At 35.7% G+C, this 115,343-nt stretch carries 99 protein-coding genes and 2 pseudogenes (2 of these 101 running past the window's edge); 63 read left to right on the top strand and 38 right to left on the bottom strand.

The window, feature by feature from the left end; translation table 11 throughout:
• On the top strand, window positions 1-1,014 hold the 3' portion of the coding sequence (locus E2R68_RS01300; protein ID WP_134275700.1) for an ABC transporter ATP-binding protein. The gene continues 36 nt to the left of window position 1, outside the view; only the last 1,014 of its 1,050 coding nucleotides appear in the window; the start codon falls outside the window, past its left edge; it ends in the stop codon at window positions 1,012-1,014.
• Between the two features lie 72 nt (window positions 1,015-1,086).
• Here E2R68_RS01300 and glnD read toward each other — a convergent pair whose 3' ends face one another.
• Window positions 1,087-3,699, bottom strand: coding sequence for a [protein-PII] uridylyltransferase (glnD, locus tag E2R68_RS01295; RefSeq protein WP_134275699.1), 2,613 nt, complete (start codon window positions 3,697-3,699; stop codon window positions 1,087-1,089).
• Between the two features lie 55 nt (window positions 3,700-3,754).
• Window positions 3,755-4,543, bottom strand: a complete 789-nt coding sequence (map, locus tag E2R68_RS01290; RefSeq protein WP_134275698.1) for a type I methionyl aminopeptidase — start codon at window positions 4,541-4,543, stop codon at window positions 3,755-3,757.
• 399 nt (window positions 4,544-4,942) lie between these two features.
• Between map and rpsB the strand changes: the two genes are divergently transcribed.
• From rpsB to E2R68_RS14230, 19 genes and pseudogenes are all read left to right on the top strand, one after another.
• Window positions 4,943-5,674 (top strand): 30S ribosomal protein S2, encoded by a 732-nt coding sequence (rpsB, locus tag E2R68_RS01285; RefSeq protein ID WP_134275697.1) that lies wholly within the window; start codon window positions 4,943-4,945, stop codon window positions 5,672-5,674.
• Window positions 5,675-5,779: 105 nt separating this feature from the next.
• Window positions 5,780-6,649 carry a translation elongation factor Ts gene (tsf, locus tag E2R68_RS01280; RefSeq protein WP_134275696.1) on the top strand — a complete coding sequence of 290 codons (870 nt, stop codon included), beginning with the start codon at window positions 5,780-5,782 and terminating at the stop codon, window positions 6,647-6,649.
• 185 nt (window positions 6,650-6,834) lie between these two features.
• A complete protein-coding gene (gene pyrH / locus E2R68_RS01275; RefSeq protein WP_134275695.1) occupies window positions 6,835-7,575 on the top strand; it encodes a UMP kinase in 741 nt (246 codons plus the stop codon).
• Window positions 7,576-7,612: 37 nt separating this feature from the next.
• Window positions 7,613-8,170, top strand: coding sequence for a ribosome recycling factor (gene frr, locus E2R68_RS01270; protein WP_134275694.1), 558 nt, complete (start codon window positions 7,613-7,615; stop codon window positions 8,168-8,170).
• A gap of 69 nt (window positions 8,171-8,239) precedes the next feature.
• Window positions 8,240-8,983 carry a polyprenyl diphosphate synthase gene (gene uppS, locus E2R68_RS01265; protein WP_134275693.1) on the top strand — a complete coding sequence of 248 codons (744 nt, stop codon included), beginning with the start codon at window positions 8,240-8,242 and terminating at the stop codon, window positions 8,981-8,983.
• Window positions 8,984-9,015: 32 nt separating this feature from the next.
• Window positions 9,016-9,867, top strand: a complete 852-nt coding sequence (locus E2R68_RS01260; RefSeq protein WP_134275692.1) for a phosphatidate cytidylyltransferase — start codon at window positions 9,016-9,018, stop codon at window positions 9,865-9,867.
• Between the two features lie 2 nt (window positions 9,868-9,869).
• Complete coding sequence (gene ispC / locus E2R68_RS01255; RefSeq protein ID WP_134275691.1) at window positions 9,870-11,066, top strand: 1-deoxy-D-xylulose-5-phosphate reductoisomerase; 1,197 nt, start codon at window positions 9,870-9,872, stop codon at window positions 11,064-11,066.
• On the top strand, window positions 11,060-12,460 hold the full coding sequence (rseP, locus tag E2R68_RS01250; RefSeq protein ID WP_134275690.1) for a sigma E protease regulator RseP: 1,401 nt from the start codon (window positions 11,060-11,062) through the stop codon (window positions 12,458-12,460). Before ispC ends, rseP begins: the two co-directional genes overlap by 7 nt.
• A 123-nt stretch (window positions 12,461-12,583) precedes the next feature.
• Window positions 12,584-15,004 carry an outer membrane protein assembly factor BamA gene (gene bamA, locus E2R68_RS01245; RefSeq protein ID WP_134275689.1) on the top strand — a complete coding sequence of 807 codons (2,421 nt, stop codon included), beginning with the start codon at window positions 12,584-12,586 and terminating at the stop codon, window positions 15,002-15,004.
• Window positions 15,005-15,106: 102 nt separating this feature from the next.
• A complete protein-coding gene (locus tag E2R68_RS01240; protein ID WP_134275688.1) occupies window positions 15,107-15,616 on the top strand; it encodes an OmpH/Skp family outer membrane protein in 510 nt (169 codons plus the stop codon).
• Window positions 15,617-15,624: 8 nt separating this feature from the next.
• Window positions 15,625-16,647 carry a UDP-3-O-(3-hydroxymyristoyl)glucosamine N-acyltransferase gene (gene lpxD, locus E2R68_RS01235; RefSeq protein WP_134275687.1) on the top strand — a complete coding sequence of 341 codons (1,023 nt, stop codon included), beginning with the start codon at window positions 15,625-15,627 and terminating at the stop codon, window positions 16,645-16,647.
• Between the two features lie 10 nt (window positions 16,648-16,657).
• Entirely contained in the window at window positions 16,658-17,110 is a 453-nt protein-coding gene (fabZ, locus tag E2R68_RS01230; protein WP_134275686.1) for a 3-hydroxyacyl-ACP dehydratase FabZ, read from the top strand.
• The gene (gene lpxA / locus E2R68_RS01225; RefSeq protein ID WP_134275685.1) at window positions 17,110-17,898 is read left to right on the top strand and encodes an acyl-ACP--UDP-N-acetylglucosamine O-acyltransferase; all 789 of its coding nucleotides are present in this window, start codon (window positions 17,110-17,112) and stop codon (window positions 17,896-17,898) included. Before fabZ ends, lpxA begins: the two co-directional genes overlap by 1 nt.
• Window positions 17,899-17,985: 87 nt before the next feature.
• Window positions 17,986-19,131, top strand: coding sequence for a lipid-A-disaccharide synthase (gene lpxB, locus E2R68_RS01220; RefSeq protein WP_134275684.1), 1,146 nt, complete (start codon window positions 17,986-17,988; stop codon window positions 19,129-19,131).
• 2 nt (window positions 19,132-19,133) lie between these two features.
• Window positions 19,134-19,754: a ribonuclease HII gene (rnhB, locus tag E2R68_RS01215; RefSeq protein WP_134275683.1), complete on the top strand. Its 621-nt coding sequence runs from the start codon at window positions 19,134-19,136 to the stop codon at window positions 19,752-19,754.
• A gap of 6 nt (window positions 19,755-19,760) precedes the next feature.
• A complete protein-coding gene (gene dnaE, locus E2R68_RS01210) occupies window positions 19,761-23,291 on the top strand; it encodes a DNA polymerase III subunit alpha (protein WP_134275682.1) in 3,531 nt (1,176 codons plus the stop codon).
• Between the two features lie 8 nt (window positions 23,292-23,299).
• Window positions 23,300-24,631: a tRNA lysidine(34) synthetase TilS gene (gene tilS, locus E2R68_RS01205; protein ID WP_134275681.1), complete on the top strand. Its 1,332-nt coding sequence runs from the start codon at window positions 23,300-23,302 to the stop codon at window positions 24,629-24,631.
• A gap of 314 nt (window positions 24,632-24,945) precedes the next feature.
• Window positions 24,946-26,000: pseudogene (locus tag E2R68_RS14235) on the top strand (cation:proton antiporter domain-containing protein); the annotation flags it as partial.
• Between the two features lie 36 nt (window positions 26,001-26,036).
• On the top strand, window positions 26,037-26,927 hold the full coding sequence (locus tag E2R68_RS14230) for an NAD-binding protein (protein WP_445177073.1): 891 nt from the start codon (window positions 26,037-26,039) through the stop codon (window positions 26,925-26,927).
• A gap of 7 nt (window positions 26,928-26,934) precedes the next feature.
• Here E2R68_RS14230 and E2R68_RS01195 read toward each other — a convergent pair whose 3' ends face one another.
• Window positions 26,935-28,128 (bottom strand): NnrS family protein, encoded by a 1,194-nt coding sequence (locus E2R68_RS01195; protein ID WP_134275680.1) that lies wholly within the window; start codon window positions 28,126-28,128, stop codon window positions 26,935-26,937.
• 66 nt (window positions 28,129-28,194) lie between these two features.
• Here E2R68_RS01195 and frsA point away from each other — a divergent pair, with 66 nt between their 5' ends.
• The 11 genes from frsA (at window position 28,195) to E2R68_RS01140 (ending at window position 39,911) form a co-directional block, all read left to right on the top strand.
• On the top strand, window positions 28,195-29,454 hold the full coding sequence (gene frsA / locus E2R68_RS01190) for an esterase FrsA (protein WP_134275679.1): 1,260 nt from the start codon (window positions 28,195-28,197) through the stop codon (window positions 29,452-29,454).
• A 56-nt stretch (window positions 29,455-29,510) separates the two neighbouring features.
• Entirely contained in the window at window positions 29,511-29,882 is a 372-nt protein-coding gene (crl, locus tag E2R68_RS01185; protein WP_134275678.1) for a sigma factor-binding protein Crl, read from the top strand.
• Between the two features lie 179 nt (window positions 29,883-30,061).
• Entirely contained in the window at window positions 30,062-31,171 is a 1,110-nt protein-coding gene (gene proB, locus E2R68_RS01180) for a glutamate 5-kinase (protein WP_134275677.1), read from the top strand.
• A 41-nt stretch (window positions 31,172-31,212) separates the two neighbouring features.
• Window positions 31,213-32,460, top strand: a complete 1,248-nt coding sequence (locus E2R68_RS01175) for a glutamate-5-semialdehyde dehydrogenase (RefSeq protein ID WP_134275676.1) — start codon at window positions 31,213-31,215, stop codon at window positions 32,458-32,460.
• A 357-nt stretch (window positions 32,461-32,817) separates the two neighbouring features.
• The gene (locus E2R68_RS14170) at window positions 32,818-33,261 is read left to right on the top strand and encodes a prepilin-type N-terminal cleavage/methylation domain-containing protein (RefSeq protein WP_134275675.1); all 444 of its coding nucleotides are present in this window, start codon (window positions 32,818-32,820) and stop codon (window positions 33,259-33,261) included.
• 81 nt (window positions 33,262-33,342) lie between these two features.
• Complete coding sequence (locus E2R68_RS14165) at window positions 33,343-33,807, top strand: prepilin-type N-terminal cleavage/methylation domain-containing protein (RefSeq protein ID WP_134275674.1); 465 nt, start codon at window positions 33,343-33,345, stop codon at window positions 33,805-33,807.
• A gap of 410 nt (window positions 33,808-34,217) precedes the next feature.
• Window positions 34,218-34,721 carry a prepilin-type N-terminal cleavage/methylation domain-containing protein gene (locus E2R68_RS01160; RefSeq protein ID WP_134275673.1) on the top strand — a complete coding sequence of 168 codons (504 nt, stop codon included), beginning with the start codon at window positions 34,218-34,220 and terminating at the stop codon, window positions 34,719-34,721.
• Entirely contained in the window at window positions 34,714-35,343 is a 630-nt protein-coding gene (locus tag E2R68_RS01155) for a type IV pilus modification PilV family protein (RefSeq protein ID WP_134275672.1), read from the top strand. Before E2R68_RS01160 ends, E2R68_RS01155 begins: the two co-directional genes overlap by 8 nt.
• Complete coding sequence (locus tag E2R68_RS01150) at window positions 35,343-36,092, top strand: prepilin-type N-terminal cleavage/methylation domain-containing protein (protein ID WP_134275671.1); 750 nt, start codon at window positions 35,343-35,345, stop codon at window positions 36,090-36,092. The genes E2R68_RS01155 and E2R68_RS01150 overlap by 1 nt, the downstream gene beginning before the upstream one ends.
• A gap of 22 nt (window positions 36,093-36,114) precedes the next feature.
• The gene (locus tag E2R68_RS01145) at window positions 36,115-36,552 is read left to right on the top strand and encodes an MSHA biogenesis protein MshP (protein ID WP_134275670.1); all 438 of its coding nucleotides are present in this window, start codon (window positions 36,115-36,117) and stop codon (window positions 36,550-36,552) included.
• Window positions 36,549-39,911, top strand: coding sequence for a DUF6701 domain-containing protein (locus E2R68_RS01140; protein WP_134275669.1), 3,363 nt, complete (start codon window positions 36,549-36,551; stop codon window positions 39,909-39,911). Before E2R68_RS01145 ends, E2R68_RS01140 begins: the two co-directional genes overlap by 4 nt.
• Before the next feature lie 73 nt (window positions 39,912-39,984).
• On the opposite strand, the gene xseA is transcribed toward E2R68_RS01140, so the two are convergent.
• On the bottom strand, window positions 39,985-41,313 hold the full coding sequence (gene xseA / locus E2R68_RS01135; RefSeq protein ID WP_134275668.1) for an exodeoxyribonuclease VII large subunit: 1,329 nt from the start codon (window positions 41,311-41,313) through the stop codon (window positions 39,985-39,987).
• Between the two features lie 175 nt (window positions 41,314-41,488).
• On the opposite strand from xseA, the gene guaB reads away from it, so the two are divergent.
• The 7 genes from guaB (at window position 41,489) to lpdA (ending at window position 52,538) form a co-directional block, all read left to right on the top strand.
• Window positions 41,489-42,955, top strand: coding sequence for an IMP dehydrogenase (guaB, locus tag E2R68_RS01130; protein ID WP_134275667.1), 1,467 nt, complete (start codon window positions 41,489-41,491; stop codon window positions 42,953-42,955).
• 166 nt (window positions 42,956-43,121) lie between these two features.
• A complete protein-coding gene (guaA, locus tag E2R68_RS01125; RefSeq protein ID WP_134275666.1) occupies window positions 43,122-44,702 on the top strand; it encodes a glutamine-hydrolyzing GMP synthase in 1,581 nt (526 codons plus the stop codon).
• A gap of 176 nt (window positions 44,703-44,878) precedes the next feature.
• Window positions 44,879-45,439, top strand: a complete 561-nt coding sequence (gene ampD, locus E2R68_RS01120; RefSeq protein ID WP_134275665.1) for a 1,6-anhydro-N-acetylmuramyl-L-alanine amidase AmpD — start codon at window positions 44,879-44,881, stop codon at window positions 45,437-45,439.
• 330 nt (window positions 45,440-45,769) lie between these two features.
• On the top strand, window positions 45,770-46,519 hold the full coding sequence (pdhR, locus tag E2R68_RS01115) for a pyruvate dehydrogenase complex transcriptional repressor PdhR (RefSeq protein WP_134275664.1): 750 nt from the start codon (window positions 45,770-45,772) through the stop codon (window positions 46,517-46,519).
• 198 nt (window positions 46,520-46,717) lie between these two features.
• On the top strand, window positions 46,718-49,378 hold the full coding sequence (gene aceE / locus E2R68_RS01110) for a pyruvate dehydrogenase (acetyl-transferring), homodimeric type (RefSeq protein WP_134275663.1): 2,661 nt from the start codon (window positions 46,718-46,720) through the stop codon (window positions 49,376-49,378).
• Between the two features lie 56 nt (window positions 49,379-49,434).
• The gene (aceF, locus tag E2R68_RS01105) at window positions 49,435-51,000 is read left to right on the top strand and encodes a dihydrolipoyllysine-residue acetyltransferase (protein WP_134275662.1); all 1,566 of its coding nucleotides are present in this window, start codon (window positions 49,435-49,437) and stop codon (window positions 50,998-51,000) included.
• Between the two features lie 107 nt (window positions 51,001-51,107).
• Window positions 51,108-52,538, top strand: coding sequence for a dihydrolipoyl dehydrogenase (lpdA, locus tag E2R68_RS01100; RefSeq protein WP_134275661.1), 1,431 nt, complete (start codon window positions 51,108-51,110; stop codon window positions 52,536-52,538).
• A gap of 528 nt (window positions 52,539-53,066) precedes the next feature.
• Here lpdA and E2R68_RS01095 read toward each other — a convergent pair.
• Window positions 53,067-55,871: a bifunctional aconitate hydratase 2/2-methylisocitrate dehydratase gene (locus E2R68_RS01095; RefSeq protein WP_134275660.1), complete on the bottom strand. Its 2,805-nt coding sequence runs from the start codon at window positions 55,869-55,871 to the stop codon at window positions 53,067-53,069.
• Between the two features lie 681 nt (window positions 55,872-56,552).
• Between E2R68_RS01095 and E2R68_RS01090 the strand changes: the two genes are divergently transcribed.
• Window positions 56,553-57,386: a winged helix-turn-helix domain-containing protein gene (locus E2R68_RS01090; RefSeq protein WP_134275659.1), complete on the top strand. Its 834-nt coding sequence runs from the start codon at window positions 56,553-56,555 to the stop codon at window positions 57,384-57,386.
• A gap of 147 nt (window positions 57,387-57,533) precedes the next feature.
• A complete protein-coding gene (locus E2R68_RS01085) occupies window positions 57,534-57,896 on the top strand; it encodes a YacL family protein (RefSeq protein ID WP_134275658.1) in 363 nt (120 codons plus the stop codon).
• A gap of 64 nt (window positions 57,897-57,960) precedes the next feature.
• Here E2R68_RS01085 and mgtE read toward each other — a convergent pair whose 3' ends face one another.
• The 9 genes from mgtE to kdsC form a co-directional block, all read right to left on the bottom strand.
• On the bottom strand, window positions 57,961-59,322 hold the full coding sequence (mgtE, locus tag E2R68_RS01080) for a magnesium transporter (protein WP_134275657.1): 1,362 nt from the start codon (window positions 59,320-59,322) through the stop codon (window positions 57,961-57,963).
• Between the two features lie 14 nt (window positions 59,323-59,336).
• A complete protein-coding gene (locus E2R68_RS01075; RefSeq protein ID WP_134275656.1) occupies window positions 59,337-59,612 on the bottom strand; it encodes an HPr family phosphocarrier protein in 276 nt (91 codons plus the stop codon).
• 6 nt (window positions 59,613-59,618) lie between these two features.
• Window positions 59,619-60,461, bottom strand: coding sequence for an RNase adapter RapZ (rapZ, locus tag E2R68_RS01070; RefSeq protein WP_134275655.1), 843 nt, complete (start codon window positions 60,459-60,461; stop codon window positions 59,619-59,621).
• Window positions 60,462-60,472: 11 nt separating this feature from the next.
• Window positions 60,473-60,916, bottom strand: coding sequence for a PTS IIA-like nitrogen regulatory protein PtsN (ptsN, locus tag E2R68_RS01065; RefSeq protein WP_134275654.1), 444 nt, complete (start codon window positions 60,914-60,916; stop codon window positions 60,473-60,475).
• A gap of 95 nt (window positions 60,917-61,011) precedes the next feature.
• Window positions 61,012-62,457, bottom strand: coding sequence for an RNA polymerase factor sigma-54 (locus E2R68_RS01060; RefSeq protein ID WP_134275653.1), 1,446 nt, complete (start codon window positions 62,455-62,457; stop codon window positions 61,012-61,014).
• A 48-nt stretch (window positions 62,458-62,505) separates the two neighbouring features.
• Window positions 62,506-63,231, bottom strand: a complete 726-nt coding sequence (gene lptB / locus E2R68_RS01055; RefSeq protein WP_134275652.1) for an LPS export ABC transporter ATP-binding protein — start codon at window positions 63,229-63,231, stop codon at window positions 62,506-62,508.
• A 5-nt stretch (window positions 63,232-63,236) separates the two neighbouring features.
• A complete protein-coding gene (gene lptA, locus E2R68_RS01050) occupies window positions 63,237-63,791 on the bottom strand; it encodes a lipopolysaccharide transport periplasmic protein LptA (RefSeq protein ID WP_134275651.1) in 555 nt (184 codons plus the stop codon).
• Window positions 63,778-64,341 carry an LPS export ABC transporter periplasmic protein LptC gene (gene lptC / locus E2R68_RS01045; protein ID WP_134275650.1) on the bottom strand — a complete coding sequence of 188 codons (564 nt, stop codon included), beginning with the start codon at window positions 64,339-64,341 and terminating at the stop codon, window positions 63,778-63,780. Before lptC ends, lptA begins: the two co-directional genes overlap by 14 nt.
• Entirely contained in the window at window positions 64,342-64,890 is a 549-nt protein-coding gene (gene kdsC, locus E2R68_RS01040) for a 3-deoxy-manno-octulosonate-8-phosphatase KdsC (protein WP_134275649.1), read from the bottom strand. It lies immediately after the preceding gene.
• 738 nt (window positions 64,891-65,628) lie between these two features.
• Between kdsC and E2R68_RS01035 the strand changes: the two genes are divergently transcribed.
• Both E2R68_RS01035 and murA read left to right on the top strand, forming a co-directional pair.
• Complete coding sequence (locus E2R68_RS01035) at window positions 65,629-65,877, top strand: BolA family protein (RefSeq protein ID WP_134275648.1); 249 nt, start codon at window positions 65,629-65,631, stop codon at window positions 65,875-65,877.
• Between the two features lie 19 nt (window positions 65,878-65,896).
• Window positions 65,897-67,156 carry a UDP-N-acetylglucosamine 1-carboxyvinyltransferase gene (murA, locus tag E2R68_RS01030; RefSeq protein WP_134275647.1) on the top strand — a complete coding sequence of 420 codons (1,260 nt, stop codon included), beginning with the start codon at window positions 65,897-65,899 and terminating at the stop codon, window positions 67,154-67,156.
• Window positions 67,157-67,254: 98 nt separating this feature from the next.
• Here the strand turns inward: murA and degS are convergent, their stop codons facing one another.
• From degS to E2R68_RS01015, 3 genes are all read right to left on the bottom strand, one after another.
• Window positions 67,255-68,319, bottom strand: coding sequence for an outer membrane-stress sensor serine endopeptidase DegS (gene degS, locus E2R68_RS01025; protein ID WP_134275646.1), 1,065 nt, complete (start codon window positions 68,317-68,319; stop codon window positions 67,255-67,257).
• Between the two features lie 173 nt (window positions 68,320-68,492).
• Entirely contained in the window at window positions 68,493-69,902 is a 1,410-nt protein-coding gene (pykF, locus tag E2R68_RS01020; RefSeq protein WP_134275645.1) for a pyruvate kinase PykF, read from the bottom strand.
• A gap of 173 nt (window positions 69,903-70,075) precedes the next feature.
• Window positions 70,076-71,407: a Do family serine endopeptidase gene (locus E2R68_RS01015; protein ID WP_134275644.1), complete on the bottom strand. Its 1,332-nt coding sequence runs from the start codon at window positions 71,405-71,407 to the stop codon at window positions 70,076-70,078.
• Between the two features lie 276 nt (window positions 71,408-71,683).
• Here E2R68_RS01015 and zapE point away from each other — a divergent pair, with 276 nt between their 5' ends.
• The 9 genes from zapE to E2R68_RS00970 all read left to right on the top strand — a co-directional run bounded on the left by zapE (window position 71,684) and on the right by E2R68_RS00970 (window position 78,558).
• Window positions 71,684-72,793 (top strand): cell division protein ZapE, encoded by a 1,110-nt coding sequence (zapE, locus tag E2R68_RS01010; protein WP_134275643.1) that lies wholly within the window; start codon window positions 71,684-71,686, stop codon window positions 72,791-72,793.
• Window positions 72,794-73,012: 219 nt separating this feature from the next.
• The gene (gene rplM, locus E2R68_RS01005) at window positions 73,013-73,441 is read left to right on the top strand and encodes a 50S ribosomal protein L13 (RefSeq protein ID WP_113820309.1); all 429 of its coding nucleotides are present in this window, start codon (window positions 73,013-73,015) and stop codon (window positions 73,439-73,441) included.
• A gap of 15 nt (window positions 73,442-73,456) precedes the next feature.
• Window positions 73,457-73,846 carry a 30S ribosomal protein S9 gene (gene rpsI / locus E2R68_RS01000; RefSeq protein ID WP_134275642.1) on the top strand — a complete coding sequence of 130 codons (390 nt, stop codon included), beginning with the start codon at window positions 73,457-73,459 and terminating at the stop codon, window positions 73,844-73,846.
• Window positions 73,847-73,957: 111 nt separating this feature from the next.
• Window positions 73,958-74,482, top strand: coding sequence for a non-heme ferritin (gene ftnA, locus E2R68_RS00995; protein ID WP_134275641.1), 525 nt, complete (start codon window positions 73,958-73,960; stop codon window positions 74,480-74,482).
• A gap of 247 nt (window positions 74,483-74,729) precedes the next feature.
• Window positions 74,730-75,320, top strand: a complete 591-nt coding sequence (gene petA, locus E2R68_RS00990) for a ubiquinol-cytochrome c reductase iron-sulfur subunit (protein WP_134275640.1) — start codon at window positions 74,730-74,732, stop codon at window positions 75,318-75,320.
• On the top strand, window positions 75,320-76,597 hold the full coding sequence (locus E2R68_RS00985; protein WP_134275639.1) for a cytochrome b: 1,278 nt from the start codon (window positions 75,320-75,322) through the stop codon (window positions 76,595-76,597). The genes petA and E2R68_RS00985 overlap by 1 nt, the downstream gene beginning before the upstream one ends.
• Window positions 76,597-77,334, top strand: coding sequence for a cytochrome c1 (locus tag E2R68_RS00980; RefSeq protein ID WP_134275638.1), 738 nt, complete (start codon window positions 76,597-76,599; stop codon window positions 77,332-77,334). The genes E2R68_RS00985 and E2R68_RS00980 overlap by 1 nt, the downstream gene beginning before the upstream one ends.
• Window positions 77,335-77,439: 105 nt before the next feature.
• Window positions 77,440-78,075, top strand: coding sequence for a stringent starvation protein SspA (gene sspA, locus E2R68_RS00975; RefSeq protein ID WP_134275637.1), 636 nt, complete (start codon window positions 77,440-77,442; stop codon window positions 78,073-78,075).
• Between the two features lie 42 nt (window positions 78,076-78,117).
• Window positions 78,118-78,558: a ClpXP protease specificity-enhancing factor gene (locus tag E2R68_RS00970; RefSeq protein ID WP_208380098.1), complete on the top strand. Its 441-nt coding sequence runs from the start codon at window positions 78,118-78,120 to the stop codon at window positions 78,556-78,558.
• A 182-nt stretch (window positions 78,559-78,740) separates the two neighbouring features.
• On the opposite strand, the gene E2R68_RS00965 is transcribed toward E2R68_RS00970, so the two are convergent.
• The 8 genes from E2R68_RS00965 to miaB form a co-directional block, all read right to left on the bottom strand.
• Window positions 78,741-79,688 (bottom strand): alpha-L-glutamate ligase-like protein, encoded by a 948-nt coding sequence (locus E2R68_RS00965; protein ID WP_134275635.1) that lies wholly within the window; start codon window positions 79,686-79,688, stop codon window positions 78,741-78,743.
• 3 nt (window positions 79,689-79,691) lie between these two features.
• Window positions 79,692-81,218 carry an inactive transglutaminase family protein gene (locus E2R68_RS00960; RefSeq protein WP_134275634.1) on the bottom strand — a complete coding sequence of 509 codons (1,527 nt, stop codon included), beginning with the start codon at window positions 81,216-81,218 and terminating at the stop codon, window positions 79,692-79,694.
• A gap of 9 nt (window positions 81,219-81,227) precedes the next feature.
• Window positions 81,228-81,995, bottom strand: a complete 768-nt coding sequence (locus tag E2R68_RS00955; RefSeq protein ID WP_134275633.1) for an ATP-dependent zinc protease family protein — start codon at window positions 81,993-81,995, stop codon at window positions 81,228-81,230.
• A 261-nt stretch (window positions 81,996-82,256) separates the two neighbouring features.
• A complete protein-coding gene (gene lnt / locus E2R68_RS00950) occupies window positions 82,257-83,822 on the bottom strand; it encodes an apolipoprotein N-acyltransferase (RefSeq protein WP_243834569.1) in 1,566 nt (521 codons plus the stop codon).
• Window positions 83,819-84,691 (bottom strand): CNNM family magnesium/cobalt transport protein CorC, encoded by an 873-nt coding sequence (gene corC, locus E2R68_RS00945; RefSeq protein WP_134275632.1) that lies wholly within the window; start codon window positions 84,689-84,691, stop codon window positions 83,819-83,821. The genes lnt and corC overlap by 4 nt, the downstream gene beginning before the upstream one ends.
• Window positions 84,692-84,700: 9 nt before the next feature.
• The gene (gene ybeY, locus E2R68_RS00940; protein ID WP_134275631.1) at window positions 84,701-85,177 is read right to left on the bottom strand and encodes an rRNA maturation RNase YbeY; all 477 of its coding nucleotides are present in this window, start codon (window positions 85,175-85,177) and stop codon (window positions 84,701-84,703) included.
• A complete protein-coding gene (locus E2R68_RS00935) occupies window positions 85,177-86,211 on the bottom strand; it encodes a PhoH family protein (protein WP_134275630.1) in 1,035 nt (344 codons plus the stop codon). The genes ybeY and E2R68_RS00935 overlap by 1 nt, the downstream gene beginning before the upstream one ends.
• A 32-nt stretch (window positions 86,212-86,243) precedes the next feature.
• Entirely contained in the window at window positions 86,244-87,665 is a 1,422-nt protein-coding gene (gene miaB, locus E2R68_RS00930; RefSeq protein ID WP_134275629.1) for a tRNA (N6-isopentenyl adenosine(37)-C2)-methylthiotransferase MiaB, read from the bottom strand.
• 238 nt (window positions 87,666-87,903) lie between these two features.
• On the opposite strand from miaB, the gene E2R68_RS00925 reads away from it, so the two are divergent.
• Together E2R68_RS00925 and E2R68_RS00920 are read left to right on the top strand one after the other, a co-directional pair.
• Window positions 87,904-89,064, top strand: a complete 1,161-nt coding sequence (locus E2R68_RS00925; RefSeq protein WP_134275628.1) for an FAD-dependent monooxygenase — start codon at window positions 87,904-87,906, stop codon at window positions 89,062-89,064.
• Between the two features lie 76 nt (window positions 89,065-89,140).
• Window positions 89,141-89,617 carry an NYN domain-containing protein gene (locus tag E2R68_RS00920; protein WP_134275627.1) on the top strand — a complete coding sequence of 159 codons (477 nt, stop codon included), beginning with the start codon at window positions 89,141-89,143 and terminating at the stop codon, window positions 89,615-89,617.
• Between the two features lie 167 nt (window positions 89,618-89,784).
• Here the strand turns inward: E2R68_RS00920 and hemB are convergent, their stop codons facing one another.
• The 8 genes from hemB to ubiE all read right to left on the bottom strand — a co-directional run bounded on the left by hemB (window position 89,785) and on the right by ubiE (window position 96,285).
• Window positions 89,785-90,798, bottom strand: a complete 1,014-nt coding sequence (gene hemB, locus E2R68_RS00915; RefSeq protein ID WP_445177071.1) for a porphobilinogen synthase — start codon at window positions 90,796-90,798, stop codon at window positions 89,785-89,787.
• Window positions 90,795-91,589 (bottom strand): TatD family hydrolase, encoded by a 795-nt coding sequence (locus E2R68_RS00910; protein ID WP_134275625.1) that lies wholly within the window; start codon window positions 91,587-91,589, stop codon window positions 90,795-90,797. Before E2R68_RS00910 ends, hemB begins: the two co-directional genes overlap by 4 nt.
• Complete coding sequence (gene tatC, locus E2R68_RS00905; protein ID WP_134275624.1) at window positions 91,582-92,406, bottom strand: twin-arginine translocase subunit TatC; 825 nt, start codon at window positions 92,404-92,406, stop codon at window positions 91,582-91,584. Before tatC ends, E2R68_RS00910 begins: the two co-directional genes overlap by 8 nt.
• A gap of 3 nt (window positions 92,407-92,409) precedes the next feature.
• Window positions 92,410-92,841, bottom strand: coding sequence for a Sec-independent protein translocase protein TatB (tatB, locus tag E2R68_RS00900; protein ID WP_134275623.1), 432 nt, complete (start codon window positions 92,839-92,841; stop codon window positions 92,410-92,412).
• A gap of 70 nt (window positions 92,842-92,911) precedes the next feature.
• Window positions 92,912-93,145 (bottom strand): Sec-independent protein translocase subunit TatA, encoded by a 234-nt coding sequence (gene tatA / locus E2R68_RS00895; RefSeq protein ID WP_134275622.1) that lies wholly within the window; start codon window positions 93,143-93,145, stop codon window positions 92,912-92,914.
• A 99-nt stretch (window positions 93,146-93,244) separates the two neighbouring features.
• A complete protein-coding gene (ubiB, locus tag E2R68_RS00890; protein WP_134275621.1) occupies window positions 93,245-94,885 on the bottom strand; it encodes a ubiquinone biosynthesis regulatory protein kinase UbiB in 1,641 nt (546 codons plus the stop codon).
• A complete protein-coding gene (locus E2R68_RS00885; RefSeq protein WP_134275620.1) occupies window positions 94,886-95,509 on the bottom strand; it encodes a ubiquinone biosynthesis accessory factor UbiJ in 624 nt (207 codons plus the stop codon). It abuts the gene before it with no gap.
• A gap of 20 nt (window positions 95,510-95,529) precedes the next feature.
• On the bottom strand, window positions 95,530-96,285 hold the full coding sequence (ubiE, locus tag E2R68_RS00880; RefSeq protein ID WP_134275619.1) for a bifunctional demethylmenaquinone methyltransferase/2-methoxy-6-polyprenyl-1,4-benzoquinol methylase UbiE: 756 nt from the start codon (window positions 96,283-96,285) through the stop codon (window positions 95,530-95,532).
• 330 nt (window positions 96,286-96,615) lie between these two features.
• Between ubiE and pgi the strand changes: the two genes are divergently transcribed.
• The 3 genes from pgi (at window position 96,616) to E2R68_RS00865 (ending at window position 102,362) form a co-directional block, all read left to right on the top strand.
• Window positions 96,616-98,274, top strand: coding sequence for a glucose-6-phosphate isomerase (gene pgi / locus E2R68_RS00875; RefSeq protein ID WP_134275618.1), 1,659 nt, complete (start codon window positions 96,616-96,618; stop codon window positions 98,272-98,274).
• A 234-nt stretch (window positions 98,275-98,508) separates the two neighbouring features.
• Window positions 98,509-100,503 carry an LTA synthase family protein gene (locus E2R68_RS00870; protein ID WP_134275617.1) on the top strand — a complete coding sequence of 665 codons (1,995 nt, stop codon included), beginning with the start codon at window positions 98,509-98,511 and terminating at the stop codon, window positions 100,501-100,503.
• A gap of 26 nt (window positions 100,504-100,529) precedes the next feature.
• Window positions 100,530-102,362, top strand: coding sequence for a DUF3413 domain-containing protein (locus tag E2R68_RS00865; protein WP_134275616.1), 1,833 nt, complete (start codon window positions 100,530-100,532; stop codon window positions 102,360-102,362).
• Here E2R68_RS00865 and E2R68_RS00860 read toward each other — a convergent pair.
• Window positions 102,352-103,398, bottom strand: a complete 1,047-nt coding sequence (locus E2R68_RS00860; RefSeq protein ID WP_134275615.1) for a glycosyltransferase family 9 protein — start codon at window positions 103,396-103,398, stop codon at window positions 102,352-102,354. The two genes, E2R68_RS00865 and E2R68_RS00860, sit on opposite strands and share 11 nt — an antisense overlap.
• A 67-nt stretch (window positions 103,399-103,465) precedes the next feature.
• Here E2R68_RS00860 and E2R68_RS00855 point away from each other — a divergent pair, with 67 nt between their 5' ends.
• Window positions 103,466-104,185, top strand: a complete 720-nt coding sequence (locus E2R68_RS00855) for a 3-deoxy-D-manno-octulosonic acid kinase (RefSeq protein ID WP_134275614.1) — start codon at window positions 103,466-103,468, stop codon at window positions 104,183-104,185.
• Here the strand turns inward: E2R68_RS00855 and waaA are convergent.
• The gene (gene waaA / locus E2R68_RS00850) at window positions 104,173-105,438 is read right to left on the bottom strand and encodes a lipid IV(A) 3-deoxy-D-manno-octulosonic acid transferase (RefSeq protein WP_134275613.1); all 1,266 of its coding nucleotides are present in this window, start codon (window positions 105,436-105,438) and stop codon (window positions 104,173-104,175) included. The genes E2R68_RS00855 and waaA overlap by 13 nt on opposite strands.
• Before the next feature lie 233 nt (window positions 105,439-105,671).
• Here waaA and E2R68_RS00845 point away from each other — a divergent pair, with 233 nt between their 5' ends.
• Window positions 105,672-106,721: a UDP-N-acetylglucosamine 2-epimerase gene (locus tag E2R68_RS00845; RefSeq protein WP_134275612.1), complete on the top strand. Its 1,050-nt coding sequence runs from the start codon at window positions 105,672-105,674 to the stop codon at window positions 106,719-106,721.
• Window positions 106,721-107,494 carry a glycosyltransferase family 2 protein gene (locus E2R68_RS00840; protein ID WP_134275611.1) on the top strand — a complete coding sequence of 258 codons (774 nt, stop codon included), beginning with the start codon at window positions 106,721-106,723 and terminating at the stop codon, window positions 107,492-107,494. The genes E2R68_RS00845 and E2R68_RS00840 overlap by 1 nt, the downstream gene beginning before the upstream one ends.
• A gap of 49 nt (window positions 107,495-107,543) precedes the next feature.
• On the opposite strand, the gene tagD is transcribed toward E2R68_RS00840, so the two are convergent.
• The 3 genes from tagD to E2R68_RS00825 are packed head-to-tail and all read right to left on the bottom strand — an operon-like array spanning window position 107,544 to window position 110,653.
• Window positions 107,544-108,014, bottom strand: a complete 471-nt coding sequence (tagD, locus tag E2R68_RS00835) for a glycerol-3-phosphate cytidylyltransferase (protein ID WP_134275610.1) — start codon at window positions 108,012-108,014, stop codon at window positions 107,544-107,546.
• Window positions 108,015-109,940 (bottom strand): O-antigen ligase family protein, encoded by a 1,926-nt coding sequence (locus E2R68_RS00830; RefSeq protein ID WP_134275609.1) that lies wholly within the window; start codon window positions 109,938-109,940, stop codon window positions 108,015-108,017.
• 2 nt (window positions 109,941-109,942) lie between these two features.
• Window positions 109,943-110,653, bottom strand: coding sequence for a glycosyltransferase family 25 protein (locus E2R68_RS00825; RefSeq protein WP_134275608.1), 711 nt, complete (start codon window positions 110,651-110,653; stop codon window positions 109,943-109,945).
• Window positions 110,654-111,644: 991 nt separating this feature from the next.
• On the opposite strand from E2R68_RS00825, the gene glpE reads away from it, so the two are divergent.
• The 4 genes and pseudogenes from glpE to bla form a co-directional block, all read left to right on the top strand.
• Window positions 111,645-111,968, top strand: a complete 324-nt coding sequence (gene glpE, locus E2R68_RS00820) for a thiosulfate sulfurtransferase GlpE (RefSeq protein ID WP_134275607.1) — start codon at window positions 111,645-111,647, stop codon at window positions 111,966-111,968.
• Between the two features lie 31 nt (window positions 111,969-111,999).
• Window positions 112,000-112,350, top strand: a complete 351-nt coding sequence (locus tag E2R68_RS00815) for a DUF6572 domain-containing protein (protein ID WP_134275606.1) — start codon at window positions 112,000-112,002, stop codon at window positions 112,348-112,350.
• A gap of 229 nt (window positions 112,351-112,579) precedes the next feature.
• Window positions 112,580-114,568 carry a transketolase gene (gene tkt, locus E2R68_RS00810; RefSeq protein WP_134275605.1) on the top strand — a complete coding sequence of 663 codons (1,989 nt, stop codon included), beginning with the start codon at window positions 112,580-112,582 and terminating at the stop codon, window positions 114,566-114,568.
• Window positions 114,569-114,636: 68 nt separating this feature from the next.
• Window positions 114,637-115,343 (top strand): annotated as a pseudogene (gene bla, locus E2R68_RS00800) (class A beta-lactamase); it runs 183 nt beyond the window's last position.

The following is a 115,343-nucleotide window of genomic DNA, read 5'->3' as shown; positions in this document are numbered from 1 at the left end:
TATCAAAAAACAACGGTGTTAGAAGCCTTGAATCTAACCTTAAACGATAATGAAATAGTCTGTTTATTAGGTGAAAGTGGCTGTGGTAAGACAACTTTATTAAGAGCAGTTGCTGGTTTGCAAACGGAGTTAAGCGGGAAAATTACTATTCAACAAAAAACCTTAAATGATCACAAAACATTTATGCCTCCAGAATTAAGAAAGATAGGTCTTATTTTTCAAGATTACGCTCTTTTTCCGCACCTTAATGTTTTTGATAATGTTGCTTTCTCATTGGCAAAAATGTCTAAAACGGAAAAGCAACAACGTGTGCAAGAAGTATTAACGCTAGTACAGCTAGCTGATATGGCTGAACGCTTTCCACATCAACTTTCTGGTGGGCAGCAACAGCGTATTGCCATTGCACGTGCATTAGCTTATCAGCCAGACTTAATGTTATTAGATGAACCCTTCTCTAATTTAGATCAGCATGTTCGGTTTCAATTGATCCATGAAATTCGTCAATTATTTAAACAACGGAAAATGAGTGCTTTATTTGTAACACACTCTAAAGAAGAAGGGTTTGCTTTTGCAGATCGTATTGCTTTGATGCAAGCGGGTAAAATTGTGCAAATCGATACTGCGCAGAAGTTATATCGCCAACCTAATACCGTATATGTTGCTAATTTTATGGGCCAAGCCAATTATATAAATGTTGAGGTTGTAGATAAATATAGCTATCAAACTTGCTTTGGTTTATTAGGTAGTAACAGTGTTATTGAGCAGCAGGCAGGGCAACAATTACGCCTATTATTACGTCCTGAACATATTGCTATTACACCTGATTTAAATGGTGAAGCTGTGGTGAAACAAGTGGATTTTCAAGGTGCATTACAGCAGATAACAGTCGATTTTTCAGGGCAAGAATTTATTGTAAGACACAGCAATCACAGCAGTGAATGCTTACAATTTAATATTGGGGATAAAGTTGTACTAAGTGTTTTGAATCATGATTTTGTGACGTTTGAACATTAATGAATAAAATTTAAATACTAGTGATGAATATTTCTATGTCACCACTAGTATTATAAATAAACCTTGGCACTGCTAAGTGCTAGGGCTCAACTCATACATTAAGCTTGCTTGTAAGCTCTCTTCCTGCTCTTTTGTTAATGAATCCCCATCCGCAGTTGAGACAATAAATAGATCTTCAGCTCGTTCACCTATGGTAGAAATTTTCGCAGTATCAAGCATTAAACCATGATCCACAAATACAGTACCAATATTGGCTAAAATACCAGGAGCGTCAAAAGCAACCACTTCAATTTGAGTACGTTTACGGCGTGTAGGTAAAAAGGTTATTTTAGGCTCAAATTTAAAAGGACGTTTAACACGTTCTAATCGGATTAAATTTGAATTAATAACATCTGGTTTTAATAACGAATCTAAAATCGCTTCACGTAAACGTTGGATTTTATTATCGTCAATATGTTCGCCATCTTCTTCTAATACTGTAAATGTGCTTAAAGAATAATTGTCTCGACTTGAGAGAATTTTTGCATCATGCACACTGAGTTTTTTATTATCAATCTCTGTTACAACGGAAGAAAATAATATGGGCATATCTTTATGGTAAACAAAGATTTCACTACCACCGCGTGCATTTTTAGTGCTGATCAAGATTAACGGTTTACTGTCATCTTTATGTGCTAATAAATGTTGGGTGTGCCAACTAATTTGCTCAAATGTGTAACGGAAAAAATAATTTAATTTAAAACGCTTCCACAAAGGTTTTACCATTTCAGGTGTAATACCTAGCTCTGCTAAATTAGCTAATGCTTTCATTTGACGATCGCGAATACGGTCACGAATATCGGGTGGATTTTCAAGACCACGGCGTAGCATGGTTAGTGTTTTATAGTATAAATCACGTAATAATGAAGCTTTCCAACTATTCCACGTGTCTTCATTGGTTGCACAAATATCAGCAACAGTAAGACAATAAAGTAAATTTAAATGTTTTTCATCACGTACTATTTTTGCAAAAGCAATAATAACATTTGGATCACTAATATCACGACGTTGCGCAGTTACTGACATGGTTAAATGGTGTTCAACTAGCCATGCGACGACTTTGCTTTCATGACGAGTTAATCCATGTAATTCACAAAATGCTAATGCATCAACAGCACCTAATGTTGAGTGATCTCCCTGTTGTCCCTTGGCAATATCATGAAAAATAGTCGCTAAAAATAATAAGTGCGGTTTCGCGAGATCTTCATAAATATCATGTGCTAAAGGATGGTCTTGTTTGCTTTTTGGATAGTTATAAATAAATTTTGCTAATTTATGTGTATGCGCATCAACGGTGTAAGCATGGAATAGATCAAATTGCATTTGTCCAACAATACGACTCCATTGAGGGATATAAGCCGCTAGAACGCCATATTCATACATTAGCGTAAAAGGAAGCCCCATACCGCGAGGATGTTGGATTATCTCCATAAAAATAATTCGGCATTCTGGAATATTTTGTAACCAGTGTGTTAAGCATCGTCTTGCTTCACGTAATTCCCGTAGTGTGCTGGAATAAATACCTTTAATACGAGGATCATTAGCAATGTGAACAAACAGTTGTAGAATTGATTCAGGATTTTCTTGAAAGTGACCCGATGAGATCAGTTCAATTTTATTGCCACGTATTTGAAAATGTTCATCGATAATATGAAATTCAGTCGCTACGTTACCTAAAATTGCCTCGTCGAAATATTGTAATAGCATTTCGTTAAGCTCTTTCACACGACGAATAGTTTGATAGAACATTTTCATCATCTGCTCTACGGCTTCATTACGTTGTCCTGTGTAACCTAATAACTTTGCAACTTCACTTTGAAAATCAAATAACAAACGGTTGTCTGGGCGGTTAGTAACCGTGTGTAACGCAAAGCGAATACTCCATAGTTGTGACTGACAGTCGCTGATCTCATGGTATTCACCTTGTGTGATATAACCATAGGAAGTTAATTCTAGAAGGCTATGCGCATCAAAATGACGTTTTGAAACCCAAGCGATGGTTTGAATATCGCGTAAACCTCCACAACCATTTTTGATATCTGGTTCTAGATTGTAACCATCACCGCGACAGTTCCTATGACGGTCAAACTGCTCTTCTTTTTTGACTGTAAAGAATTGCGCCGATGGCCAGAAATCATCTTGGCTGATGATATCTTGTAATTTTCCAAAGGTTGTTTCATTACCTCGTATTAAACGAGCTTCAATCATGCTGGTTGCGACAGTAATGTCCGCTTTACCTTGCTCTAAACAGTCTTGAAGTGTGCGTACACTATTACCTACATCAAGCTTTAAGTCCCAGAGTAGCATAATGAGTTGGCTAATTTTTTCTTCTGATTCTTTACTAAAGCCATGATCTGAGAGGATTAATAAATCAATATCTGATTTTGGGTGCAATTCTCCTCTCCCATAACCACCAACAGCAATTAGACTTAAATCAAAACTTTCATTTAAACCAACAAAATCCCATAATCGGCTTAATAATTCATCAATATAGGCAGCACGCATTGTAACCAGTTCATTGATGTGTTTTCTTGCTTGGAATTGTTCGAGTTGCCAGTCGCCAAATTCTTTTAGATGATTTTTGAGAAAAGAGATCGAAAGATCTTTGTTTTGAATATTCTGCGGGGAGTACTGTTCGAAATCCATTTAAAGCCTCGTATTGGAGCCTACTTGTTATTAACTAAAAGCAGGCTCATTATATTTATTCTGGGTTAATAATACGCTCAATTGTTTCTTCTGGACGCAGCGTTAAAATTTCAACACCTGTTTCAGTCACTAATAATGTATGTTCCCATTGAGCTGATAATTTTTTATCTTTAGTGACAACAGTCCACTCATCACGTAATACTTTACAATCACGTTTACCTGCATTTAGCATTGGTTCGATAGTAAAACATTGACCTGCTTTTAATACTTCGCCTGTGCCTTTTTTACCATAATGTAAAACCTGTGGCTCTTCGTGGAAACCTGCTCCAATACCATGTCCACAATATTCACGTACAATTGAATAATTATGGTTTTCAGCATGTTTTTGAATCGCAGCACCAATGTCGCCTAAACGAGCACCGGGTTTAACCATATTAATACCAATGTATAAACACTCTTGCGCTACGCGAGATAAACGTTCAGCAAGGATAGTTGCTTTACCTACCATAAACATTTTTGAAGTATCACCGTGGTAACCATCTTTGATCACTGTGATATCAATATTCACAATATCACCTTCTTTTAATGCTTTATCATTAGGGATACCGTGGCAAACAACATAATTCAATGAAGTACAAATTGACTTTGGAAAACCATGGTAATTAAGCGGTGCTGGAATCGCGCCTTGTTCATTAACAATGAAGTCATGACAAAGTGTATTTAATTCGTTGGTTGTTACACCCTTTTTAACATGTGGCTCAATCATAGTGAGTACATCTGCTGCAAGTTGTCCTGCGATGCGCATTTTTTCTATTTCTTGAGCGGTTTTGATGATTCCAGTCATATGAGATCTCTATACTTTGAATAATTTATTTAGTCTACAACTATAAAGAATTTTAACCTTTGGTGCTAGATAAAATAATGAACAGAAAACCCCAAAATTGATAGGGTGTATAGGAGGATAAAATAGCTTAAAAAAGTTGCTAATTAATACGCTATTTATTGAGCTAAAGTAGGAACTATGGTATAAAGCGCACCGAGATTGATAGATTAATTTTTTAGTCACATTCTCAATTAATCAATATAATTCAGTCATCGCATTTAATGCTTTGATATTTAAGGATTATTATTTAAACAACACACACGCATCGACACGTCACTCGGGGTGCCTTTTTCTGTTTAAGAAATTAATGGTCGAGTGTATGGGATGTGTGGAGGCCTAACCCCCTAAGAGGAAATTCAAATGGCAACAGTATCAATGCGCGATATGCTACAAGCAGGCGTTCACTTCGGTCACCAAACTCGTTACTGGAACCCAAAAATGAAACCATTCATTTTTGGTGCTCGTAATAAAGTTCATATCATCAACCTTGAAAAAACAGTTCCTATGTTTAACCAAGCGCTTAACTTCTTAGAAGCTAAAGCATCTAAAAAAGGCAAAGTTCTTTTTGTTGGTACTAAACGTGCAGCTTCAGAAGCTGTTAAAGAAGCTGCTATCTCATGTGAGCAATTCTATGTTGATCACCGTTGGTTAGGTGGTATGTTGACTAACTGGAAAACAGTTCGTCAATCGATCAAGCGTTTGAAAGATCTTGAAGTTCAAAGCCAAGACGGTACTTTTGACAAGTTAACTAAGAAAGAAGCGCTTATGCGTACTCGTGAATTAGAGAAACTTGAAAAAACACTTGGCGGTATTAAAAACATGGGTGGTATCCCAGATGTAATCTTCGTAATCGATGCTGATCACGAGCACATTGCAATTAAAGAAGCGAATAACTTAGGTATTCCAGTTATCGCTGTTGTAGATACTAACTCTTGCCCAGATAACATCGACTATATCGTACCTGGTAATGATGATGCTATCCGTGCTGTTAAGCTTTACTTAACTGCAGCTGCTGAAGCTGTTAAAGAAGGCCGCACTGAAGAAGTAGTAGTAGCTGAAGGTTTTGTTGAAGAAGAATCAGCTGAGAAATAAGTTCTTCTTAGAATAGAAGCTCTTATTAACCAATCTTTGGTTGGTTATCAGGGGTCTATATGGCCCCTTTTTTATTTATAGAATTAAAAAATAGGAATTCAAACAATGGCTATTACAGCTCAGCAAGTTAAAGAACTTCGTGACCGCACAGCTGCGGGTATGATGGATTGTAAAAAAGCATTAGTTGAAGCTGATGGTAACATCGAGCTTGCAATTGAAAACATGCGTAAATCAGGTGCAATCAAAGCAGCTAAAAAAGCAGGCCGTGTTGCTGCTGAAGGTGCTATTTTTGCTAAATCAAATGGTACTACAGCATTAATTATCGAAGTTAACTGTGAAACAGACTTCGTTGCTATGGACAAAAGCTTCTTAGCATTTGCTGAAAAAGCCGCTGATATCGCGCTTGCAAATAAAGTAGATACAGTTGAAGCGTTAAATGCATTAGCATACGACGATATGACGGTTGAAGAAGCTCGTGAACTATTAGTTGCTAAAATCGGTGAAAACATCTCTGTACGTCGTTTACAAATCGTTGAAGGTGAAAACCTTGGCGCTTACGTACATAGTCGCAAAATCGGTGTTATCTCTTCACTAACTGGCGGTGACGCTGAATTAGCTAAAGATATTGCAATGCATGTTGCTGCTGCTGCACCTCAGTTCGTTAAACCTACTGACGTACCTGCAGAAGTTGTTGCAAAAGAGAAAGAAATTCAATTACAAATTGCAATTGACAGTGGTAAACCTGCTGAAATCGCAGAAAAAATGGTAACTGGTCGTATGGCTAAGTTTACTGGTGAAGTAAGCTTAACTGGTCAAGCGTTCATTAAAGATCCTTCAATGACGGTTGCTAAACTTCTTAAAGGTGCAAATGCAGACGTTGTCACTTTCATCCGTTTAGAAGTTGGTGAAGGCATCGAGAAAAAAGTAGAAGATTTTGCTGCTGAAGTTGCTGCTACAATGGCTGCTTCTAAGTAATTAACTTGCAAAATAATGACTAATGTTGCGAAGCATTAATCAAGTATAAAAAAGAACCGCGGCATGGCTGCGGTTCTTTTGCATTCAAAAGTCAGTGAATTTGGTTATTAAAAGACCTATTTTTTAAACTCTTTTTTATAATAAGTTTAAAAAATCGGTATTATTTCAACTTGAGGAATAGAATTATGAGCACTAACCCTAAATCTGCATATCGTCGTATTTTATTAAAATTGAGCGGAGAAGCGCTCGTTGGTGAAGAAGGGTTCGGTATTGATCCAAAAGTGTTGGATCGTATGGCTTTAGAAATAAAATCATTAATTGAATCAGGTGTGCAAGTTGGTTTGGTTATCGGTGGTGGTAATATTTTCCGTGGTGCAGGCTTAGCACAAGCAGGTATGAACCGTGTTGTTGGTGACCATATGGGGATGTTAGCAACGGTAATGAATGGTTTAGCAATGCGTGATGCATTACATCGTGCACATGTTAATTCTCGTTTAATGTCAGCAATTCCACTAAACGGTGTTTGTGACGATTATAACTGGGCTGAAGCAATTAAATATTTAAAATTAGGCACTGTGGTTATTTTTTCTGCCGGTACAGGTAACCCATTCTTTACAACAGATTCTGCAGCTTGCTTACGTGGTATTGAAATTGAAGCCGATGCGGTACTTAAAGGTACAAAAGTAGATGGTGTTTACGATGCAGATCCAGTTAAAAACCCTGACGCGCAATTATACAGTGTATTAGATTACCAAACCGTTTTAGAAAAAGAATTACAAGTGATGGATTTAGCTGCCTTTACCTTAGCACGTGATCATAGTTTACCGATTCGTGTATTTAATATGAATAAACCTGGCGCATTAAGCCGTGTTGTATTAGGTGGTGATGAAGGAACAACAATCACTCATACAGATCAAAATATTTAATATTATTAAACAGTGAACAATAAGTTAGGAAATAAATATGATTAACGAAATCAAAGATGATGCTCAAACTCGTATGAATAAAAGCATCGATTCATTTAAAAGCCAATTAGCTAAAGTACGTACTGGCCGAGCACACCCTAGTTTACTAGACGGTATTATGGTGCCATATTACGGTTCAAACACACCTCTACGTCAAGTGGGTAACGTATCTACAGAAGATTCTCGTACATTAACAATCACTGTTTTTGATGCAACATTAATTGCTGCTGTAGAAAAAGCAATCATGGGCTCTAATTTAGGTTTAAACCCAATGTCTGCTGGCACAGTTATTCGTATTCCTTTGCCGCCATTAACAGAAGAGCGTCGTAAAGACTTAATTAAAGTGGTTCGTGGTGAAGCTGAAAATACACGTATTGCTATTCGCAATATTCGTCGTGATGCTAATGGTGACTTTAAAGATTTAGAAAAAGAAAAAGAGATCAGCGAAGATCAGCAACGTCAAGGTGAAGAATTAGTACAAAAAGTAACTAATGAAAGCATCAAAAAAGTTGATGAAGTATTAGCAGTTAAAGAAGCTGAATTAATGGAAGTGTAATATTAATAACAGCTAAATAAATGCATCTAAGAATGATTATAATTAGATGCATTTAGCTGACTACCAAGGATTACTGTGACAACAAAAGCACTTGAAAAGAAATTCCCTAAACATGTTGCGATTATTATGGATGGCAATGGTCGTTGGTCTGAGAAAAAAGGGAAACATCGTGTTTTTGGGCATAAACATGGTGTAAAAGCACTACGTAAAGCGATTGTTTTTGCCAGTGAGCATAAAATTGAGGCACTAACTATTTTTGCTTTTAGTAGTGAAAATTGGAGGCGTCCAAAAGAAGAAGTTAATATGTTGATGGAGCTGTTTTTTACAGTTCTTGGACGTGAAGTTAAAAAGTTACATAAAAATAATATTAGCTTAAAAATAATTGGTGATGTCTCTGCTTTTAGTGACCGTCTGCAAAAAAAAATAAGTAATGCTGAGGCGTTAACTGAAAATAATACTGGTTTAGCCGTTAATGTGGCTGCTAATTATGGTGGACGTTGGGATATCACAAATGCAACCCAACAAATCGCCAAACAAGTTAAAGATGGAACATTAGCGATTGATGATATTGATGAATCATTAGTAAACAATTCATTATCATTGGCTGAATTTTCAGATATTGATCTGATGATTCGAACGGGAGGTGACTATCGTATTAGTAACTTCCTATTGTGGCAACTTGCTTATGCTGAATTATATTTTACAGATGTGTTATGGCCGGATTTTAATGCCGATACCTTCCAACTTGCTGTAGATGTGTTTTCAGGTAAAGAGCGACGTTTTGGACAAACCAGCGCGCAAGTAAGTAGTTAGTTTTTATCCTACAGATATAACGGGAATTTTCTGTGAAACAACGAATTATAACTGCGCTTGTATTAGCGCCACTAGCTATCGCTGCTATTTTCTTTTTACCATTAAAATTTTTCACTTTATTTGCAGCCGCTCTTTTTTTACTTGCCAGTAAAGAATGGGCGGGATTTGTGAGTAAAGAGCCTTCTGCAGCTACGCTTTATATCTTCGGTATTATTCTTGGTGTTACCTTAATATTTATGCCTATTGGTGCCATTTGGGGGGGGACAAAGCCTAATATTTATATTATTTCAGGATTAGTTATTGCCGCTATTTGGTGGTGTCTGGCCTTTTTATTAGTGATCCGTTACCCAACATCAGCAACTCTGTGGCGTTCAAGTAAGTTTATTAAGAGTATTTTTGGATTATTAACCCTGATCCCGTTTTTCTGGGGATTAGTTGTATTACGTTCAGTCAATATGCATCATGAATTCTATTTTGGTGCTCAGTTATTAATGTACGTGTTTTTATTAGTATGGGCTGCTGATACTGGCGCATACTTTGCTGGTAGACAGTTCGGTAAACATAAACTAGCGCCTAATGTGAGTCCTGGTAAAACCATTGAAGGGCTAGTAGGTGGATTAGTTTGTGCAATGATCGTGGCTTATTTTGCGAGTGATTTCTTTGCGATTACTGATGATAAACTTGGCGTATTTTTTGTTGCATCATTAATCACTACATTAGTTTCTGCTTTAGGTGATTTAACAGAAAGTATATTCAAACGAGAAGCTGGTTTGAAAGACAGTAGTAATTTATTGCCTGGGCATGGCGGTATTTTAGATCGTGTTGACAGCTTGACTGCTGCTGTACCAGTATTTGCGCTTATTTACATCTACTGGCTTATTTAACAATGAAAAATCTGGCCGTTCTTGGTGCAACGGGATCTATTGGTGATAGCACTTTAAGTGTTTGTCGTCATAATCCTGATTTATATAATGTGCAGTTTTTATATGCAGCAAAAAATGTCGATAAAATGTTGTCGCTCTGTATGGAGTTTCAACCCGCTTATGTTGCTTTATCTGATGAAGGATCATCACAGCAATTACAAACTTTGCTACAACAAAATAATTTACACAGCCAAGTATTACCAGAAAATGAAGTTTTAACTTTATTAGCTAGTGTGGAAATTGATTCCGTTATGGCTGCCATTGTTGGTGCGGCTGGTTTAAAAACAACATTAGCTGCCGTTTACGCAGGAAAAGAAATATTTTTAGCAAATAAAGAATCGTTGGTAATGTCTGGCGCATTGTTTATCGATGCAGTTAAAAAATATGGTGCAACCTTATGGCCTGTAGATAGTGAGCATAATGCGATTTTTCAATCAATGTCTGCCTCTTTACAAAAAGATATTGGGGCCTGTGACCTGAATGGTGAGGGTGTATCTAAGATCTTATTGACGGGATCGGGTGGTCCATTTTTAAATACACCATTATCTGAATTTGAGTTCATTACTCCTGAAGCTGCTATCAAACATCCTAACTGGTCTATGGGGCCTAAAATTTCAATTGACTCTGCAACCATGATGAATAAAGGTTTGGAGTATATTGAAGCAAGATGGTTATTTAATACCAATAAAGAGCAGTTACAGGTCATTATTCATCCACAATCAGTTATTCACTCCATGGTGCAATATCAAGATGGTAGTGTCATTTCTCAAATGGGCAATGCAGATATGCGTATTCCTATTGCACATGTGATGGGGGGAGAGCGGCGGATCAAAAGTGGTGCTAAACCTTTTAACTTTTTTGCTAGTGATAATTTTACTTTCTTTGAACCTGATTATGATCGTTATCCCTGCTTAAATTTAGCTATTCAAGCTTGTTATCAAGGTCAGCATGCAACAACAACATTAAATGCTGCCAACGAAGTGGCGGTGCAAGCCTTTTTAGATAAAAGAATAAAATTCACTGAGATTGCCGTTGTTGTTGAACAAGTACTAAATCAATTAAATACACAAACGGCTTCAACAATTGCTGAATTATTGCACATAGATAAGGAAGCAAGAGAGCACACTATCCAAGTTATTAATCGAGGTTTAATTTGTTAGATTTCATTTGGAATACGGCTGCATTTATTATTGCATTAAGTATTTTAGTTGCCATTCATGAGTATGGACATTTCTGGGTTGCGCGTCGTTGTAATGTAAAGGTACATCGTTTTTCCATTGGTTTTGGTAAAGTGCTATTTAAAAAAACAGATAAACACGGCACCGAGTTTGCTATTGCAGCTATCCCTTTGGGTGGTTACGTTAAAATGTTAGATGGCCGTGTTGAAGAAGTGCCTGAAGAATTACAGCAATTTGCATTTGATAAAAAAACTGTGTGGCAACGTATTGCTATTGTTGCGGCAGGGCCCATTGCAAACTTCTTATTAGCCATTATTGCATTTTGGTTGATGTATATGATTGGAGTAAACAGCGCAAAGCCTATTATTAGTCAGGTAGCAGAATATTCTCCCGTGAGTGTTGTGCATCAACAAAAAGCATTTCAGGTGAGTGCGGTTAATGGTCAATCGGTTAATGACTGGGAAGCATTAAATTTAGCGTTAGTTGCACAAATAGGTGAAGCGGATTTTGAGTTAACTATTGATCCTTTAACAAATATTGATTCTATCTCAAAAAATAAGTCCAACTTACCTCTAGTGACGGAACCAAGCCAAACTTATACAGTCTCACTTGCTGATTGGAAATTTGATCCTAAAAAAGAATCCGTTATTACTAGTTTAGGTTTTATTCCTTATTCTCCAAAAGTACATTTAATTGCAAACACTATTGCTGATAATAGTGCTTCTCAACGTAGTGGTTTAACTGTTGGAGACAAATTACTTGCAGTTAATGGAGTCGCATTACAAGATTGGCAACAATTTGTTCAGGTCATTCAGGAGAGTGCCAATAAAGCGCTGAAACTGGTAATTGAACGACAAGGTTCACAAAAAATATTAATGTTAACACCTGATGCACGTGAGGTCGGTAATGGGGTTATACAAGGGTATATTGGACTTGCTCCTAAAGTTAATACTTACCCCGAACAGTTTCGTGTTAGTTTACAATATGGTGTCTTCGAATCTGTCAGTAAAGGGGTGGATAAAACTTGGCAATTAACAAAACTTACTTTTTCTACTTTAGTAAAGTTAGTTTCTGGTGAAATGTCGGTTAAAAATTTAAGTGGTCCTGTTGGTATTGCTAAAGGGGCTGGTATGAGCGCAGATTATGGTATTGCTTCTTTCTTAGGTTTTATCGCATTGATCAGTGTTAATTTAGGTATTATGAATTTAATCCCTCTACCTGTATTAGATGGAGGACATTTAATGTATTACTTTATTGAAGCAATTACAGGGAAGCCTGTTTCAGAAAGAATACAAGAATTTGGTTTTAAAATTGGTATTGCTGTTTTGATGACATTTATGTCAATCGCAATATTAAATGATTTTAATTTATTATAAAAATTGCAAACAAGTTGTTAGGCGACACATTCTGTTAGTGTATTGAAGTGGTACACTACGCGCCGTTATTAATTTACCTGTTTGAATTGTTTGCACTAAAGTGCGTAAAGGATTTTCTAGATAATGTTTAAGAAGTATTTATTAGCATTGGCACTGAGTGTTTCAACACTTTTCTCTTCTCTTTCTTTTGCTGAAAGTTTTACCGTTTCAGATTTGCAATTTGAAGGATTGCAACGAGTTACTCTTGGGGCTGCATTATTAAGTTTGCCTATTCGAGAAGGTGACGTAGTTGACGATTACGAATTGTCTCAGGCCGTCAAAAAACTTTATAGTAGTGCCCATTTTGAATCCATTGAGTTATTTAGAAATGGCTCCGTTGTTATCTTTAAAGTAAAAGAACGACCAACTATCAGTGCGATTGAGTTAACGGGTAATAAGAAGTTAACTGAAGATCAAATCTTAGATTCTCTAAAAGCATCTTCTATTCAAGTGGGCGAATCACTCGATAGAACTGTTTTATCAAATATAGAAAAAAGCTTAGAAGATTTTTACCATAGTGTTGGTAAATATAGTGCCCAAGTTGAAACAATTGTTACACCGTTGCCACGCAATCGTGTTTCATTGCAGTTTGTTTTCCGTGAAGGTTTAACGGCTAAAATAGAACAAATTAATATTGTCGGTAATACCATTTATAGCGATGGCACCTTATTAAAGCGTCTAACATTAAGCCATTCTGGTGGTTGGTGGGACTTCTTTGCTGATGATAATTATCAAAAGCAAAAGTTAGCTGGTGATTTAGAAGTTATTAAAAGTTATTACTTAGACCGAGGTTATATTCGTTTTAAAATTGATGAAACTCAAGTCGCATTAAGACCCAATAAAAAAGGTGTTTACGTTACTGTAAATGTGACTGAAGGTGATATGTATAAAGTCGGTGATGTCACTTTTATCGGTGATTTGTTAGGTCATGATGAAGATATTAAAACGTTAGTGACCTTTGAAAAGGGTGATACTTATTCTGCATCTGATGTCTCTGCAACTGAGCAGAGTATTCGTAAATATTTCGGTCGTTTAGGTTATGCTTTCCCAGAAGTAAATACTTATCCTGAAATTGATGATGAAACGCATACAGTTGTGGTGAATTTTTCTATTGATCCTGGGCAACGTGGTTATGTAAGACATATTAATATTTCAGGTAATAATACAACTAAAGATGTTGTATTACGCCGAGAAATGCGTCAAATGGAAGGTGGCTGGCTTTCAAGTGAAGCATTAGAAACGTCACGTGCTCGCTTAAATCGTTTAGGCTTCTTCTCTACCGTTAATATTAATACTGAACGAGTGAGTGAAGATCTCGTTGATGTTAGCGTTAACGTTGCAGAGCAACCTTCTGGTAACTTTAATGCTGGTATTGGTTACGGTACTGAATCTGGGTTAAGTTTAAGTGCTGGTGTACAACAAAATAACTTCTTAGGAAGTGGTGATAAAGTTGGCTTTGAAGTAAAAGTTAATGATTACAGTCTTAATGCAAGTGTGAATTATGATACACCTTATCTAACAAAAGATGCTGTTAGTGGTGGTGGTCGTATTTATTACGACAAATTTGAAGCGGGTGATGCAAACATTGTTGATTATACCAACACAACTTACGGGATCCGTTTAAGTACAGGTTTCCCTGTAAATGAAATCAACCGCTTAGGTTTTAGCGTCGGTTGGGAAAACAATGGTATTTCAGAGTTACAAAGTTATGAGCAATTAAGAAATTTCTGGAATATTTATGGTTCATTACAAAATCCTGATGGTAGTGCTGATTTCCAAAATTACGATATAACAGCCACTTGGACTCGAAATAACCTAGATAAAGGGCAACTTGCAACGCAAGGTATGATGCATACTTTACGTGGTAAAATCACTGTGCCAGGTTCGGATATACAATTCTTCAAAATTAACTTTGATATCCGTAACTACCAAAGGATCACCGATGATGGTGAATGGACAACATTATTACGTGGTAGTTTAGGTTATGGTAATGGTTATGGTCAGTTTGAAGGTAATGACCAAGTGCTACCTTTCTTTGAAAACTATTTTGTAGGTGGTTACCGAACATTACGTGGTTTCTCTAATAATACTGTTGGTCCTCGTGCAATGTATATTGGACAAAGTAATGGTAATGCAACCTCTTCTTATACTGATAGTGCGGTAGGGGGGAATGCAAAATACACATTAAGTGCGGAACTTATTTTCCCTGCTCCATTCTTAGATGAAGCTTACTCTCGTCAAGTACGTAGCAGTCTCTTTGTTGATGCCGGTGAAGCGTGGGATACTGAATATAATTATGATGCTTACAGCCGTTTCAGTTGTTCATATAATTGTGATTATGCAGGTGATTATTCTAAACCGGGTCGAATGCGTGCATCTTTTGGTACTCAATTAACTTGGGTTTCACCAATGGGACCATTAATCTTTACTTTAGCACTACCAATAAAAGAATATGAAGGTGATAGAACTGAGATATTCTCATTCAATATTGGTGACGTGTTCTAATTAAAGCAGTAAGTATTTCATTAGCTCTACAAAGTATGTTTTACTTGTAAGCTTATTTTTAACATTTTTTATGACAAATATTATTTAATACGGAGTTACAACATGAAGACCTTTTTAAAAGTGATTACATTAGCCGCTACACTGGTAACAGTATCTGCTGTGCATGCTGCGGAAACACAAAAAATTGGTGTGGTATTTCCAACAAAAGTAATGCAAGAGTCTCCACAACGAGACAAGATTATTAAAACATTAGAAGCTGAATTTAAAGACCGCGTTGCAGCACTACAAAAATTAGAAAAAGAGATCCGTACTTTAGAAACAAAAATTAAAAAAGATGGTGAGTTATTAAGTAATAATGAACTAACAGCATTAAAACGCCAAATTGAAGTTAAAGTATCAGAATATAAATTCATGGGTAAAGCTTTTGAAGAAGATCAACGTCGTCGTCAAGGTGAAGAGCAGCAAAAAGCACTAGCAGTGATTCGAGATGTTATTAATAACATTGCTAAAGAAGGGCACTACGATCTTATTTTAAATGGTGAGCAAGTTGTATTCTCAACACCAGCACTAGATATTTCAGATAAAGTAATTCAAAAAATTAGTACTAAGTAGGTTTAATTATGACTTATTCATTAACTAGCTTAGCTGCACAATTATCTGCTCAATTAGGTGGTGATGGTGATTTACAATTACATCGTTTAGCTACCTTTCATGGTGCCAAAGAAGGGGACATTACATTCGTCTCAGATAAAAAATTACTGCTTCGTTTAAGTGAATGTAATGCAAGTGCAATTGTATTACCTACTGCGTTAAAAGAGACTTACCAAGGTAATGCTTTATTTATGGATAACCCGTATGTGGGTTATGCATTGTTAGCACGTTTATTTGATACAACACCTAATTTATCGACTGTTATTGCAGACTCTGCGCAAATTCATGAATCTGTTGTACTGGGTAAAAACGTGGCTATTGGTGAAAACGTAGTCATTGCTAAAGGTGCAAAGATTGCTGATAACTGTCAATTGTTTCCTAATGTAGTCATTGGCGAAGAAAGTACATTAGGAGAAGGATGTAAAATCTATTCTAATGTTTCTATTTATCATCGTTGTCATTTAGGAAGTAAGGTTATTATCCATGCTAATACTGTGATTGGTTCTGATGGTTTTGGCAATGCTCCATACCAAGGAACTTGGGTTAAAATTCCACAGATTGGTGATGTGATCATCGGTGATAATGTAGAAATAGGATCAAATACTTCAATTGATAGAGGTGCGTTGTCAGATACTATTATTGGTAATGGTGTTAAGATTGATAACCTATGTCAGATTGCACACAACGTACAAATTGGCGATCATACCGCCATTGCTGGTGGCACAAATGTCGCAGGAAGTACTCAGATTGGAAAAAGTTGTATTGTTGGTGGTAGCGTTGCTATTAATGGTCATATTACTGTGACTGATAACGTAGTGATCACTGGTGACTCTATGGTGATGAGAAGTATTAACAAACCCGGTATATATTCATCAGGTGTACCTGCTCAAGAGAATAGAGCATGGCGTAAAACAACTGCTTATACTTTAAAAATAGAAGAATTGTTCAAGCGAGTTAAACAGCTTGAAAAACAAATTGAAGATAAAAACTAAGGAAATTATCGTGCCTAACGAATTAAATAGTCTGGATATTAAAGAGATCATGGATCTTCTGCCACATCGTTACCCATTTTTATTACTGGATCGTGTCGTAGACCATGTGCCTGGTGAAACACTTATCGGCTATAAAAATGTATCATTTAATGAGCCTCAGTTTACTGGTCACTTCCCTGGAACTCCAGTATTCCCAGGCGTGTTGATTTTAGAGGCATTAGCGCAAGCAACAGGTGTACTTGCTTTTACTAAACACGGTAAACCTGCTGAAAATGAATTGTATTTCTTTGCTTCAATTGACAAAGTTAAATTCCGCAAGCCAGTAGTACCTGGTGATAGATTAGATCTTGACGTGAAATGCTTAAGTGAAAAACGTGGAATGGGTAAATTCCAATGTTATGCTAAAGTTGATGGGCAAGTAGTTTGTCAGGCCGAAATAATGTGTGCAAGAAGAGAGATTTAATGATTGATTCTACAGCAAAAATTCATCCAACAGCGATAGTGCATGAAAATGCAGTTATTGGCAAAAACGTAGAGGTCGGTCCATATACCATCATCGGCGATAATGTTGAAATTGGTGATGATTGCTGGATTGGTCCACATGTTGTAATTAAAGGTACAACTAAAATGGGCAAAGGTAATAAAATTTACCAATTTGCTTCAGTGGGCGAAGATTGCCAAGATTTAAAATACAATGGTGAAATAACTTATCTTGAGATCGGAGATTATAATGTTTTCCGTGAAAGTTGTACTGTTCATCGTGGTACTGCGCAGGATAACAGTATAACCAAAATAGGTAATAAATGCTTATTAATGGCTTATGTTCATATTGCACATGACTGTATCTTAGGTAATAACATTATCCTATCAAATAATGCGACACTTGCTGGTCACAGTAAAATTGCAAACAACGTTATTATTGGTGGATTAACTGCATTACATCAATTTTCTCGTGTTGGTGAATATGCAATGATTGGTGGCTGTTCTGCTGTCAATAAAGATATTCCTCCTTACTTTATGGCCTCGGGTAATTATGCTCAGGCACAGGGTATAAACTCTGTTGGTTTAAAACGCCAAGGTTTTAGTAGTGCAACAATAATGCAAATAAAACGAGCTTATAAAGCAATTTGTCGAAATGGTAATACCTTGGAACAAGCAAAAGCTGAAATAGCCGAAAGCGTTGCAGATTGTCCAGAATTAAAGATTTTATTAGATTTTATTTCTGCAGAAAATCGCGGTATTGTTCGATAAGCTGTTTGTTTTACGTATTTTAAAACAAGGCTCTTTTTGAGCCTTTTTTTTTAATTTTAATCACTACGATTTTAGAAGAAGAAGTTCATGACAAAACCATTGCGCATTGGATTAATAGCGGGTGAAACCTCGGGTGATATTTTAGGTGAAGGGTTAATTAAAGCACTTAAAAAACAATACCCAGATGCTATCTTTGAAGGCATTGCAGGGCCAAGAATGATTGCCCAAGGCTGTACAGCATTACATCCATTAGAAGCATTGTCGGTAATGGGGTTTGTAGAAGTATTAGGCAAGTTAGGTAGTATTTTAAGCATTCGTAAATCAATTATTCAGCACTTTATTAACAATCCTCCTGATATCTTTATCGGAATTGATGCTCCTGATTTTAATTTAACTGTTGAGTTAAAATTAAAACAACAAGGAATTAAAACGATCCATTATGTAAGTCCTTCTGTGTGGGCATGGAAACAATGGAGGATCCATAAAATTGCTAAAGCAACAGATCTTGTATTAGCATTTTTACCTTTTGAAAAAGCTTTCTATGATAGGTTTGATGTACCTTGCCAATTTGTCGGCCATACACTTGCTGATCAACTACCTTTAGAACGCGATAAATCAGGTGCTCGAGCACAACTCAACATTCAGCTGGATGAAAAAATTATTGCGATATTACCAGGTAGTCGTAAAGCGGAAGTAGAGATGTTAGGGCCAATATTTTTACAAGCAGCGGAAATTATCTATCAAAAATATCCCGATTATCGATTTATCGTGCCTATGGTAAATGACAGTCGTAAAGCACAGTTTCAGTCTCAAATTGATGCATTAGCATCAAGTTTACCCATTACTTTATTTGATGGTCAGTCTAGTGCTGTTTTACAATCAGCTGACACGGTATTATTAGCGTCAGGTACAGCTGCTTTAGAAGCTATGTTAGCAAAAGCCCCTATGGTTGTTGCTTATAAAGTGAAACCTATTACTTATATTATTGCTAAAGCCCTATCGAGCGTAAAATTCACTTCTCTACCTAATTTAATTGCTGATAAAGAAGTGGTTAAAGAGTTAAGTCAGAAAGATTGTACCGTTGAGAAAATTGTTGCTGAATTAGAACGTCTTATTGAACATGATGCACAGAAAATGATTGATACTTTCACCGAGTTACATCAATTAATTAAATGTGATGCAGATACGCAAGCAGCAAATGCGGTTATTAAATTATTAAATAGAGACAAATAAACATGGCTAAACTAATCACTGATTTTCCTGAAGTAATTTATCCTGACTGCCAATATATTGCAGGTGTTGATGAAGTTGGACGAGGTCCATTGGTTGGGGATGTTGTTACTGCTGCCGTTATTTTAGATCCAAATAAACCTATTCAAGGTTTAACAGATTCTAAAAAATTAAGTGAAAAGAAATTAGCCCTACTATTTGACCAAATTAATGAGAATGCGTTAACGGTAAGTATTGGCCGAGCGTCACCATCGGAAATAGATGAATTAAATATTTTACATGCAACTATGCTAGCGATGCAGCGCGCAGTGCAAGGACTCTCTATTACACCTAATTTTGTGTTTATTGATGGTAACCGTTGCCCTAATTTAAATATGCCAAGTGAAGCCATCGTTAAAGGTGATTTACGTGTTGCTGAAATTAGTGCGGCATCAATTATTGCTAAAGTGACACGAGATCGTGAGATGGTTAAATTAGATCAACGATATCCAGAATATGGCTTTGCTAAGCATAAAGGTTATCCAACAAAAGCTCATTTTGAAGCATTAGAAGCTAATGGGGTGATCGCTGAATACCGTCAAAGTTTTAAACCCGTTAAAGCGATCTTAGCATTAGCAGCGAAGTAGAGATTTATGCCTGAATTAAGTAATCAAACTTCCCCATTAGTTGCCCCTAAATTTGTTCATTTACGTGTACATAGTGATTTTTCTATGGTGGATGGTTTAACAAAAGTAAAACCATTAGTCGCTAAAACTGCTGCACTTAATATGCCTGCATTGGCGATCACTGATCAAACTAATTTTTGTGGTTTAGTGAAGTTTTATGGTGCAGCTCATGGTGCCGGAGTGAAGCCGATAGTGGGAGCTGATTTCTGGGTAAAAAGTGATTTACTTGGTGATCAACAGTTTCGTTTAACGGCATTAGCAATGGATGCAGTGGGTTACAAAAATGTAACAGAGCTTATTTCCAAAGCTTATCTTAGGGGCCATGTTAAAGGCCGTGCCGTTTTAGAACAATCTTGGTTAATTGAACATCAACAAGGGGTTATTTTATTATCAGGTGCTAAAGATGGTGACCTAGGTAAAATGTTATTAAAGGGTAATCAACTTGCTGTTTCTGAAATTACTCAATTTTACAAAACACATTTCCCGGATCGTTATTATGTTGAACTGATCCGTACTAATCGAGTTGATGAAGAAAACTATCTTCATTTAGCCGTTGATTGGGCTGCTGCGCAACAATTACCAGTGGTAGCCACTAATGAAGTTGTATTTGCTGATAAAGAATTATTTGATGCACATGATATTCGCGTATGTATCAATCAAGGTTATGCGTTAGGTGATGAAAAACGCCCTAAAGATTACAGTCCCGAACAGTATTTACGTAGTGAAGAGGAAATGTGTGAACTTTTCTCTGACATTCCGGAAGCACTGCAAAATAGTGTCGAAATAGCCAAACGCTGTAACGTCACTTTACGCTTAGGGGAATACTTTTTACCGGATTTCCCAACAGATGGATTACCTATTGATGAGTTCTTCTGTAAAGCTTCTCGTGAAGGCTTGGAGGCTCGTTTAGAGTTCTTATTTGATAAGAGTAGCCCTGATTTTGCAGAAATAAGAAAACCTTACGATGAGCGTTTAGAAACAGAATTAACCGTTATTAATAAAATGGGGTTCCCTGGCTATTTCTTGATCGTAATGGAATTTATCCAATGGAGTAAAGATAACAATATTCCCGTTGGTCCTGGCCGTGGTTCAGGTGCTGGTTCGTTAGTTGCGTATGCTTTAAAAATTACTGACTTAGATCCATTAGAGTTAGAGTTACTGTTTGAGCGATTCTTGAATCCCGAACGTGTCTCTATGCCCGATTTTGATATCGACTTTTGTATGGATAGACGTGATGAAGTTATCGACCATGTAGCTGAACTATATGGGCGAGATGCCGTATCACAAATTATAACATTCGGTACTATGGCGGCCAAAGCGGTTATCCGCGATGTGGGGCGAGTATTAGGGCATGCTTATGGTTTTGTTGATGGTATTTCAAAATTAGTTCCGCCCACTCCTGGTATGACCTTAACTAAAGCGTTTGAAGAAGAGCCTAGATTACAAGAACGTTATGATGCCAGTGAAGATGTACGCGCTTTAATTGATATGTGTCGTACTTTAGAAGGGACTATTCGTAATGCAGGTAAACATGCGGGTGGTGTTGTAATATCGCCAACCACTATTACCGATTTTGCACCATTATATTGCGATGATGAAGGTCATAATCCGGTTACTCAGTTTGATAAAAATGATGTAGAAACGGCGGGGCTGGTTAAATTTGACTTCTTAGGGTTAAGAACTCTGACCATAGTTCAATGGGCGTTAGATATGGCTAATGCGCATAAACATGAGCGTGGTGAAGAGCCTATTTATATTGAAAAAATAGATCTCACTGAACCTGCTTGTTTTGAATTATTAAAGCGTTACGAAACCACTGCAGTGTTCCAGTTAGAGTCTCGTGGTATGAAGGATCTTATTCGTCGTCTACAGCCAGACTGTTTTGAAGATATGATCGCTTTGGTAGCCTTATTCCGTCCAGGGCCATTGCAATCAGGCATGGTAGATAACTTTATTGAGCGTAAACATGGCCGTGAGGTTGTATCTTACCCTGATGAGAAATGGCAGCACGAATCCTTAAAAGACATTCTATCTCCCACCTATGGCATCATCTTATATCAAGAGCAGGTAATGCAGATTGCCCAAGTATTATCAGGTTACACATTGGGTGGCGCAGATATGTTACGCCGTGCGATGGGTAAGAAAAAACCTGAAGAGATGGCCAAACAGCGTGCTACCTTTGAATCTGGTGCGGTTGAAAATGGTATCGATGGCGAACTTGCCATGAAGATCTTTGACTTGGTAGAGAAGTTTGCTGGTTATGGATTTAATAAATCGCATTCAGCGGCTTATGCATTAGTGTCTTATCAGACTTTATGGATGAAAACTTTTTACCCTTCTTATTTTATGGCTGCGGTAATGTCTGCAGATATGGATAACACGGATAAAGTCGTCATTTTAGTTGATGAATGCCATAACATGGGATTAACCTTATGTCCGCCTGATGTAAACGAAGGTTTGTTTAAGTTTAATGTCGATAAAGACTTGCGCATTATTTATGGTATTGGTGCGGTAAAAGGTGTTGGTGAAGCACCTATTGATGCCATTATCGAAGCCAGAACTCAAGGTGGAAAATTTAAAGATCTCTTTGATTTTTGTACTCGGGTTGATTTAAAACGTTGTGGAAAACGCATTATTGAAAAACTAATTTTAGCGGGAGCTTTAGATAATTTAGGACCACATCGCGCAGCATTAATGGAGAACTTGAGTGATGCATTGCTGGGAGCTGCTCAGCATAAAAAGGCAGAGTCATCAGGACAATCAGATCTGTTTGGTGTATTGACTACGGATCACGATGAAATTGAAAATAAATTTTCAATTGTTGAAAAATGGCCAGAAAAACAGTGGTTAAAAGGTGAAAAAGATACACTTGGTTTGTATTTAACTGGACACCCTATTAACCAATATGAGCCACATTTGCGTGCGATTAATTGTGCTAAGTTAAGTGCTCTTACTGTTAATGGACGAGGTCAAAATAGTCGAGTTTGTGGATTAGTGTTAGCGATGCGTGTGATGGTCACTAAAGCCGGTAAACGTATGGGGATTTTAACGCTTGATGATAAAAGTGCACGCATGGATGTAACCATTTTTGCTGATTTGTTAGACCAACATGAAGCTTTATTGTTTACTGATAATATTGTAGTGTTGCAAGGTCAAGTCAGTGAAGACTATTTTAATGGTGGTTTGAAAATGAATGCGCGGGAGATCATGAGTATTGATCAAGCTCGTGAACGTTTTGCCAGTAAATTACGCTTAACTATCTCTTCTAATATTCTACAAAAATATACCATTGAGCAATTTCAATATCGTTTAAAAGAAGCGTTATTACCTGCTGCAGGTGGTTTGTGTCCTGTTTTTGTTAATTATCAAAATCATCAAGCTCAAGCAGAAATGGAGCTAGGTATAGAATGGTCGATCACCCCAAGTGATGATTTGTTATTTGAGTTAGGGCGCTTACTTGGTGAAGAAAATGTAACATTACATTTTGATCAAGGTTAAACCTAAAAATGCAGCCATTATCTAACTTATTTAATGCACATTTAAAGCAACTTTTAATCGAGTCTACTACTAAGTTTCGTTTGATTGTGGCATTAAGTGGTGGTTTAGATTCAGTTGTATTATTACACCTCGCGCATCAGTTTTTAAAAAACAGAGATGGTATTGAGTTACTTGCACATAATGTGAATCATGGTTTAAGTGAAAATGCTGAGCACTGGGGGAGTTTTTGTACTCAATTATGTGAGCAGTTGGGGGTGACGTTAATTCATTCTAAAGTGCATATTGAGAATCGGCCTAGAACCAGTTTAGAAGCCTTAGCAAGAGATGCTCGTTATCAATGTTTTCGAGAAAAAATGCAAGCAAACGATATAATTTTAACAGGGCATCATCAAGATGATCAGTTAGAAACGTTATTGTTAGCTTTAAAAAGAGGCTCTGGTAGCACTGGGTTACAAGGGATTCAAACGTCACAGGCTTTTTTCGAAGGGACTTTATTGCGTCCACTTTTGATTTTTTCTCGTCAACAATTAACTGATTATGCAAAGCTGCATCAATTACAATGGATTGAAGATGAAAGTAATCAAAATACAGACTTTGATCGAAATTTTATTCGTCATGAAATATCCCCTTTATTAAAACAACGATGGCCGGCGATTGCTCAATCAGTTTCACGTACTGCACAGTTATGCCAAGAACAACAATCCCTATTAAATGAAATTGCACAGCAAGATTTAGAAAACTGCCAATGTGAATTTTTTTCACAGCAGACGTTAAGTATTGCAAAGCTTTCCCTGCTAAGTGATGCAAGGCGTAATAATGTCATTCGTTATTGGCTAAAATCTAATGGGGTACAATATCCGAGTAATAAACAGTTGTTAGCTTTATGGCATGAAGTGGCGTTAGCTCAAGTGGATAAACAGCCGAAATTACAACTTCAATCAGAATCTATTCGTCGTTATCAAGAGCATTTATTTATGGTAACAACACAGAAAATGCAATTTCCAGAGCAAGCTATTGATTGGTCAGGTGAAAAAATATTGTGGCTTGTTGACGCTAAATTAGGTGTTGATTTCTCTAAGGTTGAAAGTGAACTTTCTGAAAATTTCCAGATTAAATGTTGCTTACGACAGCATATCGATAGCAACTTAGTTTGCTTACCTGAAGGTCGAGATAAAAGTAGAAGTATTAAAAAATTATTGCATGAATATCAAGTTCCACCTTGGTTGCGAGAGCAGGTGATATTTATTTTTATCAATGATAAATTGGTTGAAGCTGTTGGTTTATGGCAATGTACAGAGCCTACATTACCTAAATTAACCTTATCATTGCGTTTAAGTTAATTTTCACATTTATCATTATTCCTATCTTTTTGCCAAGCACCTCCCTGTCAGTTTATTGCAAGCTGGTTTCATATCAAAATACGAAAACTAGCGACGCTGTATTGACTTGCTTATCTGCAATTGAGGTTAAATCGTTTATTTTTCAGAGTACTTGTAAATAGCTTCTATGATTGTTTGTTCTCTTAAAATACTTTTTATACCTGTACTAAGCCTCCTATAAACTATTCAGCAACACTTTATTTCAATTTTTACTCTTTATGGAAAGGCGCTATTTATTGTAATTGGTATAAGTATATTCTCGATGGAAGATATGTATGCTTAATGACTTATTGGTTTTGTTATTTTTTGCCATCATATGCGTGGCTATTTTTAGACATTTGCGATTGTCTAATATTGTTGCCTATCTTTTTACTGGCTTTATGCTTGGCCCATCTTTATTAAATTTTTTAAGCTCATACTATGAAATAGAATTGATTGCGGAATTTGGCATTGTTTTCCTCATGTTTTCACTTGGTTTAGAGTTTTCCTTTGATAAGTTATTGAGTATGCGCCGCTCTGTTTTGGTGTTGGAGCGTTACAGGTTATTCTTTCCTTTTCCTTGTTTTATTGGCTGAGTCAGTTCTTCTCTTTATCGTGGCAACAATCTTTTACAGTTGCCAGCGTACTTACCATGTCCTCAACGGCTGTCATTATTAAAGTATTAAGTGATCAGCAACGGTTGCATTCAGAATCGAGCAAACTGACTATTTCTGTTTTGTTATTTCAAGATTTAGCTGTGGTTCCCTTTTTAATTATTATTCCTATTATTGCCATGCCTGAGTTAGAGGGGCAGTTGTTGTTTGAATTAGGTTTTGCCTTTATCAAAGGGTTGTTTGCTGTGGTTATTTTATTAGCCGTTGGCCGTTGGGTTTTGCCACTCTTCTTTGATGAAGTTGGTAAAGTGCGTTTCGATGAAATATTTATTCTTTCCACCTTATTTATTACTATATTAGCGTCTGCTTTTACGCAATATTTGGGCCTATCGATGGCCTTAGGGGCTTTTTTAGCCGGTATGATGCTTGCGGAGAGTCATTATAGAAATCAATTGTTAAGTGATATCCGTCCGTTTAAAGATATTTTGATGGCGATGTTCTTTGTTTCTATTGGCACGTTATTAGATGCGCAGGTGTTAGCTAATAATCTGGGTATATTATTTATTTTAGTGGTGGTGGTTATTGCGGCTAAAATTTTTACTGTCGCCGTTGCTGCCATTTTAATGAAAGAAAATATTAGTACTTCATTAGGCGTTGGTATTGCATTAGCACAAATGGGGGAGTTTGGATTTATTTTAGTCGCTTTGGCTACAAAGTATCATCTTTTGGATGAGCAACTTGCCTCTTTAATTTTAGCAACAGGCGTGATCAGCATGTCATTAACTCCTTTATTGGTTCAATATAGCCAAAAAATATCTAAAGAAGTCATGCACCATTCTGAAAAAGTATTCGGGTTGAATAAAACCTTACCAGGGCAGTTCACTGAGCATACGATTATTTGCGGATATGGCCGAGTTGGACAAATAGTTTCACGCTTTTTAAAAATGGAATCACTACCATTTATTGTTTTAGATAGAGATCCCATGCGAGTTAAAGAAGCTAGAAAAGGCGGTGAAAACATTGAGTTTGGTGATGCGAGTCGTCGAGATATTTTACTCATTGCTGGTTTAGAAAAAGCAAAACTCTTAATAATTACCTTTGATGATTTACAACGTTCTAAAGCCCTATTAGAAGTTATTCGTCCTATTAACCCAGATATTAAAGTGTTAGTGAGAACTAAAAGTGATCGAGGACTAGCTCAATTAAAAGCTGCGGGAGCAACTGCTGTGGTGCCTGAAGTGCTAGAAGGAAGTTTAATGATGGTGGCACATGTTTTACTTTTATCAGGTGTTTCACATCGAAAAATAATGAGAAGAATGGATGATGAACGTAAAATGCAATATGAAAATTTACATGGATTTTATTACGGAGAGTTAGAGCAAACTAAGGCACGCTTTTCAGATAACAGTGAATTTGATGAAGTAGAAAAATTACATGCAGTGCGTTTACCTACTTTGTCTGAGTTTATTGGTAAACCTATCTCATCTTTTAAAGTTAAAGGAGTCATCATTAAAAAGTTACAACGAGAGGGCGGACAGGTAATTAAAATCAAGCCAGCCAGTTGTTTCAAAGTAAATGATTTATTGCTGCTATTAGGTGAACAGCAGAACCTTGAAAAAGCAGATACGCTTTTACTCAAGGTTCGGGAGGCTCCATCTAAATAATAGACTTTTAACCTGGACGTTTATCGATACGTGCAGACAGCAACATTTTTGCATAAAAAATAATAAATAGCATAAAAGCACTACACCAAAGTAGCGCACTAATGGCATAACCCATTAATGGCACATCTGGCATTAAATAAGGTAAAACAACTCTTGTCAGTGCAGATAATGCTGTTGCGATAAATGCAATATTCATCCATTTTGATGGATTTAAAGTACGTCCAGTATGGCCTAATGAAACACGACTGATCATTGCTAGAATAACGCCACCAATTCCACCAATAGCAGATAAGTGGATCATACTAACGCTACTCACTGATGGGACGAGTAAACCTAATGCATAAAAGACTAAACCGATAGAAAGTAAAAAATAGCTTAAATGTAATGACCACAATAAAGGGACTGGTAATGTCAGTTGAGGTTTCCAACGTAATAATCTAACTAAATTTGCAATACCTGCGATTAATGCAAGAGGTACAGCAAAAGCACCTAATGAAGGGAACCAGACTAAAATAGCAAGGAATAAAAGAGGCGCTAAGCATAAATATTCTAATCCTAATATAACAGTGGCTTTTTCAGTTGCTGTTCCTTTCGCGGTGAAGAATGGGATAACACGTCCACCCATGACTGCAATAATGAATAACACCAAAAAGAACATACTCCATATTGCTTGTTGAGCAATAAAATACTCACCAGATTGTAGTGCTAATAAACTAACAATATTTAATAAACTCATGGCAAATAATAAAGGAACAAAAAACAAGTTTCTCCACTGTTTTGCTGACATGACTGCTTGGCCCAAAACCATTGCCGCTAATGGCATCCAGCTAACTTCTAATATAAAAGTTAGCCAAAATAGGTCGACTGGAAAAGCAAATAATGCAATACGGGCGCTTAACCATAAAGCAAATAAACTCGCTAATCTTTTGCCTTTTAAACCGGGAAAACCCGTCCAGTTTTGCACTGCCGTGAGCAAGAAACCAAGGATGATTGCGCCAGCGAAACCGAATAGCATTTCATGGGCATGCCAAATGATAGGTGGGATTTGTGAAGGTAAGGTTATCTTTCCTGTTAAGATAAAAATCCAAGCCAACATACTAAGAACACTGAAAATAGTTCCTGCAAGAAAAAAAGGTCGAAAACCTAATCTAAAAATTGGAATCAATTGTTGTTCTTTGGCATTGTCGCTTATCTGGATCATGTTATTCTCTATTATATAATATTGAATTATATAATAAGTTAAGCCTAATAATTTAACGAGAAATTTATGTCTAAAAATCTATCTGAAGTCTTATTTGCTGAAAAATATAATGTTCAAGAAACATCTACTTTAATTGCAAATAGCGGCTCTAAAAAAAATAAAAAATTGCATAATCGGACTATGGATGGAGAAGAGCAGGTTGGTTGGTATCGATTAATTAAATTGATGCAATGGGCTTGGCAAGGGTTGGATATTATTGACTGCTATGAAGTGTTAGCAAAAATAAGTGCTTCAAAAAATAAACGTAGTGACCCAGAACTATTAGATACTGTAATTGGTTTTCGCTCTGGTAACTGGAGTTATGAATGGTCAAGTAAAGGCATGAAGTTTCAAAGAGAAGCAAATGAGTTAGTTAAATTTGGCCATAAAGAACAAGCTAAAAAAGCCTTTTATCTCGCCTCTCAATGTTACAGTATTGCTAGCTATCCTCATCTAAAAGGCGATGAAAATAGTATTCAAGCACAGTTACTTGCTTTCTCGAATTATCGTTGCACTTTTGATCAAGAAGAAACTGCTTTATTAAAAGAGATCCTCGTTCCTTTTAAAGGTAGAAATATCCGTTGTTATTTGCATCTGCCAAACGATGACGTTATTCATCCTGTTGTTATTGTGAGCGGGGGAATCGATACGCTGCAATGTGACTTTTTACCCCTCTTTGAAAAACAGCTTAAACCAGCAGGTTTAGCAATGTTAACTGTCGATATGCCTGGTGTTGGTTTTTCTAGCCAACTAAAGTTAGAGCAAGATACTTCGCAGTTACATCAAGCAGTTTTACATTATATGACTCAAGTACCTTGGGTTGATCAAGCTCGCATGTCATTAATGGGGATGCGCATGGGGGGAAATGTTGCAAATCGCTTAGCTTATTTAGAACCTCAATTAGTCAAAACGGTAGTGAGTGTTGGTGCTGCTGTAGGAAGTGTCTTTGATAGCATTAGCAATTTTTCAAAATTACCACCAATGACTTTGGATTGTCTTGCTAGTCGTATGCAAATAAAAAGTTCTGATGTGGCTAATTTATATCAAAGCTGTGTACCATTTTCATTAGTAAAACAAGGATTATTAGGACGTACACGTACTAAAACACCTATTCTAAGTATTGGGCACAGCAAAGATATTTTATGTAATGAAGAGGATTTAAAGTTAATTGCACGGGCAAGTTATGAAAGCGAAGCAAATATTATTGATAAACCTCCCATTTTTGCCTCTTATTTGAAATCTTTGGAGTATTCTGCCCAATGGTTAACACAACATTTACAAGAGTAGCTGATATATTTGAAGTAATTATTCGAGCATACAGATAAAAAGGATATCCCCCTAACATGTCAGATACAGCTTTAAAAGGTCCATCACGTGGACGTTTATTTAAATTGTTTACCGATATCGGTCCATATTTTCGCAAGCTACAGTCGGACGAAGGTACTTTTTTCTTTGATTGTTTAGAAATATGTGTAGATGATAAAGAAGAACCTGAAAATAGAACATTTTTAGGCTGGTGGTTATTGGTTACTCGTACTGGAAATACCTTCCAATATAAACGATATAACGGTTTATATGATATCCAAGGTAATTGGGTTGAAGCTACTATCAATAAAAAACAAATGCAACAGCTTGATCAATCCTTTACACACTTTACTGATAAATTGAGTGTATTAATTGATAATGAAATTGGTTGTAAATTAACGGCTGCTTAATTGATTATTAAATTAGAGGTAAGCGCTATTTTTTTGATCATCTCATTTGTGAATCAATAATGTTATACTGGAAACAGCAGCTATTTAAGCTGCTGTTTTTTTTTAAGCTCAACAATGCCATTAAAGGTGAATTACCTATACGTTGAGTATTTTTTATTTTCTGAAATGAAGCATAAATAATGAACGCGATTAAAAAAACAATTGTAGTTAAATTAGGAACAAGTGTCTTAACCAGTGGTACCGCTAAACTTGATCGAGCACAAATGGTTGAAATTGTACGTCAATGTGCAATTTTACATCAGCAAGGTCACCCCATTATTGTTGTTACCTCAGGCGCCATTGCTGCAGGTAAAGAGCATTTAAATATGCCTGATATCGAACCAACGATTGCTAATAAACAAATGTTAGCCGCTGTCGGCCAAGGACAACTAGTACGAGAATGGGAAAACCTATTTAAAATATACGGTTTACATGTAGGGCAAATGCTATTAACTCGTGCTGATTTAGATGATAAAGGGCGTTTTCTTAATGCTCGAGATACATTAAATACATTGTTAAAGCATCGAATTATCCCTTTAGTTAATGAAAATGATGCCGTTGCAACGCGTGAAATTAAAGTGGGTGACAATGATAATTTATCTGCATTAGTCGCATTATTAGCCGATGCTGATCAGTTAATTTTATTAACCGATCAACAAGGTTTATTTACAGCAGATCCTCGTAATAACCCTGATGCTCAATTGATCCCTGAAGTGACAGAAATAACCGATGCCATTCATCAATTGGCTGGTGGCAGTGTTGGAGGTTTAGGCACAGGTGGTATGGCGACAAAAATAGAGTCTGCTACCGTTGCTAACCGTGCTGGTATCGAAGTTGTGATTGCTTCCGGACAACGTAAAAATGTTATTTTAGATGCTGCTAATGGTTTAGCAGTGGGGACTCGTTTTATATCAGAAAACTGTCGCTTAGAAGCGAGAAAAAATTGGATCTTTGCAGGATCCCGCACAGCAGGAGTGATCGTTGTTGACCAAGGTGCAGAACAAGCCATATTAGCTACTGGTAGTAGCTTATTAGCAAAAGGTATTTGTTCTGTTGAGTCTCATTTTTTACGTGGTTACGTTGTTTCCGTTTGTAACCAACTAGGTAAAGAAATTGCCCGTGGTATCGTACGTTATAAAAGTATCGATATTGAGCAAATCAAAGGTCAACATTCAGATCAAATAGAAAAAATACTAGGTTATGAACACGGTACTGTTGTTATCCATCGTGACGATTTAGTAATTTTATAATAAATGATCCCTTAGTTTGGGATCAATTCAAAGGAGTAGGAATGAATTTACAACAAATAGGCCAACAAGCTAAAGACGCAAGCTATGAATTAGCTATTACAGATACAACTACAAAAAATGCTGCGTTAGAAGCGATTGCTATTGAATTAGAAGCAAATGTTGAAGAAATTGTCACTGCTAATAATAAAGATATTGAAGCAGGTAAAGCTGCTGGACTAACAGAAGCTTTATTAGACCGCTTATTATTAGATGAAACTCGTTTAGCTGGTGTTATTGCTGATTTACGTAGTGTGATTGGATTATCTGACCCTGTAGGTGAAGAGTTTGATAGTAAATTACTTGAGAATGGTTTAAAGCTTTGTAAACGTCGAGTACCTGTGGGGGTATTAGGTGTTATTTATGAAGCGCGTCCAAATGTAACTATTGATATTGCGGCTCTTAGTTTAAAAACAGGTAATGCAAGTATTCTACGTGGCGGTAAAGAAACCATTAATTCTAATTTAGTGTTGGTAAAACATATCCAAAATGCATTAGAAAAAGTGGGATTACCAAGAACAGCAGTGCAATACATAGAAAATACAGATCGTGCATTAGTGGGCGAATTATTAAAGTTAGATAAATACGTAGATATGATTATTCCTCGTGGTAATTCAGGTTTACAAAAATTCTGTAAAGAAAACAGCACCATTCCAGTCATTATTGGTGGTATTGGTATTTGTCATCTATTTGCTGAAAAAACAGTTAATGTAGAGAAAGCGTTAGCAATTATCGAAAACGCTAAAGTACAACGTCCAAGTGTTTGTAATGCATTAGACACATTATTAGTAGAAGCTGATATAGCAGAAACCTTCTTGCCTAAATTAGCTGCACATCTATTACCGCTTGGAGTGACATTAGTTGCAGAAGAGAAAGCAAAAGCAATTTTAGGTGATAATGCAACACTTGCTCAAGAAGGTGACTTTTCTCGTGAATGGTTATCTTTAAACCTAGGTGTCAAAATTGTTGCTAATTTAAGTGAAGCACTCGCCCATATACGAGAGCATAGTTCAGAACATTCTGACGGTATTTTGACGAATGATTTTACTGTGGCAAATAAATTTATCAATGCAGTTAATTCAGCTGCTGTTTATGTTAATACAAGTACTCGCTTTACTGATGGCAGCCAATTTGGTCTAGGTGCTGAAGTCGCAGTATCAACTCAAAAACTTCATGCTCGTGGTCCAATGGGCTTGCCTGAATTAACAACATATAAATGGATTGGTATTAGTGATAATTTAATTCGTTCTTAATTTTAATAACAAAAAAGTAAATCAATATTTAATTATATATAAAACCTGAATTATTTGACTGTAAGTGTTGGACTGCTCTACTCATTTGGTGATATATTCGCCAAAATATTATGCTTTGGTATTTTATTCATGCTTATAAAAAAAATGTTTTTATGAGCATGAACAATAAAATCGACTTATTAATTTTAAAAACAATATATCAATTAGAAAAATAGTTAATTATTTGTTTTTCAAGGTGTTAATCCAATATATTGTACTAACATAATTTGTATAAATATTATTAGTTGATTATTTGCCATAAACAATGAGTTGTTAATAAAGTACTAAATTTGAGCGTCAATATTAAAAAGGAATAAAATGATAAATCAGAAAGGTTTTACATTAATTGAATTAGTAATAGTGATCATTATTTTAGGTATTTTAGCTGCAACTGCTGTGCCTAAGTTTATTGATTTACAAGGTGATGCTCGAGCTTCCGCAATGCAAGGTGTTAAAGCTGCATTAGAAGGTGGTGCAACCCTAACTTATTCTCAAGCTGCTATTCAAGGAATTGAAAAAGTATCTTCAGGGGAAATGACAAAAAGTGGGGTCGCTGTTGTTTTTGGTTACCCTGCAAGTACGTCTGATGGGATTAATAATGCTGTTGATTTAAGCGTAGGTGATTGGACTGTCGTAAATGCCGCTCCATTGACTACTATTACAGCTTCAGGATCTAATGCAACTAATTGTGAAGTTCAATATACAGAAGCTGTTGCAGCAGGTAAACGACCTATTATTAAAGCTATTGTAACAGGTTGTTAAATATAGGTTAATGCATTAAATTAAAGATGTTAAGGTAATGTTTACTTAATAGGCAAGCTAAATTAAAAAAGGGAAGTAAAAATGAATAAACTACAAAAAGGTTTTACACTAATCGAATTAGTTATCGTGATCATTATTTTAGGTATTTTAGCTGCTGTTGCAGTGCCTAAATTTATCGATTTACAAGGTGATGCGCGTGCATCTACGACACAAGGTTTAAAAGCAGCATTAGAAAGTGGTGCTACACTAACTTATTCTAAAGCGGCAATCGCCGGTGTTGAAAAAGTAGGCTCTGAATCTACTCTAGATATTGATGGTACTGATGTTGAAATCCTTTTTGGTTACCCAACTGCATCAGGCATTTTTGATGCTGTTGATTTGAGTGCTGATGATTGGTCTCCAACATCTGCTGCGGCAGGTACTGACTCTGTTGTAATATCACCTACGAATATTGCTTCAGGTAGTGCAGCAAATTGTAGTGTTACTTATGCAAATGCAACAAGCATAGCTCGCCCAACAATTACAGTAGATACATCTGGTTGTTAATTAATTTAATATAATAAAAATCCCGCTTAGGCGGGATTTTTTTTGTCTTTTTTATGCTTGAATAGCATCAAGGTATTATTGCCTTTTTTGCTGCCTTTCTTTTACTTTTAAAATAGCTGAATTTATTTTTGCTATTTTTAAATACTTGTAATGTAAATGTTAATTTATTTTTATAATCAAAGCTTATAGCAATTACATTAAGTCTGTGCTCTAAATTTTGCGCAGAAAAAACAATTCAATTCGAGGCGTAAATTGAGATAATTACTTGTTCCATTTGCGAAATTTATAAAAACGAAGTGAGTTGTTTTAACCAGTAAAATAGATCCGCTATTTACTGTGATTGGTATTATTATTTTCAATTTTATAATAATGTACTATCAACTATATTGCTTTTAATAATGGATTAGACAATGGCATTTAGAAAAAAACAGCTGATACATCAAACATTGGGTTTTACACTCATTGAGTTAGTGATTGTGGTTATTGTATTAGCGGTACTTGCTGCAGCTGTGTTACCTAAATTAACGAGTCAATCCACTTTTGAAGATTACACCGTCAAAGACCAACTCATTTCCCGGTTACGTTTAACACAATTACAAAATATGAACGCTGACCCCGCTGTTAATGCAGTCAACAATGCTTGTTATTGGCTGGTTGCTAAATCAGCTTGTTTTTATAGTGAACATACCGCTAAAAATAATGGAGTCTGTTCGATACCTTCTGCAAACATCAGCTGTGATGATGATAGCTATAGCCAATATAATATTATTAATTTTAGTGATGGCATATTAATGCCTGCTAATTATCATTTTGATTTACAAGGTCGTTTAACAACTGGTAATAGCCCCATTTCATTAACTGGTGAAAACAACCTCATGATTAACATTGAATCAGAAGGTTATATTCATGAATAGACTCTTAGGTGTTGTTAATACTCGCCATCAATCAACTGCTGGTTTTACTTTAATAGAATTAGTTATCGGCATTGTTGTATTAGCACTCGCTTTGTTGTCAATGACCACAATGTTGATATCACAAAGTAAAGATACTCTTGAACCAATCCATCGCTTAAGAGCCTCTCAACTTGGACAAAATATTCTACAAGATATCTTATCGCGTGCTTATGACCAAAACTCTGATCATAACGGTGGGTTATATCGTTGTGGGGAAATCTGGGGAGATAATAACTTATGGTACGAGCAAAGTAGCCAAACATGGGTAAGCACTGGAACTCCAATTGCAGTTACGTGCACAAGAGCAGTTAATTACGGTATTGATGCTAGTGAAATTGAAGGTGAACATCAAAACTTTAATGATGTTGATGATTTTATTGAAAATGATTTTGTTAGTGCTGTTAGCTATGGTGATGTTCTAGGTGATGTTCTAGGTGATGATCTTTCTTCTGAGCTACAAAGTTATGCTGTAAAAATTCAAGTAACAGAAAATAAAAAAGATGTGTTTAAAGAGATCTTAGTGACAATCAAAACACCAACGGATGAAGAAATTACATTCTCTGCTTTAAAGGGGAATTATTGATGCTTATAAATAAACTCACACATCCTTCGTTAACAAAAGGTTTCACATTAATTGAATTGGTTATTGTGATCATTATTTTAGCCGCTCTTGGTATTGCAACAACCACCTACATTGGCAAAGGATTAAATATTTATAATGAAATATCCGATCGAGATAAGTCATTGAATAGTATTCGTTTTGCGATGGAGCGAATGCGTAGAGAAGCTTCTAATGCGTTACCCAATAGTGTCAAAGTGGAGAATGGTTGTTTAAGTTTTTACCCCGTTAAAAACAGTAGTTTATACTTGGATCTTCCTGTTTATCCAATAGAAGATAATCAAGCAGTGATCAATGTGATGGATGATTATAGTTATGATGCTGCTGACAAAGCTGTCGTGTATTTATTAAATGCATCTGAATTATTCGTAAGCGATGCTAATGGATCAAGTAAAGTTCAGAGTATTACTGGCATCAACACCGCTATGGATACGTTATCTTTGTCTGGTGATATTAGTTTCCCATTATCTTCACCAGCTAAGCGCCTTTATATCATCAATGAACGTTTACAATATTGTATGATTGGAGATGATTTATACCGTCAAAAAAATCAAGAGACAGGTGTATTGATGGCTGAGAATATTTCAGGAACCTTTGAAGTTATTAATGCAACACTACAACGCAATAGTCTGGTGAAAGTTAATTTTAGTTTGCCTTTAAATGATTTGGAGGTGGCTTTTGAACAAACGCTACACATTAACAATGTCCCGTAAGCAAATTCAAGGAGACGTTAAGGTGATAAATAATCAAATCACTGGCTCTCAAGTAAGCCCTAGACAGTCTGGTAGTGCCATACTTATAGCCATTTTTGTGATCATTATTGTTTCGTTATTAGCAGCAAGTTTGGTTTCATTACAACGTGATAGTGCACAAGGAGCGAGTTTTGAAGTCTATGCCGCCCGCGCATATTTATCGGCTTATTCTGGTAGTGAAATGGTATTAACTGACTTATTTCCTTTAGATTCAAGTGTGACAGAGTGTCCCGCAACATTAATTTCTCCTGATTTACCTAATAACCCTGGTTTTCATAGTTGTAGTGTCGATGTTACTTGTACAGAAAAGGTAGCTTCAGCTGGTATTGCAACACGTTATAAGTTAGTTAGTACGGCAGTTTGTGAAAGTGGTGAAATAATGACTCGTCGTCAAATTACTGTTGAGGCTACTCAATTATGAGATTATTTCAAAAGCTAATTGTTATCCTTTTTTTAATTCCGATCACCGCATTTGCTGCTGAATGCGATCCTCCTGATGATCTAAATAGCTATGTAGTCGTTAATGGAAATTACACATTAGATAATAACAATACCGATATTGCCTACCCTGGTATGTATGTGAAAGGTGACGTAACCATTGGAAACAAGGCAATATTTACTGGCTCTATATATGCGACAGGCAATGTGATCATTGGTAATAAGTCTAAAGTAACAGAAGATGTTTGGAGCGGAGGTACAATCACACTTAAACCTAATGCTGATATTTTAGGTGTTACTTGTGAGAACGTTAAGCCAGAGCCACCAATTGACTTACCGGTAGATGAGCTAATCGGGCAGTGTACTGATATTTTTCCAGATGCTGTACAAAGTTATAACTCTACATCTGAGCTTTTCATGCAAAACACAGCTCAGATATTAGATTCAAAAACGAATCTTTTTCCGTTTGGCTCTATTGCGGGTTATTATTATGATCCAGATACAGCAACAAATGGTAACCCTCCTCCAAATAGTTGTGGTGCAGGAGTAAGTTGTGGCGTTACCAGCCCGCCATCACAAGAGCTAAGTGATTTTTCCATTGTTGAAAATAATAATGGAGTGTCGTTTTCACTATGGAACTCTCAAGTAATTGAGTTAGGCGGTACAGGTGAAAGCGATACAAAATACAATGCGACTATTTTCGAAAATATCATTGCTGGTAGTAGCTCTGAAATTACTTTTTTACCCTTAGACTATGACGCTGGTTTGCTTTATCAAGTTGATTCATTAACGGTACAGGAAACTGCTACGGTTAAGTTGTCTGCTGGTGTTTATGCAATTCACACTCTTAAATTGGATCCAACTGCGCGAATCGAAGTTATAGGAGATGGAGATGTATTTTTATTTGTAGAAAATATTCAAGCTTTAAATGGACAGTTGATTAACTCAAACAGTAGTAGATGGTTTTTTATTGTTAATAGCAATTTAACTATTCATGCATCTAATTCTATTGATGCATTATTATACTCATCAGGTGATATTACTCTTAGTGGTTTTACTTTAAATGGTCAAATTGCTGCTGCTAATGTTTTTTTAGGAGGTAATACAATTATTAATTATGAGTCTATATGTGGTGGAGAAATTACCCCTCCAAATAATAATTATAGCTTCTCCTTTGATGGTTTAGACCAAAATGGTTTGACTTGTTCTGCACAAACGATTCCGATAAAAGTGTTGTTAGATGCAAATGTTGATACCGATTATTCGAGTGCAATTTCACTTTCTACAAGCACTAACCTTGGTGATTGGAGTATTGGTGATGGTCAAGGTAGTTTAACTAATAATGGCAATGGGAAAGCTGAATATAATTTTTCAGCATCTGATAATGGTACTGTGAATTTAGCGCTTTTCCATCCAGATGCTGGAGATGTCGTTGTTACCGTTGCAGGGAGTGGAGCAACAATCGATTCTCCGATAATTACCTTTAGACCTTTTAAGTTACAAGCTGCATTAAGTTGTGAAAAAGATATCAATGGTGATTGTATTAATATTGCTAATCGTCCTTTCTCATTAACATTAACAGCTATCGGGGAAGATACTACAACAGGACAATGTCAGGTTGTTGAAGGTTATACGGGCACTAAAGAATTACAGTTTTGGTCATCATACGTTAGTCCAACTACGCCAGTTGGTGTCGATGTAGAAGTGGAGGGGGATCCGGTTGGTAAGTCTGCAAATGCTGCAACATTAGTTGATGTTGCATTTTCTTCTGGTGTTAGTAGCACTCCAATTGCTATTAATTACCCTGATACAGGCCAAATACAAATACATGCTCGTGACGATGCTGGAGTTGGGAGTCCACCTGCAGATGCTAATCAAAATGATGAATTACAAGGTAGTACGTCAACTATTGTGAATCCTTTAGAATTACAAATTAGCGATGTAACAGGTTATAAGCGAGATGCTATCAGTGCAGGAACGTCTATAACTAACCCTGAAACGAGTGATGTTGGGAGTGGTTTTATTCGTTCAAGTAATGTCGATTATAGTGCTGTAGCGGTTGATACTTTTGATCTAACAGTCACTGCGGTAAAAGACTGTACTAACGATAGTAAAGGGCACTGTAATGGAACTTATGGGACTCGAACGCCTAGTTTTTCGAGTACGATTAATTTACAGCCTAGTTTAGTTTTTCCAAGCAGTGGCACATTAGGAAATTTACAATATAACGGAACTGATGGTTATAAAGTCGATTTGACATCCGGTGAGTTTGTTTATCAAAACCTTGCTTATGATGAAGTTGGGACGTTGGGCTTAATTGCTAAAACTGAAAATGATTATTTAGTCGCAAATAATGAAATTGAAAGTTCTGCAATTAAAAGTATCGGGCGCTTCTATCCTGATTATTTAGCGTTTAATGGTTTCAATGTTACTCCTGCCTGTAATAGTGATTACACTTATATTGGCCAGCAAGATATTGAAGTAAATTACAGCATGATCGCTTATGCGCAGGGGGGGCAAAAGATCACTGTAAATTATGATTATAATTTAGGCTATCCAGTGGCTGCAAAAGATACTGCCTCTGGTAGTTTTTCTGATCAAGCGAATACTGATCAAACATTACTTTCATTAAGTGACCGTTTATTACCTGCCGATTATTATCAAGCCAGTTCATGGATAGCGGGTCAGCATGATATTACTGGGCTTAAAATGGGGATTGCTAAAACAACTTCACCTGAGGGACCTTACTTTAGTGCCGACAAAGTTAACTATTTTATTCAATTAACAGGGAAAGATGGAGAGAAAATTCAGATGGATAGTACAACAACTTGTGCTGCCGATAGTTGTTTCTTAGGTGACTTAGGTGATTTAGCTTATGGCCGCTTACAAGCGGGGAGTGGTCATGGTAGCGAATTTCAAGCGATTAGAACGGATGTACAGGCTACTTATTACGATGGAACAAGATTTGTTAATTTTACTCGTGATGTTTGTACGGCTATTAATCTTTCGCAAGTGACAAGTGATCCGGTTAAGAATGCATCAAATGATATCCAAGTGAGCGATCCAATCAGTAATACTAGTGGGACAACAAAACTGAGTATTATTAATAGCCCATTAATTGCTGGTAAAAGTCAGTTTAATTTTTCTGCTCCTGATAATCGTGGTGAGTTAGATTACTTTATTAATTTAGAAACAGTGGCTCCTTGGTTATTAGATCCTGGTAATGCAGTAACTTGTTCTGGCGAGAGTGGTACTTTAAAAGACTGTATTTCAGGACATGTGGCATTTGGCTTGTTTAGAGGAAACGATAGAATAATTTATCGTCTACAGACCTTTAACTAAAAAAATAAAGTGAGCAGTGCCATGGTTAACTGCTCACTTATAATGTAAATCTAGGCATCAATTATCTCTATTACTAGATTACCTGAGCGTTAATCTGACCTTTATCTAAAGTAACTTGAATATTCTCACCTGTTTTTAAAGTACTCGCATCAGTACACACTTTACCTTTGGTATCTTTCACTATGGCATATCCACGAGCTAGTGTAGCAAGTGGACTAAAAGCGTGTAGTTGTTGCATTTGATGATGTAGATGTTGTTCAGAATTATTTAATTTCGCTAATATTGCTTGTGTTAACTGGCGGTTTAATTGTTGCTGCTTTTGTTGTTCAATTTTAATGTAATGTGCAGGACTTGCTTGTTGTAATCGATTCTGCAATTGGTTTGTTAGGTTAAGTTGCTGCTGACATTTTTGTTGCATTGCATGTTGTAAACGTAAACTTATTTCATCTAAGTGTTGCGCTTGTTGTTGTAGTTTATGTTTTGGATCGTGTTGTAATAATGTTTGTTTTAACACACTTTGCTGGTGGATCTTATGTTGCATGGTATTTAACATCGCTTGTTTAAGGCGAGTCATTAAACTATCAAGCTGTGTTGATACAAAGGTTTTATGTTGACTAACTAACTCTGCTGCTGCAGAAGGCGTTGCAGCTCTGAGATCGGCGACAAAATCACTGATTGTGATATCGATTTCATGACCCACTGCACTGATCACTGGTAATTGACTACGGTAAATTGCATAAGCAACTTCTGCTTCATTAAAACACCATAAATCTTCTAGAGAACCGCCTCCTCGCCCAACAATTAATACATCACATTCATTACGCGCATTAGCTAATGCAATTTGTGATGCGACAGAAAAAGCACTGCCTTGACCTTGCACTTGGCTTGGATAGATGACAACTTGCAAACGTGGATCTCGGCGCTGTAATACGCTAAGAATATCGTGTAAAGCAGCTCCAGTTGAAGAAGTAATAATGCCCACTCGCTTTATTATTTCAGGAAGTGGTTTTTTTAATGATTCGGAAAATAGTCCCTGTGCGGCTAATTGGCATTTTAATTCTTCAAATTGTTGTTTTAATAAACCATCACCTTCCGGTGCCATGGTTTCTACAATCAACTGATAATCACCACGAGCTTCATATAAACTTAATTTTCCTCGAACGAGTACTTGTTGGCCGTGTTTTGGAGTAAATCCTGTTCGGCTATTATTGCCTCGAAACATGGCGCATTTGATCTGAGCATTATGATCTTTAAGAGTGAAATACCAATGCCCTGAAACCGCAATAGTAAGATTGGATATTTCACCGGATAACCAAACAACACCTAAACTTGTTTCCAGTAAAGACTTTGCTGCACGATTAAGTGAACTGACGCTGTATATGTTGCTATTTTGAGTTGCCATAAAGAGGTTTTTACCGAATAAATCAGGAACTAAATACTAACATAGTAAAAAGTGATGATAAAAACATAAATTATATTGTACTTATCCTTGATTACGATTAAAATCCCACCGCAATATCATACCCAAGATTTTTGGGTATATCTAAAATACTCCCAACTATAAGTGAGATATTGCAATGCTAAGAATCGCAAAAGATGCGTTAACATTTGACGACGTATTATTAGTACCAGCCCATTCGACTGTACTACCTAACACAGCCGATCTAAAAACCCAATTAACAGCAAAAATTTCGTTAAATATCCCTGTATTATCTGCTGCAATGGATACGGTAACTGAGTCGCGCTTTGCTATTGCTTTAGCTCAAGAAGGCGGCATTGGTTTTATCCATAAAAATATGTCTATTGAAGTACAAGCGGAACAAGTTCGTTTAGTTAAAATTCATGAAAGTGGTGTTGTTGCAAACCCTGTGACAGTTTCACCAAGTACAACTTTAGATGAGATTAAAAAGCTAACTAAAAAGCATGGCTTTGCTGGTTACCCTGTTGTTGAAGAATCAGGTGAATTAGTGGGGATTATCACTGGACGTGATGTTTTATTTGAAACTGATTTAACTAAACCTGCATCTGCTGTGATGACAGGAAAATCTGACTTAGTGACAGCAAAACCAAATACACCTCGCGATGAAATTGAAGCATTAATGCATAAACATCGTCTTGAAAAAGTATTATTAACGGATGATAGCTTTAAACTTAAAGGCATGATCACGGTTAAAGATTTCCGTAAAGCAGAGCGTAAACCAAATGCATGTAAAGATGAATTTGGTCGTTTACGAGTAGGTGCTGCTGTTGGTGCAAGTGCAGGTAATGAAGAACGTATTGCTGCATTAGTTGAAGCGGGTGTTGATGTGTTATTAATTGACTCTTCACACGGCCATTCTCAAGGTGTATTAGATCGTATTAAAGCAACACGTGCTGCACATCCTGATTTACAAATCATTGGTGGTAATGTTGCAACTGGTGAAGGTGCAAAAGCGTTAGTAGCTGCTGGTTGTAATGCAGTTAAAGTAGGTATCGGCCCTGGTTCTATTTGTACTACTCGTATTGTAACTGGCGTAGGTGTTCCACAGATCACAGCTATTTCTGATGCAGTAGATGCGTTAGAAGGTACTGGCGTTCCTGTTATTGCTGACGGTGGCATTCGTTTCTCTGGTGATATTGCAAAAGCATTAGCAGCAGGCGCATCATGTGTCATGATGGGAAGCATGTTTGCTGGTACTGATGAATCTCCTGGTGAAATTATTTTATACCAAGGTCGTTCATACAAAGCATACCGTGGTATGGGGTCTTTAGGGGCTATGTCTCAAGGTTCATCGGATCGTTACTTCCAATCTGATAATGCTGCTGACAAATTAGTACCAGAAGGTATTGAAGGTCGTGTCGCTTATAAAGGTAAAGTAAAGGAAATTATTCATCAGCAAATGGGTGGTGTTCGTTCATCAATGGGCTTGACTGGTTGTGCAACAATTAAAGAGATGAATACTAAAGCACAATTTGTAAAAATTACTAGTGCTGGTATGGGTGAAAGCCACGTTCATGATGTTGCGATTACTAAAGAAGCACCAAACTACCGTAGTGCTGGTTAGTTTCTGTATTGCTACTAACTAAATTAAGTTAGTAGCAAATCACTTCATGAGGTTAATGAATAAAAATTAATTCACTGAGTGATCATCAAGATAAAACTTAAAGACGATATTTATCGTCTTTTATTCTTTTTTAAAAGCAAGAATAAAAAAAGACAAGGACAAGATAATGAGCAAGAACATTCATGAACAGCGTATTCTAATATTAGATTTCGGTTCTCAATACACGCAATTAATTGCACGTCGTATTCGTGAAATTGGTGTTTACTGTGAACTTTGGAGCTGGGATGTTAATGAAGAGGATATCAAAGAATTCCATCCTGACGGTATCATCTTAGCTGGTGGCCCTGAAAGCGTTATTGCTGAAGGTTCACCTCGTGCACCTGAATATGTATTTAATGCTGGTGTACCTGTATTAGGCATCTGTTACGGCATGCAAACTATGTCTCACCAATTAGGTGGCGCTGTTATTAAAGGTGAAGGTGAAGGTGAATTTGGTTATGCACAAGTTGAAGTGCAAGCTGAGTCTGCATTCCTTAAAGGCATTCAAGATGCTGTGTCTGAAGATGGTAAAACATTATTAGACGTATGGATGAGCCATGGTGATAAAGTGTCTGCTATTCCGGCGGATTTTATTACTGTTGCTAATACTGCGACCTGTCAGTTTGCCGCTATCGCCAATGAAGAAAAACGTTTTTACGGTGTGCAATTCCACCCTGAAGTAACACACACGGCACAAGGTGAAGGTATGTTACGTAACTTCGTTGTGGATATTTGTGGTTGTGAAACATTATGGACTCCAGCTTCAATTATTGATGATGCTGTTGCTCGTATGAAAGAACAGATTGGCGATGATGAAGTTATTTTAGGTTTATCTGGTGGTGTTGATTCTTCTGTTGTAGCGATGCTTTTACAGCGTGCGATTGGTGATAAATTAACATGTGTATTTGTTGATAACGGTTTGTTACGTTTAAACGAAGGTGCACAAGTAATGGAAATGTTTGGCGATAAATTTGGATTGAATATTATCCATGTGAATGCTGAGCATCGTTTCCTAGAGCAAATGGCAGGCGAAAGCGATCCTGAAACTAAGCGTAAAATCATTGGTCGTGTTTTTGTTGAAATATTTGATGAAGAATCTAAAAAATTATCAAATGCAAAATGGCTTGCACAAGGCACTATCTACCCTGATGTGATTGAATCAGCTGCTTCTAAAAATGGTAAAGCGCATGTGATCAAATCTCACCATAACGTAGGTGGATTACCTGATGATATGGAAATGGGGCTAGTTGAGCCGTTACGTGAATTGTTTAAAGATGAAGTACGTAAAATTGGTTTAGAGTTAGGTTTACCATACAACATGCTTTACCGTCATCCTTTCCCTGGACCAGGTTTAGGTGTACGTGTTTTAGGTGAAGTGAAAAAAGAATACTGTGATTTATTACGCCGTGCTGACGCTATCTTCATTGAAGAATTACATAAAGCAGATTTATACCATAAAGTAAGCCAAGCATTTGTTGTTTTCTTGCCAGTGCGTTCTGTAGGTGTAATGGGCGATTGCCGTAAATATGATTGGGTAGTTTCTTTACGTTGTGTTGAAACAATCGACTTTATGACGGCACGTTGGTCACATCTTCCTTATGATTTAATTGGTCATGTATCAAATCGAATTATTAATGAAATTGATGGTATTTCTCGCGTAGTATACGATGTGTCAGGTAAACCACCTGCAACAATTGAATGGGAATAATCATCGGACGATGAAGATCCTTAGTTAATTTTTGAATGATAAAGGTGGCTTTTTAGTCACCTTTTTTATTGGTCTTAGAAAAGGGACTTTATTTAACGTCATTATTATATGGATCATTGACGTGGGAACCTTTTTTGTTTGCAATGAAGCCTGTCATTCGTTTTAAGGATAATAAAATGATTAATCACCTTGGTGTATTAGATAATGCAGTGTTGATTAAAAGTCCTTTTTTTAATCAACGTCCACCTCATACTGAAATAAGTTTATTAGTAATACATTGTATTAGTTTGCCTGAAGGGCAGTTTGCAACCGAGCATATTAAAAACTTATTTACTGGTTGTTTAGATTGTAAAGCCGATCCGAGCTTTGCTGATTTAGAAGGATTAGAAGTTTCTGCTCATTGTGTCATTCGTCGAGATGGTTTAATTGAACAATATGTATCTTTTCAGCAACGAGCTTGGCATGCGGGGGTATCTTCATTTCAAGGCGTTGATAGTTGTAATGATTTTTCTATTGGTATCGAATTAGAAGGTACTGATTGTACTGCTTATACGGATGCGCAATATAAGGCGTTAGCTGATGTAACTAAACAAGTTCAGTTGCAATATCCAGCGATCACAAATCAACGTATCGTGGGACATAGTGATATTGCCCCTGGTCGTAAAACCGATCCGGGTAGTGAATTTGATTGGGAACATTACTTTCAACTAGTCGCGAATACCAATCACAGTAAATAGCTGTTCTATTTTACTGGTTAAAAAAACTCACTTCTTTGCTATAAATAGTTATTTTAACTTCAAGCTAAGTTGTTTTTATAACATTACCTTTTGATGTTTGTAGCATCAATTTTCTTTAAGTTACTAATACTATTATCTTTTTTTTCTTTATTTTAAGACAAACTTTATCCTTATTATTTCCCCTACTTTTGATTTAAATCATAAAAATATAGACATCAATTGTTAATTTTGTTAATTTCTACGTATTAAATGTTAATTGGTAATACCATTTTACATTTGACCGAGTTAATGTATTGATAGAGTACAACGATTAGTTGATTTAAGGCTGTTATGACTTACGCAAAAATTAAACAACCTAAACTTGCTGATGTGATTGAATCACAGATTGAAAGCATGATTTTAGAAGGGAGTTTAGAGCTTGGTGAAAAGTTATTACCTGAGCGTGAGTTAGCAAAACAATTTGATGTATCACGTCCTTCATTACGCGAAGCGATTCAACGCTTAGAATCAAAGGGTTTATTAACACGCCGACAAGGTGGTGGAACCTACGTAAAAGAAGAGTTACGAGAGCAATTAACCGATCCTTTATTTGAATTATTAAACTCACATCCAGAATCTAAATATGACTTATTAGAATTTCGTCATGCTATTGAAGGATTCTCTGCTTATTATGCTGCTTTACGTGGCACCTCTGAAGACTTTAAAAAAATTCAAACAAGCTTCACTGCTATTGATACAGCAAATAAAACTGGTAATATTGAGCTCGAGATTGAATCTGTCGTGCAGTTTTATCTAGCAGTGATTGATGCGTCGCATAATGTTGTATTTTTACACTTAGCGCGAGGCATAAAACCATTATTACAAAAAAACATTTCAGACAATGTAAAACAGCTGTATTTATATCCCGAAGTGGCTAAAAAAATACATCAGCATCGTCTACAGTTGATTAATGCTATTTTATCTAAACAACCGATGAAAGCGAAAGAAGCCTCAGATCAACATCTTAATTATATTGAAGAAACACGCTTGGTTATGTTGCGTGAAGAGAGTGCCTTTAAACGTGAGTTGGGTCGCTCTTAAAAACGTACCCCGTTTTATAGTATGACGGGAACAGTCTTTTCTGTTCAAAATACTTATATACATAACTATTTAGATTACTTATTGCCAAAATGGCATGGCAAGCGTGCTGTAAAGCAGGTAGTGGTTAATTCAAATAGTTATAACAACAACGCTTGGCTTTCGGGCTGAGATTATCTAGTGATATAGAAGGAAAGTGTCATGACTGACATCCTAAATGATATTGATGCACAAGAAACTTCTGAATGGCTTGAAGCATTATCAACCATTCTTGAAGATGAGGGCTCTGAACGCGCTCAATTTATCCTTGAAAAAGTGATGGAAAAAGCACGTGTAGAAGGTGTTAATTTGCCACACGGCATCAATACTAACTACGTTAATACTATCGCTACAAGCGAGCAACCAGCTTATCCTGGCGACCTTAAAATAGAGCGACGTATTCGTTCAATCATTCGCTGGAATGCGATCATGATTGTTATGCGAGCTTCTAAGAAAGATTTAGATTTAGGCGGCCACATGGCTTCTTATCAATCTGCTGCTGCATTTTATGAAGTATGTTTTAACCACTTCTTCCGTGCCGCTAATGATACAGATGGCGGTGATTTAGTTTATTACCAAGGTCATATCTCTCCAGGTATCTATGCGCGTGCATTTGTTGAAGGTCGTTTAACTGCTGAACAACTAGATAACTTCCGTCAAGAAGTAGATGGTAAAGGTTTACCTTCTTACCCACACCCTAAATTATTGCCTGAATTCTGGCAGTTCCCTACGGTATCAATGGGTCTTGGTCCAATTACATCTATTTACCAAGCACGTTTCTTAAAATACCTTGCTGGTCGTGGATTAAAAGATACTACGTCACAACGTGTTTACGCTTTCCTAGGTGATGGCGAAATGGATGAGCCAGAATCACGTGGTTCATTATCTTTTGCTGCACGTGAAAGATTAGATAACTTATGTTTCCTAGTAAACTGTAATCTACAACGTCTAGATGGTCCTGTTGTTGGTAACGGTAGCATTATCCAAGAACTAGAAGGCCTATTTACAGGTGCTGGTTGGAATGTTGTTAAAGTTATCTGGGGCAGTAACTGGGATGCATTAATCGCAAAAGATACTTCTGGTAAATTATTGCAATTAATGGAAGAAACAGTTGATGGTGATTACCAAGCATTTAAATCAAAAGATGGTGCTTACGTACGTGAACACTTCTTCGGTAAATACCCTGAAACAGCTGCATTAGTAGCTGATATGACAGATGAAGAGATCTTTGCTCTAAAACGTGGTGGTCATGACTCATCTAAACTGTACGCAGCATTTAAAAATGCAGAAGATACAGTAGGTAAACCAACGGTAATTTTAGCTAAAACAGTTAAAGGTTATGGTATGGGCGCAGCGGCTGAAGGCAAAAATATTGCTCACGGCGTGAAGAAAATGAATGAATCACATATTCAAAGCCTACGTGATCGTTTAGGTCTTCAAGATCTAATCAGTAACGAGCAAGCTGCTGAACTTCCTTACTTAACATTGGAAGAAGGTTCTGAAGAATACAAATACTTACACGGTCAACGTGAAGCATTATTAGGTTACACACCAAAACGTCTACCTGACTTTACTGAAAAATTAGCTGTTCCAGCATTAGATAAATTTGCACCGCTTTTACAAGAGCAAAAACGTGAAATATCTACAACAATGGCTTACGTACGTATCTTAAACGTACTATTGAAAGATAAAGCGATTGGCAAAAATATCGTTCCAATCATCTGTGATGAAGCACGTACGTTTGGTATGGAAGGTCTATTCCGTCAAATCGGTATTTATAACCCTGATGGACAAGAATACACACCAGAAGATCGCGGTGTTGTTTCTTACTATAAAGAAGCTTCATCTGGTCAAGTATTACAAGAAGGTATCAACGAGCTAGGCTCAATGGCGTCATGGGTAGCTGCTGCGACATCTTACAGCACTAATGACTTACCAATGATCCCATTCTACATCTACTACTCTATGTTTGGTTTCCAACGTATTGGTGATATGGCTTGGTTAGCGGGTGATCAACAAGCTCGTGGTTTCTTATTAGGTGCTACTGCTGGTCGTACAACGCTAAATGGTGAAGGTCTTCAACATGAAGATGGTCATAGTCACATTCAAGCAAATACAATTCCAAACTGTATTTCTTATGACCCAACATTTGCTTATGAGCTTGCTGTTATTGTACAAGACGGTATTGAACGCATGTACGGTGAGAATCCAGAAAGTGTGTTCTATTACTTAACTGTAATGAATGAAAACTATGCGATGCCAGCAATGCCTGAAGGTGCTGAAGAAGGTATTCGTAAAGGTATCTACAAACTGCAATCTCACGAAGGTAGCCATAAAGTTCAACTATTGAGCTCTGGTACTATCATGAATGAAGTACGTAAAGCTGCTGAAATCTTAAGTGAAGAATATAACGTAGCGTCTGACGTATTCTCTGTTACTTCATTTAATGAATTAACACGTGATGGTCAAGATGTTGAACGTTACAACATGTTAAACCCTGAAGCAGAACAAAAAACTGCGTATATCACTGACGTATTAGGTGATGAACCAACAATTGCTGCAACGGATTACATGAAAAATTATGCTGAGCAAGTACGTGCATTTATTCCTTCTGATACTTATAAAGTACTAGGTACAGATGGATTTGGTCGTTCAGATAGCCGTGCTAACTTACGTCGTCACTTTGAAGTAAATGCTGCTTACGTTGTTGTAGCTGCGCTAAGCGAACTAGCTAAACGTGGTGATATTAAAACATCAGTAGTAACAGAAGCGATTGCTAAGTTTGATATTGATGTAAACAAAACTAACCCTTTATTTGCGTAAGTCAGTCTCGGTGTTAGTAAAACTAACACCGACTTTTATTGATTAGGAAAATTATTATGTCTGAATTAAAAGAATTTTTACTACCTGATATTGGTGCTGACGCAGCTGATATTACTGAAATCTTAGTTTCTGTTGGTGACACTATCGCTGAAGACCAAGATGTATTAACTATCGAAGGCGATAAAGCTGCGATGGACGTACCTTCATCAGTTGCTGGTGTTGTTAAAGAGATTAAAGTAAATGTTGGTGACAGCGTTTCTGAAGGTAACCTTGTATTAATCGTTGAAGTTGCTGGTTCTGCTGCAGAAGCGCCTGCTGCTCCAGTTGCTGAAGCATCACCAGCAGTAGAAGCAGCTCCTGCTGCATCAACTGCAACTGCGGTTAAAGAAGTTTGTGTTCCTGACATCGGTGGTGATGAAGTTGAAGTAACTGATATATTGGTTGCTGTTGGCGATACTATTACTGAAGATCAAGATATTATTACTGTTGAAGGTGATAAAGCATCAATGGATGTACCTGCTCCATTCGGTGGTGTTGTTAAAGAAATAAAAATATCAACGGGTGATAAAGTATCTGAAGGTACTTTAATCTTAATCGTTGAAGCAGAAGGTGCTGCACCAGCTGCACCAGTTGAAGCACCTAAGGCTGCACCTGCAGAAGCTCCTAAAGCTGCTGCACCAGCACCTGTTAAAGCTGAAATCACTCCTGTCAATGCATCTATTAAAGCATCTCCATCAGTACGCCGTATTGCTCGTGAATTTGACTTAGACTTAAACGTTATTGCCGCTTCTGGCCCTAAAGGTCGTACTACAAAAGAAGATGTTCAAAAATTCGTTAAAGCACAATTACAAGCGGCTAAATCTGGTGGCGCTGGCGGCTTAGCAGTTGCTGCTTCTCCTAAAGTTGATTTTGCGAAATTCGGTGAGGTTGAAGTTAAAGAGCTTTCTCGTATTCAGAAAATATCTGGTCCTGCTTTACATCGTAACTGGGTAACTATCCCACATGTTACACAATTCGACGAAGCTGATATCACTGAACTAGAAGCATTCCGTAAAGAGCAAAATGCAATCGCTGCTAAGAAAGAGCTAGGTGTTAAAATTAGCCCATTAGTATTTATGATCAAAGCAGTTGCTAAAGCATTAGAGCTTTACCCTAACTTTAATTCTTCTTTATCGGAAGATGGTCAAAGCTTGATCTTGAAAAAATACTTTAACGTTGGTATTGCTGTTGATACGCCAAACGGCCTTGTTGTTCCAGTTGTTAAAGACGTATTAAACAAAGGTATTTTTGATATCTGTCGTGAGATTGCTGAGATTTCTAAGAAAGCTCGTGCAGGCAAATTAACTGCTAAAGATATGCAAGGTGGTAGCATTACTATCTCTAGTCTTGGTGGTATCGGTGGTACTCAATTTACACCTATCGTTAATGCTCCAGAAGTTGCTATCTTAGGTGTTTCTAAATCAGCAATTAAACCACAGTGGAATGGTAAAGAGTTTGAACCTCGTTTAATGGTTCCTTTAGCTCTTTCTTACGACCATCGTGTAATCGATGGTGCTGATGGCGCACGCTTTATTACAGCAGTTAACAACTATTTATCTGATTTACGTACATTGATCTTATAATTTTGTTAATTAGGTCGGCATTTTGCCGGCCATTTATTTTTACATTTGCTTAACATTTGAATACACTAGAAATAATATTTTTAGTGTTCATTTTTATTGAGGTCAACATGAGTAAAGAAATCAAAGCACAGGTTGTTGTAATTGGCTCTGGTCCTGCTGGGTATTCAGCGGCATTCCGCGCAGCAGACTTAGGTCTAGAAACAGTATTAATTGAAAAATATGAAACACTTGGTGGTGTTTGTCTAAATGTAGGTTGTATCCCATCTAAAGCTCTTTTGCATGTCTCAAAAGTAATTGAAGAAGCAAAAGCATTATCTGAGCATGGTGTATTATTTGGTGAACCTTCTACTGATATCGATAAAATTCGTATCTGGAAAGAGAAAGTTGTATCACAGTTAACTGGCGGCCTTCAAGGCATGGCTAAAATGCGTAAAGTGACAACGGTTAATGGTTGGGGACGTTTTACTGGTGCTAACACTATTGAAGCAACTGACCGTGAAGGTGAAGTAACAACGATCACTTTTGATAACGCAATTATTGCCGCGGGTTCTCGCCCAGTTAAACTACCATTTATTCCACATGATGACCCTCGCGTATGGGATTCTACAGATGCGTTAGAACTTAAATCTGTCCCTAAACGTTTACTTATTTTAGGCGGTGGTATCATCGGTCTTGAAATGGGTACAGTATACAAATCACTAGGTTCTGATGTTGATGTTGTTGAATTTGCAGACCAATTAGTACCTGCTGCCGATAAAGATATCGTGCAAGTTTATACTAAGAAAGTTAAAAACAAATTCAACATCATGTTATCAACTAAAGTAACTGCTGTTGATGCTAAAGAAGATGCATTATACGTTTCTTTTGAAGGTAAAAATGCACCAGCTGAAGCAAAAGCTTATGATGCTGTATTAGTTGCTGTTGGCCGTGTACCAAACGGTTTCTCTGTAGATGCTGAGAAAGCTGGTATTAACGTTACTGAACGTGGCTTCATTGAAGTTGATAAGCAAATGCATACTAATGTACCGCATATCCACGCTATCGGTGATATCGTTGGTCAACCAATGCTTGCGCATAAAGGTGTGCATGAAGCGCATGTTGCTGCTGAAGTTATTGCAGGTAAGAAACATTACTTCGATCCTAAAACAATTCCTTCAATTGCATACACAGAGCCAGAAATGGCATGGGTTGGTGTAACTGAGAAAGAAGCAAAAGAGCAAGGTATTAACTACGAAAAATCAGTATTCCCTTGGGCGGCTTCTGGTCGTGCAATCGCATCTGATTGTTCTGATGGTATGACTAAACTGATCTTTGATAAAGATACTCATCGTATCATTGGTGGTTCAGTTGTTGGTACTAATGCAGGTGAATTATTAGGTGAAATCGGCCTAGCAATTGAAATGGGTTGTGATGCAGAAGATATCGCATTAACTATCCATGCTCACCCAACATTACATGAATCTGTTGGTCTTGCTGCTGAAATCTATGAAGGTTCTATTACGGATCTTCCAAATGCTAAAGCGGTTAAACGTAAATAATAAACGTTTTAACAACTAGCATATTATTAAGCTTGTTATCGTTAAGGTAACAAGCTTTTTTTATGGCTTTAATTTATCACTTGATGCACAGAGCAATAGTAGTTTTCCTATATCCTCAATGACGAGGGGGAGAATAGATTTAACCTGCTCACCGTTATTCTGCTAAACCTTATTGCTTATCCATATTATTTTCAGACTTTTTTGACACATAAGATAAACCTTCACCAGTATTAAACACAGTGTCATTGTGGAGGGCTAATAAAAAGAAAATAAGCTGCTTTTCATTACTAGCTATATATAAAAGGATTACATAAAAATCCTCTCAACTTTCTTTATAGAGGCTGGTGAGTCTATTTATTTTCAGGTGTATTTATGTAGATAGGCTAAAGTGAGAGTGAATTTGCTTGATTGAGTAAAAGACTAAACGAAAAGAGGGTATTCATTTTAGCTGATGGTAAGCTTCCTTACCGGCCAAAATTAATACCCTCTATTTATTTGTTACTTTAAACAGTGTCCTGTCGTAACTATTTAAACCATTTTAACTGGTACTGCTTTGCCAACAAACTTAGTGCTCATTTCTTCTGTTGGTGGAATAAAGTCAGTTAAGTTAATACCTTCTACAGCCGCTTTATATTCTTCGATTGTAGGGAAACGACCTAATACAGTTGAAAGAACAACTAAAGGTGTTGAACCAAGTAATGATTCACCTTTTTTCTCTGCTGTATCTGCTACAACACGACCTTGAAATAAACGTGTTGATGTTGCAATAACAGTATCACCAGGTTCAGCTTTCTCTTGGTTACCCATACATAAATTACAACCAGGGCGTTCAAGATACATAATGTTTTCGTATTTAGTACGTGCAGCACCTTTTGGATTAACATCATCAAACTCAAAGCCTGAGTATTTTTGTAAAATTTCCCAATCACCTTCAGCTTTCAATTCATCAACAATATTATATGTTGGTGGAGCAATGACTAATGGCGCTTTAAATTCGACTTTACCGTACTGCTTTTCAATATTACGCAACATTTGCGCAATGATTTGCATATCACCTTTGTGAACCATACAAGAACCAACAAAACCTAAATCAACGGGCTTGTCGTTATAGTATGAAACTGGACGAATAACGTCATGCGTATAACGCTTAGATACATCTTCGTTATTTACATCAGGGTCTGCAACCATTGGTTCATCTATAAGATCTAGGTCTACAACAACTTCTGCAAAGTATTTAGCATTATCGTCTGGTGTTAATGCAGGAACAGTACCTGATGTGATTTCTTGAATACGTTTGTCTGCTAATGCGATTAAACCATTAAGTGTTTTCGCTTTATTTTCCATACCCTTATTGATCATTATTTGGATACGACTCTTAGCAAGCTCAAGTGATTTAACCAGTGTTTCATCATTTGAAATACAAATAGAAGCTTTTGCTTTCATTTCTGCAGTCCAGTCTGTAAACGTAAATGCTTGGTCGGCTAATAATGTACCAATGTGTACTTCAATGACACGCCCTTGGAAAACGTTATCACCAAATTGCTTAAGCATTTGTGCTTGCGTTGCATGCACCACATCACGGAAATCCATGTAAGACTTCATGTTACCTTTGAAAGTCACTTTCACAGACTCAGGGATTGGCATCGTTGCTTCACCTGTTGCTAATGCTAATGCAACCGTACCTGAATCGGCACCAAATGCGACACCTTTAGACATACGAGTATGTGAATCACCACCAATGATGATAGCTTGATCGTCAACAGTAATATCATTCAATACTTTATGAATAACATCCGTCATCGCAGGATATAAACCTTCAGGATCTCGTGCAGTGATCAAACCAAACTTATTCATGAAGCTCATTAGTTTTGGAATGTTCGCCTGTGCTTTGCTATCCCATACTGAAGCAGTATGACAACCTGATTGGTATGCGCCATCTACAATTGGAGAGATAACCATCGCCGCCATTGACTCTAATTCTTGAGAAGTCATTAACCCCGTAGTATCTTGAGAACCAACAATATTTACAGTAACACGAACATCTGATCCTGCATGAAGATCTGCATCAGATAAAACACCTACAGCATTTTTATTGAAGATTTTTTCAACTGCAGTAAGACCTTGTCCTTCGTGAGAGATTTCTTTAGATGGTGCATAAACTAACTCTAGTGGTACACCCAGCGTTTCAGCAGCAAAGCTTTGTAGTTTTTTACCAAATACAATTGCGTAAGAACCACCGGCTTTCATGAACTCTACAGATTGTGGTGTGAAAGCTGAAGATACATCAACCAGTTCTTTGTCACCGTTATATAGTTTCTTCGTTTTAGTGTTAATAGTTAGTACAGTACCTGTTTCTACAGAGTAAACTTGCTCTAATACAGGGTCACCACTTTCATTAAGGATTGTTTTACCATCAGCATCTGTCTTTTTAACCCAATTTTTAAGGTCTAAACCGATACCGCCAGTTACACCAACTGTTGTTAAGAAAATTGGTGAAATACCGTTAGTACCAGCAACAACAGGTGCAAAGTTTACGAATGGAATATAAGGGCTTGCTTGCTCACCAGCCCATAACGCAACATTATTAACACCTGACATACGAGATGAACCAACACCCATAGTGCCTTTTTCAGCAATTAACATTACTTTTTTGCCTGGGTGTTGTTTTTGTAAATCTTGAATTTCTTGTTGAGCTTCTGGAGAGATTAAGCATTTACCGTGTAACTCTCTGTCTGAACGAGAGTGAGCTTGGTTGCCAGGAGATAATAAATCGGTAGAGATGTCACCTTCACCTGCGATGTAAGTGACTACATCAATTTCTTCTGCAATATCAGGAAGCTTAGTGAAGAAATCTGCACGAGCGTAACTTTCAAGAATATCTTTAGCAACAACGTTACCTGCTTTAAATTCTGCTTCAAGGCGACTTGTATCGGCGTCATACAAGAATACTTGGGTTTTTAATACTTCTGCGGCTGGTGTTGCTACTGACAAATCATCTGATAATGCTAAATCAAGAAGTACTTCGATTGAAGGACCGCCTTTCATATGTGATAACAATTCAAAAGCAAATTCTGGTGTGATTTCTTTTACTATCGATTCAGCTAGGATAATTTCTTTTAAAAATGCTGCTTTTGCAGTTGCTGCGCTAGTAGTACCTGGCAAAGTGTTATAGATGAAAAAATTAAGCGAGTCTTCGCGATGCTCATTTTCTAGATCTTTAATTTGAGTAATGATTTCAGCTAATAATTCAGCACTATCAATTGGCAGAGGGGCCAATCCTAGATCATTTTTACGATGTTCAATTTCTTTGATGTATTCTAAATATAGGCTCATTTAAAACTCTCTCTAGCTATAATGTGCTAATAACATTGCATTATTAACAAGGATAAATTTCGACTGTAGTTTACCTTATTTTCTAGTCACTACTAATTATTTGCTTAATTTAACATAAAATTAACACAATTCATGTGATTTATGTTCGATACAATAAATAGTTGTGATGCTATTAGTGCTTTATTAATAATAATTGCATGCTTTTTTTTTAAAAAAAAAGCGTTATTAGTCCATTATTTTCACTTTTTGTATGGATAGTGGAGTTGCTTTTTGTAAATAGATTGGATGTAAATTACATATTTAATGAGGAATATATAAAATAGGCTAATTCATGAGGTTTAATCAAAAATACTGCTATTTTGAGGTAAATATTGATTGCAACTGATAAAGTAATCGTCATTAAAGAGGTTTAATTTAGTTTATTAATTTATTTTAGAGAGCCGTATTAGACTGTAATAAGTAAACTAAGTGCATTTTTTTTATTTTAATCGCGGAAAACTTAATCTAGAACAAAAAACAATGATAAAATAATGACATATATGGAATAAGTTTGTGTTTTTATCTTAATTTGATAAAATAGTCGCATTAATTATAAGAGATTGCTTAAGCGATCCAATAATAATAAAAAATAGTTAATCCATTGAGATTAACATAATTTTTCAAATTAAAATGGGTACTATTATGTTAGAAAAAAGTCTAGTTGTGGGCGAATTCCACATTGATACAAGCCAAAACAGTTTAATTCACGGTAGCCGTAAAGTTTATTTAGGCCCTTTACGTACTTCACTTTTACATTTTTTATGTAAAAATGTAAATACAGTAGTTACTCGCGAAGATCTTGCCCAACATGTTTGGGGACGACTAGTTACCGATCATACTATCAATCAACATATTTCTCAGTTACGTAAAAGTGTAGGTACATTAAGTCTACACGGATTAAATATTTCAACTATTCCTAAACGTGGTTATATCGCTCGTATGGAAGGTCTAGGTGTCTCTGAAAATGTTGTATCTCCAATGGTACAAGGTGAATCAACAACTAACGCAATAACTAATATGAAAGTATTAATTGTTGAAGATGTTGCCGAAGACCGTATCCAATTAATTGAACACTTAGAAGCATTAAATGTTTCTTATGTTGAAGGTGTTGCAACAACAATTGAAGCTGAACGTTCAATTGCACTTCAAGATTTCGATTTAATCATCGTAGATGCATTATTACCTGAGTGTAGCGGTATTGAATTAATTAAATCAATTCGTACTGGCCAAACATCAGCATCGGCTGATATTAGCATTTTAAATGCTCATCATGATGTACAGCGAGAACTATTAGGGTTAAATAGCTTATTAGACGTTCAAGGTTTGTTATTAAAACCTTTTGAGTCAAACCGTTTAAAACAAATGCTAATGGTTGCAAGTAAATCTAATGTGGTTTTAAAACCTCAAGCAGCTTACGAATTAGTACCAACAGATGTTATTGCCTCTGCAGAGTTAAAACTTGCAGCTAATGCTTAATTAGTCTGTCGTTATAGTGAAAGCCCTGATTTTGATATCGGGGCTTTTTTTTGTTCTAAATTTCTATTGATCCTTTCATAATACTCATGCACTAAGTTGTAAACCTAGTTTATACTTCTCTTATTAATTTAATGTCGAGAGTAGGGTATGGAATTTGATTTCAAAAAAGACTATTTCAGTGATAAAGCAGCAGTGAAACTCTCTATGGGGCATGAGGCTTTTGGCACTTGGTTAGAACAAGAGGGACAAAAGAAAGAATGGGTTGAAGCTCTATTAGTTACCATTGAGCAATTGCAGAAGCGAGAAATAGCTGATTATAAGTTAGTTGGTAGCGAATTTTGTTTATATTTAAATATAGAAGAAGCAAAGATTATTAATCATAGTTTGCACGATTTAGATTCTGATTTAGAAGATGCTAATGATTTAAGTTTTTACGATCAAGAGATCCAAGCTGAGTGTGGATTAGAAGATTTTTTAAATTTAATAGAGTCTTGGTTGGCGTTTATTTGATATAAAATGCCTACCTTGTTTGTATGATTATCCGCTTAGTTAAATGATAACTAAGCGGATAATCTTAATGACGTAAGACTAAAGTTGCCATTCCTAAGAATGAAAATAAACCAATAACATCAGTAACCGTTGTTAATGCCATTCCGCCTGCTAATGCAGGATCTATTTTGTATTTATTCATAATGAGTGGAATACAAACACCAGCAATGCCTGCAATTGATAAATTAATAAACATTGCTCCCGCGATAATAAAGCCTAATTGTAAATTGTCTTTCCAAAGTACAACCGCAGTGGCGACTAAAACTGCCCATATCATGCCATTTAAAATACCAATCGCCGCTTCTTTACCAATTAACCAACGAGTATTACTACTGCTGATATGGCCTACGGCAAGCCCTCGAATAACTAATGCAAGTGTTTGATTACCTGCAATTCCTCCCATACTTGGTACGATAGTCATTAATACTGCGAGAGTAGCTACTTGTTCTAAAGTTGCTTCAAACATATTGGATACTGAAGCTGCAATAAAAGCTGCTATAAGATTAACTGATAACCAAACAGTACGGCGCTTTGCACTAGGTAAAATGGGAGCAAAAGTATCTTCATCGTCATCCATACCTGCCATACCCATCATAGAGTGTTCGGCATTTTCACGAATGATATCTACCACATCATCGATAGTAATACGGCCCAAAAGGTGTTTATTTTCATCAATAACAGGAGCTGAAATCCAATCGTGTCGTTCAAATAGCTTAACTATTTCACCTTCTTCCATTAATACTTGTAGTGCTTCTGTTTTATGGTTCATTACATCGCCGACAAGAGAAATCGGGTCAACTGTTAATAATGTCGATAAAGGTACGTTACCAATTAATTTATTATCAGCATTAACCACATATAACGTATCTGTGGTGTCAGGCAATGAACCTTTTAAACGTAAATAACGTAATACTACTTCAATGGTTACATCGGGACGCAAGGTGATTGTGTCCGTGTTCATCATTGAACCGGCCGTGTCTTCTGGAAATGCTAATGCAAGCTCAACTCGATGCCTGTCTTGCGCATCCATTTGCTCTAATACAGCTTGATAAACATCTTCAGGAATACCGCGAAGGACATAGGCTAAACCATCAGTTTCCATACCTTCGGTAGCTGCTACTAGATTTTCTGTTCCCATTAAATCAATGATGCCATCTTTAGCATCTTCATTTAATTCTTCTAGGATTTCACCATGTTGATCATGGTCAGTTAAGTTCCATAGAACTTTACGGTTAGCAGGAGGGGAGGATTCGAGTAAAAAGGCGACATCACAAGCAGGCATTTTGTCTAAAATGCTACGGGCTAAAACAAACATCCCATGGTCAAGTGCCTGATTAACTTCTTGAAGTCGTAGCTGGGTATTATCAATGTCAGTATTTTCCAGCATTTTCACTCCTAATATTATTCTTCTTCTAGAAATTTATTTTCAATTAATTGAGTGACCGCTAACATTGCTTGTTTTGCTTGAATACCTTTGGCTTCAATCTCAATTTCTTGGCCAAAACAAGTTTCTAATACTAATAAACCTAAAACACTACCAGCATCAGCTTGTTTACCATTATGTGTAATAATTATCTGTGCATCAAAAGCATTAACTAATTCAACTAGTTTAATGGTTGCGCGTGTATGTAACCCTAACTTGTTTTGTATTGTAATTGTTTGTTTAATGATATCCAATAGGAATCACTCCTTTAAGCATTTGTGTTCAATTTGTACTTTGTATTTATGTTTAAAGCGAGCCGCTATCTGCTCGGTTATATAAACAGAACGATGCCTACCACCGGTACAACCAATAGCAATGGTGACATAATTACGATTATTTTGTTCTAAGTGTGGTAACCAAGTTAAAAATAAGTTTTCTATATTAGTAATTGTTTCTTTAACTAATGGAAATGCATTTAAATAATCTTGAATAAGCTTGTCTTTACCTGAATAAGCTTTTAAATCTTTTTCCCAATAAGGATTGGGTAAAAAGCGTACATCAAAAATATAATCGGCATCTTCAGGGTGTATATGTTTAAAACCAAAAGATTGAAAAATAACTAATAGTTCGCTTTTACTTGAACCCTGTAAGTATATTTTTAAATGTTCATTTAAGTTATGGACGGATAATGATGTGGTATCAATTGAAAAGGCCGCCATCTCTTTTAATGGGGCTAATATTTCATTTTCTAATTCTAAGGCTTGGGATAATGATAGCCTTTGTTTTGAAAGAGGGTGTAAACGTCGAGTTTCGCTATAGCGGCGGATTAACTCACTGGTTAAAGCATCGATATAAATAATTTCTAGTTCGACTTTATTTTGTAATGACTGGATAAGTTGTTTTATAGCATCAACTTCGGTAGGCATATTACGAATATCTAAACTAACTGCAACTTTATTATTTTCAGGATGAACGGTATCAATTAATTGTTCTAATAATTGATATGGAACGCCATCGATGCAGTCATAACCTAAATCTTCGAGCACATGAAGAGCAATTGTTTTTCCTGATCCTGAACGGCCGCTGATAACAATTAATTTCATGTGGATCCCTCTTAAATAGTTAATAACTCAAATAATTCGTCATTAGTTTGTGCACTGCGTAATTGACGTAGAAATTGTTTATCTAATAACTTTTGACTAATTTCAGATAATGCAGAAAGATATTCTTTGCAAAGATCTTCTGGCACAAAAATAGCAAATAAGATGTCTACTTTATTACCATCATAAGCATCATAATCAATAGCACATTCACATTGCAAAAATATTGCAGTAGCCGGAAGTTCACTAGAAATTTTTACATGTGGGATCGCAATACCTGATCCTACACCTGTAGAGCCAATTTTTTCACGTGCGATTAAACTTTCGAATAAATCTTGTGCTTCTAAATTTAATTTTTTAGCTGCAATATGACTAATCTTTTCTAAAATACCTTTTTTACTCGTGCAAGGTGTTTTACAAAATACTGAGTCTTTGTTTAGTAGAGTAGAAATTTTCATAATATATTTTAACTGTATTTAATGAAGGCGCGAGTTTAGCAGGTTACTACTAAATGACTATAGTTAATCTCAATTTTCTTAATATTAGTCAAGATTTACAGTAACTGTTTACGTTGATTAGAAGGGGGAATTCCTAATGATTCTCGGTATTTTGCAATAGTACGACGTGCGACTTGAATACCTCTATCTTCTAATAATTGTGTTATTTTATTATCACTTAACGGTTTATTTGTTGGCTCAGCAGCCACTAATTTTTTGATTAATGCTCGAATTGCTGTAGATGAACATTCACCACCTCCATCGGTAGCAACGTGACTTGAAAAAAAGAATTTTAATTCATAAATTCCACGTGGCGTGTGCATAAACTTTTGAGTTGTTACACGTGAAATGGTTGATTCATGCATTTCTACTTCTAAAGCGACGTCATTTAATACCATTGGTTTCATGGATTCGTCGCCATATTCAAAGAAAGCTTGCTGTTGTTGAACAATACAGTTTGATACTTTCAATAAGGTTTCGTTTCGACTTTCTAAGCTTTTAATAAACCATTTTGCTTCTTGTAAGTGACCTTTAATAAATTGTGAGTCAGTTTTGCTAATTGAGCTATTACATAGGTCTGCATATTGCTGATTAATTGATAAATTAGGATCACAATCTTGGTTTAAAGAAACTCTCCATTGCCCATTAATTTTTTTAACATAAACATCGGGAATAATGTATTGCGCTTCAGTACTTTCCACTCTATTACCTGGACGAGGTTCTAAGCTTTGAATTAAGCGCATAATGTCAGAAAGTTGAGTTTCTTTAAATTTACTTTTTCTCGCAAGTGTTCGGTAATCTCTGTTGCCTAGCAAGTCCATGTATTGTTCAAGTATTAATATTGCTTCGTCGCGCCATGGCGTTGTTGAAGGAAGCTGTTGAAGTTGGATTTGTAAACATTCTTGTGTAGAGCGAGCTGCAACCCCTAAAGGGTCAAAATGTTGAATACGTTTTAATACCACTTCAACTTCGTCTAATTCTAAATCTTCTAAGTCATTTTGCAGACTTTCTAAAATGTTTTCACAGTCAGTTGTTAGATAACCAGAATCATCAATGGAATCAATAATAGCCATTGCGATAACTTGGTCTGTTTCAGTAAAAGGTGTTAATTGCATTTGCCATAATAGATGATCCTGCAAAGAAGTTGATGATTCACCTTGGTAAACGGTATCTTCGCCTTCATACGCTGCAGCACTAGAGTTTGTGTTGGTGATTGGAGTCGACGTATAAGACTCTTCCCACTCTTTTTCTGCGGGCAAATCATCTGAAAATTCTTGCTGAGTAAGTGCATCTGAAGTGTCAATTTGACTACTATCTTTTTCTTCTATGCTATTTTCTGAACTGGTTTGATCGTCTTGTTCCAATAATGGATTGGAGTCTAATGCGTTTTGAATCTCTTGTTGTAATTCTAAGGTTGAAAGCTGTAGTAACTTTATTGCTTGTTGTAATTGAGGGGTCATTGCTAAGTGCTGACCCATTTTCAATTGTAAACCTTGTTTCATCAAAACATATATTCCTAGAACTTATTGTTCTTTAAAAAAAGAAGGGAGCTAAAGTTTAAATTCTTCACCAAGATAAACACGTTTTACATGATCATTTGAAAGTATTTCATCTTGTGTACCAACGGCAATTATTTCTCCATGACTTACTATATAAGAGTGTTCACAAACATCTAATGTTTCGCGTACATTATGGTCGGTGATTAATACTCCCAAGCCTCGATCACGAAGTTGTTGGATGATATTTTTAATATCAATAACTGAAATAGGATCAACACCAGCAAAAGGTTCATCTAATAGAATAAATTTAGGTTCAGTCGCTAACGCTCGTGCAATTTCAACACGTCGACGTTCTCCACCCGATAAACTCATCCCTTTATTATTACGAATATGCGTAATATGGAAATCTTCTAATAACGTATTTAGTTTTTCATCTCGTTGTTTTTGAGTTAATTCTTTACGACTTTGTAGGATCCCCATAATATTTTCAGTCACGGTAAGGCGACGAAAAATTGAGGCTTCTTGTGGTAAATAGCCGATCCCTTTTTGTGCTCGAATATGCATGGGATTATTGGAAATATCTTCGTCATCGATGATGATAGTCCCTTCATCTTGCTTAACTAAGCCAACAACCATATAAAATGAAGTGGTTTTTCCTGCTCCATTTGGACCTAATAAGCCAACTATTTCGCCTGTTTTAACGGTTAAACCAACACCATTTACTACGGTACGGCCTTTATAACTTTTAACTAAACCTGTTGCGCGTAATTCAGCCATATTGATTATTTCTCTTTATTTTTTTCAGAAGAAGAGCTGTTATTTTTTTCTTCGCTTTTATCTTTTTGAAATTGAGCTGGTAAAAAGACGGTTTGGACACGTTCTTTTTTACTTCTATCAGTTGCTACATTCAGTTCTTGTGTACCTAGAAGATAAACAATTTCAGTCCCATTTACCTGACTATCTAATTGTTTTACTTGAGCATTCTTAGTTAATGTTACTTTACCTTCCGCCACGTTATAAGTTATTTTGTTGGCTTCTGCATCAAGTGGTTTACCATCATCTTGTGTTTGGTAAAAGGTTGCAACATTACCTTCTGCAATCATGATTTCATGATTAGGTTTACTACCTCGAATAACAGTTAGTTTATCCGCTGTAATTTTAATAGAGCCTTGAGTTAGTATCACTTCATTAGTAAAAGTGATGGTATTTGTTTTCATTTGTGCGTGTTGTTTTACAGAGGACACATGAATTGGCTGATCAAAATCAGATTCTAATGCTAAACCGTTGCTACTCAACACTGAGATAATAAGTAAGACTGCTAGTTTATTTAGTTTCATTAAGGTATACCGCTTCTATATTTGAATTAAGTGTCATTTCTTCTGTTATCATTGAAGCCCACATACCAACACCTTGCTGTTGCATTTGTGGTCCTGTCCAAAGTACTTGTAATTGGCTGGTTATTTCTTTGCTATCAAGCATCACGGTTGCTTGTTCCGTTGCCATGGTTTGTACTAATTGATCTTCTGTTAAATTTTTAATTAATACTTTTTCTGAGAGTGATAATTTATTTTTCTCATTTAATGCGCCTTTTTTACTGGTCAATTGCCAAATAGTTACGGCATCAGTATTTTTATCTTTGATATAAACAAGGACTTTTGGTGATTCAAATAATGTTACGTCACTATCAGGATAACTGGTCATCTTATCAGCAAAAACACGGTAATCATTAAAGCCTACAAGATCATAATGATTACTTAATACATCATCAGCAATATAGCTAGGATGGTGTTCTGGCTGAATAATTACTTCATCTTCTGGTGTAATATATAACCAAAAAAGAAAAGCAATTAATAAAGCAATATATGGGATGCTTTTACGTTTGTTCATTTATTCGCTTTTACCTTGCGTAATTGAAAGCTGGTCATGACATTGCAAAAATAAGTCACAAACTTCACGTACGGCACCGAACCCACCTTTAACTGTTGTAATAAAATCAGCCGCTTGAATAACAATGGGATGAGCATCATTAACTGCGATACCTAAGCCTGCTATTTTCATTACAGGTAAATCAACAACATCATCACCAATATAAGCAGTTTGTTCCGGCTTAAGGTTTAACTGTTTAAGCAATGATTGATAAACAGTTAATTTATCATCTTTACCTTGGAAAATATGTTTAATACCCAATGCTTTCATTCTATTTTCAACAATATTTGATTGTCGTCCTGTGATGATAGCGACATCAATTCCTTGTTGCATGATGGCTTTAAGACCAAATCCATCTTTAGTATGGAATGCTTTTAATTCTTCACCATCATTGCCAATATAAATTCTTCCATCGGAAAAAACACCATCAACATCGCACACAAATAATTTTACTTTTTGTGCTCGTTCAAAAATATCAATGCTAACTTTTCCATAGGGAGTATCAATCATTTATTGGCTCTTTAAAATATGAATGGAGTAACAGTAAAATATCAAAATGCTTAAATTAACGCGAGCATTGTTTATATGAAGATTTTCTCTGAATTATAACAAGACTGCTTATTTTTAAATAGTTTAAACATAACTTATGGCGCTATTAATCGCATAATTATAGACACAATAGTAAGTCTAATTTGTTATAACAGATAACAATCATTTTATTTTGCTTCATATTTAATCAGTTTAGGTAGTTTTACCGATGAAATTGTTATTTCACTAGGATTATTATTGATTAATAATTGCCTTTATTGGTGGACTAATTAGACTGTCGTTTCATTTTTCATTGAATTCATCAAGATTATCTCGAATAGATTGAGATTGTTAATTTGTTGCGGTCACAATACGCAACAATAAAAGCGTTAAGGATAAGAAAGTTGTAAGTATTCCTGTTAGAATACGCGGCAATAAATAGGTCAATAGCCTAACTTGATTTTAGTATGTAAATAAATAATACAATGTAGTCACAATAATGGAACTGTCTTGTTGTTTTAGCGACTAAGGGTGTTAAACATTCTATTAATTAATCAAAATCAATGAGACTGAATGCAAAATAAATGATGACAAATATCTTCTGTTTGTTTGCTAAGAATATAAAAATAGAATGCTGCTGTTGATTCAATAGTAGTTAAATAATAAGTTCTAATAGAGCTTCACGGTGTAGAAAACCTTTTGAAAAAATAGTGGTTTATTATGAATACTGAAATAATTAAAGAAAAATTAGAACAGGCATTAACATTAGATGTTTGTATTGTTAAGGGTGAAAGTGGCACTTTTCAAGTGATTGCTGTGAGTGATATGTTTATTGGAATGAGCCGTGTTAAAAAGCAGCAAACTATTTCAGTTCATTTAGCTGATGATGTTGCAACAAATGCAATTCATGCTTTAACAATCAAAGCATTAACGCCAGATGAATGGCAAAAACAAAAACACTTTATTTAGTCTGTTAATAGGAATTTTCATGGGTCAATTTATTATTCAAGGTGGCTGCCAGTTAAATGGTGAGGTAACTATTTCTGGGGCTAAAAATGCCGCATTACCAATCCTATTTGCCACTTTATTATCTGAAGGTGATATCAATTTGAGCAATGTACCACTGCTAAAAGATATCTCTACTACACTCGAACTATTACGTGAGTTAGGTGCAACAGCAAGTCAAACAAATCATACTGTACATATTAATGCTAAAGGCGTAGAAAATTATACCGCCTCTTATGAATTAGTAAGAAGTATGCGTGCATCTATTTTAGCATTAGGTCCTTTAGTTGCTCGCTTTGGAGAGGCTGACATCTCACTTCCTGGTGGTTGTGCAATTGGTGCTCGTCCTGTGAATTTACATATTCATGGTTTAGAACAAATGGGTGCAACAATTAAAGTAGAAGATGGCTTTATTAAAGCACGTGTTAATGGTCGCTTAAAAGGTTGCCATTTATACATGGATCTTGTCAGTGTAACTGGTACTGGTAATTTAATGATGGCTGCAGCACTTGCTGAAGGTGTCACAACTATCGAAAATGCAGCTAAAGAACCTGAAATTGTTGATTTAGCTAATTTCATTAATGGTATGGGCGGTAAAATATCTGGTGCTGGTAGCGACACTATTACTATTGAAGGTGTTGAAAAATTAGGTGATTGTACTTATCAAGTTCAACCTGATCGTATTGAAACGGGTACTTTTTTAGTCGCGGGTGTAGTTAGCGGCGGTAAAGTTCGTTGTGTTAAAACAGATCCGACCCTATTAACAGCTGTATTATCGAAACTAGAAGAAGCTGGAGCATTAGTGACGACAGGCGATGATTGGATTGAAGTAGATATGACTGGCCGAGATTTAAAGTCTGTTAATATTACTACAGCTCCACATCCTGCTTTTCCTACTGATATGCAAGCACAATTTACTTTGTTGAATACTGTTGCTCCTGGAACTGGACGTATCAAAGAAAATATCTTTGAGAACCGTTTTATGCATGTTCCTGAATTAATACGCATGGGCGCGAATATTGAATTAGATGGTAATCTAGCTATTTGTGGAGACAATGATAAATTAAGTGGCGCTACAGTAATGGCTACTGATTTACGTGCTTCAGCAAGTTTAGTTATTGCCGGTCTAATTGCTCAAGGTGAAACAATTGTAGATGAAATTTATCATATCGATCGTGGTTATGAAGCGATTGAAGATAAGTTGATCCCTCTAGGCGCAAAAATGCGACGTATAGAGTCGTAAATTTAAAATGTTTGCTTATCCCATAAAAAAAGAAAGTTGAGGCTTTCTTTTTTTATGCTTAATTTTTACTACTAAGTAGTTACACAATAATTAATTTTTTAGCGTTGTAATTCTCCAATAACAACATCGAGCACTTGCTCTTTACCTTCCCTTAAAATGGTTATTTTTATATCTGTTCCAGGCTTAAATTTGGCTATTTTATCTATTGTCACGATCAAGTTAACTGCATCTTTTCCATCAATTTTCAAGATGATATCGTTTTTCTGCATGCCTGCTATATCAGCGGGTCCATCAGGTGTTATTTTCTTCACTATAATGCTGTTTTTAGCTTCCAATCCCCATAAACGAGCTAATAAAGGATCTAAGTTTTCAGCTTCAATGCCTAACGAACCCCGAATAACTCGACCATCTCTAATCAGACTTTGCATTACATGACGTGCTAACTGGTAGGGGATAGCAAAGCTAATACCATACGTTATTTTATGATCTCCCGCATTAAATTCTGAAGTATTGATTCCGACTAATTCACCTCTGCTGTTGACTAGTGCTCCTCCTGAATTACCTTCATTAATTGCAGCATCTGTTTGAATAAAGTCTTGTCTACCTGTTGCACTCATTCCATTGCGGCCAGTTGCACTGATAACTCCCTGAGTAATAGTTTGTCCTAGATTGTAAGGGTTGCCAATAGCGAGCACAAGATCTCCTATCTCTGGTACATAATTAGGGTTTTGTGGCATGACAGGTAAATTTTTACCATCAATTTGCAATACAGCAAGATCGGTTATTTCATCACTGCCAATAATATTTGCAGTAAATAAACGCCCATCTTGTAAAGCAATTAAAATTTTATCTGCTTGGGAAATAACATGATAGTTGGTCAATATGTAACCATGTGCGTCAAGAATAATGCCAGATCCTAAACCTGTTGGCTGTAACTGTTGTTTTGCACCGACACTTGAATTTATATATTGCTGTGAATAAATATTTACTACAGAAGGTGCTGATTTTTTTACGGCATCTGAATAGCTAATAATGGCAGGTAAATATGCACTTTTATTGGTTAAATTTTTATATACGATTGGACTATAAATAAAAATAGCTGCAAGCGCCAATCCCCACAAAGTAGGTTTAATTAAATAATTTAGAAAATACTTTAGCTTCATATAATTTTATCAATAGATGATGAATATAAAATGGAAGCTTAGTATATAGAAAAGCATGCAAAGGAGGAAAATAACTTTCAAACAACTATTCTTCAAGCAAAAAAAACACCGCTCGAAAGCGATGTTTTATAAATACTAGAATTCTTATTTAAGCTGTTAATAACAGCTTAGTGTTAAGAAATTACGTGTACAGAAGAAGTGTTAGTTGTACCAGAAGCAACTAGTGCACCTGTAACCATTACTACTTTATCACCAGCAACGACTAAACCTTGTTCTTTAGCTAAGTCCATACCTAGCTTGTAGAAATCTTCCATCGATTCTTGTTGGTCGATAACTTTAGCTGAAACACCTTTAGTTAATGCTAACTGTTGACGTGTTTTAGCGTTACTTGTTAATGCTAGGATAGGCATAGTTGGGAAGTATTTACGAACTGAACGAGCTGATTTGCCAGCTTCAGTTGCAACAATAACTAATTTAGCACCCAATTGCTCTGCATTTTTAACAGCACCGCTACAGATTGCTTCAGTAATACGTAGATCTGCTTCTTTCTCATCAGTTTTTGATGGGATGATGCTATCTGTACGCTTACAGATAGTTGCCATAATTTCTACAGCTTCTGCAGGGTATTTACCTTTAGCAGATTCACCTGAAAGCATTACAGCATCAGTACCATCGATGATTGCATTTGCAACATCACCCGCTTCAGCACGAGTTGGACGAGGGTTTTTGATCATTGAATCAAGCATTTGTGTTGCAGTAATAACTGGTTTACGTGCTTTGTTTGCTTTTTCAATCATCATTTTTTGTGCGAAGATTACTTCTTCAACTGCGATTTCAACACCTAAGTCACCACGAGCAACCATGATTGCATCTGAAACAGCTAAGATTTCATCAAAGTTATCAACACCTTCTTGGTTTTCAATTTTAGAGATGATTTGGATGTTTTCGCCGCCGTTTGCTTTTAATAGCTCACGAATTTCTAATACATCTTCTTTCTTACGAATGAATGATGCAGCAATAAAGTCTACTTGTTGCTCACAACCAAATACTAAATCGCCTTTATCTTTTGGAGATAGTGCTGGAAGTTGAACTTTAACACCAGGTAAGTTAACACCTTTGTTTTCGCCTAGCTCACCAGTGTTCATTACTTCACAAACAACGTTTGTATCTGTAATGCTTTTAACTGTCATTTCGATTAGACCATCGTCTAATAATACAGTGTTACCTACTGCAAGATCTTTAGTTAAGTCTTCGTAAGTTACAGCAACGATTGTGTTGTTACCAACAACTGTTTGGTCTGTAGAAAGAGTAAATTCTTGACCAGCTTTTAGTAATACGTCATCACCGTTTTCTAATTTTACAGTACGGATTTCAGGACCTTTAGTATCTAAAAGCACAGCAACGTTTTTACCAGTTTCTTCGCAGATTTCACGAATACGTGTAATACGAGTACCGTGTTCTACGAAGTCACCGTGAGAGAAGTTAAGACGCATAACGTTCATGCCATTATCAACTAATTTTGATAACATTTCTTTAGATTCTGATTTTGGACCTATCGTACATACAATTTTAGTTTTTCTCACCGTCTTTTCTCCAAAAGTAATAGTGTTATATTTCACAAGTTTAATTAAAAAAATTACATTTCTGTATAATGGCGCATATTTTACAAGAAATATTGGAATAAAAAATGATTTATAATCAATAAATCTTAGTTAAATGCCTATTTATGTCATTTTTTACGTTTTTTTATTGGATTTCAGTTCAATATAATATAAATCGGTCGATTATTGCGCATTATATTTAAAGCTAATGTTTCTTGAGTATCGTTAAGCAAAGAAAATAACTGCTTTTTATTACGAATATGTGTTCTATTAACTGAAATAATAATATCACCAGCCTTCAAACCTAATTGATTTGCCATTGAATTTTTTTCTACTTTTATAATATTAAGTCCTGGCACGGCTTGATCTTTTTCTGAATTTTTTAAAACAACACCTTCAAAGGCAATGGGTATTTGAGTATAAGCCTGCGTTAATTCTTGTTTTTGAGGCTTGCTACCACCTAATATAACTTCTACTGTTTTTGCTTTATTGCCTCGAACGAGTTCTAAATAAACTGTTTTTCCTGCACTTAGTGTTCCTATTTTTGCTCGTAGTGCTGCAAATGACTTTATTTTTGTTCCGTCAATGGCGGTAATTACATCGCCAGCTTTTAAGCCTGCCTTATCTGCTGCTGAATTAGCACTGACTTGGTAAATAAATGCTCCTTGAGTAACATCAATTGCCAAATTTTTGGCTAGCTCTGGTGTTATTTCTCCACCTTTTATACCTAATATGCCACGACGGATCTCTCCGTATTCTAATAGTTGCATTGATAGGTTTTTTACCATGTTTGCTGGAATAGCGAAAGCAATACCAATATTTCCCCCATTAGGACCCAATAAAGCGGTATTGATGCCAATTAATTCACCTTTTAAATTTAATAATGCCCCTCCAGAATTGCCGCTATTAATAGCAGCATCTGTTTGAATATAATTTTCTAGGTTTTCTAAATTTAACCCACTTCGTCCTAATGCACTGACAATACCTGATGTTACGGTTTGTCCTAAACCAAATGGGTTCCCGATTGCGATGGTGAAATCACCTACTTGTAATTTATCTGAATTTGCAAACTTAATTGCTGTTAATGGTTGTCTGCTTTTGATCTGCAATAATGCAATATCACTTTTAGGATCTTGGCCAATAACCCTTGCCATGTATTGATGGCCCGAAATGAGTGTGATCATAATTTTATCTGCATTTTCAATAACATGATAATTAGTCACAATATAGCCATTATCTGCATCAATGATCACACCAGAACCAAGCCCTGAAAAAGTAGGTGACGGTGTTGGCTGTATAAAATCTAATAAGTCATTAGTGTTTGAGCCTGAAACGGAAATATCAACAACGGCAGGACTTACTTTTTGAATCAAAGGGGCGAGGGTGGGTAAGGCCTTGCCATTAATTGCTGCAGGTAAAGCGGCAAAGGAATAAACACTTGTCAAAATAAGCATTGATAGCAAAAGGGATGCTATGGTCACTTTCATTGAAACTCCTTGGGGATTACTATTGAATTATTGCAAAAAATGTAAATTTGAATATCAACTTCATTTTTATACATTATATAGTCACAATATTTTACCATTATAAAATAGACTTTAGAGTTAAATTTTTTAAGTTAAATGAACCTTTTTATTATTTGCAATACTATTTTTCACGAGATTTACCGCAAATATTTATCATTAATTATAAAAATCACTGTATAAAACATTTATTAATAGGTTAAATAGAAGGCAAATTTACCGACTTATTAAGAACATATTGTGACACCTCTCTCTTTATATCAAGCAGATTTATTAAAGCCGACCTTTTTTTCTGATGACGCACAATTGCAAGCAATTACTATGTTGCAGCGATTATATGATGATTTATTAGTACAGCAAAATAAACCAGTTAAACGTAATTCATTTCTACAGCGTATGTTTAAATCTAGCAATTCAGTTAAAACACCTATTAAAGGGTTGTATTTTTATGGGGGAGTTGGGCGAGGTAAAACCTATTTAGTTGATCTGTTTTTTCATAGTATTAAAAGTGAACGTAAACAGCGCTTACACTTCCATCATTTTATGCTAGAAGTTCATAAACAACTTACTATATTACAAGGGCAATCAGACCCTCTACAAAAGATAGCTAAACAGTTTGCCAGTGAAACAGACATCATTTGTTTTGATGAATTTTTTGTTGAAGATATTACCGATGCAATGATTTTAGCGGGTATGTTTGAAGCATTATTTGCAGAAGGGGTTGTGTTAGTTGCAACATCTAACATTCATCCTGACCATCTCTATAAAAACGGATTACAACGAGCACGATTTTTGCCTGCGATTGATTTAATTAATGAACATTGTGAAATATTTAATTTAGATGGTGGCAAAGATTATCGTCTAGGCAAATTAACAGAAGCTGAGATTTATCATTATCCACTTGATGAAAAAGCAAAGTCACAAATTAAAGGCGCCTTTGAAACATTAGCGACGGGTGAAAAATTTTATAGTCAAAAAATTACCATTAATAATCGTCCGCTCACTAGTATTGCTACTAGTCTTGACACATTAAGCATTGAGTTCACAGCTCTCTGTGACGGTCCTCGTAGTGTGCATGACTATATTGAACTTGCGATTTTATATCGCACCGTATTAGTTGCTAATATTCCACAAATGAATGATCAACATAATGATTTAACGAGACGTTTTATTGCCATGGTTGATGAGTTCTATGATCGTAATGTTGTTTTAATTATATCAGCAGAAGTGGATATATTGAGTTTATATCAAGGTTCACGATTGTCATTTGAGTTTCAACGATGTGTTTCTCGTTTATTAGAAATGCAAAGTAAAGCATATCTAAGTAAAGCACATCATTTTGCTTTATAAATGAAGCAAAAAACTTGTTCATAAAATTGCAATAAATAGGTGATCTCTCACTCAGTTTTCTGTATAATTCCGCCGCCCACGTTATCCACCTCCCCAATTGTTATGGTGGATCTGTTTACGCTAGACGTATTCGAAGGGATACGGAAAGGCGAAAAATACATTTTTGACTGCAATTTATGTAGTCATATTTTTTTAAATCATTAATTTGGGTATAACTTAATGAAAACTTTTGTTGCAAAACCAGCTGAAGTAAAACGCGACTGGTTCGTAGTTGACGCTGAAGGTAAAACACTAGGTCGTTTAGCTACTGAAATCGCTTTACGTTTACGCGGTAAACATAAAGCTGAATACACTCCTCATGTTGATACTGGCGATTACATCATCGTTATCAATGCTGAGAAAGTTGCTGTAACTGGCAACAAAGCTAAAGGTAAAATTTACTACCACCACACAGGTTTCATCGGTGGTATTAAAGCAATTAGCTTTGAAGACTTAATCGAACGTGCTCCTGAGCGTGTTATTGAAAAAGCTGTAAATGGTATGTTACCACGTGGTCCTTTAGGCCGCGCAATGTACCGTAAATTGAAAGTTTATGCTGGTTCTGAGCATCAACATTCTGCACAGCAACCACAAGTTTTAGACATCTAATAGGAATATAAAACAATGGCAAATCAATACTACGGCACAGGTCGTCGCAAAAGCTCTACAGCTCGCGTGTTTATGAAAGCAGGTAGTGGTCAAATCACTATCAACAAACGTAACCTAGATGAATACTTCGGTCGTGAAACTGCATGTATGGTTGTTCGTCAACCATTAGTGTTAGTAGACTCAGCTGAAAAATTCGATCTAAACATCACTGTTAAAGGTGGTGGTACAACTGGTCAATCTGGTGCAATCCGTTTAGGTATCACTCGTGCATTAATGCAGTTTGATGAATCACTACGTTCTGAATTACGTGGTGCAGGTTTTGTTACTCGTGATGCTCGTAAAGTTGAACGTAAGAAAGTCGGTTTACATAAAGCACGTAAACGTCCACAATTCTCTAAACGTTAATTTCGTTTTACGAATTGCAAAAAAGCCCAGTTTATACTGGGCTTTTTTTTGCTTGTTTTTTAATGGTGAGGGCTTTAAGGTTAAACTATTGATAATTATTAGGAGAGCATTATGTTAACCGAAACTATGGTTAAGAAGCTAAATGAACAAATTAATTTAGAGTTTTATTCATCAAACTTATATTTACAAATGAGTGCTTGGTGTGAAGATAAAGGCTACGAAGGGGCGGCAGAAATGCTACGTTCTCATGCGACAGAAGAAATGGAGCATATGAATCGTTTATTTACATATGTAAGTGAAACCGGCGCTTTGCCTATTCTAGGCTCAATTGATGCGCCACCTTTTGGTTTTAAATCATTAAAAGATGTATTTCAAGAAACTTATGAACATGAGTGCTTAATCACTAAACAAATCAATGAGTTAACGCACGTCGCTTTTGAAACTCATGACTATTCTACTTTTAATTTCTTACAGTGGTATGTTGCAGAACAGCATGAAGAAGAGAAACTATTTAAAGGTATTCTAGATAAGATTTCTCTTGTTGGTGAAGATGGTAAAGCTTTATATTGGATTGATAAAGATCTAGCTGCGATTGCTAAAAATGGTGCAAGTTCAATTATGGATAGTGCCGTTTAAGGTCACATTTTTAGTTAATTTCTTCGAAGTAAAGAGATTGTAATGAGAGCATGGTCAATTAAGCCATGCTTTTTTGTATTTCCCCCTCAAAAGTAATGTTAATGGCTTGTAAATAGATGGCTATTTCTTTAAAATTCAGGCAGTTTTTATGCAACATTCGTAATTCATGTTTCAACGGATTGATGTATATCCCCAGTTATGTAATTTTTGAACTGCTTTTTTAGCGGCTCACAATGGAGATAGATAAATGAGCAATGCGCCTGTTAATTCTGGACGTCGCAAGTTTCTAACATTAACAACAGCAGTTGTTGGTGGTGTAGGAGCTGCTGCTGTAGCAGTTCCTTTTGTGAAATCTTGGAGCCCAAGTGAAAAAGCTAAAGCTGCTGGAGCACCTGTTAGTGTTAAAATTGACAAAATTCAACCAGGACAGTTGGTTCGTGTTGAATGGCGAGGTAAACCTGTATGGGTTGTCGCACGTACAGATAAAGTAATCAAAGAATTGCCTACAATTGAAGGTAAATTACGCGATCCTAAATCTAGTGAACCTCAACAACCTGAATATGCAACGAATGAGCTTCGTTCAATCAAGCCTGAATTATTTATTGCCGTTGGTATTTGTACTCACTTAGGTTGTTCTCCTACTTATCTACCAGATTCATTTGGAGAGCAAGTAGAAGGTGTCGAGTCAGGTTTCTTCTGCCCTTGTCACGGTTCAAAATTTGATATGGCTGGTCGTGTATTTCAAAATGTACCTGCTCCATTAAACTTAGTTATCCCACCACATCATTATGTTGATGATGCAACGGTTCTTATTGGCTTAGACAAAGGAGATGCCTGATGCTTAAAAAATTAGTCACGGATGGCATTGACTGGATTGATGCACGTATTCCAATGACGGATACGTGGAATAAACATCTTGCTCAATATCCAACACCAGTTAACTTTAACTTTTGGTACTTTTTTGGTTCATTAGCAATGTTAGTGTTAGTTAACCAAATTTTAACAGGTATCTGGTTGACCATGCATTACAATCCTTCTGCAGAAGGTGCATTTAACTCAATTGAGTATATTATGCGTGATGTTCCTTATGGTTGGTTATTACGTTATATGCATTCAACAGGTGCTTCGGCATTTTTTGTTGTTATCTATTTACATATGTTCCGAGGATTAATTTACGGTTCATATCAAAAACCAAGAGAGCTTATTTGGATCTTCGGTATGTTGATCTTCTTAGTGTTAATGGCTGAAGCATTCATGGGGTACTTATTACCTTGGGGACAAATGTCGTTCTGGGGAGCTCAAGTAATCATCTCATTATTTGGTGCAATTCCTGTCATTGGTGATGACCTAACACTATGGATACGTGGTGATTATGTTATTTCTGGTGCAACACTTAACCGTTTCTTTGCCTTGCACGTTGTTGCTCTGCCATTAGCATTAGTTGCATTAGTATTCTTACATATTGTGGCACTGCACGAAGTAGGGTCGAATAACCCTGATGGTATAGAGATTAAACAGAAGAAAGGTTCTGCTTCTGAAGAAGCAAAAGGTAAGTTTACTTTCCATCAACAATACAGTGGTAAAAAAGATATTATTGATGCAGTCCCATTCCATCCATATTTCACGGTAAAAGATATCATGGGCGTATCGGCATTCTTAATTTGTTTTGCTGCAGTTATCTTCTTTATTCCCGAAGGTGGCGGTTTCTTCCTTGAACCACCTAACTTTGAAGCTGCAAATAGCTTGAAAACACCAGCGCATATTGCTCCGGTTTGGTATTACACTCCGTATTATGCGATTCTGCGTGCAATCCCAGATAAGTTAATCGGTGTTGTATTCTTTGGTGGGTCAATTGCTATTCTATTTTTATTACCGTGGTTAGATCGCTGTAAAGTTAAATCAATACGTTACCGTAGTTGGATGCATAAATTAAATATTACTCAGTTCATTATCTGCTTTATTGTATTAGGTGTATTAGGGGCTTTACCTGCTACTCCGCTTTATACCATTATTGCTCAGGTAGCATCTGTCGGATATTTTGGCTTCTTTATTGCGCTGTTTATATACAGTAAAAATGAAAAAACCAAACCATTACCAACGAGGTTGACACACTAATGAAAAAATTATTGATAGCCTTAGTGGCACTTGTACCAAGCCTTGTATTTGCAGCGGGTGCAGCAGTTCATTTAGATAAAGCTAATTATGATCTAACGGATAAAGCGTCATTACAAAATGGTGCTAAATTATTCATGAACTACTGTTCAGCTTGTCATTCTACTGCTCACCAGCGTTATCAGCGTGTTGCAACGGATTTAGGTATTCCAGATGACTTGATGAGAGAAAACCTGATTTTTACAGATAGTAAAATTGGTGAGCTAATGCATAACAGCATGGATAAAAAAGATGCTGCTAAATGGTTTGGTAATGCGCCATTAGATTTGACATTAGAAGCTCGTTTACGTGGCCCTGATTGGATTTATACATACTTGCGTTCTTTCTATAAAGATCCTGAACGTCCTTTTGGTGTTAATAATACTGTCTTTAAAGATGTTGCTATGCCACATGTATTAGAAGAGTTACAAGGTATTCCAACTGCTACTTTTGAAACAATAACTGATGAACATGGTAATGAGCACAAAGTCGTTGTTGCACTTCATAGTAGTGAAACGGGAGAGATGTCATCGGATGAGTATGACCGTGCGGTGCTAGATCTGGTAAACTTCCTAGTCTATTCAGGTGAACCGAATAAACTAGAGCGTCAAAGCTTAGGTTTCTGGGTAATTGGTTTCTTAATTATCCTATTTATACTGAGTTATTTATTGAAGAAAGAGTATTGGCGCGATATTCATTAATCGCTAACACCTTTCTCTATTATCTTCTCGGCAATGGTGTCATTATGATGTCATTGCCGTTTGTGTTTTTTAAACACTCATTTTTTTAATCATTAGGGGTATTCCATGGCCGTAGCTGTAAATAAACGTTCTGTAATGACGTTATTCTCAGGACCATCTGACTTATATAGCCATCAAACACGTATCGTGTTGGCTGAAAAAGGTGTCAATGTTGATATCACATTTGTTGATCAAGATAATCCATCTGAGGAATTAGCTGAATTAACTCCAGATAGCAATATTCCTACTTTAGTTGATCGTGAATTAGTTTTATATAATTCTCGTATTATCATGGAATATTTAGATGAGCGTTTTCCTCATCCGCCACTAATGCCTGTTTATCCAGTTGAGCGTGCTAAAAGCCGTTTGTTGATGCAGCGTATTGAAAGTGAATGGTATCCATTAGTAACAACTATTATGTCTGGTGACGTAACTAAAGCTGAAGCTGCACGTGTTAGTTTACGAGCTAAAATTCTTGAAGTTGCACCAGTATTTGAACACTTTGCTTACTTCATGTCTGAAGAGTTTACGATTGTTGATTGTTACATGGCTCCACTATTATGGCGTTTACCTGAGTTAAAAATCGATTTAGGCTATGATAATGTAACGGGTTTAAAGAGTTACATGGTTAAAGTGTTTGAACGTGAATCATTTCAAGCATCAATGACTGAAACTGAACGTGAAATCCGTGTTGGTGGTTAGTTCTTAGGAATAATAAATCAGTAGGAATTTGAAATGTCGGAAATGTTAGTACAACGACCTTATCTATTACGCGCCTTCTATAACTGGATAGTTGATAGTGAATGTACTCCTCATGTGATCGTTGATGCGACACAAGCGCATGTGGAAGTACCGGCTCAGTTTGTTGAAAACGGAAAAATTGTATTAAATATTGCTCCGCAATCAGTTCTTGGTTTTTCTCTTGATGACGATGCATTATCTTTTAATGCTCGTTTTTCAGGGCAGCCAATGCAAGTGTATGTACCTATTTATGCGATTGAAGGTATTTATGCGCGAGAGAATGGAGAAGGAACCATTTTTCCTCCAGAAGCTGCGTATGAAGCTTTAAATACACCACAAATACCAAAAGAAGCATCACCTGTTAGCGTGGTTGAAGATAAACAAGATGTAAAAAAAGAGAATAAAGGTGAAAGAAAAAGGCCAACTTTAACTGTGGTTAAATAGATTATATTCTTTACTGATTTTCTTAATAAAAACCGAGCTTGCTCGGTTTTTTATACCCTATTTTATCGCACCATCGGGATATTGGTTTTGTTATTATTGTGGGGATACTATTTCCTACAGATATAAAAAATCCCAAGATAGTAAACTATGATGGGATTTATATACTTTGAATTGAGTGCGGTTTATTCTGAGAAATGTTTTTTAGAGAAAGCAACACGCTCTTCAACTGTCATTTTGTCAGCGTCTTTTAAACTCTCAACTCGTTTTAATCGAGGTAATATACCTTTACCATTAGCTATCTGAATAGCTAAACCGGGACGTGCATTCAATTCTAATAGCATAGGGCCTAAATCTCGGTCTAATACCATGTCTGTTCCTAAATAACCCATACCAGACATTTCATAACAGCTTGCAGCTAAATAGATTAAGCGCTCCCATCTAGGGACATTCAGCTGTTTTAACTCTTTATCTGTATCAGGGTGACGTTCAACAGGTAAATCGAACTGCACTGCATTGATGGCTCTTCCTGTCCCAATATCAATACCTACTCCAACAGCTCCTTGGTGTAAGTTAGCTTTACCATCAGAAGCGGCAGTTGATAAACGCATCATTGCCATCACCGGAAAGCCTTTAAATACGATCACTCGTACATCAGGTACACCTTCAAAACTAAACCCATCAAAAGCACTATCAAATTGAATAAGGCCTTCAATAACAGCTACATCAGCACTACCGCCTAGACTAAATAGGCCTGCTAAAATATTTGTTACATGGCGCTTAATTTCAGCAAGGCTTTCTTCATTACCATTTGATTTATAGTAGCGTCCATTTTCAACTTTAGTGACGACTAAAATGCCTTTGCCGCCACTTCCTTTTGCAGGTTTAATTACAAAACCTGGAGTATCTTTAATAAACTGTTCAACATTTTCTACTTCAGCTTGCATCGTGATCACACCTAGCAAGGCTGGAGTTGTTACATTAGCATCGCGAGCAATTATTTTAGTTTTAAGTTTGTTATCCACTAAAGGGTAAAGCTTACGAGGATTATAACGACCAACATAACCACTGTTACGTTGGTTCATTCCTAGAATACCTTTATCTCTTAATTTAAAAGGACTAGAGAAAAACATAGTTTACTCCTTGTCCGCTAATGGCTTGAAGCGACGTAATTCTAATAAACGATAACCAGTATAACTACCTAGTACTAATACAAATGACATAACAACAAATTGTAAACCGATGAAGTTAAACATTAAGTGGCGAGTAACTTCATTGCTCATTGCAAAGTAAGCTAAGACAGCAACAATTAAGCTGCCTCCACCTTGTGTGAATACTTCTTTTGCACCTTCTTCTTCCCACAAGACAGACATACGCTCAATTGTCCAAGATAAAATAATCATTGGGAAGAAGGTGATTTTAAGACCTTCTGTTAATCCTAATTTGTAAGATAAAACACCAAATAAGGCGATTAATAAAATTACCATAATAATAACGGTGGATATTCGTGATACCAGGAGTAAGTTGAGATGAGATAAGTATGATCGAATAAATAAACCGACGGCAACTAACATAACAAAACCAATTAAACCCGTTATTAAGCTTGTTTGGATAAATGCCATGGCAATTAATACTGGCATGAACGTACCAGAAGTTTTTAAGCCAATTAATACTCGCATCATTACAACGATCAATACACCTAATGGGATCATTAGGATATTTTTAAATAAAGACTGATCTTCAACAGGCAAACTATGAATTGAGAAGTTAAATAAATGGTCGTTATCAGTTTTTTGTAAGATAGCGGCTAATGCTGGTTGATCTTGTTGGATCATAGAGAAGCTAACTTTTGAATGTTCACCACCTGTTAGTTCTAATAATGCTTTACCACTTTGATCCCACAGTAATAAGTTACTGCGATCTACTGCTTTGGTTGTGGTGGCATCAAATAGACGAGAAGTTATTTTTCCATCTTTCTCTTGGAAAACTTCCACTAATGGTTGTAAATGTTGGCGACGACGGCCATCTTCAAGTACTAGTGCACCAATTTTCTTTGTTGGGATCTTCGCTTCATTTAATAAGTCGATTAATAAATCTGTTTTTGAGCGTTTACTTGTTAAAATTAAGCTTACATTTTGGTTTGGTTCTGTCGCATTGATTTGTTTTAACAATTCTCGGGTAAAGCTAAATGCGTCAGCACTTGTTTTTAATGCATCTGCGATAATATCTGAGCCTGCTGCGAGTCCTGCTGGCGCATATTCAGCTTCAAATAATTCTGGCATTTCAGTAATAGGTTGATCGACACTTTTTTTATCAACTAATAATTGAATATTGTAATAGAGTGTTTGTGGTCCAGATGCTTTACGAATTGCCCATTGTGCTTGAGGGCTATTTTCTTCATACAAAAATGATAAGCCGTATCCAGGTGATGCTGCATTCTGAGTGATTTGTGTAAAACCTGCTTGGCTGTTTGGTGTAGTTAATGAAGCAACAACCGGTTCATTTAAAGCATTAAAATCAATCTTGGCATCAATATTCCAAACCGTACGAGTTTCTCCTGGCATCCATGGGATATCAAAAGCAAAGTGCCTTTGCACCGTTTGAAATATCCCTAGTAAAAATAATCCTGCGACTAGGGTATAAAAGAAAATACGTGAATTCATAAGTGTTTCCTACTTTTTATTCGTTGCTTGGTATTTTGGATGGATATACTCTTGGCTAACATCAACTAGTACAATATCTTGCATAAATGTACGCCCGATTAAAACAGGGTAACTCATATGAGTACGGTCGATTAGGGTGAATTCTGATTGATGTGAAATGTTACCAATACGGACATGTAATTTAACTACAGGACGCTCATTAACTTTCCCTGGTTGGCTTGACTGAACAATCTTAGCTGTACGTAAAATAGGTACTTCAATTAAATTTTCTTTACCATCTTTCGATTCTGTTAAGTTAAAGCGTACCCATTTTTTACCATCACGCTCAAAACGTTGAATATTTAAAGCGTTAATAGAAGATACTGTTGCGCCTGTATCAATACGTGCTTTTAAATTAATTTTTGCTTTGCTTATGTAGATCCATTCTGCTTGACCTAATACGGTTTTATCTAAGTAGGCATCATTTTTAGCTTTTTGTTGAACAACCACATTATTACTTTTTGCTTGTGCTTTTTTAGCTGCAGCTTGTTTTTCTAATTTTTTATTGAGCTCTACCGCTTCTTTTTGTGATTTTTGTAAATCTTCATTAGCTTTTTGTAAATTAGCTTTTGTTTCTTCTAATGCTAATTTTTGTTGTTCTGTGTCTGCTTTTGATTGTACTAACGCGCTTTCTAAATTAGTAATTTTAGCCTCTTGCTCTGGATTGGGAGTCGAAACACACCCTGCGGTCAAAAATAATGTCGAAAGAGTAATAATGGCTGCTTTTTTTAAAAACATGCGAGTTCCTTAAGCGTTAATCAAAAAGTAAAAAAATATGTTATCAGGTTGTGATCTAAATAACAGTGATAAATTTCACTGCTTATTTGTAAATGCTATAAATGTTAGAAATCTATTTTCATATTAAGTAATAGCTAAAACTATTTATTCTATTATTAAATATTTATTGGACAGCAAGATAAGAATGAATAGGTGTATGTTGCTGTTAGCAATATAGACGTGCTCTACTTTATATTCAAAAAGTTGTTTATTATTAATAAATTAAGTGTCTTGTCTTTTGGTTAGAATAAGCGCTAAGAATAAAGATAAAAAACAGAAAATAAATAAAGGTGTTTGCCCTATTTGTTGGTAAGGGGTTGTACCGTAGGCTGGTTGAATTTGCATTCTTAATACAGCGGCTTTATTTGAAGGTAAACGTCCTAATTCCTCTCCTCGGCTGTCATAAATTGCTGTTACTCCATTGTTGGTGCTACGCAATAAAGGACGACCAAATTCAATGGCACGCATTCTTGCTATTTCTAAGTGTTGATCTGGTCCAATTGAATCACCAAACCAAGCATCATTACTGAGTGTTAACAAAATTCCTGTTTTTTCGTGCACATTTTTTCGTAGTAGCTCAGGAAAAGCTATCTCATAACATAATGCAGCCGCTAATGTAGACTGGCCAAACTGTAAGTTTGTTTGTACTTCTGCACCTCGTTGAAAGCTCGACATCGGCAAATTAAAGTAGGGGGCTAAAGGACGAAGAAAATCTTCAAAAGGAACAAATTCACCAATGGGTAATAAATGATGTTTTTTATATCGATTAGGGCTTATTTGCGAATAACCTTGCCCTTTAGGTAATTTTCCTAACATGATTATGCTATTAAAATATTCATCATTATGGATATCGTAATTAATAATCCCAGTTAATAATGTTTTCCCTTTTTGCTCTAACTCTTCTGATAAGGGGAGTAAAAAGCGTTGCATATCGATTTCTAAAGCAGCAATGGCTGATTCAGGCCAAATAATTAATTCATTTTCACGGTCACTATTATCACCTGCTTCAGTTAAGTCTAAATACTTAAATAAAGAAGGATAGAGTTGATCTCTTTTCCATTTTTGATTTTGGTCGATATTGCCCTGCACCAAAGCGACTTTGACAGGTGCTTGTAATTCAGTAAAGGTAAGCTGTTTTAATAAGTAACCTGTTGCAATTAAAAAGACAATTAAAGTTATTGCAACTTTTTGCGAACTTTTAGTCAGTAATAAAGTAAGGGACGCGCAGATAATTAAAATAGCTAAAGTGATGCCCTGTACACCGAAAATAGGGGCAAAGCCAACTAAAGGGGTGTCGGCATGGCTATAACCTAAATAAGCCCAAGGGAAGCCTGTTAAGAACCAACCTCTAACCCAATCCATTATTAGCCAGAAGCTAGGTAGAATAAGTAATAACCTTATTGCTAAGGAGTGACTTGGTATTTTATGACTGATCCACAATGCAAATGTAGGAAATAACGCTAAATAAGCCGCTAGTAATAGAATTAACGTAGCGTTAATAATACTAGGCATACCACCAAATAGATCCATGCTGACATAAACCCAATGAATGGTGGCAATAAACATGGATAAGTTAAAAATAAAACTGACTAAAAATAGTTTTTGATGGTGTCGTTGAGCTTGTTTAAGTAATAAAAATACTCCGATAAAAGAGGGATATAAAACCCACCATTGCTCAAAAGGAGCAAATGCAAATACTTGCATTGCACCTAATAAGGCAGCAATAAATAGCTGCCCTACAAGAGAAGAGCTGACCGAAGCTAGTTGTTTACTTAATTGTTTTTTCAATCTTTCTGAGGCTCTATTTTTAACTCTTTGGGAGTGCGTACTTGTAATTGTACTAAACGACGGTTGTCTGCATTTGTTATTTTGAATTTATGTTCTGCAATAGTGATTTTTTCACCACGACCTGGTAAGTGACCTAATTCATGTAAAATTAATCCACCGATGGTATCTTGGCCTTCAATATTGTAATCCGTTTTGAAATGATCATTAAAATCAGCTAAGGTAGTTAATGCACTTACCGTATAAGTGCGTTTTCCTATTTTGCGAATCTCATCTTCTTCTTCATTATCAAATTCATCTTCAATTTCACCAACGATCACTTCTAGAATATCTTCGATGGTTACCAAACCTGATACACCGCCATATTCATCAACAACAATTGCCATATGGTAGCGTTGGCTTCGAAATTCTTTTAATAATGTATCTAAGCGTTTACTTTCTGGGACAACAACTGCTTCCCTTAGAATTTCATCTATTTTGAAATCATCAGCATTAGAACTAAAACCATATTTAATAAGGTCTTTTGCTAATAATAAACCAACTACATGGTCTTTATCTTCAGTAATAACGGGAAAACGTGAATGTGCAGACTCAATAATTTCTGGTAAAAACTCTTCAACAGATTGGTGTAATCCTAGCGTCACCATTTGTGAGCGAGGGATCATGATATCTCGAACACGCATTTTGGATACGTCGATAACACCTTTTATCATTTCTTTGGTTTTTTGATCGATCACTTGGCGCTGTTTAGCACTATCGATCACATCTAATAATTCGTCTTGGCTTTTGGGCTCACCTTGAAATAGGTTGCCGATTTTATCGAGCAAACCTTCTTTAGGTTGCTCGTTGCTAGAATGGTAATCTTCTGACATTAATTTTATTTACTCTTTTTCGCTTAAATAAGGGTCGTTGTAACCTAACTCTATCATGAGTTTAGTTTCAATACTTTCCATCGCTAGTGCTTCATCATCATCAATATGGTCATAGCCCAATAAATGCAAGGTGCCATGAATTAACATATGCGCCCAATGTGCAATTAATGGTTTTTTTTGTTCAATTGCTTCTTTTTCAACCACCTCTTTACAGATTACTAGATCACCTAATAAGGGTAAAGTGATCCCAGGCGGGTTTTGAAAAGGAAATGACAAGACATTGGTCGATTTATTTTTTCCTCTATATTGATGATTCAAGTCTTGGCTTTCATCTGCATCAACAATACGGACGGTTAATTCAACTTCATCTCGTGTTTCATCACTACCAGCAATAATGGCTGAACTGACCCATTTTTCTATTTGTATTAAATCAGGTAAATTTTGCTGATTTTTACTCGCTAATTGCAAGTCGACATAAAGCTCCATTAAGCGTTTCTCGCTTCACTTTCAGCTATTTCAGCTTTTCTGTCAAAAGCATCGTAAGCTTTAACAATACGTGCAACAACAGGATGTCGAACTACGTCATCAGCTAAGAAAAAGTTAAAGCTAATACCATCATCTACTTCACCTAATACTTCAATCGCATGGCGTAAGCCTGATTTTTGATGGCGAGGTAAATCAATTTGCGTAATATCACCCGTAATAACGGCAGTTGAATTAAATCCAATACGCGTTAGGAACATTTTCATTTGTTCGGTAGTGGTGTTTTGACTTTCATCTAAGATAACAAACGCATCGTTTAATGTACGACCACGCATATAAGCAAGTGGTGCAATTTCAATGATGTTTTTTTCAATGAGTTTTTCAACTTTTTCAAAACCTAACATTTCAAATAATGCATCGTATAAAGGTCGTAAATAGGGATCAACCTTTTGTGATAAATCACCCGGTAAAAATCCAAGCTTTTCACCTGCTTCAACCGCTGGACGTGTTAATAAAATACGGCGTACTTCTTGACGCTCTAATGCTTCAACTGCACAAGCAACTGCTAAATAAGTTTTACCTGTGCCGGCTGGTCCAACACCAAAACTAATATCATTACGTAAAATGTTGCTCACGTATTTCGTTTGATTTTCACCTCGAGGTTTAATCACTCCTCGTTTCGTTTTGATGGTTAAACTTTTAAAACCAACTTCTGTTGATTCTGTTTTAACTTCTAATAAACGATGATCATTAATTAAATTTTGTAAGGCTAAATGTACATCTTGATCTGTTAGGTTTGAAGCTTTGCCTTTTATAGGTAAAGTTTCAATGTACAAGTCTTTAAGTAATTCGCTACAAGCTTGTGCATAACGAGATTCACCAACTACTTGAAAATGAGCATCTTTATAGATGACTTCAACACCTAATCGGCGTTCCATTTGCTTAATGTTGTCATCAAATGAGCCACATAAAATCGCTAAGCGATCTTTATCTGCTGGTTCTAAATCAATATGTACTGTGGTTAATTTTTCGGTCAAAGTTATAAAGCCTTATTTCTGCTAGATAAAAGTTAAGCTGGGATAAAAGTTTCAACACCAAGTTTATTTGTTTTTTTATTAACAATATCACTTGGACGAATAGATTCACGTAAATTCATGTCAGCTTCGCCACGAATAAACTTACCACGAATTGAGTTGGTATGTACTTCTGTTATTTCAACATCAACAAAACCACCAATAGAACGATGATCTCCTTCGAAGTTTACGATTCGATTATTTTCAGTACGACCACATAACTCCATGATGTTTTTACGTGAAGGACCTTCAACTAAGATACGTTGTACTGAACCAACCATACGACGACCAATTAATTGTGAATGTTGGTGAATTCGATCTTGTAATATAGCTAAACGTTTTTTCTTGGTTTCTAATGTCACATCATCTGGCATATCTGCCGCTGGTGTACCTGGGCGTTGGCTATAAATAAAGCTGTAGCTTGTATCAAAGCCAATGTGGTTGATTAAGTCCATTGTTTGTTGGAAGTCTTCATCGGTTTCGTTAGGGAAACCAACAATAAAGTCAGAACTGATCGTGAGATTAGGGCGAACTTCTTTTAGCGCTACAATTTTTTCTTTGTATTGTGCAACAGTATGGCCACGTTTCATTAAGTTTAAAATGCGATCTGCACCTGCTTGAACAGGAAGATGTAAAAAATCAACCAATTCAGGTGTATCACGATAAACATCAATGATTTCATCAGTAAAATCAATTGGATTACTAGTTGTATAACGTAAACGGTCAATGCCATCAATAGAAGCTACGTAACGTAATAGTTCAGGGAAACTACAAGTGTCACCATCGTGTGTTGCACCAATGTAAGAGTTTACATTTTGTCCTAATAAATTGATTTCGCGGACACCTTGTTCTGCAAGCTGTGCTATTTCTAATAAAATATCATCTAATGGGCGGCTAACTTCTTCACCGCGAGTGTAAGGAACAACACAGAATGTACAATATTTAGAACAGCCTTCCATGATAGAAACAAAAGCAGTTGCACCTTCGGCCTTAGGCTCTGGCATTGAATCAAACTTTTCAATCTCAGGAAAGCTAACATCAACCACAGTACCTTTATTTTCTTGTACTTCTTTTATCATGGTTGGTAAACGATGTAATGTCTGTGGACCAAAAACAATATCTACGTAAGGAGCACGTCGACGAATTGCTTTACCTTCCTGTGAAGCAACGCAACCACCAACACCAATCACTATATTAGGGTTTTTATCTTTGAGCTTTTTCCAACGTCCAAGTTGATGGAATACTTTTTCTTGTGCTTTTTCTCGAATAGAGCAAGTATTTAATAAAATTACATCAGCATCTTCTGCTTCTTCAACGGAAATATAACCGTTACTTGCATTTAAAAGGTCGGCCATTTTTGATGAATCATATTCATTCATCTGACAACCCCAAGTTTTAACGTGTAATTTCATGCTCATATTCACTGCCTACTATTGTTACTAATTGGTTTGTTTCTTTAAAAGAGGTCGCATTTTACGCACTTCAAGGCAATCATGCTACTGTTTGTTTTCAGCCTTTACTTTCACATTACTGTTTATCTCTAGGTCATAGATAAACTTGCTTTTAAGTGTTTAAAAAATGAGGTTAATTTTTCCCTAAATATTATTAATTTACGTACAATAAGTGATTAAGTAAGCTGAATAAAGTGAGGGTGTAATGGCAAATAGAGAAATTATTATTGTTGGCGGCGGAATGGTCGGAGCATTATCTGCTCTATTATTAGCTAAAGATGGCGATACATTACACCTTATTGAAAAGTATTCTGTTCAAACTCCACTGGAAAATGCACCTTTTGACCTACGTGTATCAGCCTTTAGTGCGCAAAGTAAACTCTTACTTGAAACTGCTGGAGTGTGGCAAGATATTCCTCTTGACCGTCTATGTGCATACCAAGGTTTACATACATGGGAAAAAGGAAGTCAAAAGCTTATTTTTTCTAGTGAGGATATTGCTGCTGAACAATTGGGGTTTATTGTTGAGAATCGTTGGATACAAGCAGTTTTATGGCAAGCTTTAAAACAACTACCGCATGTTCATATTTATGATAATAAGCAAGTGTTAAATATCAGCCAACATACGCAGCAGGTTCATGTCACATTAGATAACCAGCAGAAGATCCAAGGTGAATTATTGCTTGCTTGTGATGGTGCTAATTCTGCAGTACGTAATTACTTACATATACCTACTACTAGTTGGGATTATCGACAGCATTGTTTACTCATTAATATTACAACGGACTCACCTCAACAAACGGTTACTTGGCAAGAGTTTAGAGAAACAGGGCCCTGTGCGTTTTTACCGTTAGCGGGAAATAATGCGAGTTTAGTGTGGTACCACAGCCCACAAAAAATAAAGTATTTACAAAGCCTAACAAATCAACAACTGAAGCAGGTCATATTAGCTGAATTCCCATCTTTAGATTTTACCTTTGAAGTGCACAGTAAAGGGAGCTTTCCACTAACTCGACGCCATGCCAAACATTATTACCAAGACCGAGTTGTATTATTAGGTGATGCTGCGCATACCATCAATCCATTAGCTGGTCAGGGGGTTAACCTTGGGTTTAAGGATGTACAGTGTTTGGTTGAATTATTAACACAAAGTAGTGATTTACCGATAGCTGAAATATTAAAACGTTACCAGTGCCAACGTAGACCTGCTAATTTATTAATGCAAACAGGCATGGATGTATTTTATAAAGTAAGCAAATCTGAATCTAGTTTGATCCGCTTTGCTCGCAAAAGTTTCTTAGGGTTAGCGCAGCAATCTGGCGAAATTAAAAATCGTGTTATGCGTTATGCAATGGGAATTAATTAAATTACCGCTCTATAAAAAGCAAGGATCTCTTTTTATATTTTCTTATAATCATCTGATGATGAGGCTATGCTCTCAAATGAAAAAAATTGCTATCTTTGCTGATGTTCAAAACATTTATTACACTTCTCGTCAAGCTTATGGCAAACAATTTAATTATCGTAAATTGTGGAAAAAAATATCTCAACAGGGTGAAATTGTATGTGCTTATGCCTATGCAATAGATCGCGGAGATAACCAGCAACAGAAATTCCAAGAGGTGTTAAAGCATATTGGTTTTGAAGTAAAACTAAAACCTTATATTCAACGTAGTGATGGCTCTGCAAAAGGGGATTGGGATGTTGGTCTGACTATCGACGTCATGGAAACGGCTGCAGAGGTTGATACGGTGATTTTATTAACAGGTGATGGGGATTTTGCAATTTTATTAAATAAGGTCAAGCAGCGCTTTTTGGTAACAACAGAGGCTTATGGAGTGCCCAAATTAACGGCTAAAGCATTAATTGATGCTTGTACTGTTTTTAATCCAATAGATTCTGATTTGTTATTACCTTAATAACCTTATTTGCTACCCCAATATATTGAATAATATTATTGAAAAAGAAGAAACAATGCTCTGTTTCTTCTTTTTGATTTAAATGACAGTTTTCTTTACGAAATTTACATCAAAGAAGTGAACTGTTTTAACCAGTAAAATAGATAAACTATTTATTGTGATTGCTATTAATTGTTTTTATCTTCTTTTAACCATTGGGCTACTTGTTTAGCAAAGTAAGTTAAAATGCCGTTGGCACCTGCGCGTTTAAAGCACAATAGTGACTCTAAAACACACTCTCTTTCTTTTAACCACCCATTGTCAATGGCTGCTTTATGCATCGCATATTCACCACTTACTTGATAAGCAAAAGTAGGAACTTTTAATTCTGATTTTACGCGACGTACGATATCTAAATAAGGCATGCCAGGCTTGACCATAACCATATCCGCACCTTCTTGAATATCAAGCGCAACTTCGTGAATAGCTTCATCGCTGTTCGCCGGGTCCATCTGATAAGTTGCTTTATTTGCCCCTTTTAAATTACCTGCGCTGCCTACTGCATCACGAAAAGGGCCATAATAATTAGAAGCGTATTTAGCGCTGTAAGCCATTATTTGAGTGTTAATAAAACCCGCATTTTCTAAAGCATCACGAATGGCTCCAATACGGCCATCCATCATATCTGATGGGGCAACAATATCAGCACCTGCTTGTGCATGAGAAAGAGCCTGCTTTACTAAAATCTCTGTGGTGATGTCATTCAGAACATATCCTTCATGATCTATAATTCCATCTTGTCCGTGTGTAGTGAAAGGATCTAATGCAACATCTGTGATCACGCCTAATTCTGGACATGTTTTTTTAATTAACATAACTGCACGTTGTGCTAAACCATTCTCGTTATAAGCTTCTTCAGCCATTTCTGTTTTAATGTCGCTTGGTGTGACCGGAAACAGTGCAACAGCAGGAATACCTAACGCGGCTAATTCTTTTACTTCAATGGCAAGTAAGTCTAATGATAAGCGTTCAATTCCCGGCATTGACGGAATTGCTTCACGACGATTTTCACCTTCAATAACAAACATAGGATAAATTAAATCATCTACTGTAAGGTGGTTTTCTTGTACTAAGCGGCGTGAAAAATCGTGTTTACGTAAACGGCGTAAACGACGAGCAGGAAAGGTTTGAGAAAGAGTCATGATGATTCCTGTGTTAAATTAAAAAATAGTTGGCTTGTTTTTTCTGTTGCGAGTGTAAATTCTTGTAAGTCCTGCTCTCGTGCATCAGCAATTGTTTGAGCTATGAAAGGTAAATATTTGGGTTCATTACGACTTGATTTAGGTTTTGGGTGCATTGAACGTGGTAATAAATAAGGGCTGTCAGTTTCAATCATTAAACGATTCTGTGGGATGATTTTAACTAGATCAAGCAGATGTTGACCTCGACGCTCATCACAAATCCAACCTGTAATCCCAATATGCAAATCAAGCGCTAAACAGCGTTCTAACTCTTCTTGTGTACCTGTAAAGCAATGTAAAACAGCATTAGGCAATTGTTTTATATAAGGAGTTAGGAGTTCGATAAAACGCTGGTTGGCGTCACGTTCATGTAAAAATACAGGTAACTGACACTCTACTGCTAATTCAAGTTGTTGAGTAAACGCTTTTTCTTGTTCTATAGGAGTTGAAAAATTACGATTAAAATCTAACCCGCATTCACCAATTGCTTTGACTTGTGGTTGCTGAGCGAGTGCTTTTAATCGTATTAAATGCTTATCAGTTAATGTGCTGGCATCGTGTGGGTGAACACCTGCAGTACAATAAATAAAATTAGGATAGGTTTTAGCCAAAGTAAGTGCTTGTTCACTTTCAGATAAGTTCGTACCCGTAACAATCAGTTGTTTTACACCTGCTTGTTGTGCGTTGTGAATTACCTTTTCCAGATCTTTATCGAAACGACAATTGGTTAAGTTAACGCCAATATCAATCATGTGGTTTTGACTCACTCGCTGTTTGTTCTGTGTTGGCTGATTCTTTATGAATTGTATTTTCAGTGTCTCTATCAAGCGGTGTATCTTTGACATAAAAACGCGAAAATAATAAACCTAGTTCAAATAAAATCAACATAGGCACTGCTAATAGCGTTTGTGAAATAATATCAGGTGGAGTTAATAACATACCAAAAACAAAGGCTGCAACAATAATGTAAGGGCGTTTTTCTTTTAATGCAGCTGGAGTCGTTGCTCCTGTCCAACATAATACTAAGGTTGCCACTGGAATTTCAAAGGCTAACCCAAATGCAAAAAATAGTTTTAAAACAAAGTCTAAATAACTACTAATATCTGTTGCTATCGTGACTCCTTCAGGTGCTGTGCTTGTGAAGAAAGAGAAAGCCAGTGGAAATACCACATAATAAGCAAATGCCATTCCACAGTAAAAAAGCAAAGCACTAGTAAATACTAAAGGAGCAATGAGTTTACGTTCATGTTTGTATAATCCTGGAGCAATAAAAGCCCACACTTGATGTAATATCGCAGGAATTGCGATGAAGACAGATAATACAATAGTTAATTTAATAGGTGTAAAAAAGGGAGTCGCTACACCAGTTGCAATCATGCTTGAGCCAGCAGGTAGTTGACTAGTGAGAGGAATAGCAAGGTAGTGGTAAATATCATTAGCGAAATAAACTAAGCTAAAAAATAAAAGAAGCACAATGATAACTACTTTTAGAATACGATCTCGTAGCTCTAAAAGGTGGGTGATTAATGGCAAGCTATGTTGAGTCTGCTCTGATGTTTGCTCACTCATTAATTACTTTCCCTGCGGAGTTACTGGTGGTGTTGGTGATTCAACCGTTGTTTTTGGTTCAGTTAATTCAGACGTATTTTCATCTAAATCTTGAGCTGTATTTTTATTCTTTGCTGGAGTTGCCATTAAATCAACGGTACTTTTTTGATAAGGGCGAGTAAGTTCATTAACACTATTTTTCATTTCATCGATCGATGCTTGTAAGCCCGGATCTAAAGCATCAACTCCCTTCTTGCTTGCTTTGATCATGTTTTCATTCATTTCATGTAATTCAAGCTCTTGTGATATTTCACTTTTAACTGAATTAATCATACTTTTGGCTGCATTTATCCATTTTACGACACTACGAATAGCGATCGGTAAACGCTGTGGACCTAAGACCACGAGTCCAATTACAGAGATCAACATGATCTCCCAAAAGCCAATATCAAACATTAATTAATACGCCTTTTCCTAGCCAGTTATGTTTTATCACAGATATTTATTGCCTATATAAAATAATTATTTAGTCTTTTTTATGGCTTTTTTCTGCTTCAGTTTCTTTTTGTTCTGTTTTAAAGCTAGCCTCTGATTTTTTTTCTAATTCAGCTGAAGGAGTTTCTTCTTCTTTAAGTGCTTTTTTGAAACCTTTAATTGCGCCACCTAAATCATCACCAATACCGCGCAATTTTTTAGTGCCAAATAAAACAATAACAATCACTGCAATAATAAGTAACTGCCAAATTCCGATACCGCCCATAATATATTTCCTATTGTATAAATAATGTGGTTAATAATAATCTAAATGAATTAATTTAATGTGCTCTATCTACAAACATTTTTATCTGCTGTTTGTATATTAAGGTTTATTGCTAAAGCGCCAAGCAAATATCCAAGATATTACTGCCGGGATACCAAAATACAAGCTAAACCTACCATTAGACTGTAAATAGAATAAAGCTGCAATAATGCTGAATGTGATTGCTAAAGCAGTTATTACTTGGCTTTTATTATTTTTTTGTTGCTGTTCATTAAAGCGTTGCATTAATAATTGCTGTTGCTGTTGAACTTGTTTGGTTTGCGCTAAATTGTGATAAACCAATTCAGGGATATCAGGTAATTTTTCTAACCAGAAGGGGGCTTTTAATTTTAATTTATTTATTAATGTTTTTGGGCTAACCTGTTCTCGCATCCAGTTTTCTAAAAATGGTTTTGCAGTATCCCATAAGTCTAATTGCGGATATAACTGACGCCCTAAGCCTTCAATATATAATAAGGTTTTTTGTAACAAGACTAATTGCGGCTGCACTTGCATATCAAAACGTCGAGCTGTGTTAAATAAATTAATTAAAACTTGTGCAAAAGAAATCTCTGACAATGGTTTTTCAAAAATAGGCTCGCATACAGCACGAATAGCAAATTCAAATTCTTCTGCTGGTGTTTCTGCTGGTACCCAGCCTGAATCAATGTGTAACTGTGCAACTTGTCTATAGTCCCTATTGAAGAAGGCTAAAAAGTTTTCTGCTAAATAGCGTTTATCTTCATTGGTTAAAGTACCTACGATGCCACAGTCTATACCAATCCAAAGAGGATCTTCTGGGTGTTCGTAAGAGACAAATACGTTGCCTGGATGCATATCTGCATGGAAGAAGCTATCTCTAAAAACTTGAGTGAAAAAGGCTTCAACACCACGTTCTGCAAGTAGTTTTAGGTTGGTTTTTTGCGCTTTTAATGCATCAATATCGGAGACAGGGATACCATAAATGCGCTCCATGACTAATGCATTTTGAGTACAATAATCAGAATAAATTTCAGGGACATATAAGACTTTAGAGTTTAAAAAGTTACGACGTAATTGAATGGCGTTAGCCCCTTCGCGCATTAAATCTAATTCATCAATAATAGTTTTTTCATATTCTCTGATCACTTCAACCGGGCGTAAACGTTTTGCCTCTTTTACAAAGCGTTGCATTAACGCTGCTAGCCATTTCATTAACTGAATATCTGCTGCAATCGTTTTTTTGATACCAGGTCGAGTTACTTTAATAACTACTTCTCTGCCATCTTCTTTTAACGTAGCGGTATGTACTTGAGCAATAGAAGCTGAGGCGAGAGCGGTTTTATCAAAATTATCAAAAATTTCATGCACTGGCCGTTGGAAGGATTTCTCAATTTGTTGAATTGCTAAATCGCCACAAAAAGCGGGCACATTATCTTGTAGATGTGCTAATTGATCTGCATAAATAGAAGGTAATAAGTCGCGGCGAGTAGACAGCATTTGCCCTAATTTTATATAGATAGGACCTAATGATTGTAAACTAAGTCGAAGCCGCTCTGGCAAACTTATTTCTTTATGTTGGTTGCGCAACCAAAATAAACAAAGTCGCATTATCCAATAAGTTTTAGGTATTTGGGCTTTCGGAATCAGCTCGATCAAACCGTATTCAATAAAGGTTTTATTAATTTGATATAAACGAGTTAATTCTTTAATTTTTATCATTTATTTTCCCGCTAATTCATTAGCGTTTAAGTGTTTATCTAGTTTATGTATTAAGTTATCGGTTTCACTTGCTAGCATTTTTACTTGCTCTGAAAAATAAGCAACTTCTAAACCACTGGGTGCTAATTTAATTTCTTCAGTGATATATAAAGCACTTTGTTTTTCTACTTTTTTAAGCTGCTTTAATGTACCTTGATGCAATTTTTTTGCGTGATAACAAAATTTATGAGCAATAACATCACCCACTTTATGTGAAAGATGCTCTTCCCAATCTATATCCATATTAGTGAGTAATTCAGCAAACTGCTGTACTAATTGAATATCACCTTCAACCTCTAACTCTCCTGTCTTTATTAACGTGGTGAGTTGATGATTGTCTTGAAGTTTATTTAAAGCGCTAAAGCTAACTCGAATATAGCAATCTGGATCGCCTTCAAAATTAGTTAATATATCGATTTGTTGCTCTGATATGACAAAATATAACGGAATATTAAGTTCTTTTAGACTGGCGCCAATGATAGTGCCATCCAGTTGTTTACGTTTTTTTACGGCACTACTATCTAACTGATGTAATTGATTAACACCTGTTTCTAATAAACCGCAAAGTAATTGCTGTAATGGCATATTGAGTCTCGCTAATAGGGTTAGTATTTATAACCACGATGTAGTGCCACAATGCCGGCACTTAAATTAAAATACTCAGTTCCTTCAAAACCAACATTATTCATCATTTCTTTTAATAAATCTTGGTTAGGATGCATGCGGATACTTTCCGCAAGATATTGGTAACTTTCACTATCATTGGCAATTAATTTACCCAGCTTAGGTAAAATATTAAATGAATAAAAGTCATAAAATTTTTGTACTGGTGTATAAATTGGTTTAGAAAACTCTAAGACTAATAAACGACCGCCTGGTTTTAATACACGATAAATAGAGGCTAATGCTTTATCTTTATCAGTGACATTACGTAAACCAAAAGCAATGGTGATTAAATCGAAGTGATTATCTGGAAAAGGTAACTCTTCAGCATTAGCTTGTACATAACTGACATTTCCTTCAATCCCCATATCGCGTAATTTCCCGCGACCGACTTTAAGCATTGAGTCATTGATATCCGCTAAAACCACTTCGCCTTTAGAACCTACAATTCGAGAAAATTTAGCGGTTAAATCACCGGTGCCACCTGCTAAATCTAATACTTTTTGACCTTGTCTAACACCAGAGCAATCAATGGTAAAACGTTTCCAAATACGATGAATGCCCATTGATAACACATCATTCATGATGTCGTATTTTGCAGCAACAGAGTGGAATACATCTGCAACTAATTCCGCTTTTTTATTTTCTTCAACGGTTTTAAAACCAAAATGAGTGGTGTTCTCTGGGTTGTCTTGCATAGTTATCTCTTTGTATTCTAAATAGTATTCAGGCTAATATTATTTGTAGATTAATTGTGTTGCATGATACCAATTTTTCTACAAGAGTTGGAACTTTATTATTGCTTCCCGTTCAGGTACTTTATTTTTTTATTTAAGTGATAAAAATAGGCGTGTCTAGCAATATTCTTATTCAATATCAAATTTGTATTGATGTATTGTCTGTATAGTTTTATAACTTTATTTGTAAACGCTGTCATTAAACTCATTGATTACTATTATGCCTCGAAGCATTAGTTTGTTACGTTATGAGTGTTTAAAGACTTTAATACCATGGATTTGGAAATTATAATGCTGAAAAACATCAACCCAACACAAACGAGCGCTTGGTCTACTCTACAAGGTTTATTTGATAATAATGCTGATATGGATATGTCTGCCTTGTTTGCAAAAGACAAACAACGTTTTCAGCACTTTTCTCGTCAATTTAATGACCAATTATTAGTCGATTTCTCTAAGAATTTAATTACAGAAGAAATTTTATCCAACCTACTTAAGCTTGCTAAAGAAGTTGATTTGAATTCGGCAATAAAAGCACAATTTTCTGGTGATTTTATTAATACAACTGAAAATCGAGCTGTGTTACATAGTGCATTACGCAATCGCAGTAATACACCTGTTATGGTTGATGGTGTTGATGTTATGCCTCAAATCAATGCTGTTTTAGCTAAAATGGAAGCTTTCTGCCATAAAGTACATTCTGGAGAGTGGTTAGGTTATACCGGAAAACGAATTACAGATGTGGTTAATATCGGTATCGGTGGATCTGATTTAGGCCCTTATATGGTAACTGAAGCATTACAGGCCTATAAAGTTGATGGCATCCATTCTCATTTTGTTTCTAATGTTGATGCAACACATATTGTTGAAACTTTAACGACTGTCGATCCAGAAACAACATTATTTTTAATCGCATCTAAAACCTTTACAACACAAGAAACCATGACTAATGCGCATAGTGCTCGAGATTGGTTTTTAAATTTTGCACAAGATGAAAAGCAAATTGCTAAGCATTTTGTTGCGCTATCAACGAATGCTAAATCAGTTGCTGAGTTTGGTATTGATACTGACAATATGTTTGAGTTTTGGGATTGGGTTGGAGGACGTTATTCTATTTGTTCTGCAATCGGTTTATCCATTGCATTAACGATTGGTTATGACAATTTTGAAGCTTTCTTAACTGGTGCTCATGAAATGGATCAGCACTTTGCCACAACAGAGTTTGAAAATAATATTCCTGTTTTATTGGCGGTTATCGGCATTTGGTATAACAACTTTTATGGTGCTGAGTCGGAAGCTATTTTGCCTTATGACCAATACATGCATCGTTTTCCTGCTTATTTTCAGCAAGGTAATATGGAATCTAATGGTAAGAGTGTGGATCGTAATGGTGAACCAATTAATTACCAAACAGGGCCGATTATTTGGGGAGAGTCAGGTACAAATGGGCAGCATGCGTTTTATCAGCTAATCCATCAAGGTACTAAACTGATCCCTTGTGACTTTATTGCGCCAGCTGTTAGCCATAATCCTGTTGGTGACCATCATAGTAAATTGTTATCTAATTTCTTTGCGCAAACAGAAGCATTAGCTTTTGGGAAAAGTAAAGAACAAGTAGAAGCAGAGTTTACGGCGGCAGGTAAATCAGCTGAAGAAGTTGCTCAGTTAGTTCCTTTTAAAGTGTTTTCTGGTAATAAACCTACAAATTCTATCTTGGTTAAAAAAATTACACCAACAACACTGGGTCAACTTGTTGCTATGTATGAGCAAAAGATATTTACTCAGGGAGTCATTTGGAATGTATTTAGTTTTGACCAATGGGGTGTTGAGTTAGGTAAGCAACTTGCTGGACAAATTTTGCCAGAGCTAGAAAGTCAAGGTGTTATTGATAATCACGATAGTTCAACTAATGGCTTAATTAATACTTGGAAAGCATGGAAGTCGCTTTAACTGAAAACTCTATATTTAAATATCTATTTTCCTATTTAAATCATTAACTCATGCTGCATGAGTTAATGTGTCATTTACTTTTCATTTACTCAGTCTCGATAAATCATTATTATACGAGCTCTTGGAACTATCCTTGTTTTACATCATTAGTTATATTAAGCAGTTTACATGTTCTCACCGCCATAAAGAGTCATTGTTAATTTATAATATTGGTTTTTCTATATAAGGGCATTTATGTATCGTTCAAACCTTATTCGTTTGATTAAATTAATCTTTATTAACATCTTCATTGCATTATTTATATTAGCTGTGGCGCGATTAGTTTTATTAATTAGCGCGGTGGATACAACGCAACTTTCTGTTTATAAAAAAGATTTGTTACATGTTTTTTTCTTAGGTGGACGTTTTGATATAAAAGTTGCTGCTATCGCTTTTTCATTACCAATTATTATTGGTTTATTAACCGCAAGTTTTGAAAAAGCATTTAAACATTTTTTATCTTTCTTTATTATTTACGCCACCATAATTCATTGTTTATTAGTGTTATGTTCCATCGGAAATTACTTTTATTATCAAACCTATTCTACCAGTATTGATGTTTTTATCTTTGGCCTAAAAGATGATGACACTGCTGCCATTTTATTCAGTATGTGGAATGATTACCCTGTTATTAAATCATTGCTTTTAACATTATTTGTTAGTTATATTGTTTTCTTAATTAATAAAATCTTACAAAAAAAACAGCTTAAAAAACCGTTATCTAAATATTCAAGGTTTAATAATTTAAGCTTTAATGTTGCTGTGACCTTTATTTTTTTAATTCTTATATTTTTATTTGCCCGTGGCAGCATGGGTACTCTCCCGCTAAAACGCTACCATGCTAACGTATCTGATTATGTTGTTTTTAATAAAGTAACTCCGAATGCATTGATGTTAATAGACTGGGCTGCAAATGATTATACTCACCAAGGAAAATTCCATACAATAAAAGAAGCTGACTATTTGCATAAAATGCAACAAGTATTAGGTGTTGATAATTTACTAAAAAGTACGCCTAAAAATGATTTTTTAGCTAAAAACCCACCTAATATTGTCATTGCAATGATGGAGTCTATGGGGACTTCTGTATTAAAGTTTGATGGTGAAAATGAACAAATGTTAGGGGAATTACAACCTCATTTTGTTAACGATTTTGTTTTTGAGCGTTTTTATGCCCAGACTTACGCAACGATTGATACGCTAGTGGATATGTTAGCAAATAGTAATGATCCGACTATTGCAGCTTCTGAGGCGCAAAGAGTAACGATTCCTGAAGCGCCAATGTTGGTCTATAAAAAAGCCGGATATCGCACCGTTTTTCTGTATGGTGGGAATGCGATGTGGCGTAATATATATAATTATTTTCCGTATCAAGGTTTTGATGAAATATACGATGAAAATAGTATTATGAATGAATATCCTGAAGCAAAAAACTCTAAAGGAGAATGGGGACTTGCAGATGAATATTTATTTAAGTTTACTGAAAAAATATTAAAAGAATCTACTCAGCCAACAGTGGTGCTTATGATGACAGTGACAAATCATTCTCCTCATCGATTACCTAATACAACTCCTGAACAAAAAATTGAGATTTCCAATGAAATTAAGTCTCTTGCTAAAATAGAGGGGGATAAGTTACATAATATGTTACAAACATACCGTTATTCTTCAGATGTTTTAGGGCAGTTTATAAGCGATATTAAACATTCTCCTCTGGGAGAAAAAACATTGATTGTTGCAACTGGAGATCATCGAATTAGGTCGATGAAAATGAACTCAGAAACACAAATGGTAAGTGCTTCGCAGGTGCCATTTTACCTTTATATTCCTGATGCGATATTGTCGCATGTTGAACATAGTTATCAGCCTTTAAGGGTTGGATCTCATAAGGATGTATTTCCAACATTATTTAATTTTAGCCTGTCTGATAGTCAATACAGTTCATTAGGAGGGGAAAATATACTGTCTCCTGATGAGAGTGTTAATTATTGGGGATACTCTCCTGAAGGTGTTTTTAATAGTGATGGTGCACACTTAAAATCCATGCCAGATAAATTAATGCCTTGGGCTAAAAATAGTAATAACTTCTTACCTGCAATAAGTGATGCAAGTAAGGTGACCCCTAGTGCTATTGAATATAATGAACTTAAAACGTTGTATATTAATAAATCAATTAAAGGTTTTGATTGATTGTTTTTTAGAAAAATAGGTTAACAATGAAAAATAAAATATTAACAATTCTTCGCCCCTTTATTTGTTTTGTGATGATCAATAGCTTATTTGCTATTGTTATTTCAGGGCGTTTTTTTAGTTATATGCCAGCATTGCCCACAGATTTTTTAGGGATGGCTTTTATTGTTTTTAGTGTGATTAGTCAAATGGCTTTATTATCACTATTGATTGGTTTGCTGGTTCTACCCATCGCTTTTCTTTCTAAAAGAACTTATATATTACTGACAAGTTTAATTGCTGCTCTTGGTATTTTATTGCTTATTGTTGATACCTTTGTTTTTGCTCAGTACCGTTTTCATATTAATCAAGTTGTTGTTGAGTTGGTTTTATCCGGTCAAGTAGTTGATTTTTCATTAATGAATGAATTATTAGTGTTTGCTGGGTTTGTTTTATTAGTGGTATTAGAATATTTCTTAATTTCGCGCTTATTAAATAATAAAAATGTAAAGAAAAGACCTATTGTTAAAAAATTCATGGGGTTATTATTTATTACATTGTTAGCTTCTAATGCTATTCATATTTGGGCTGCCGCAAATGCTTACCAACCTGTTACTATGGTTAAACGTTACCTTCCTTTATTTCATCCCGCTACTGCAAATACATTTATGGAAAAGCGTGGTTGGGTAGATATAGCTGCACTTTCTGCTGAAAATGATCGTAAAGTTAAAACCAAAGGTGATTTAAATTATCCACTTGCTCCTCTTCAAGTTCACCAACCTGAGCATCTATATAATATTATTTTTATTGTTATCGATTCATGGCGTTTTGATACGTTTAATAAAGAAAATACCCCTAATATTTGGCACTATGCAAAACAAGGTACGGTATTAAATGAGCATCGCTCTACAGGTAATGCAACTCGAGCAGGTATTTTTGGTCTGTTTTATGGCATGCCTAGTACTTATTGGCATTCATTTTTTGCAAATCAACAATCTCCAATATTAGTTCAACGTTTACAATCTTTGGGTTATCAAATGGGGATTTTTGCTTCTGCTAGTTTAGCTAAACCAGAGTTTAGCCAAACGGTATTTAGAGATATACCTAATTTACGTATGGGCTCTGATGGTTCATCTCCATCATCTCGTGATCAGGATCTAACTCAAGATTGGTTAACTTGGTATGCTAAAAGAGATGTTAATAAACCGATATTTTCATTCTTATTTTATGATTCTCCTCATGGGTATGATTTCCCCTCTGATTATCCAGAAATGTTTTCTCCAATGGCAAAATCAGTCGATTATTTAGCTTTGAATAATAATTATGATCCAACACCATTAATGAACCGTTATAAAAACAGTGTGCATTACACCGATTCATTAATAGAAAATATATTTAAAGCATTTGAGAAAGCAGATGATTTTGATAATACTATTTTTGTTATTACTGGAGATCATGCTCAGGAACTTAATGATAATAAATTAAATTTTTGGGGGCATAATGGTAACTTTACTGATGCACAAGTGAAGGTTCCGTTTATTATTATAACGCCTGAGCACAAACCACTTGAGCTACCCCAAATGATGACAAGTCATGAAGATATCGCCCCGACATTATTAAATAACTATTTAGGTGTTGACTCTCCATTAACTGATTATTCTTTAGGGATTGATTTTTTACATAACACTAAACCACGTGAGTGGGTGCTTTCATCTAGCTATAATGGTTATGCATTATTAGATGGTAAGTCGATATTGGAGGTAGATGAATTTGGGCAATATCAATTACTTGATAAATCAAATCGCCCAGATGATACGTTGAAAATGAATTATCTATATTTACAAGAAGCATTAAAAAATATGAAGCATTTTATTGATTAGTCGTTAATTTTTTAAAAGCATCGGTGACTTGGTTTATTTCGATATCGGCCATAATATGGTCACCTTTTGCTCTTGCGCTCCATGGTAGTTCTTTTAATGGTTTTTGATGTTGTTCCTGTACGTGTTTTTCATAAACGCTAATAACCGTTTCTTTACTAAGGTAAGGGCGAGTTCTATTAGGATTGCTATGGCCGTATAACCCGATGACGGGAACTCCTTGAGTAGTAGCAATGTGAGCGGGACCTGAATCAGGAGCAAGTACTAATTGAGCTTGTTTAATGACGGCAGTTAGTTGTTTTAATGAGGTTTTTCCAATTAAGTTAGTCACCTTGCCTTTTGTTAGTGCAATGATGTCATTACCTAGTTTGATTTCTCGTGGAGCAGGTGACCCACATAAAACAACCTGGAATCCTTGAGCTATCGCATAATCTGCAACGGCTGCATAACGTTCATTTAACCAATTTCGTTCGTCTTTGCTCGCTGCAGGAGAAATGACAAATAAAGGCTTGTTTTCATGACGTATTTGTTGAGCAAATTGAATGTCAGAATCAGCTAATGGAATATTCCATGTAGGGGATGTTTGCTTTATACCTAAAAAATAAGCAAATTCAAAAAAGCTATCTAACACATGCTGAGATGCAGTGTCTGGGATTTTTTTATTGGTAAATAACCACTGACCTTCTTTAGCGCGCTTGCTATTAAAACCTACTTTGTACTTGGCTTTAATACCTAATGTTAGTGCACTAGCTCGTAGTGCTAATTGCATGTGTAATAACGCATCAAAACGTTGGGTTTTTAATTGTTTCCAGATAGCTTTCATACCTGAAAATCCAGTTTTTTTATCAAAAACAATCACTTCCACGCCGGGTAAGTCATGAAATAATTGAGCTTCTATTTTTCCCATGATCCAAGTTATTTTAGTGCTTGGCCACTGTTTTTGAATTGCCTGAATGACTGCCACAGCATGGCAAACGTCACCAATTGCAGATAAACGTAGAATACAAATAGATTTTGGTGCTGTTGTAAATAAAGGCATAATAGTATGATTCGTTAGTCAATTTTCTAAAGTATACAATAATCAATCAAACTCGAGATAAGTATTTATGGTTAAGGTTTCACAGAAAAATAAAGTTTATATTATTTATGATGATGATTTATTAGGTGTAGAGGCGGAGAATTCTTTTTCTGTACATTATTGGCAACAAAAAAATAGCATTATAGGCTCAGCACAAGGCCGGGGAACAACTTGGTTTATTCAACTAGATAAACTACAAGCTGCACTGCGTCATTATCGTCGAGGAGGGTTATTTGGGAAATTAATTTCAGATACCTATCTTTTTACCGGTTATCAAAATACACGTAGTATTGCAGAGTTTCATTTATTAGCGCATTTACAAAAAAAAGGAGTAAATGTTCCAGCTCCTATTGCTGCGAAAGTACAGCGTAATGGCTTATTTTACCAAGCAGACCTACTTTCGGAAAAAATCCCTAATGCAACTGATCTTGTTGATATTTTACAAATACGAGAACTATCACAACCTGAGTATTTTCATATTGGGCAGGAGGTTAAAAAACTGCATCAAGCTCAAGTTAATCATACTGATTTAAACATCCATAATATTTTATTGGATAGCCATGGAAAAGTATGGATCATCGATTTTGATAAGTGCTACCAACAAGTTGGTGATAACTGGAAAGGTAATAACCTGCAACGCTTATTACGCTCCTTTCGCAAAGAGCTTAAAAAAAGAGATATACACTGGTCTGAAGCTGACTGGCTACTTTTAATGGCTGGTTATAATAATATCAATCACAATAAATAGCTTAAGGTTTTCTGCAATGAACCTTTATTCTCATTCACAATGCTAAGTGCAGCCGTTCCTGATTGTTTTTGTAAGTTAGGATCGTTAATTAATTTTTTAACTGCCTGGTAAATCTCATCGCTATTATTACAAATAGTACATCCATTGGCAGCAATAAGTTGCTCTGTTATTTGTTTGAAATTGTAATAACTTGGACCTGTTAAACAGGGTTTAGCTAATGCGGCTGGCTCTAATAAATTATGCCCACCAACTTTCTCTCCAACTAAACTACCTGCCATAAAACAAATGTCAGCTGCGCCTATTAACATCAACATCTCTCCCATGGTATCGCCAATAAATACTTGTATATCTTGATTTACCGGCTGCTTACTGGTTTTACGCACACTTTTAAAACCTTGTTGTTGGCTAAGTTGATATACCTGTTCGAAACGCTCTGGGTGCCTTGGTACAATGATTAATACTAATTTAGGTATCTCTTTTAATAATGATTTGTGCGCCTCTAATACAATTTCATCTTCGCCTAAATGTGTACTTGCTACGATCCATACGGGTCTATCTTTAGCAATTTCTTTCCTTAAACTTAATCCGGCAGAGATAACCTCAGAACTAATGTTAATATCAAACTTTAAAGAACCTGTTATTTTTACTTTTTGGTCATTTAGCCCAAGCGAAAGAAAACGCTCTGCATCATCTTTTGTTTGACATAAAACTTGCTGGATATTTTGAGATAGTAAATTAAAGATACGTTGAAATTTTTTATAGCGTAAGCATGAGCGTGCAGATAATCTTGCATTGAGAATAGTGATTTCTACATTATTTTGAGCTGCTACTGCTAATGTATTTGGCCATAGTTCTGTTTCCATTATAAATATCTTTTGTGGTTTGATAGTGCGAATAAAACGTTTGATGGCAAAAGAAAAGTCAACAGGCATATAGCGGTGCTGAGCAATATTGGAGAGTTTAGCCGCTTGTTCTGCACCTGTGCTGGTGGTCGTCGTTATTACTATTGTGTGTTCAGGGTGACTGTGGTGATATGCTCGAATAAGTGGTGTAGCTGCAATTGTTTCTCCTACTGAAACCGTATGAAACCAAACTACATATTTACTTGGATTATCTAATGTAGGTGTAAAACCGAAGTGCTCTTTCCAACGCTTCCCAAATTTAGGTTTATTGGGTTTTGATTTATATAGGGAATAAATAAAAAAAGGAGCAACAATTAAAAGTAATAAACTGTAAAGCCATCGAAGAATCATTGTTATTCCTAAGTATTTAAATAAAATTATGCATCATATATGTGTCGTTTAATATTACCACGTTCTCTTTAAAGCTTTAATATTACAACTTAAACACCCTCGATTTAAATTCAAAGGAGTTGCCTATAAGTAGAGTTTTTTACTTTAAAAACTGTTAGTTAAGATAGTGCAATATCAGCATTACACTATATAATAATTAATTCTTTAAGTTATCAATAGTGGATATTCTGTTCATGGCCTCTCATAAATACTTACTTTATATTTCTCAAAATTATGCTTATGCCATGTTGCGACCTCTGCAAGCTGAAATCCTTAAACGAGGTGACGAAGTTAGATGGTTTTTAGAGGGGAAGGAAGTTTCTAGTCATTATCTTGATTTTACTGAAAAGTCATTAGCTAATATCGATGCTGTAAAAGCTTGGGAGCCTGATTTTGTTTTAGTGCCTGGAAATATTGTTCCTGATTTTATTCCAGGTATTAAAGTGGGGCTATTTCATGGATTTAATTCAGGAAAACGCGGTAATGATGCTCATTTTAAGATCCGTCAATGTTTTGATATGTATTGTACACAAGGGCCAAATACAACAGAGCGTTTCACCCAATTATCTGAACAATATAAAACATTTACCATCAAAGAAACTGGGTGGGCAATGCTTGATCCACTTTTTATCCCGACTAACAATAACCCTTACCATATTAATGGTGATGAACGCCCAACTATTTTAGTTTGCTCTACTTTTTCAGAAGAAACGTCGTATGCAAAAGAGTTACTACCAACTATTAAAAAATTAAGCGAGTCATCAGATTATCGTTGGTTAGTACAGTTTCATCCTAAAATGCCTCTTGAGATAGTTAATGCTTATAAAGCAATTCAAAATAAAAATTTAAGCTTTGTGGAAACAGATAATGTGATCCCACTATTGCAAGCAGCTGATCTTATGTTATGTGATACATCGTCTATCATGACTATGTTCTTATTACAGAAAAAAATTGTTATTGCTTATAAGAATAAAACGAGAAATGAGAGCTTTTTACATGTTGATAATGCGGATGATATAGAAGAGCAGGTTAAATTTGCATTAACTAATCCAAGTGAGTTATTGAATAAAGTAGATGATTATTGCTCACAAACTCATCCTTATATCGATGGAAAATCAAGTGAGCGAATTATTAATGCATGCGAAGAGCTTAAAGTAAATGGTATTGAGCAGCTAAAGAAAAAACCGTTGAATATTATTCGCCAACTTAAGTTACGTAAAAAACTAAAATATTGGAAAATATAATGAGTCTAAAAAAGCATAGTTTATCCGTCATAGTGATCACTAAAAATGAAGCAGATAGAATTACTCGTTGTTTAGAATCAGTTAAAAATATCGCTGATGAGATAATTGTTTTCGATAGCGGCTCAACAGATGATACTGTCGCTATTTGTAAAGAGTATACTGAGCATGTTCATATTACTGATTGGCCTGGTTTTGGAAAACAAAAACAAAGAGCACTAGAACGTGCAACTTGTGACTGGGTTTTATCAATTGATGCCGATGAAGCATTAGATGAAAAAATGCAGTCAGAGTTATTAGCTTTGTTAACACAGGCAACAATTGGCAATGATGCGTATAAGTTACCTTGGGGAGTTACCATACATGGAAAAACGTTAAAATATGGGCGAAGTGCTCGTGCTGTATTACGTTTATTTAAGCGAGAAGGAGCTGCCTTTTCTCTTGATGAAGTACATGAAAAAGTTATCCCGAAAGGAAATAAAATAGGTAAGTTGAAAGGGGTGTTATTACATTATACTCATCGAGACTTTAAACATGGTTTAGATAAATCAGCTCAATACGCTTGGTTAGGCTCTCAAAAATATTATAGAAAAGGGAAAAAGTCACATGGCTTATTTCTCGCTCTACTACGGTCTATGTGGGTCTTTTTCCACATTTATATATTAAGACTTGGGATATTAGATGGCAGCATTGGGTTTCTAGTTGCAATGCGTTACGCTCATGGTAATTTTAATAAGTATGCTGGTTTATGGCTTTTGGAGAATAACAGAGCTTAGGTTTTGCTTGAACCTCTATTATTTAGAGGTTCATTACGATTGCTTATGGTTACTTGAGTGAGTCTTGTAATGACTCTATAATTCTAATTGACTCATCTATTTTTATTTTTAAAGAATCAAGTTCCAGCTGACTAATACTCAGGATATTTTGTTTTACATCTGTTGAAGATATATTTTCAGTTCTTGGTAAATAAATTACCTCACATTGAGCTTTTAAATGATCAAATCTCCCTTGCCAATCATCTCCCATAGCAAATGTTGTTATATTATATTTTTCAATATCATTCTTTTTCTGTTCCCAATTATTTTCTGGGATAACTAAGTCTACATATCGACAAGCTTTAACAATTCCAGCTCTTTCTTCATAACTAAAAATAGAGTGTTTATCTTTTAATTTATTAAAGTGATCTGTCGAAACTCCGACAATTAAATTATCCCCCATTGCTTTTAGCCGTTTAAATAATTTAACATGTCCAATGTGAAATAAATCATAAGTACCATAAGTTAATATATTTTTCATTTAATTCCTTAGTAGCTCATATTTTTTTATATAACCTAATAAATCTTTAGGCTTTCCTTGAAAAGTGGAGGAGGTACCAGATATAAAGCTATAATTATTAAAATCGATAAAATTTGATTTCTTAGGTGTTTCCCAATCTTTTCCGTAATGCTTTAAAAAAATATCAACAGGTGATAAAGGCATTAATAAATCAATATTATTATGCGGTTGTAACACTATTTTAGAATACTTTACTGAAAAATATTCAGAAAATCGTCTTTCTTTTAGGTTTTCTGTAAATAATTTTTGTGGTTTTTGTGTTCTGAAATTAGGACATAAATGAATGGTAGAATTCGCACTCTCTTGTAAATAAAATACATCAATACTCACCCCTTTATATTTAAAAGTAAGTTCAATAATTTCATTATTAGCTGTTGAGAAACCATGAAATTCACATCCTAATTTAGAGAACTGCTCTATAAGGGAGAATGAAAAATAGTTTTTATCAAGTAATGCAAAATCATAATCATCAGCAAAAATAAACTCTTTATCTCTATATATAGATAGTAATGTTCCAAACATAGGAAAAATAGGAGCATTTATTTTTTTGATTAAGCTTAAAACCTCCTTATTCAGATATGAATAATCTTTTTTAGGAACAGTTTTCTTTTTCTTCTTAGGGGTAATATTTTTAATAAACTTTACTGCACGTATTGATTTAAATTTACTCTCCAATTTTTTTAATCGCATGGGGGAGTTTCGGGAGTCAATCCCTTTTGTAATAGGAGGGGAGATGATTAATAAATAAGTAAGAATAAAATACAGAGTTAACGTTTGTGCGTGTTGAAATGGCACATCAGTTAATGAAGCAATACTATAAATTGATATTATTAATAGCCCAGGCCAAGTATTTTCATTGTTATTTTTCTTTAAATAATAGGCTGGTAATATTATTGTTAATATTAATAATGCCAAGCCAATAATGCCATATTTTACTAAATTAGTTAAAAATTGATTATGGTAATGGGTGAAATTGACAATCCTAGGTGATATTAAATGTTGCTCTGCCATCCTTTTTTTATAAGCTATATGTTCATTTCCTAAACCTATAATAGGAGATTTCTGAGATAATATAATTGCAGTTTTCCACATTTGTAAACGTAAACCAATAGAAGTATTTAAGTTTCCTTTTTGGATTTGATGAATCTCTGCTTCCGTTTGTGTAATCCGTTGCGTTATTCTGTCATGGCTAAAATAATAAGCGATCCCAGTTGCTAGTAGAAATGGAATAAGAAGATATACTGACTTTTTGTTATTAAAAAATGATTTAATAACAACTACGATAATTGCAATGATTAATGCAAACCAAAGCCCACGAGATTGTGAATATAATAATGGAATTAACGCCGTAACAAAGGTAGTTATCCATAATAAAAATGGCCTAATAGATCTGCTTTGTAATAAATAATAAAAAGACAATATTGATAGAGTGGCACTGAATGTAGCATAAGGGATTGGATTAATGCTCCACATTCTCCCTTGGTGAAAAATAAAGGTATGTACCATAACAAATATAAATGAAGTTATTGTGCCAATTAAAACAAGGTATTTAAAATTAATTTTAGTTATTAAAGAGGGGGGGAGAATAGCTAAAAATATAAATAAGCAAAGAAGTGCTCGCATACTACTTGAGCCGTAACCATAGTGCATTTTAGCAAATATAGAAAAAATACAATATGCACCTAAAAGCCATAATATTCTATTGTTTTTTATGTTTTGTAATATGGGTTTTATACCGTATGTATAAAAAGAGAGCATTGTTGATATTAATACCAATATGACAATCATTTTTTTACCACCAGGATATAAGAACATACCTGTAAATACCCATAATATAGGCAGAAGTATAATATTATTTAAAATATTTTTTTTATTTAAAATCGTCATAGTTACCTATACAAAGTATATCTTATTTGTTCATAAAGCCTAAAAAGTTCAATTGTTAGCTTGTCATAAATAGTTAAATTCTTTTTATCTTTTCTATCTGAGCCTATAGTGCTTACTATTTCTGCACGTCTAATGATATTAGGTTTAAAGTAATAAGTTTTAACTCCGTGCCGCCATGGTTTTTCCATGTAATCGTCAACAGCCTCAATGAATTCATGTGAATGAATGATAAATTCTTTTGCTGCTTCTGGAGATAATATATATCCTTGTGTTCCAGAACCTCTTTTTAGGTATGTTACTATTTCTAAACCATTCTTTAATATCTCTTTCTTTTTTGTTTTTCTTTTAAAAATGGAGCATAGTTTAATAAATTTATATTTTTCTGCTAACTCATCAAAAGTATTAATAGAGGATTTTAATGCATCTGTAAACTCACAGTTATCTTCTAGTACTAATATTGGTTCATTAATTTGAATACACTTTTCCCATATAGAGTAATGACTTGCATAGCATGCAATTTCGTTTCTAGTTAAGGCGTAACCATGTCTTTTTTTTGTTTTTATCGGACGTTGTTTTTTATAGTATTTAAAATTATTTTCTTTCCCATCAACGGCATCAAAAAATTCGAAATTAATACCTATATTATTAAGCGAACTTTCTATTTTTATGCGTCTTTCCGTGGAGCGTTTTAGGCTAATAACAAATACTTTCATAATGCTCTGCTCTTTCTTCTATATCATTAAAACTATAAATTATTATAACTAGGGTGTGTTGTTCTTCGCATTATGCATGCTTTTTGTTTAAACATGTATCGCTAACTATATCATTAAGAATGCCAGTGATAAGATACTGCCGTAATTTCGTTTTACCTTTTTAGACGTGACATAATCTCGAAGTAGAGCACTGTCATGGCCTTTGTCCTTCTTATAGTTCGAATTAAATAGGTAAGTCCCTGCTGTCGAATTTTGGTTGAGTTTCCGCCTCTACCTGTTGGTGAGTTAGAACAATTGAGTCATCGGCAAAGACGTAGTCAAAATCAGCCTCTTTTGAGAGGTGTTTGAATGATCGATTTAAAATTCCTTTTTTTAGGCCACAAGTTTAAACATCTATAAACTCCACTCCAATCCTCAAACCCTACGGACCTGCGTAAAGGCGATATAATACACCTTTAAATGTCCATTTGGTGTTGTTCGTTTTTGGCGAAATAATTATAACGCTTCACCATACCGTTTAAAAACCAGTGACCAAAGAGCAGCATGTCCTAGCTATAGATGCTATTAGAGGGGAAACGAAAAATAATTTATTGAATTATTAAATTTTCATAGTCATAGAATTTAGGGCAAATAAATAGAATTTTTTTGGCATGTTGTAAGGTACCTATTGAAGCCATAAGCTCGAAGTAATCTAAAAGATTGTACTTATCTATACGAATCTAGAAGTTCATCATGTAAAGATTACCATCAACAATTACAAGCTATTAATTAAATGATTTTATTTTGAAATCTCATACTTAATAAAAAATAAGTTATATATGATAGTAAATTTGGCTTTAAATTTACTCGTACTATTTAATTAGTGATCGCAAAATAATATAAAAGTTAATAAATTTAATGCATTATACGCATCGTCAAAATTAATATCTATATTTTGAGTAATCTAAAAAGTGTTAATAAAGCGATACTTTTTCAATAAAAGGAATTATATATGTCCACATTTAAGTTAATAGAAATAGCTGAAACAAAACAACGTTTGCAAACGGAAGAGGCTATCTTAGTGGATACGCGTGATGCGCAGTCATTTGCTGTTGATCATGCTGAAGGAGCATTTCATTTAACTAACGACACTTTAAAAGAGTTTGTTGATATGGTTGAATTTGATACACCTGTATTTGTTGTTTGCTATCATGGTAATAGCAGTAAAGGGGTTGCGCAATATTTGGCTGAGCAAGGATATGAAGACACTTATAGTGTTGAGGGGGGGATGACGATGTGGCGTCAGGTTTTCCCATTAGAAAAAAGTGCTCAGTAGAAATATCCAATAAAAACAAAAAAGGTTAATCATGAGTGTTGTAGATACAGATAGCATTGATGCTATCGGCATGGAAAAAGAAGAAAAACGTGTTTTTTTGAGCATTATTGATCCATTAGTTTGGGATCATGATGATGTTCATCTATTCACGCTGCAAGAAAAAATTAATACTTATTTATACTTTATTGAATCAGGTGAATTATCAAAAGTACTGCCTGATGCTATAGGTTTTGATGTTGCAATTGAACTGATTTTAAAGCATATGCCAAGTGATCAAGCAGTTACTTTTTTTGATAAAACAACGCAAATCCTGTTAGATAAAGGTATTATTTTTGTTTTTGGCCCTGATAAAAATACAGGTTATGCAGAGCAACATAGCTAACTTAAACATTTTATTAACAAGAAGTATTAAATAATATTTCTTGTTATGCCATTCAATCCCTTCAATTACCACGCTAATTTCCTTCTCCCCTCATTCACTTGATATTTATTTTGTTTAAATATGTGAACAAATTGTAATTTATGCATTGCCCCTGTACTGCGTATTTGGGATAATCTTGAATTAACACGTCTACCGTTTTATTCAATCCAAATGTAATCAGGAGAAACAGATGCCTTCTCGTCAAGAGTTAGCTAACGCAATTCGCGCCCTAAGTATGGATGCTGTCCAAAAAGCCAATTCAGGCCACCCAGGAGCACCAATGGGTATGGCTGATATTGCGCAAGTTCTATGGACTGACTTTTTAAAGCATAACCCGACTAACCCTGACTGGGCTGATCGTGACCGCTTTATCTTGTCTAACGGCCATGGTTCAATGTTGCTTTATTCACTATTACATTTAACGGGATATGATCTTTCTATTGAAGATTTAAAAAGTTTCCGTCAATTACATTCAAAAACACCAGGTCATCCAGAATATGGCTATGCGCCAGGTATTGAAACAACAACCGGTCCATTAGGCCAAGGTATTACTAATGCTGTTGGTATGGCAATCGCTGAAAAATCATTAGCAAGTACTTTCAATAAAGAAGGCCATGAAATCGTTAACCATAACACTTATGCTTTCTTAGGCGATGGGTGTTTAATGGAAGGTATTTCGCATGAAGCTTGTTCTTTAGCTGGTACATTAGGTTTAGGTAAACTAATCGCATTCTGGGATGACAATGGTATCTCTATCGATGGTGAAGTAGAAGGTTGGTTCACTGACGATACACCTAAGCGTTTTGAGTCTTACGGTTGGCAAGTAATTTCTGTTGATGGACATAATTCTGAAGAAATCAAAGCGGCAATTATTTCAGCTAAAGCGGAAACAACTAAACCAACGATGATTTGTTGTAAAACAATTATCGGTTTTGGTTCTCCTGCTAAGCAAGGTACACACGATTGTCACGGTGCACCATTAGGTCTTGAAGAAATCGAAGCAACTCGTAAAGCTCTTGGTTGGAACCACGGTCCATTTGAAATCCCTGCTGACGTTTATGCTGGTTGGGATAATAAAGAGCAAGGTCAAGCTGCAGAGCAATCTTGGGATGATAAATTTGCTGCATACGCAACTGCATATCCTGAATTAGCCGCTGAATATAAGCGTCGTGTAAATAACGAATTACCTGCTGAGTGGGAAGCGAAGTCTTCTGCTTACATTGCTGATTTACAAGCAAATCAAGGTAATATCGCAACACGTAAAGCATCACAAAACTGTATCGAAGCATACGGTGCAATGCTACCTGAATTATTAGGTGGCTCTGCTGATTTAGCGCCATCTAACTTAACAATGTGGTCAGGTACTAAAGCAATTACTGCGGATGATGCAACGGGTAACTACTTACATTATGGTGTTCGTGAATTTGCAATGGCTGCTATCATTAACGGTATCGCTTTGCATAAAGGTTTTGTTCCTTACGGTGCAACCTTCTTGATGTTTATGGAATACGCACGTAATGCATTACGTATGTCTGCATTAATGAAACAACGTTCTATTCAAGTGTTTACGCATGATTCAATTGGTTTAGGTGAAGATGGTCCAACTCATCAACCTGTAGAACAAATTGCTAGCTTACGTTTAACACCCAATATGAATACATGGCGTCCATGTGACTCTGTTGAGTCAGCGGTTGCTTGGAAGTTTGCAATTGAATCTGTTGATGCACCAAGTTCATTGATCTTTAGTCGTCAAAACTTAAAACCACAAGCGCGTAATGCACAGCAGTTAGCTGATGTTGCTAAAGGTGGTTACGTATTAGTTGATTCAGCAACAACGCCTGAAATCATTTTAATTGCGACGGGATCTGAAGTTGAGTTAGCCGTTCAAGCGGCTGCTGAATTAACAGCCTCAGACAAAGCAGTACGTGTTGTTTCTATTCCATGTACTGAGCAATTTGAATTACAATCTGCTGAATACAAAGAATCAGTATTACCAGCGGCTGTGACGAAACGTGTTGCTATTGAAGCGGGTATTGCGGATTACTGGTACAAATATGTTGGCCTAAACGGTAAAGTTATCGGTATGACAACCTTTGGTGAATCAGCGCCTGCTGGTGAGCTATTTGAAATGTTTGGTTTCACTGTTAAAAACGTAGTGGAAACAGCTAACACTTTATAATCATTATAAAAGTGAATTTAATTAAGCCGCGTTTATCGCGGCTTTTTTGTATCTAGGAAAGTATTTTTATGCTGAAAGTAATTAAAGAAAGTATTTTGCTTTTCTGTTTGTTATTCAGTATCCAGCTATTCGCTGATACTGATTCAGATCTTCTACAACAAAAAGTTGAGCATCTAGAGAACTCCTTAAAAGCTCAAATTGGTGTTTCCTTACTACAGCCAGAAGCGAATAGATCTTGGTCCTACAAAGGTGATCAGCGCTTCCCTCTAACCAGCACTTTTAAGACTTATGCTTGTGCCGCTTTGTTAATGAAGCGAGATAAAAAGGAGGTCAGATTAGATAAAAAGTATTGATCGAGGAGGAGAGTATTCTAGGCTACGCGCCAATCACAAGTCATAAAATAGGACAAACGATGTCATTAAGTGAGCTGTGTGAAGCTGCTATGTTTGTTAGCGATAATACTGCTGCTAATTTGCTCCTTAAAGAGCTTGGTGGACCTTCTACTATAACTGTATTTATGAAAATATTAGGGGATAATACGACTCGACTTGATCGTTGGGAACCTGAGTTGAATGAAGCGACTGTAAATGATATTCGAGATACAACCACTGCAAACGCAATGACAGAAAGTTTGTATAGTGTGTTATTTCAAGAGCATCTTTCAGAACTTTCCAGGCAACAACTTCAATACTGGTTAATTAATAATAAAGTGACAGGCTCATTGCTACGTTCTGTTATACCCCAAAGTTGGAGTATTGGTGATAGAAGTGGTGCC

The sequence above is a fragment of the Psychromonas algarum genome (genome assembly GCF_004376845.1).
Taxonomy (GTDB): domain Bacteria; phylum Pseudomonadota; class Gammaproteobacteria; order Enterobacterales; family Psychromonadaceae; genus Psychromonas.
The sequence above is the reverse complement of the archived record's forward strand: the minus strand, read 5'-3'. Positions and strand labels throughout refer to the sequence as shown.

Excerpts from the sequence above, each read along its gene's own strand:
- ybeY (WP_134275631.1), bottom strand. The coding sequence starts at position 85,177 with ATGGAGCTTTATGTCGACTTGCAATTAGCGAGTAAAAATCAGCAAAAT.
- guaB (WP_134275667.1), top strand. The coding sequence starts at position 41,489 with ATGCTAAGAATCGCAAAAGATGCGTTAACATTTGACGACGTATTATTA.
- dnaE (WP_134275682.1), top strand. The coding sequence starts at position 19,761 with ATGCCTGAATTAAGTAATCAAACTTCCCCATTAGTTGCCCCTAAATTT.
- frsA (WP_134275679.1), top strand. The coding sequence starts at position 28,195 with ATGTCTAAAAATCTATCTGAAGTCTTATTTGCTGAAAAATATAATGTT.
- tagD (WP_134275610.1), bottom strand. The coding sequence starts at position 108,014 with ATGAAAAATATATTAACTTATGGTACTTATGATTTATTTCACATTGGA.
- murA (WP_134275647.1), top strand. The coding sequence starts at position 65,897 with ATGGGTCAATTTATTATTCAAGGTGGCTGCCAGTTAAATGGTGAGGTA.
- E2R68_RS00920 (WP_134275627.1), top strand. The coding sequence starts at position 89,141 with ATGAAAAAAATTGCTATCTTTGCTGATGTTCAAAACATTTATTACACT.
- guaA (WP_134275666.1), top strand. The coding sequence starts at position 43,122 with ATGAGCAAGAACATTCATGAACAGCGTATTCTAATATTAGATTTCGGT.
- ubiE (WP_134275619.1), bottom strand. The coding sequence starts at position 96,285 with ATGCAAGACAACCCAGAGAACACCACTCATTTTGGTTTTAAAACCGTT.
- E2R68_RS01085 (WP_134275658.1), top strand. The coding sequence starts at position 57,534 with ATGGAATTTGATTTCAAAAAAGACTATTTCAGTGATAAAGCAGCAGTG.
- rpsB (WP_134275697.1), top strand. The coding sequence starts at position 4,943 with ATGGCAACAGTATCAATGCGCGATATGCTACAAGCAGGCGTTCACTTC.
- E2R68_RS00985 (WP_134275639.1), top strand. The coding sequence starts at position 75,320 with ATGCTTAAAAAATTAGTCACGGATGGCATTGACTGGATTGATGCACGT.
- E2R68_RS01060 (WP_134275653.1), bottom strand. The coding sequence starts at position 62,457 with ATGAAACAAGGTTTACAATTGAAAATGGGTCAGCACTTAGCAATGACC.
- hemB (WP_445177071.1), bottom strand. The coding sequence starts at position 90,798 with ATGACTCTTTCTCAAACCTTTCCTGCTCGTCGTTTACGCCGTTTACGT.
- E2R68_RS01090 (WP_134275659.1), top strand. The coding sequence starts at position 56,553 with ATGTTAGAAAAAAGTCTAGTTGTGGGCGAATTCCACATTGATACAAGC.
- E2R68_RS01160 (WP_134275673.1), top strand. The coding sequence starts at position 34,218 with ATGGCATTTAGAAAAAAACAGCTGATACATCAAACATTGGGTTTTACA.
- E2R68_RS00965 (WP_134275635.1), bottom strand. The coding sequence starts at position 79,688 with ATGTTTTTCTCTAGTCCTTTTAAATTAAGAGATAAAGGTATTCTAGGA.
- kdsC (WP_134275649.1), bottom strand. The coding sequence starts at position 64,890 with ATGATTGATACTCCCTATGGAAAAGTTAGCATTGATATTTTTGAACGA.
- ispC (WP_134275691.1), top strand. The coding sequence starts at position 9,870 with ATGAAAAATCTGGCCGTTCTTGGTGCAACGGGATCTATTGGTGATAGC.
- lpxD (WP_134275687.1), top strand. The coding sequence starts at position 15,625 with ATGACTTATTCATTAACTAGCTTAGCTGCACAATTATCTGCTCAATTA.
- frr (WP_134275694.1), top strand. The coding sequence starts at position 7,613 with ATGATTAACGAAATCAAAGATGATGCTCAAACTCGTATGAATAAAAGC.
- E2R68_RS00870 (WP_134275617.1), top strand. The coding sequence starts at position 98,509 with ATGTATCGTTCAAACCTTATTCGTTTGATTAAATTAATCTTTATTAAC.
- aceF (WP_134275662.1), top strand. The coding sequence starts at position 49,435 with ATGTCTGAATTAAAAGAATTTTTACTACCTGATATTGGTGCTGACGCA.
- miaB (WP_134275629.1), bottom strand. The coding sequence starts at position 87,665 with ATGAGCATGAAATTACACGTTAAAACTTGGGGTTGTCAGATGAATGAA.
- ampD (WP_134275665.1), top strand. The coding sequence starts at position 44,879 with ATGATTAATCACCTTGGTGTATTAGATAATGCAGTGTTGATTAAAAGT.
- glpE (WP_134275607.1), top strand. The coding sequence starts at position 111,645 with ATGTCCACATTTAAGTTAATAGAAATAGCTGAAACAAAACAACGTTTG.
- pyrH (WP_134275695.1), top strand. The coding sequence starts at position 6,835 with ATGAGCACTAACCCTAAATCTGCATATCGTCGTATTTTATTAAAATTG.
- tatB (WP_134275623.1), bottom strand. The coding sequence starts at position 92,841 with ATGTTTGATATTGGCTTTTGGGAGATCATGTTGATCTCTGTAATTGGA.
- rplM (WP_113820309.1), top strand. The coding sequence starts at position 73,013 with ATGAAAACTTTTGTTGCAAAACCAGCTGAAGTAAAACGCGACTGGTTC.
- ubiB (WP_134275621.1), bottom strand. The coding sequence starts at position 94,885 with ATGATAAAAATTAAAGAATTAACTCGTTTATATCAAATTAATAAAACC.
- E2R68_RS00970 (WP_208380098.1), top strand. The coding sequence starts at position 78,118 with ATGTTAGTACAACGACCTTATCTATTACGCGCCTTCTATAACTGGATA.
- crl (WP_134275678.1), top strand. The coding sequence starts at position 29,511 with ATGTCAGATACAGCTTTAAAAGGTCCATCACGTGGACGTTTATTTAAA.
- E2R68_RS01175 (WP_134275676.1), top strand. The coding sequence starts at position 31,213 with ATGAATTTACAACAAATAGGCCAACAAGCTAAAGACGCAAGCTATGAA.
- E2R68_RS00825 (WP_134275608.1), bottom strand. The coding sequence starts at position 110,653 with ATGAAAGTATTTGTTATTAGCCTAAAACGCTCCACGGAAAGACGCATA.
- E2R68_RS01155 (WP_134275672.1), top strand. The coding sequence starts at position 34,714 with ATGAATAGACTCTTAGGTGTTGTTAATACTCGCCATCAATCAACTGCT.
- E2R68_RS01015 (WP_134275644.1), bottom strand. The coding sequence starts at position 71,407 with ATGAAAGTGACCATAGCATCCCTTTTGCTATCAATGCTTATTTTGACA.
- E2R68_RS00885 (WP_134275620.1), bottom strand. The coding sequence starts at position 95,509 with ATGCCATTACAGCAATTACTTTGCGGTTTATTAGAAACAGGTGTTAAT.
- E2R68_RS00955 (WP_134275633.1), bottom strand. The coding sequence starts at position 81,995 with ATGTTTTTAAAAAAAGCAGCCATTATTACTCTTTCGACATTATTTTTG.
- glnD (WP_134275699.1), bottom strand. The coding sequence starts at position 3,699 with ATGGATTTCGAACAGTACTCCCCGCAGAATATTCAAAACAAAGATCTT.
- lpxA (WP_134275685.1), top strand. The coding sequence starts at position 17,110 with ATGATTGATTCTACAGCAAAAATTCATCCAACAGCGATAGTGCATGAA.
- E2R68_RS00960 (WP_134275634.1), bottom strand. The coding sequence starts at position 81,218 with ATGAATTCACGTATTTTCTTTTATACCCTAGTCGCAGGATTATTTTTA.
- E2R68_RS00815 (WP_134275606.1), top strand. The coding sequence starts at position 112,000 with ATGAGTGTTGTAGATACAGATAGCATTGATGCTATCGGCATGGAAAAA.
- xseA (WP_134275668.1), bottom strand. The coding sequence starts at position 41,313 with ATGGCAACTCAAAATAGCAACATATACAGCGTCAGTTCACTTAATCGT.
- rnhB (WP_134275683.1), top strand. The coding sequence starts at position 19,134 with ATGGCTAAACTAATCACTGATTTTCCTGAAGTAATTTATCCTGACTGC.
- map (WP_134275698.1), bottom strand. The coding sequence starts at position 4,543 with ATGACTGGAATCATCAAAACCGCTCAAGAAATAGAAAAAATGCGCATC.
- E2R68_RS00925 (WP_134275628.1), top strand. The coding sequence starts at position 87,904 with ATGGCAAATAGAGAAATTATTATTGTTGGCGGCGGAATGGTCGGAGCA.
- tilS (WP_134275681.1), top strand. The coding sequence starts at position 23,300 with ATGCAGCCATTATCTAACTTATTTAATGCACATTTAAAGCAACTTTTA.
- ftnA (WP_134275641.1), top strand. The coding sequence starts at position 73,958 with ATGTTAACCGAAACTATGGTTAAGAAGCTAAATGAACAAATTAATTTA.
- tkt (WP_134275605.1), top strand. The coding sequence starts at position 112,580 with ATGCCTTCTCGTCAAGAGTTAGCTAACGCAATTCGCGCCCTAAGTATG.
- ptsN (WP_134275654.1), bottom strand. The coding sequence starts at position 60,916 with ATGAAAATTTCTACTCTACTAAACAAAGACTCAGTATTTTGTAAAACA.
- degS (WP_134275646.1), bottom strand. The coding sequence starts at position 68,319 with ATGAAGCTAAAGTATTTTCTAAATTATTTAATTAAACCTACTTTGTGG.
- E2R68_RS00980 (WP_134275638.1), top strand. The coding sequence starts at position 76,597 with ATGAAAAAATTATTGATAGCCTTAGTGGCACTTGTACCAAGCCTTGTA.
- E2R68_RS01140 (WP_134275669.1), top strand. The coding sequence starts at position 36,549 with ATGAGATTATTTCAAAAGCTAATTGTTATCCTTTTTTTAATTCCGATC.
- E2R68_RS14170 (WP_134275675.1), top strand. The coding sequence starts at position 32,818 with ATGATAAATCAGAAAGGTTTTACATTAATTGAATTAGTAATAGTGATC.
- E2R68_RS00910 (WP_134275625.1), bottom strand. The coding sequence starts at position 91,589 with ATGATTGATATTGGCGTTAACTTAACCAATTGTCGTTTCGATAAAGAT.
- E2R68_RS00830 (WP_134275609.1), bottom strand. The coding sequence starts at position 109,940 with ATGACGATTTTAAATAAAAAAAATATTTTAAATAATATTATACTTCTG.
- E2R68_RS14230 (WP_445177073.1), top strand. The coding sequence starts at position 26,037 with ATGTCATTAACTCCTTTATTGGTTCAATATAGCCAAAAAATATCTAAA.
- corC (WP_134275632.1), bottom strand. The coding sequence starts at position 84,691 with ATGTCAGAAGATTACCATTCTAGCAACGAGCAACCTAAAGAAGGTTTG.
- E2R68_RS01240 (WP_134275688.1), top strand. The coding sequence starts at position 15,107 with ATGAAGACCTTTTTAAAAGTGATTACATTAGCCGCTACACTGGTAACA.
- tatA (WP_134275622.1), bottom strand. The coding sequence starts at position 93,145 with ATGGGCGGTATCGGAATTTGGCAGTTACTTATTATTGCAGTGATTGTT.
- lptA (WP_134275651.1), bottom strand. The coding sequence starts at position 63,791 with ATGAAACTAAATAAACTAGCAGTCTTACTTATTATCTCAGTGTTGAGT.
- rpsI (WP_134275642.1), top strand. The coding sequence starts at position 73,457 with ATGGCAAATCAATACTACGGCACAGGTCGTCGCAAAAGCTCTACAGCT.
- proB (WP_134275677.1), top strand. The coding sequence starts at position 30,062 with ATGAACGCGATTAAAAAAACAATTGTAGTTAAATTAGGAACAAGTGTC.
- E2R68_RS00860 (WP_134275615.1), bottom strand. The coding sequence starts at position 103,398 with ATGCCTTTATTTACAACAGCACCAAAATCTATTTGTATTCTACGTTTA.
- lpxB (WP_134275684.1), top strand. The coding sequence starts at position 17,986 with ATGACAAAACCATTGCGCATTGGATTAATAGCGGGTGAAACCTCGGGT.
- E2R68_RS01095 (WP_134275660.1), bottom strand. The coding sequence starts at position 55,871 with ATGAGCCTATATTTAGAATACATCAAAGAAATTGAACATCGTAAAAAT.
- E2R68_RS01150 (WP_134275671.1), top strand. The coding sequence starts at position 35,343 with ATGCTTATAAATAAACTCACACATCCTTCGTTAACAAAAGGTTTCACA.
- sspA (WP_134275637.1), top strand. The coding sequence starts at position 77,440 with ATGGCCGTAGCTGTAAATAAACGTTCTGTAATGACGTTATTCTCAGGA.
- E2R68_RS00845 (WP_134275612.1), top strand. The coding sequence starts at position 105,672 with ATGGCCTCTCATAAATACTTACTTTATATTTCTCAAAATTATGCTTAT.
- lpdA (WP_134275661.1), top strand. The coding sequence starts at position 51,108 with ATGAGTAAAGAAATCAAAGCACAGGTTGTTGTAATTGGCTCTGGTCCT.
- tatC (WP_134275624.1), bottom strand. The coding sequence starts at position 92,406 with ATGAGTGAGCAAACATCAGAGCAGACTCAACATAGCTTGCCATTAATC.
- waaA (WP_134275613.1), bottom strand. The coding sequence starts at position 105,438 with ATGATTCTTCGATGGCTTTACAGTTTATTACTTTTAATTGTTGCTCCT.
- pdhR (WP_134275664.1), top strand. The coding sequence starts at position 45,770 with ATGACTTACGCAAAAATTAAACAACCTAAACTTGCTGATGTGATTGAA.
- aceE (WP_134275663.1), top strand. The coding sequence starts at position 46,718 with ATGACTGACATCCTAAATGATATTGATGCACAAGAAACTTCTGAATGG.
- tsf (WP_134275696.1), top strand. The coding sequence starts at position 5,780 with ATGGCTATTACAGCTCAGCAAGTTAAAGAACTTCGTGACCGCACAGCT.
- E2R68_RS01035 (WP_134275648.1), top strand. The coding sequence starts at position 65,629 with ATGAATACTGAAATAATTAAAGAAAAATTAGAACAGGCATTAACATTA.
- lptC (WP_134275650.1), bottom strand. The coding sequence starts at position 64,341 with ATGAACAAACGTAAAAGCATCCCATATATTGCTTTATTAATTGCTTTT.
- E2R68_RS01195 (WP_134275680.1), bottom strand. The coding sequence starts at position 28,128 with ATGATCCAGATAAGCGACAATGCCAAAGAACAACAATTGATTCCAATT.
- rapZ (WP_134275655.1), bottom strand. The coding sequence starts at position 60,461 with ATGAAATTAATTGTTATCAGCGGCCGTTCAGGATCAGGAAAAACAATT.
- mgtE (WP_134275657.1), bottom strand. The coding sequence starts at position 59,322 with ATGCTGGAAAATACTGACATTGATAATACCCAGCTACGACTTCAAGAA.
- E2R68_RS00840 (WP_134275611.1), top strand. The coding sequence starts at position 106,721 with ATGAGTCTAAAAAAGCATAGTTTATCCGTCATAGTGATCACTAAAAAT.
- E2R68_RS14165 (WP_134275674.1), top strand. The coding sequence starts at position 33,343 with ATGAATAAACTACAAAAAGGTTTTACACTAATCGAATTAGTTATCGTG.
- E2R68_RS00865 (WP_134275616.1), top strand. The coding sequence starts at position 100,530 with ATGAAAAATAAAATATTAACAATTCTTCGCCCCTTTATTTGTTTTGTG.
- pgi (WP_134275618.1), top strand. The coding sequence starts at position 96,616 with ATGCTGAAAAACATCAACCCAACACAAACGAGCGCTTGGTCTACTCTA.
- E2R68_RS00855 (WP_134275614.1), top strand. The coding sequence starts at position 103,466 with ATGGTTAAGGTTTCACAGAAAAATAAAGTTTATATTATTTATGATGAT.
- lptB (WP_134275652.1), bottom strand. The coding sequence starts at position 63,231 with ATGGCTGAATTACGCGCAACAGGTTTAGTTAAAAGTTATAAAGGCCGT.
- bamA (WP_134275689.1), top strand. The coding sequence starts at position 12,584 with ATGTTTAAGAAGTATTTATTAGCATTGGCACTGAGTGTTTCAACACTT.
- petA (WP_134275640.1), top strand. The coding sequence starts at position 74,730 with ATGAGCAATGCGCCTGTTAATTCTGGACGTCGCAAGTTTCTAACATTA.